At 61.4% G+C, this 109,896-nt stretch carries 105 protein-coding genes and 8 pseudogenes; 38 read left to right on the top strand and 75 right to left on the bottom strand.

All coding sequences use genetic code 11. The features are described 5' to 3' along the window. The 4 genes from NKH33_RS20910 to NKH33_RS20925 form a co-directional block, all read right to left on the bottom strand. The coding region (locus tag NKH33_RS20910) for a CsbD family protein (RefSeq protein WP_352921340.1) at nt 1–85 on the bottom strand (85 nt) is incomplete at its 3' end. 186 nt (nt 86–271) lie between these two features. Next, nucleotides 272–1,318, bottom strand: coding sequence for an NAD(P)-dependent alcohol dehydrogenase (locus NKH33_RS20915; protein WP_352617375.1), 1,047 nt, complete (start codon nt 1,316–1,318; stop codon nt 272–274). A 643-nt stretch (nt 1,319–1,961) separates the two neighbouring features. Next, nucleotides 1,962–2,801 carry a succinate dehydrogenase/fumarate reductase transmembrane subunit gene (locus tag NKH33_RS20920; protein ID WP_352921248.1) on the bottom strand — a complete coding sequence of 280 codons (840 nt, stop codon included), beginning with the start codon at nt 2,799–2,801 and terminating at the stop codon, nt 1,962–1,964. 197 nt (nt 2,802–2,998) lie between these two features. Then, entirely contained in the window at nt 2,999–3,196 is a 198-nt protein-coding gene (locus NKH33_RS20925; protein ID WP_352617385.1) for a hypothetical protein, read from the bottom strand. 152 nt (nt 3,197–3,348) lie between these two features. Between NKH33_RS20925 and NKH33_RS20930 the strand changes: the two genes are divergently transcribed. From NKH33_RS20930 to fghA, 3 genes are all read left to right on the top strand, one after another. Continuing rightward, complete coding sequence (locus NKH33_RS20930; RefSeq protein WP_352921249.1) at nt 3,349–3,615, top strand: AbrB/MazE/SpoVT family DNA-binding domain-containing protein; 267 nt, start codon at nt 3,349–3,351, stop codon at nt 3,613–3,615. Further along, entirely contained in the window at nt 3,612–3,995 is a 384-nt protein-coding gene (locus NKH33_RS20935) for a PIN domain-containing protein (RefSeq protein WP_352617369.1), read from the top strand. Before NKH33_RS20930 ends, NKH33_RS20935 begins: the two co-directional genes overlap by 4 nt. Before the next feature lie 224 nt (nt 3,996–4,219). After that, the gene (gene fghA, locus NKH33_RS20940; RefSeq protein ID WP_352921251.1) at nt 4,220–5,071 is read left to right on the top strand and encodes an S-formylglutathione hydrolase; all 852 of its coding nucleotides are present in this window, start codon (nt 4,220–4,222) and stop codon (nt 5,069–5,071) included. A gap of 21 nt (nt 5,072–5,092) precedes the next feature. Here fghA and pqqE read toward each other — a convergent pair whose 3' ends face one another. The 8 genes from pqqE to NKH33_RS20980 all read right to left on the bottom strand — a co-directional run bounded on the left by pqqE (nt 5,093) and on the right by NKH33_RS20980 (nt 11,983). Continuing rightward, nucleotides 5,093–6,214, bottom strand: coding sequence for a pyrroloquinoline quinone biosynthesis protein PqqE (gene pqqE / locus NKH33_RS20945; RefSeq protein WP_352921253.1), 1,122 nt, complete (start codon nt 6,212–6,214; stop codon nt 5,093–5,095). Then, a complete protein-coding gene (pqqD, locus tag NKH33_RS20950; protein WP_352541868.1) occupies nt 6,211–6,507 on the bottom strand; it encodes a pyrroloquinoline quinone biosynthesis peptide chaperone PqqD in 297 nt (98 codons plus the stop codon). The genes pqqE and pqqD overlap by 4 nt, the downstream gene beginning before the upstream one ends. Then, a complete protein-coding gene (gene pqqC / locus NKH33_RS20955; RefSeq protein WP_352617360.1) occupies nt 6,504–7,262 on the bottom strand; it encodes a pyrroloquinoline-quinone synthase PqqC in 759 nt (252 codons plus the stop codon). The genes pqqD and pqqC overlap by 4 nt, the downstream gene beginning before the upstream one ends. Next, nucleotides 7,259–8,197 (bottom strand): pyrroloquinoline quinone biosynthesis protein PqqB, encoded by a 939-nt coding sequence (gene pqqB / locus NKH33_RS20960; RefSeq protein ID WP_352921256.1) that lies wholly within the window; start codon nt 8,195–8,197, stop codon nt 7,259–7,261. Before pqqB ends, pqqC begins: the two co-directional genes overlap by 4 nt. Before the next feature lie 153 nt (nt 8,198–8,350). Further along, nucleotides 8,351–8,446 carry a pyrroloquinoline quinone precursor peptide PqqA gene (locus tag NKH33_RS20965; RefSeq protein WP_101918690.1) on the bottom strand — a complete coding sequence of 32 codons (96 nt, stop codon included), beginning with the start codon at nt 8,444–8,446 and terminating at the stop codon, nt 8,351–8,353. Between the two features lie 216 nt (nt 8,447–8,662). Then, on the bottom strand, nt 8,663–9,526 hold the full coding sequence (locus NKH33_RS20970; RefSeq protein ID WP_352450664.1) for a substrate-binding domain-containing protein: 864 nt from the start codon (nt 9,524–9,526) through the stop codon (nt 8,663–8,665). Nucleotide 9,527: 1 nt separating this feature from the next. Then, on the bottom strand, nt 9,528–10,052 hold the full coding sequence (locus NKH33_RS20975) for a c-type cytochrome, methanol metabolism-related (RefSeq protein ID WP_352474919.1): 525 nt from the start codon (nt 10,050–10,052) through the stop codon (nt 9,528–9,530). Between the two features lie 155 nt (nt 10,053–10,207). Beyond that, the gene (locus tag NKH33_RS20980) at nt 10,208–11,983 is read right to left on the bottom strand and encodes a methanol/ethanol family PQQ-dependent dehydrogenase (RefSeq protein ID WP_502895714.1); all 1,776 of its coding nucleotides are present in this window, start codon (nt 11,981–11,983) and stop codon (nt 10,208–10,210) included. Nucleotides 11,984–12,178: 195 nt separating this feature from the next. On the opposite strand from NKH33_RS20980, the gene NKH33_RS20985 reads away from it, so the two are divergent. Continuing rightward, a complete protein-coding gene (locus NKH33_RS20985) occupies nt 12,179–12,433 on the top strand; it encodes a hypothetical protein (RefSeq protein ID WP_352921258.1) in 255 nt (84 codons plus the stop codon). Nucleotides 12,434–12,779: 346 nt separating this feature from the next. Beyond that, the gene (locus tag NKH33_RS20990; protein ID WP_023678826.1) at nt 12,780–13,133 is read left to right on the top strand and encodes a hypothetical protein; all 354 of its coding nucleotides are present in this window, start codon (nt 12,780–12,782) and stop codon (nt 13,131–13,133) included. Between the two features lie 103 nt (nt 13,134–13,236). Here NKH33_RS20990 and NKH33_RS20995 read toward each other — a convergent pair whose 3' ends face one another. The 4 genes from NKH33_RS20995 to NKH33_RS21010 are packed head-to-tail and all read right to left on the bottom strand — an operon-like array spanning nt 13,237 to nt 15,979. Next, on the bottom strand, nt 13,237–13,977 hold the full coding sequence (locus NKH33_RS20995; RefSeq protein ID WP_352617382.1) for an ABC transporter ATP-binding protein: 741 nt from the start codon (nt 13,975–13,977) through the stop codon (nt 13,237–13,239). Further along, on the bottom strand, nt 13,946–14,743 hold the full coding sequence (locus tag NKH33_RS21000) for an ABC transporter permease (protein ID WP_352921260.1): 798 nt from the start codon (nt 14,741–14,743) through the stop codon (nt 13,946–13,948). The genes NKH33_RS20995 and NKH33_RS21000 overlap by 32 nt, the downstream gene beginning before the upstream one ends. Then, nucleotides 14,740–15,726 carry an ABC transporter substrate-binding protein gene (locus tag NKH33_RS21005; protein ID WP_352921262.1) on the bottom strand — a complete coding sequence of 329 codons (987 nt, stop codon included), beginning with the start codon at nt 15,724–15,726 and terminating at the stop codon, nt 14,740–14,742. Before NKH33_RS21005 ends, NKH33_RS21000 begins: the two co-directional genes overlap by 4 nt. Nucleotides 15,727–15,769: 43 nt before the next feature. After that, nucleotides 15,770–15,979, bottom strand: a complete 210-nt coding sequence (locus tag NKH33_RS21010) for a hypothetical protein (RefSeq protein WP_352474627.1) — start codon at nt 15,977–15,979, stop codon at nt 15,770–15,772. 358 nt (nt 15,980–16,337) lie between these two features. Between NKH33_RS21010 and NKH33_RS21015 the strand changes: the two genes are divergently transcribed. Next, on the top strand, nt 16,338–16,718 hold the full coding sequence (locus tag NKH33_RS21015) for a c-type cytochrome (RefSeq protein ID WP_352503280.1): 381 nt from the start codon (nt 16,338–16,340) through the stop codon (nt 16,716–16,718). 61 nt (nt 16,719–16,779) lie between these two features. On the opposite strand, the gene gph is transcribed toward NKH33_RS21015, so the two are convergent. The 10 genes from gph to NKH33_RS21065 form a co-directional block, all read right to left on the bottom strand. Next, on the bottom strand, nt 16,780–17,481 hold the full coding sequence (gph, locus tag NKH33_RS21020) for a phosphoglycolate phosphatase (protein WP_352541877.1): 702 nt from the start codon (nt 17,479–17,481) through the stop codon (nt 16,780–16,782). Beyond that, the gene (locus NKH33_RS21025; RefSeq protein WP_352921265.1) at nt 17,478–18,035 is read right to left on the bottom strand and encodes a thioredoxin family protein; all 558 of its coding nucleotides are present in this window, start codon (nt 18,033–18,035) and stop codon (nt 17,478–17,480) included. Before NKH33_RS21025 ends, gph begins: the two co-directional genes overlap by 4 nt. A gap of 40 nt (nt 18,036–18,075) precedes the next feature. Continuing rightward, nucleotides 18,076–18,762 carry a ribulose-phosphate 3-epimerase gene (rpe, locus tag NKH33_RS21030; RefSeq protein WP_352541879.1) on the bottom strand — a complete coding sequence of 229 codons (687 nt, stop codon included), beginning with the start codon at nt 18,760–18,762 and terminating at the stop codon, nt 18,076–18,078. 62 nt (nt 18,763–18,824) lie between these two features. Next, nucleotides 18,825–19,763 carry a CbbX protein gene (gene cbbX, locus NKH33_RS21035; RefSeq protein ID WP_352617335.1) on the bottom strand — a complete coding sequence of 313 codons (939 nt, stop codon included), beginning with the start codon at nt 19,761–19,763 and terminating at the stop codon, nt 18,825–18,827. Nucleotides 19,764–19,770: 7 nt separating this feature from the next. Further along, the gene (locus tag NKH33_RS21040; protein WP_352474618.1) at nt 19,771–20,205 is read right to left on the bottom strand and encodes a ribulose bisphosphate carboxylase small subunit; all 435 of its coding nucleotides are present in this window, start codon (nt 20,203–20,205) and stop codon (nt 19,771–19,773) included. 18 nt (nt 20,206–20,223) lie between these two features. Then, a complete protein-coding gene (locus NKH33_RS21045) occupies nt 20,224–21,717 on the bottom strand; it encodes a ribulose-bisphosphate carboxylase large subunit (protein WP_084641467.1) in 1,494 nt (497 codons plus the stop codon). A 21-nt stretch (nt 21,718–21,738) separates the two neighbouring features. Beyond that, entirely contained in the window at nt 21,739–22,818 is a 1,080-nt protein-coding gene (gene fba / locus NKH33_RS21050; protein WP_352507750.1) for a class II fructose-bisphosphate aldolase, read from the bottom strand. A 12-nt stretch (nt 22,819–22,830) separates the two neighbouring features. Then, entirely contained in the window at nt 22,831–24,852 is a 2,022-nt protein-coding gene (gene tkt, locus NKH33_RS21055; RefSeq protein WP_352921268.1) for a transketolase, read from the bottom strand. A 10-nt stretch (nt 24,853–24,862) separates the two neighbouring features. Beyond that, on the bottom strand, nt 24,863–25,735 hold the full coding sequence (locus NKH33_RS21060) for a phosphoribulokinase (protein ID WP_352831948.1): 873 nt from the start codon (nt 25,733–25,735) through the stop codon (nt 24,863–24,865). A gap of 5 nt (nt 25,736–25,740) precedes the next feature. Further along, complete coding sequence (locus NKH33_RS21065) at nt 25,741–26,787, bottom strand: class 1 fructose-bisphosphatase (RefSeq protein ID WP_352921270.1); 1,047 nt, start codon at nt 26,785–26,787, stop codon at nt 25,741–25,743. A gap of 123 nt (nt 26,788–26,910) precedes the next feature. On the opposite strand from NKH33_RS21065, the gene NKH33_RS21070 reads away from it, so the two are divergent. Next, on the top strand, nt 26,911–27,870 hold the full coding sequence (locus tag NKH33_RS21070; RefSeq protein ID WP_352921272.1) for a LysR family transcriptional regulator: 960 nt from the start codon (nt 26,911–26,913) through the stop codon (nt 27,868–27,870). 209 nt (nt 27,871–28,079) lie between these two features. Here the strand turns inward: NKH33_RS21070 and NKH33_RS21075 are convergent, their stop codons facing one another. The 4 genes from NKH33_RS21075 to NKH33_RS21090 all read right to left on the bottom strand — a co-directional run bounded on the left by NKH33_RS21075 (nt 28,080) and on the right by NKH33_RS21090 (nt 33,515). After that, nucleotides 28,080–28,694, bottom strand: a complete 615-nt coding sequence (locus tag NKH33_RS21075) for a TetR/AcrR family transcriptional regulator (protein WP_352921274.1) — start codon at nt 28,692–28,694, stop codon at nt 28,080–28,082. A 146-nt stretch (nt 28,695–28,840) separates the two neighbouring features. Beyond that, a complete protein-coding gene (locus NKH33_RS21080; RefSeq protein ID WP_352921276.1) occupies nt 28,841–31,951 on the bottom strand; it encodes an efflux RND transporter permease subunit in 3,111 nt (1,036 codons plus the stop codon). 2 nt (nt 31,952–31,953) lie between these two features. After that, a complete protein-coding gene (locus NKH33_RS21085; RefSeq protein WP_352779693.1) occupies nt 31,954–33,060 on the bottom strand; it encodes an efflux RND transporter periplasmic adaptor subunit in 1,107 nt (368 codons plus the stop codon). 92 nt (nt 33,061–33,152) lie between these two features. Further along, the gene (locus NKH33_RS21090; protein ID WP_352503292.1) at nt 33,153–33,515 is read right to left on the bottom strand and encodes a hypothetical protein; all 363 of its coding nucleotides are present in this window, start codon (nt 33,513–33,515) and stop codon (nt 33,153–33,155) included. A gap of 80 nt (nt 33,516–33,595) precedes the next feature. Between NKH33_RS21090 and NKH33_RS21095 the strand changes: the two are divergent. The 5 genes and pseudogenes from NKH33_RS21095 to NKH33_RS21115 all read left to right on the top strand — a co-directional run. After that, a pseudogene (locus NKH33_RS21095) lies at nt 33,596–33,869 on the top strand (TetR/AcrR family transcriptional regulator); the annotation flags it as partial. A gap of 259 nt (nt 33,870–34,128) precedes the next feature. Continuing rightward, nucleotides 34,129–34,707, top strand: a complete 579-nt coding sequence (locus NKH33_RS21100; protein ID WP_352820660.1) for a TetR/AcrR family transcriptional regulator — start codon at nt 34,129–34,131, stop codon at nt 34,705–34,707. Between the two features lie 47 nt (nt 34,708–34,754). Then, entirely contained in the window at nt 34,755–36,059 is a 1,305-nt protein-coding gene (gene fabF, locus NKH33_RS21105; protein WP_352921279.1) for a beta-ketoacyl-ACP synthase II, read from the top strand. Nucleotides 36,060–36,125: 66 nt separating this feature from the next. Next, the gene (locus tag NKH33_RS21110) at nt 36,126–36,941 is read left to right on the top strand and encodes an oxidoreductase (protein WP_352921280.1); all 816 of its coding nucleotides are present in this window, start codon (nt 36,126–36,128) and stop codon (nt 36,939–36,941) included. A 269-nt stretch (nt 36,942–37,210) separates the two neighbouring features. After that, nucleotides 37,211–37,411, top strand: a complete 201-nt coding sequence (locus tag NKH33_RS21115) for a hypothetical protein (RefSeq protein WP_352474601.1) — start codon at nt 37,211–37,213, stop codon at nt 37,409–37,411. 27 nt (nt 37,412–37,438) lie between these two features. On the opposite strand, the gene NKH33_RS21120 is transcribed toward NKH33_RS21115, so the two are convergent. The 5 genes from NKH33_RS21120 to NKH33_RS21140 all read right to left on the bottom strand — a co-directional run bounded on the left by NKH33_RS21120 (nt 37,439) and on the right by NKH33_RS21140 (nt 41,989). Further along, nucleotides 37,439–38,068, bottom strand: a complete 630-nt coding sequence (locus NKH33_RS21120) for a hypothetical protein (RefSeq protein ID WP_352874824.1) — start codon at nt 38,066–38,068, stop codon at nt 37,439–37,441. Next, a complete protein-coding gene (locus NKH33_RS21125) occupies nt 38,068–38,928 on the bottom strand; it encodes a lanthanide ABC transporter permease protein PedC (RefSeq protein WP_352458846.1) in 861 nt (286 codons plus the stop codon). Before NKH33_RS21125 ends, NKH33_RS21120 begins: the two co-directional genes overlap by 1 nt. Nucleotides 38,929–38,939: 11 nt before the next feature. Beyond that, complete coding sequence (locus NKH33_RS21130) at nt 38,940–39,728, bottom strand: lanthanide ABC transporter ATP-binding protein PedB/LutE (protein ID WP_352921282.1); 789 nt, start codon at nt 39,726–39,728, stop codon at nt 38,940–38,942. Between the two features lie 98 nt (nt 39,729–39,826). Further along, complete coding sequence (locus tag NKH33_RS21135; protein ID WP_352921284.1) at nt 39,827–40,792, bottom strand: YVTN family beta-propeller repeat protein; 966 nt, start codon at nt 40,790–40,792, stop codon at nt 39,827–39,829. A gap of 21 nt (nt 40,793–40,813) precedes the next feature. Continuing rightward, the gene (locus tag NKH33_RS21140) at nt 40,814–41,989 is read right to left on the bottom strand and encodes a lanthanide ABC transporter ABC transporter substrate-binding protein PedA1 (protein ID WP_352921342.1); all 1,176 of its coding nucleotides are present in this window, start codon (nt 41,987–41,989) and stop codon (nt 40,814–40,816) included. Between the two features lie 317 nt (nt 41,990–42,306). Here NKH33_RS21140 and NKH33_RS21145 point away from each other — a divergent pair, with 317 nt between their 5' ends. The 3 genes from NKH33_RS21145 to NKH33_RS21155 all read left to right on the top strand — a co-directional run bounded on the left by NKH33_RS21145 (nt 42,307) and on the right by NKH33_RS21155 (nt 45,490). After that, nucleotides 42,307–43,434, top strand: coding sequence for an S-(hydroxymethyl)glutathione dehydrogenase/class III alcohol dehydrogenase (locus NKH33_RS21145; protein WP_352921286.1), 1,128 nt, complete (start codon nt 42,307–42,309; stop codon nt 43,432–43,434). A 71-nt stretch (nt 43,435–43,505) separates the two neighbouring features. Beyond that, complete coding sequence (gfa, locus tag NKH33_RS21150; protein WP_352697755.1) at nt 43,506–44,075, top strand: S-(hydroxymethyl)glutathione synthase; 570 nt, start codon at nt 43,506–43,508, stop codon at nt 44,073–44,075. Between the two features lie 731 nt (nt 44,076–44,806). Then, the gene (locus NKH33_RS21155) at nt 44,807–45,490 is read left to right on the top strand and encodes a response regulator (protein ID WP_023679211.1); all 684 of its coding nucleotides are present in this window, start codon (nt 44,807–44,809) and stop codon (nt 45,488–45,490) included. A gap of 562 nt (nt 45,491–46,052) precedes the next feature. Here the strand turns inward: NKH33_RS21155 and NKH33_RS21160 are convergent. Genes NKH33_RS21160 through NKH33_RS21170 form a run of 3 tightly spaced genes read right to left on the bottom strand, consistent with a single transcriptional unit; the run spans nt 46,053 to nt 48,978 of the window. Further along, entirely contained in the window at nt 46,053–46,484 is a 432-nt protein-coding gene (locus tag NKH33_RS21160) for a DUF6392 family protein (protein WP_352503405.1), read from the bottom strand. 3 nt (nt 46,485–46,487) lie between these two features. Further along, nucleotides 46,488–47,828 (bottom strand): ATP-binding response regulator, encoded by a 1,341-nt coding sequence (locus tag NKH33_RS21165; RefSeq protein ID WP_352850653.1) that lies wholly within the window; start codon nt 47,826–47,828, stop codon nt 46,488–46,490. A 10-nt stretch (nt 47,829–47,838) separates the two neighbouring features. Beyond that, nucleotides 47,839–48,978 carry an FIST N-terminal domain-containing protein gene (locus NKH33_RS21170; RefSeq protein WP_352921289.1) on the bottom strand — a complete coding sequence of 380 codons (1,140 nt, stop codon included), beginning with the start codon at nt 48,976–48,978 and terminating at the stop codon, nt 47,839–47,841. Nucleotides 48,979–49,310: 332 nt separating this feature from the next. Here NKH33_RS21170 and NKH33_RS33255 point away from each other — a divergent pair. Next, nucleotides 49,311–49,526, top strand: a pseudogene (locus NKH33_RS33255) (IS110 family transposase); the annotation flags it as partial. A 116-nt stretch (nt 49,527–49,642) separates the two neighbouring features. Here the strand turns inward: NKH33_RS33255 and NKH33_RS21180 are convergent. Next, the gene (locus NKH33_RS21180; protein WP_352503409.1) at nt 49,643–50,104 is read right to left on the bottom strand and encodes a phasin; all 462 of its coding nucleotides are present in this window, start codon (nt 50,102–50,104) and stop codon (nt 49,643–49,645) included. A gap of 236 nt (nt 50,105–50,340) precedes the next feature. Here NKH33_RS21180 and NKH33_RS21185 point away from each other — a divergent pair, with 236 nt between their 5' ends. Then, nucleotides 50,341–50,547: a hypothetical protein gene (locus NKH33_RS21185; RefSeq protein WP_352921292.1), complete on the top strand. Its 207-nt coding sequence runs from the start codon at nt 50,341–50,343 to the stop codon at nt 50,545–50,547. A gap of 14 nt (nt 50,548–50,561) precedes the next feature. Here NKH33_RS21185 and NKH33_RS21190 read toward each other — a convergent pair whose 3' ends face one another. Both NKH33_RS21190 and NKH33_RS21195 read right to left on the bottom strand, forming a co-directional pair. Then, complete coding sequence (locus NKH33_RS21190) at nt 50,562–51,320, bottom strand: hypothetical protein (RefSeq protein ID WP_352921294.1); 759 nt, start codon at nt 51,318–51,320, stop codon at nt 50,562–50,564. A 26-nt stretch (nt 51,321–51,346) separates the two neighbouring features. Continuing rightward, nucleotides 51,347–53,296, bottom strand: coding sequence for a CHASE2 domain-containing protein (locus NKH33_RS21195; protein WP_352921296.1), 1,950 nt, complete (start codon nt 53,294–53,296; stop codon nt 51,347–51,349). Nucleotides 53,297–53,499: 203 nt separating this feature from the next. Here NKH33_RS21195 and NKH33_RS21200 point away from each other — a divergent pair, with 203 nt between their 5' ends. Together NKH33_RS21200 and NKH33_RS21205 are read left to right on the top strand one after the other, a co-directional pair. Next, nucleotides 53,500–53,679 (top strand): hypothetical protein, encoded by a 180-nt coding sequence (locus NKH33_RS21200; RefSeq protein ID WP_352541904.1) that lies wholly within the window; start codon nt 53,500–53,502, stop codon nt 53,677–53,679. 495 nt (nt 53,680–54,174) lie between these two features. Further along, nucleotides 54,175–55,716: a caspase family protein gene (locus NKH33_RS21205; protein WP_352819430.1), complete on the top strand. Its 1,542-nt coding sequence runs from the start codon at nt 54,175–54,177 to the stop codon at nt 55,714–55,716. Nucleotides 55,717–55,773: 57 nt separating this feature from the next. Here the strand turns inward: NKH33_RS21205 and NKH33_RS21210 are convergent, their stop codons facing one another. Continuing rightward, entirely contained in the window at nt 55,774–56,166 is a 393-nt protein-coding gene (locus NKH33_RS21210) for a hypothetical protein (RefSeq protein ID WP_352503416.1), read from the bottom strand. 212 nt (nt 56,167–56,378) lie between these two features. On the opposite strand from NKH33_RS21210, the gene NKH33_RS21215 reads away from it, so the two are divergent. Then, nucleotides 56,379–56,765 (top strand): hypothetical protein, encoded by a 387-nt coding sequence (locus NKH33_RS21215; RefSeq protein ID WP_352921299.1) that lies wholly within the window; start codon nt 56,379–56,381, stop codon nt 56,763–56,765. Nucleotides 56,766–57,856: 1,091 nt separating this feature from the next. On the opposite strand, the gene NKH33_RS21225 is transcribed toward NKH33_RS21215, so the two are convergent. Beyond that, nucleotides 57,857–59,542, bottom strand: coding sequence for a winged helix-turn-helix domain-containing tetratricopeptide repeat protein (locus NKH33_RS21225; protein ID WP_352819434.1), 1,686 nt, complete (start codon nt 59,540–59,542; stop codon nt 57,857–57,859). Between the two features lie 88 nt (nt 59,543–59,630). Between NKH33_RS21225 and NKH33_RS21230 the strand changes: the two genes are divergently transcribed. From NKH33_RS21230 to NKH33_RS21240, 3 genes are all read left to right on the top strand, one after another. Continuing rightward, complete coding sequence (locus NKH33_RS21230) at nt 59,631–60,002, top strand: hypothetical protein (protein WP_352820694.1); 372 nt, start codon at nt 59,631–59,633, stop codon at nt 60,000–60,002. 226 nt (nt 60,003–60,228) lie between these two features. Beyond that, a complete protein-coding gene (locus tag NKH33_RS21235; RefSeq protein WP_352819437.1) occupies nt 60,229–60,381 on the top strand; it encodes a hypothetical protein in 153 nt (50 codons plus the stop codon). Between the two features lie 1,311 nt (nt 60,382–61,692). Beyond that, on the top strand, nt 61,693–61,980 hold the full coding sequence (locus NKH33_RS21240; protein ID WP_023679221.1) for a hypothetical protein: 288 nt from the start codon (nt 61,693–61,695) through the stop codon (nt 61,978–61,980). A gap of 2 nt (nt 61,981–61,982) precedes the next feature. On the opposite strand, the gene NKH33_RS21245 is transcribed toward NKH33_RS21240, so the two are convergent. Further along, nucleotides 61,983–62,159 (bottom strand): hypothetical protein, encoded by a 177-nt coding sequence (locus tag NKH33_RS21245; RefSeq protein ID WP_352819439.1) that lies wholly within the window; start codon nt 62,157–62,159, stop codon nt 61,983–61,985. Between the two features lie 209 nt (nt 62,160–62,368). On the opposite strand from NKH33_RS21245, the gene NKH33_RS21250 reads away from it, so the two are divergent. Together NKH33_RS21250 and NKH33_RS21255 are read left to right on the top strand one after the other, a co-directional pair. Beyond that, nucleotides 62,369–62,614 carry a type II toxin-antitoxin system Phd/YefM family antitoxin gene (locus tag NKH33_RS21250; RefSeq protein WP_352921302.1) on the top strand — a complete coding sequence of 82 codons (246 nt, stop codon included), beginning with the start codon at nt 62,369–62,371 and terminating at the stop codon, nt 62,612–62,614. Further along, nucleotides 62,611–62,995, top strand: a pseudogene (locus tag NKH33_RS21255) (type II toxin-antitoxin system VapC family toxin). The gene NKH33_RS21250 and the pseudogene NKH33_RS21255 overlap by 4 nt, the downstream one beginning before the upstream one ends. 37 nt (nt 62,996–63,032) lie before the next feature. Here NKH33_RS21255 and NKH33_RS21260 read toward each other — a convergent pair. The 14 genes from NKH33_RS21260 to NKH33_RS21325 all read right to left on the bottom strand — a co-directional run bounded on the left by NKH33_RS21260 (nt 63,033) and on the right by NKH33_RS21325 (nt 76,198). Next, nucleotides 63,033–63,863, bottom strand: a complete 831-nt coding sequence (locus NKH33_RS21260) for a BtpA/SgcQ family protein (protein ID WP_352819443.1) — start codon at nt 63,861–63,863, stop codon at nt 63,033–63,035. Beyond that, a complete protein-coding gene (locus NKH33_RS21265; protein ID WP_352921304.1) occupies nt 63,860–64,768 on the bottom strand; it encodes a ribokinase in 909 nt (302 codons plus the stop codon). The genes NKH33_RS21260 and NKH33_RS21265 overlap by 4 nt, the downstream gene beginning before the upstream one ends. Before the next feature lie 3 nt (nt 64,769–64,771). Continuing rightward, a complete protein-coding gene (locus NKH33_RS21270; protein WP_352685652.1) occupies nt 64,772–65,542 on the bottom strand; it encodes a glutamine amidotransferase in 771 nt (256 codons plus the stop codon). 27 nt (nt 65,543–65,569) lie between these two features. Next, a complete protein-coding gene (locus NKH33_RS21275; protein ID WP_352819447.1) occupies nt 65,570–66,658 on the bottom strand; it encodes a phosphotriesterase family protein in 1,089 nt (362 codons plus the stop codon). A 4-nt stretch (nt 66,659–66,662) separates the two neighbouring features. Continuing rightward, nucleotides 66,663–67,667, bottom strand: coding sequence for an ABC transporter permease (locus tag NKH33_RS21280; RefSeq protein WP_352795809.1), 1,005 nt, complete (start codon nt 67,665–67,667; stop codon nt 66,663–66,665). Then, nucleotides 67,664–68,461 carry an ATP-binding cassette domain-containing protein gene (locus NKH33_RS21285; RefSeq protein ID WP_352775819.1) on the bottom strand — a complete coding sequence of 266 codons (798 nt, stop codon included), beginning with the start codon at nt 68,459–68,461 and terminating at the stop codon, nt 67,664–67,666. The genes NKH33_RS21280 and NKH33_RS21285 overlap by 4 nt, the downstream gene beginning before the upstream one ends. A 74-nt stretch (nt 68,462–68,535) precedes the next feature. Then, nucleotides 68,536–69,474: an ABC transporter substrate-binding protein gene (locus tag NKH33_RS21290; RefSeq protein ID WP_352542622.1), complete on the bottom strand. Its 939-nt coding sequence runs from the start codon at nt 69,472–69,474 to the stop codon at nt 68,536–68,538. Between the two features lie 116 nt (nt 69,475–69,590). Then, a complete protein-coding gene (locus NKH33_RS21295) occupies nt 69,591–70,202 on the bottom strand; it encodes a cupin domain-containing protein (RefSeq protein ID WP_023679230.1) in 612 nt (203 codons plus the stop codon). A gap of 1,172 nt (nt 70,203–71,374) precedes the next feature. Next, nucleotides 71,375–72,565, bottom strand: coding sequence for an arabinose transporter (locus tag NKH33_RS21300; RefSeq protein ID WP_352616220.1), 1,191 nt, complete (start codon nt 72,563–72,565; stop codon nt 71,375–71,377). 31 nt (nt 72,566–72,596) lie between these two features. Then, nucleotides 72,597–73,061 carry a lipocalin-like domain-containing protein gene (locus tag NKH33_RS21305; protein WP_352921308.1) on the bottom strand — a complete coding sequence of 155 codons (465 nt, stop codon included), beginning with the start codon at nt 73,059–73,061 and terminating at the stop codon, nt 72,597–72,599. A 22-nt stretch (nt 73,062–73,083) separates the two neighbouring features. Then, a complete protein-coding gene (locus NKH33_RS21310) occupies nt 73,084–74,100 on the bottom strand; it encodes a zinc-dependent alcohol dehydrogenase family protein (protein WP_352921310.1) in 1,017 nt (338 codons plus the stop codon). A 25-nt stretch (nt 74,101–74,125) separates the two neighbouring features. Then, nucleotides 74,126–74,521, bottom strand: a complete 396-nt coding sequence (locus tag NKH33_RS21315; RefSeq protein ID WP_352921312.1) for a (R)-mandelonitrile lyase — start codon at nt 74,519–74,521, stop codon at nt 74,126–74,128. Between the two features lie 19 nt (nt 74,522–74,540). Continuing rightward, nucleotides 74,541–75,011 carry a cyclophilin-like fold protein gene (locus tag NKH33_RS21320; protein WP_352921313.1) on the bottom strand — a complete coding sequence of 157 codons (471 nt, stop codon included), beginning with the start codon at nt 75,009–75,011 and terminating at the stop codon, nt 74,541–74,543. Continuing rightward, complete coding sequence (locus NKH33_RS21325) at nt 75,008–76,198, bottom strand: MFS transporter (RefSeq protein ID WP_352921315.1); 1,191 nt, start codon at nt 76,196–76,198, stop codon at nt 75,008–75,010. The genes NKH33_RS21320 and NKH33_RS21325 overlap by 4 nt, the downstream gene beginning before the upstream one ends. Nucleotides 76,199–76,348: 150 nt before the next feature. Between NKH33_RS21325 and NKH33_RS21330 the strand changes: the two genes are divergently transcribed. Then, a complete protein-coding gene (locus NKH33_RS21330) occupies nt 76,349–77,242 on the top strand; it encodes a LysR family transcriptional regulator (protein WP_352819459.1) in 894 nt (297 codons plus the stop codon). A 12-nt stretch (nt 77,243–77,254) separates the two neighbouring features. Here the strand turns inward: NKH33_RS21330 and NKH33_RS21335 are convergent. Beyond that, nucleotides 77,255–77,578, bottom strand: a pseudogene (locus tag NKH33_RS21335) (NAD-binding protein); the annotation flags it as partial. Between the two features lie 42 nt (nt 77,579–77,620). Here NKH33_RS21335 and NKH33_RS21340 point away from each other — a divergent pair. The 4 genes from NKH33_RS21340 to NKH33_RS21355 all read left to right on the top strand — a co-directional run bounded on the left by NKH33_RS21340 (nt 77,621) and on the right by NKH33_RS21355 (nt 80,968). Further along, a complete protein-coding gene (locus tag NKH33_RS21340; protein WP_352921317.1) occupies nt 77,621–78,280 on the top strand; it encodes a L,D-transpeptidase in 660 nt (219 codons plus the stop codon). A gap of 9 nt (nt 78,281–78,289) precedes the next feature. Next, nucleotides 78,290–78,802, top strand: a complete 513-nt coding sequence (locus NKH33_RS21345; protein ID WP_352921319.1) for an OmpA family protein — start codon at nt 78,290–78,292, stop codon at nt 78,800–78,802. 322 nt (nt 78,803–79,124) lie between these two features. Next, nucleotides 79,125–79,682: an OsmC family protein gene (locus NKH33_RS21350; protein ID WP_023679231.1), complete on the top strand. Its 558-nt coding sequence runs from the start codon at nt 79,125–79,127 to the stop codon at nt 79,680–79,682. 62 nt (nt 79,683–79,744) lie between these two features. Then, a complete protein-coding gene (locus NKH33_RS21355) occupies nt 79,745–80,968 on the top strand; it encodes an NAD(P)-binding domain-containing protein (RefSeq protein WP_352616296.1) in 1,224 nt (407 codons plus the stop codon). 76 nt (nt 80,969–81,044) lie between these two features. On the opposite strand, the gene NKH33_RS21360 is transcribed toward NKH33_RS21355, so the two are convergent. Genes NKH33_RS21360 through NKH33_RS21370 form a run of 3 tightly spaced genes read right to left on the bottom strand, consistent with a single transcriptional unit; the run spans nt 81,045 to nt 83,223 of the window. Further along, nucleotides 81,045–81,494, bottom strand: coding sequence for a CoA-binding protein (locus tag NKH33_RS21360; protein WP_352921344.1), 450 nt, complete (start codon nt 81,492–81,494; stop codon nt 81,045–81,047). A gap of 5 nt (nt 81,495–81,499) precedes the next feature. Beyond that, nucleotides 81,500–81,871, bottom strand: coding sequence for a 2Fe-2S iron-sulfur cluster-binding protein (locus NKH33_RS21365; RefSeq protein ID WP_352921321.1), 372 nt, complete (start codon nt 81,869–81,871; stop codon nt 81,500–81,502). Beyond that, nucleotides 81,868–83,223 carry a selenium-binding family protein gene (locus NKH33_RS21370; protein ID WP_352771163.1) on the bottom strand — a complete coding sequence of 452 codons (1,356 nt, stop codon included), beginning with the start codon at nt 83,221–83,223 and terminating at the stop codon, nt 81,868–81,870. Before NKH33_RS21370 ends, NKH33_RS21365 begins: the two co-directional genes overlap by 4 nt. 348 nt (nt 83,224–83,571) lie before the next feature. Here NKH33_RS21370 and NKH33_RS21380 point away from each other — a divergent pair. Together NKH33_RS21380 and NKH33_RS21385 are read left to right on the top strand one after the other, a co-directional pair. Continuing rightward, nucleotides 83,572–84,372: pseudogene (locus tag NKH33_RS21380) on the top strand (Crp/Fnr family transcriptional regulator); the annotation flags it as partial. 59 nt (nt 84,373–84,431) lie between these two features. Then, a pseudogene (locus NKH33_RS21385) lies at nt 84,432–84,680 on the top strand (MFS transporter); the annotation flags it as partial. A 412-nt stretch (nt 84,681–85,092) separates the two neighbouring features. On the opposite strand, the gene NKH33_RS21390 reads toward NKH33_RS21385, so the two are convergent. The 4 genes from NKH33_RS21390 to NKH33_RS21405 all read right to left on the bottom strand — a co-directional run bounded on the left by NKH33_RS21390 (nt 85,093) and on the right by NKH33_RS21405 (nt 88,064). Next, nucleotides 85,093–85,506 carry a curlin gene (locus tag NKH33_RS21390; protein ID WP_352921346.1) on the bottom strand — a complete coding sequence of 138 codons (414 nt, stop codon included), beginning with the start codon at nt 85,504–85,506 and terminating at the stop codon, nt 85,093–85,095. 168 nt (nt 85,507–85,674) lie between these two features. After that, on the bottom strand, nt 85,675–86,076 hold the full coding sequence (gene csgH / locus NKH33_RS21395; RefSeq protein WP_352771160.1) for a curli-like amyloid fiber formation chaperone CsgH: 402 nt from the start codon (nt 86,074–86,076) through the stop codon (nt 85,675–85,677). Nucleotides 86,077–86,145: 69 nt separating this feature from the next. Beyond that, the gene (locus tag NKH33_RS21400) at nt 86,146–86,583 is read right to left on the bottom strand and encodes a curlin (RefSeq protein ID WP_352921324.1); all 438 of its coding nucleotides are present in this window, start codon (nt 86,581–86,583) and stop codon (nt 86,146–86,148) included. 401 nt (nt 86,584–86,984) lie between these two features. Beyond that, nucleotides 86,985–88,064 carry an alpha/beta hydrolase family protein gene (locus NKH33_RS21405; RefSeq protein WP_352921326.1) on the bottom strand — a complete coding sequence of 360 codons (1,080 nt, stop codon included), beginning with the start codon at nt 88,062–88,064 and terminating at the stop codon, nt 86,985–86,987. A gap of 606 nt (nt 88,065–88,670) precedes the next feature. Here NKH33_RS21405 and NKH33_RS21410 point away from each other — a divergent pair. From NKH33_RS21410 to NKH33_RS21425, 4 genes are all read left to right on the top strand, one after another. Beyond that, complete coding sequence (locus tag NKH33_RS21410; protein WP_352921328.1) at nt 88,671–89,612, top strand: hypothetical protein; 942 nt, start codon at nt 88,671–88,673, stop codon at nt 89,610–89,612. A 537-nt stretch (nt 89,613–90,149) separates the two neighbouring features. Continuing rightward, nucleotides 90,150–90,299, top strand: a complete 150-nt coding sequence (locus NKH33_RS21415; RefSeq protein ID WP_352921330.1) for a hypothetical protein — start codon at nt 90,150–90,152, stop codon at nt 90,297–90,299. Nucleotides 90,300–90,891: 592 nt separating this feature from the next. Beyond that, the gene (locus tag NKH33_RS21420; RefSeq protein ID WP_352780523.1) at nt 90,892–95,409 is read left to right on the top strand and encodes an nSTAND1 domain-containing NTPase; all 4,518 of its coding nucleotides are present in this window, start codon (nt 90,892–90,894) and stop codon (nt 95,407–95,409) included. Between the two features lie 754 nt (nt 95,410–96,163). After that, nucleotides 96,164–98,383 carry an adenylate/guanylate cyclase domain-containing protein gene (locus tag NKH33_RS21425; protein ID WP_352780525.1) on the top strand — a complete coding sequence of 740 codons (2,220 nt, stop codon included), beginning with the start codon at nt 96,164–96,166 and terminating at the stop codon, nt 98,381–98,383. A 42-nt stretch (nt 98,384–98,425) separates the two neighbouring features. Here NKH33_RS21425 and NKH33_RS21430 read toward each other — a convergent pair whose 3' ends face one another. From NKH33_RS21430 to NKH33_RS21440, 3 genes are all read right to left on the bottom strand, one after another. After that, nucleotides 98,426–98,938, bottom strand: coding sequence for a YHS domain-containing (seleno)protein (locus NKH33_RS21430; RefSeq protein ID WP_352540684.1), 513 nt, complete (start codon nt 98,936–98,938; stop codon nt 98,426–98,428). Nucleotides 98,939–98,965: 27 nt separating this feature from the next. Beyond that, a complete protein-coding gene (locus NKH33_RS21435) occupies nt 98,966–99,502 on the bottom strand; it encodes an ankyrin repeat domain-containing protein (RefSeq protein WP_352663153.1) in 537 nt (178 codons plus the stop codon). 276 nt (nt 99,503–99,778) lie between these two features. Next, on the bottom strand, nt 99,779–99,937 hold the full coding sequence (locus NKH33_RS21440; RefSeq protein WP_352921333.1) for a hypothetical protein: 159 nt from the start codon (nt 99,935–99,937) through the stop codon (nt 99,779–99,781). Here NKH33_RS21440 and NKH33_RS21445 point away from each other — a divergent pair. Next, the gene (locus NKH33_RS21445) at nt 99,883–99,999 is read left to right on the top strand and encodes a DUF1330 domain-containing protein (RefSeq protein WP_352921348.1); all 117 of its coding nucleotides are present in this window, start codon (nt 99,883–99,885) and stop codon (nt 99,997–99,999) included. The two genes, NKH33_RS21440 and NKH33_RS21445, sit on opposite strands and share 55 nt — an antisense overlap. 490 nt (nt 100,000–100,489) lie before the next feature. On the opposite strand, the gene NKH33_RS21450 is transcribed toward NKH33_RS21445, so the two are convergent. From NKH33_RS21450 to NKH33_RS21465, 4 genes and pseudogenes are all read right to left on the bottom strand, one after another. Then, nucleotides 100,490–101,683 carry an IS91 family transposase gene (locus NKH33_RS21450; RefSeq protein WP_352921335.1) on the bottom strand — a complete coding sequence of 398 codons (1,194 nt, stop codon included), beginning with the start codon at nt 101,681–101,683 and terminating at the stop codon, nt 100,490–100,492. Nucleotides 101,684–101,686: 3 nt separating this feature from the next. Then, a pseudogene (locus NKH33_RS21455) lies at nt 101,687–102,593 on the bottom strand (site-specific integrase). 406 nt (nt 102,594–102,999) lie between these two features. Next, nucleotides 103,000–103,356, bottom strand: a complete 357-nt coding sequence (locus tag NKH33_RS21460) for a hypothetical protein (RefSeq protein WP_352773070.1) — start codon at nt 103,354–103,356, stop codon at nt 103,000–103,002. A gap of 57 nt (nt 103,357–103,413) precedes the next feature. Further along, nucleotides 103,414–104,856 (bottom strand): LuxR C-terminal-related transcriptional regulator, encoded by a 1,443-nt coding sequence (locus NKH33_RS21465; protein WP_352921337.1) that lies wholly within the window; start codon nt 104,854–104,856, stop codon nt 103,414–103,416. A 184-nt stretch (nt 104,857–105,040) separates the two neighbouring features. Here NKH33_RS21465 and NKH33_RS21470 point away from each other — a divergent pair, with 184 nt between their 5' ends. Continuing rightward, nucleotides 105,041–105,421 (top strand): hypothetical protein, encoded by a 381-nt coding sequence (locus NKH33_RS21470; RefSeq protein WP_352618720.1) that lies wholly within the window; start codon nt 105,041–105,043, stop codon nt 105,419–105,421. A 359-nt stretch (nt 105,422–105,780) separates the two neighbouring features. Here NKH33_RS21470 and NKH33_RS21475 read toward each other — a convergent pair. Together NKH33_RS21475 and NKH33_RS21480 are read right to left on the bottom strand one after the other, a co-directional pair. Next, nucleotides 105,781–106,360, bottom strand: a pseudogene (locus NKH33_RS21475) (dienelactone hydrolase family protein). Nucleotides 106,361–107,102: 742 nt separating this feature from the next. Continuing rightward, nucleotides 107,103–108,848, bottom strand: a complete 1,746-nt coding sequence (locus NKH33_RS21480) for an adenylate/guanylate cyclase domain-containing protein (RefSeq protein ID WP_352819591.1) — start codon at nt 108,846–108,848, stop codon at nt 107,103–107,105. Nucleotides 108,849–109,896 lie beyond the last annotated feature (1,048 nt).

The raw sequence follows: 109,896 nt of genomic DNA on the forward strand, positions 1-109,896 counted from the left end.
GATCATCGTCGGTGAGGTCACCCCACTGCTCTTTCGCCTTGCCTTTGAACTGCGTCCATTTTCCCTTGATTTGATCCCAGTTCATGTGTTCCTCCTTGCTTGCGCGCCAGCTCGCGTTGTTGAAAGCCACCTTTCAGGAGAAACCGCTCAGGCGATAGGCTCGGTTGATGCCAACAAAAACTGGGTTGCCAATGCCCTTGCTACAAGCCCGGAAGCCTACGCAACGCATCGAGGAGATCGGGAGGACAGCCCGGGGGCTTTGGAACTCGCCTTAATCCGGCAACAGAATCTGAAGCTTTACGTCCGCCGGCCGGGCTTCGACTGCGCGGTCGAAGGCGTTGATGGAATCTTCGAAGGGGAAGGTCGCCGAAATGAGTGGCTTTAGGTCGACCCGGCCCGACCCCATCAGCGCGATTGCCCGCTCATATTGGTGGGCATATCGGAACACAGTCTCGATGCGGACTTCCTTGGTCGAGGCGGTGGCGACATCGAATGCGATCGGCGCCACCGGCAGGCCGACCACCACTACCGCGCCACCGGGCCGCGGCAGATCGAGCAGGGTCTCCCATGCCTTGGACGAGCCCGAGCATTCAAACACCACGTCGGCGCCCCAGCCATCGGTCAGGCGCTTTACCTCCGCCGCCAGGTTCTTGTCGCGGACGTTGACCGGGATAACGCCTTGATAGCCGCCGGCGATGTCGAGCTTGGGTTGGGCGAGATCTGCAACAAGGGCGCGGGCGCAGCCGCCGGCGAGCGCCGCGATCGCCACCATCGTGCCGATCGGCCCTGCGCCAATCACCACCGCCGTGTCGCCCGGCGCGATCTTTGCTTTGGCAGCCGCCTGCATGCCGACGGCGAAGGGCTCCACCATGGCGCCTTCGGCGAAGCTGACATTGTCGGGCAGTTTGAAAGTGTAGTTGGCGGGGTGGACGACATAGGGCGTCAGCACGCCGTGGATCGGCGGCGTTGCCCAGAACCTGACCGCTGGATCGATGTTGTAGAGGCCGAGCCGGCTCGCCCGCGAATTGGGATCGGGGATACCCGGCTCCATGCAGACGCGGTCGCCGACCTTCAGATGCTCGACGCGTTCCCCCGTTTCGACGACGGTGCCGGCGGCTTCATGGCCCAAGACCATCGGCGCTTCGACCACGAATGGGCCGATGCGGCCATGCGTATAGTAGTGCACGTCGGAGCCGCAGATGCCCACCGTATGGATCTTGATGCGAACTTCGCCCGGGCCGACGGTCTGTGGCAGATCGATGTCACGCAGCTTGAGTTCGTGCTGGCGTTCAAGGACAAGGGCGCGCACGTTCGTCATCGACGTAGTCTCCTCTAAAGCTTATTGTAGGGGCCTTCGTGACCTTACTTGCACTCGGCGCGTTCATCATAGCCGCTCATTCACAGCTTCAAAATCCAGCTCGGAAAACAGGGGGGTTGCCTGATTCCGACTATTCGTACGAACTTCCCGGCCAAAGGACTTTGAAGGCCGGCCATGCCGCTGCCGAATGCCCTCGGCGGAATGAAATAGTCGTTCGCCCCGAGACTCCCCACTCCCCAGCCTCCAAGCCAGAAGACCGGCATCGGCCAGTCATCAACAGGGGTCCAGCAGGTGCGCGACACCCGACGCTACATGCCATGGAACGCTTGCCCAATCCGCTTCTGGTCGATGCGGCCCACCAGGTGAACGCAAGAAGTTCCCGGTTCGCTTCCCGCCCATAATGCTGCCGGCGGCTATGCGCTTCATTAACGTCATTCTTCATTCGAAGCGCTCAGGCCGGAAGCTGCCGTGCGTAAGACGCCAGGTCATTGCCCGCCGGGGATAAGTTTGCAGCTGGACAATATTGGCCAGCCGGGCGATCCCGGCATTTGGCGTTGCTTCGGCGAGTCAATACTGAGCCTGCGCTTACGCGCCATCCTTCTCGACAAGACCAACGGCTGGACCCGATCGAGTGCAAACGGGTTCAGTTGGTGCTGGTTGTGGCGGTGAACCCGCACTGCTTCTGTTCCATATCGATCTGCTTCGTGATGCGGACGGCGTTCTGTGCGTAGGCCTCCGTCACGGAGCCACTATTCACAGTCTTGTCCTTCAGCGGGCTCACGCCTGCGCAGAGGTGGAAAACATGCGGCTCGGTGGACTTCGCGGCTCCGTTCTCGGGCGCGATCCAGTAGACGACATCCTGACCGGCGGGGTGGCTCGCGTCCCGCGTCGCCGCCGCCACGGCGGCGGTGTCCGTCGCGATCGCCTGCGCCTGAGCGGCGACATCGGGCGAACAGGCGGTGGTGGGCTGCCCCGACTTGATCTGGGCTGCGCATGCGTTCATATCCTGGGTGTACTGTTCGACCGACGGGGGTTTGAAACTGATCCCCATGACTGTCGCGAGCACGGCCAGCGCGGCGCCGACGCCGCCGGCAACCTTCTTGGTCCGCGGATCCATGTTTTTGTCGGTGAGGATCAGGAAAACCAGCGGGAGGAAGGCAATCAGTGTGATGATTGCGCCGAGCTGGTTTTGGAAGAAGAACCTGGCTGCGTCGGATGCACGAGCCGGATCGTGCCTGTTGGCCGCCTTCCATAGCAAGTTGCCGGCGATTGCGAAAATCGCGATGCCGACCAGAAGGCCGATGACCAGCGGCAGGTGTCCCTGGTCGAACTTGTTCTGGCGAAGCAGCATAATTCCGTAGATCTCGCCGCCAATGGCGACGATCCACGAGAGTGCGGCGAAAAGGCGAAGACGCGTGGCAGAGGACTTCTGGCCCTGCGTCGCTTGCCAATCCTTGGTAACCTCTGGCTTGTTGTCGGTCATTGACCAGATCCCCTGATATCGACACTTCTGCGGGCGGCGTTAGACCAGAAGGCCAATCCGCCCTGCGCAGCGTCATTGAACGAGCGTCACCTGCCTTAGCGACACGGCGAAAATGTGAGCGCCAGGGCAGGCCTCATCTCCATTCATGATTCATATTGCGCATGAGTGAATCCGTCCATACCCACGCAGGCAGACGCCTATGCGGCGATGGCTTGTTCTTGTTGATCTCTGGTTAATCGAACTTGACGCTGTCTTCCCTCGCTTCCCGGCGGCGGTCGCGCCATTCCCGGCACCAGCCGAAGCGAATTGACGAGCCATTTTGAACGAGACAGCTCTAACGAGACAAACATTGAGGCAAGATCGACGCGGATAGCGGCCGCGGTGTTGGCTTGCATGCTGACCTCCAGGTGATGTTTGCCGACTTCACTCTGGCAGAGCGCTGGTCGCGATTCAGTCGCCGCATGGACGCCAAGCTTGGCCCCGACCATCTGCATTGATAATAATGCAGATTTGCATTGTCTTATCGCGATGAACAGGAATGTTTAACATGACAACGTTGACAGTGACGACAAGGGGACAGGTGACGTTCCGCAAGGACGTGCTGCAACATCTGGGCATCAAACTGGGCGAGAAAATCGAGCTTGATCTGCTGCCCGACGGTCGGGCGGAATTGAGGGCTGCACGGGCGAAGGGGTCGTTCCGGGACCTCCACGGCTTCCTCAGAGGCAAGACGAACGGCCGGGTGCTCAGCATCGAGGAGATCAACGAGGCGATGGCGGAAGCGGGCGCTGTGGCCGGGTCCGGCGAGGAATGAGGGTTGCGGCCGACACGAATGTGCTGCTGCGCGCCTATGTCGCCGATGATGAGGGGCAGGCGGCCATTGCTGTCGACCTGCTGGCCAAAGCGGACATCGTGGCCGTGAGCGTGAAGGCCTTGTGCGAGTTCCCAGGGTTCTGGCCCGGCAGTACCAGACAGAGCGCGAAAATTTGCCGCGGCGATCCGGGCGTTGCTGAACACCGCGAATGGTTGTCGTCAACCGGCCGGCAGTTTCCGCGGGGCAAAAGTCGATCGGTGGGTTGCGAAACCGCCGCTGACCAGGTTTGGCAAGTACTGGACGTCAAGCCGCATTTGCGCAGGGCTCGGCTTCCCGGAAGCATCGCCGATGCCTGCGCAGTGACTGCGTCGTTGTTATAGCCGGCATCGCCAACAATCGCCCAGCCTGGCCCATATGGCTTGCTGGCAACGCTGCGCCAGCGAGTGGCCTCTCGCGCCTTGCTGCGCCAAGACGGTCGGCGAAGGCAGGCCATCCCGGCTCCGATCAAGAGCCCCGCGCGCCAGCCGGCCCACCAAGGTTGCCGCGATCACCCTTGATGTCGTAGAGCCTACGGTCGGCGGTTAAAATTGGTGGAGAAGAATATATGCCAGAGCACCTGAAACTCGTCTCGACTGCCAAGTCGCATGGCGGCGCCCAGCATGTTTACTCTCATCTTTCGACGAGCTGCTCGTGCGAAATGACGTTTGCCATTTTCGTGCCTCCGCAGGCACGGGAAAGCCGTTGCCCCGTGGTCTGGTACCTCTCCGGACTCACCTGCACCCATGCAAATGTGATGGAAAAAGGTGAATACAGACGTATTGCCGCCGAACTTGGCCTGATCGTCGTCTGCCCCGACACCAGCCCGCGTGGTGTCGACATTCCGGATGAAAAGGACAATTGGCAGTTCGGCAGCGGCGCCGGTTTCTACCTCGACGCGACGCAAGAGCCGTATGCCAAGAACTATCGCATGTATTCCTATATCGTCGAGGAGCTGCCAGCCTTGATCGGGCGCGAATTTCCCGCCGATATGGCGCGCCAGTCGATCTTAGGTCATTCAATGGGCGGGCATGGCGCGCTGACGATCGCACTGAACAATCCCGCGCGTTTCAGAAGTTGCTCGGCCTTTGCGCCGATCGTGCAGCCAAGCACAGCCGGCTGGTCGAAGCCGGCTTTCGAAAAATATCTCGGCCTGGATGAGGCCTCGTGGCGGCGCTACGACGCCACTTCGCTCATCGAGGATGGACACCGTTTCCCGGAATTCCTGGTCGATCAGGGAACGTCAGACGGTTTCCTCCAGGAGGGCCTCAGGCCTTGGCTGCTCGAAGACGCCTGCTCCAAGGCAGGCATTCCGTTGAAATTGCGGATGCAGGACGAATACGATCACTCCTATTTTTTCATTTCGACATTCATGCATGACCATATGACGTGGCATGCCGAACGGCTTTCACGAGGCTAGGCCGTAGGAATAGGTCGGCAGTCAGGCGGGCTCGGTGACGACGCCGATGCGCCGGTAGACGAATGGTTCGTCCTTCGAAGGAATCGTCGCAGCGCGCTGGGCCTCGTCGATCAGCATTGCCATGCGCGCATGGATCGGCGATTTCGCGCAAGCCGGGTCCGTCGCGGCGGCATCGCCGGCGATTGCCATCGCCTGGCAGCGACAGCCGCCCCAGTCGATCTCGCGCCGCTCACAGTTGCGGCAGGGCTCCTGCATCCAGTCCGTGCCTCGAAAGGCATTAAATGCCGGGGAATCGGTCCAGATCGCGGCCAGGCTGCGTGTTCCAAAACGCTCGAAACTGAGCGACGGGATGGTCTGGGCGGCATGGCATGGCAGTACGGTGCCGTCCGGCGTCACCATGAAGGCGTCGCGCGCCCAGCCGCCCATGCACGGTTTGGGATAGATGGCGAAATAATCCGGCGTGACGAAATCTATGTTCATGATGCCGGTGAGCCGTTCGCGCGCCGCCGCGACGATCTCAGCCTGGCGGTCGACGGCAGCACGCTCGGGCATGAGTTGATCGCGATTGGTCAGCGCCCAGCCGGCGTACTGCACGTTGGCGATCTCGAGACGCTCCGCACCCAGCGAAAGGGCCAGATCGATGAATTCCGATACCTCCTCGATATTGTGGCGATGGATCGGCGCGTTGATGGTAAGCGGCAAGCCGGCCGCGCGAGCGCGGCGTGCCGTTTCCAGCTTCTTTTCGTGGCTGCCCCTGTGATTGCCGATGCGCTCGGTGGTCGCCGGCCGTGCGCCTTGAAAGCTCAGTTGCAGATGGTCGAGCCCGGCTTCGGCAAATGCCTCGATGCGGCCATCCGCAATGCCGACGCCGGCGGTGATCAGGTTGGTGTAGACGCCCCGCGCCGAAAGCCCGGCGATCAATTGCTCGAGATCGCGACGCAGCGTCGGTTCACCGCCGGACAGATGCACCTGGAGAACGCCAAGGTCGGCCGCCTGCGAGAACAAGTCGAGCCAGCTCTGCGTGTCGAGTTCGCGATTGGCCTTCAGCAACTCGAGCGGATTGGAGCAATAGGGGCATTGCAGCGGGCAGCGATGCGTCAGTTCCGCCAGCATGCCGATCGGAGGGAGAGGGGGCTCGCTCATAGCTTCACCAGCAGCTTGTCCGACCATTCCTGCAGGAAGGCGACGACATCGGCCGCCACAGCCTCCCGTTCGGCATCATAATCTGCGGCAAGGCCGGCAATGATGTCGCCGACCGTGGACCGCCCATCGCAGCGGCGCAATATGTCGAGGCTTATGTCGTTTGGCCAGAACACCTTTTCGGGCGACAGCACGGCGAACGCCTGGCGCACGGGGTCATGCTGTATGCGCACGTGCTTCGGCAGCGATGGAACCGACTGCAGCGACACCATGGCTCTTTCGCGCAGTGCCATCATTGGGCTGCCTCCGGACGGAAGGCGCCGGGCGGGATATTGCCCGGCTCGCCATAGGCGTGTTGAAGCGCGTCGAGCATGGCCCAGAGTATATCGCATTTGAACACCAGTGCATCGATCGCGTGCTGCTGGCGTTCCGCCGCGTCGGCATGTTCGAGCACATAGGCGAGGGCGAAGTCAGCGTCGCGCGAGGCCTGTTCGGGCCGTCGGGTGAAATAGGCCAGCGTGTCCTCGGTGATATAATCGTATTTGGCCAGCATCGCGGGTACCCGCTCGCCGATGATGAGCGGCGAGAACATCTCGGTCAGCGACGACGCGACCGCCTCCAGCAGGGTCCGGTTCGTGCAAAAGGAGAGGTAAGCGCCAACCGCAAAACGTGTGGCCGGCAGGGCCAGCCTCTCGCTCTTCACCGCGTCGGCATCGAGACCGAGCGAGGTCGCCAGGTGCAACCAGCGCGCAATACCGCCGCTCCAGCCGTCCTCGCCGTCATGATCCTCGATGCGTTTGCGCCAGGCGGCGCGAAACGCCGGATCCTCGGCATGCGCGAGGATCATGGCGTCCTTGCGCGGAATGACCGCCTGATAGCAATAGCGGTTCAGCGCCCAGGCCTGCATCTCGGTCCTCGACAGCGCACCGCTGGTCATCCTGTGATGGAAAGGATGGCGGTTGTGATAGCGCTCGGCACCGACCTGCCGCAGCACGGCTTCGAGCTCTCTGGAGGACAGGCCGTTGCTGGCCGCGTCGTGGAAATCACTCAAAGTTCCATCTCCATCCCGTCGCAGGCCACTTCCCAGCCAGCCGCTTCGACGGCTGCATGCTCGGCAGAATTCTCGTCCAGAACAGGATTGGTGTTGTTGATGTGGACGAAGACACGGCGGCCGATCCTCACATCGGCCAAGCCGGCGATCGACCCCGCGTCTCCCGACATTGCCAGATGCCCCATGCGTGCACCGGTCTTTTGGCCGACGCCGGCAGCAATCATCTCGTCGTCGGTGAAGACCGTGCCGTCGAACAGAAGGCATGCGGCATCGGCCAGGCGCGTGCGCAGGGTCGCATCGATGCGCGCGCAGCCGGGGATGTAGAAGACGGAGCCGCGACTGCCGGCTCCGGCGATACGGACGCCGATCGTGTCGCCGGCATCGGAGCTGAAATTGGCATCCGGCTGGCCTCTTTCTTCGAGATAGAGGGCTATCTTCCCGGGCACGGGAAAGCTCTCGACAGCCACCCCGGTGTCGTGGCCGTCTGCGTCGCAGATCGACAGCTCTTGCGCCGGCGGCAAGATGCGTCGCGGCACGAGCGCCGGATCGAGGACATTGAAAATCGAATTCTCCTTCAGCGTAACCAGAACCTGTGTCGTTGCATAGATAGCGAAAGGCTGCCGCTCACGCAGGCTGAGCAGGCCGGCGACATGATCGACATCGGCATTGGTCAGCACCACCGCGCGAATAGGTGTCGAGCGCAGCGGCGCATCGTGCCCGGGCTGCAATTCAGGCGTTGCCGCGATCTGCTGGCGAATGTCGGGCGAAGCGTTGAACAGAACCCAGCCGAGTCCATCCGCCGACGCGGCGACACTCGATTGGCTTCGTGAATGCACGCCAGCTACCCCGGTGCGAGCCGCACGGCTCAGACGATAATTGCAGTTCCATTGCGGAAAGCCGCCGCCGGCCGCCGATCCGATGATTCTCAAGCGCATGAAAACGCCCGCCCCGCGGCTTCTCTGACCAGCAGCCAATTTGCAGCCGCAAAAAACGGCCCGCCCGCTTTGCGCGCCTCAAACTCTTTCACGAAAATCCCATACGGCAAGGGGATGCGTGCCCCTGTTGCCAGGGACACGCACCTCTGCGGCCTACTTCTTGGGAGTAATTTCAGCAGGCAGATAGCGCGAAATTTCAAAGCCCGCAGCAACCTGGCACATGGTCGGTTTTGTCCAGCTCTTCTTCATAACATTTCTCCTCTTCTACCAGCCCGAAGGGGCCGATCTGGTGGTTAGCCAACCATTGCAGGGCACCGAAGCAATGGCTCGTCCATCACGTTCTCAAAATGGACAAATGAACGCAAGGTTTTGAAAGACCGAAAAACAAAAAAGTATCGAAAGTAGCTGTAGTCTTCTCTTCAATTGTTCATCGCATAGGTTTTTCCTCCTCCTGACCCATCCCAACTATTGCGTAATCGGATTGTCGTGCTCGTCGATCAGCGGCACATTGTAACCCAGCAGGAGCTTGGTGATCTCCGCCTGGTTTTCCCTGATCACCCGGTTTAGCGTCCGTTTCCATTCCTGGTCGGACGGACGTACACCCATGGTAATGCGGTAGGACATGCGCGAGCCGGTTTTTTCCTTCAACAGCGGAACAATGGTGACATCGGCTCCGAGTTCCCTGGCATAGTAGCCCGCCATCGGCCCCCACAGGACCGCCGCGTCGATCTTGCCGGCGAGCATGTCCTTGATCATGACCTCCCCCATGGAAGGGGTGACGCGCGTATCCACCGCCAGCGGGTAGATCTTGGCGGTCCGCAGAAGCTTGTTGGCGGCCATGTTGGCGGTTGGCGGCGTGCTTTCGACGACGCCGATTCTCTTGCCGGAAAGTTTCGGGTCTTCGATCGTCTCGATGCCTTCCATGCCGTTGCCTTTGGGGTATACGAGCACATAGGCGGAGCGGTAGTAGGCGTTGGTGTTCTGCACCAGTTCATCGCCTTGGGCGTAGCCCATGATGATGTCGCATCGATTGGCCCCCAGCGTATTGCGCACAAAGCCGGTGACAGTGGGAAACCACGTGTAAGCGACTGATTTCCGCCCCGTCTTCTTGGCAACCAGTTCAGCCAGCTTGTTTTCGAAGCCTTGGCCGTTCTTGTCGGTAAAGGGCATGTTCGAGGGATCTGCGCAGACGCGCAGAATGTCGGGATCGACCAGTTCGCCCGCAGCGCCAAGCCCGGCATTTTGCGCCAGAACATTCGACGGCAGCAAGGCGAGCGCGCCGAGGATCGGCAGAACGACACGCAGCTTCGATGCAGTGCAGCCGGTCATATCATCCACCCATGCAGGATGCTTCGGCATCCTTGGCTGCCTGAGCCTTGTTTTCGTGCTTGGGCGGCCTGCCGCGGGGTGCCGCGCCATCGGCGCGCGCGCGCAGATAGACGTAGAGATCGTCCAGGTAACAATAGACGTTCTTGTTGTCGCCAAAGGCGGGCATGACGTTTTCCTTGCCGCCGCCGACATTCTTGCGGCCCTCGGCGACGATCGACAGGAACGTGGCGTAATCCATGGTCTTCAGGCTATTAGCCAGGGCAGGCGCATAGCTCGAACCTGTGGCGTCCTGTCCGTGACAGACATGGCAATCTGAGTGATACCGGCGGTACCCGCTAAAGGTGTACCAATCGACGGTTCCGTTTTCGATCTTGTAGGTCGGATTTCCGTCCGCATCTAAATATTTGCCTCCTTCTTGCTTCACCGCCTTGGCTTTCTCCATGCTGTCTTCGGCCCGTACCAGACTTGAGCTGGCCAGAGGCAGCAGGACCAGGGCGAGAGCGGAAACTGCAATGCGAACGATCATTCAGGCTCTTCCTTCGTTTGCCAGAAACCCTGGCTGCCGTCGTGCAGCGGCATTGATCGGAGTTGGGTGCGCGGCGCAATCGAGAGCCCGGTTCCCGGCTTCGGGGTGACCCGGGCTCTCGTTTTCGAACCTAGCCGTGAGGCTCTTGCCGGTTATCAGTCCGGGAGGCCGAAGACGGTGAGCTGGCCGCCCAGCGTCGTATAGTCGGCAAGTGCCGCATAACCGCCGACGGCACCCAGACCGGCGGTTCCAACGACCGCGGCCTGATCGCCCTGCGCACGGCCCTGATCAACGGCGCCATGCCAGGCGGCGGCGTTGTCGGGCGAAAGCAGCCCACCTGCCAGACCGATACCGGCCCATCCACCGACGCCGGACAGAACGGCGACGTACTGCTTGCCGTCATGCTCGTAGGTCGTGATGTTGCCGATGATGCCGGACGGGGTCTTGAACTTGTAGAGTTCCTTGCCGTCCTTATCGACCGCCTTGATGTAGCCTTCGAGGGTACCGTAGAAGACGACGTCGCCATCTGTCGCCAATGCGCCCGACCACACCGAGAACTGCTCGGGCTTCGACCAGACGATCTCACCCTTGGCTGCATCCCAGGCAATGAAGTTGCCCATGTTACCGTCACCGCCGGGCGCCGCATACATCGACACGGTGGCGCCCACATAGGGCTGACCGGCGGTGTAGCTCACTTTGTAAGGCTCATAGTCCATGCAGACATGGTTGGTCGGCACGTAGAACAACCCGGTCTTCGGCGAGTAGGCGGCCGGCTGCTGGTCCTTGGTTCCAAGCGCGGCCGGGCAGATACCGGTCGAGTTGTTGTCTTCGCCGTTCTGCTGGGTCGAATACTTGGCCACGACCTGCGGGCGGCCATACTGGTCGCTCTTGGGATCCATGTTGACTTCCGTCGCCCAGTTCACTGCCGGATCGTATTTCTTGGCGACGAGAAGTTCGCCGGTGGCGCGATCCATTGTGTAGGCAAAGCCGTTGCGGTCGAAATGCACCAGCACGTCGTGCTTGGCGCCGTTGACCTCCATGCCATCGACGAGAATCATCTCGTTGATGCCGTCATAGTCCCACTCATCATGCGGGGTCATTTGGTAGAGCCATTTGGCAACACCGGTATCCGCATCGCGAGCCATGATTGTCATGGACCAGCGATTGTCGCCTGGGCGCTGGACCGGGTTCCAGGTCGAGGGATTACCGGTGCCGTAATAGACCAGGTTCAGCTTGGGATCATAGGAATACCATCCCCATGTCGTGCCGCCGCCCGTCTTCCACTGTTCGCCTTCCCAGGTGTTCGTGCCGGAATCCTTTCCGACAGGCTTGCCGAGATGGGTCGTCTTCTCGGGATCGAGAAGGGTGTCTGCGTCAGGACCTTCCGAATAGGCTTTCCAGGCGAGCTTGCCGTCTTTCAGATTGTAGGCGGCCAGCCAGCCGCGAACACCGAATTCAGCACCGGAGACGCCCACGAGCACCTTGTCCTTGATGACTACGGGTGCCGACGTGCCGGATTCGCCCTTTCCGCCGTCGGTCTGGTCTCCGTTCTTGACAGACCAGACGACCTTACCGGTCTTGGCATCGAGCGCGACGACGGTGGTGTCGGCCTGGTTGAGAATGATCTTGCCGTCGCCATAGGCAACACCGCGATTGACTGTGTCGCAGCACATGATCGGAATGACGTTCGTGTCCTGCTTGGGCTCGTATTTCCACAGGATCTTGCCGTCATTCTTGAGGTCCAGAGCATAGACGTTGTTTGGGAAAGGCGTGTGGACATACATCACGTCGCCGATGACCAGCGGCCCGCCTTCGTGACCGCGCAGCACGCCGGTGGAAAAGCTCCATTTGACCTGCAGGTTCTTCACATTGTCGGCAGTGATCTGGTTGAGTTTGGAATAGCGGGTGTTGGCGTAGTCACCCGTCTGCATCGCCCAGTTCTTCGCATCCGATGCGAGCTTTGCAAGGTCTTCATTGGCCGAAGCCGTATAGGCAGCGCCGAGCGATAAAAACGCCGCGGTCGTCAGAATGTAAGTAGTTTTCGCAAGTACACGCATCCAAAATCCTCCCGGGTTCGCAGTGAAGAATCGACCGTCAAGCCCCACAAGGGCTTGCCCAAGCAATTCATGTTGGGAAGTTATTTTCCGGCAGCTGTCACGACCTACCCCGAAGCAGAGGGCACCGTTACCGCCCGCCCCCCTTGGTCTTCGAAAGACTGCCGCCGCTCCCTGATGACGGTGGCGCTCTTGAAGCCGGAAACAGGAAAAAGCTATGTCATCGTAAAAGGCCAGGCAAGCAAAAACCTACAATGGGTCGCTGCGCTGCAATATCTATATGGTGCGATGCAATATCTAGAAACAATTAAAATAAGCGCCGCGTGAAGAACTAATAAGAGGATGACCGCCAGCCGCGATATATATAGCAAACATATTGTTCGCGTATTCTCGAGGTGATACACATTTGACTTTATTTCGATATATTCTGCAGGGCACTTACGAGTAAGTATGCGGGCGTCTCGCTCGTTGCCGATAGTGAGCGAAGCATGAAATGAACGTATGAAGGAGGGTGCGCAGCGGGTCATGAAGCGGGCTCTTGTCGGTCGATAGGGCATTCCTCCTTTGGTCCTATACGCAGGCCATGGGAGCTTGACTGGCTTTGCGGCACGTCGCCAATTGGAGCGATGACCCCGTCTGGATGCATGGTGTCCAGGCCAACTGGAGGTTCCTCATGATAAGGTCTGTTGGATCTCTCACCTTGCCGGTGGCCTTTGCGGCGACGCTGGCTTTTGCCAACTTGGCCAACGCCGCGGGAGACTACCCGACGGCAACGATTGCCGACTACGTGCTCGGCTGCATGCAAACAAATGGCCAGACACGTCAGGCGCTTGAAAGCTGTTCCTGCTCGATCGATGTTATCGCCTCGATCCTTCCTTACGATCACTATGAGAGGGCGGAGACCTTCAAAAGCATGTCGCTGACGACAGGGGAGGCGGCAGGGTTGTTTCGCGAAAGCGCGCCAGCGAAGGCGGCGCGCACGGAACTGAAACGCGCGCAGGCCGAAGCCGACGTACGTTGCTTTTAGTCAGGCGGAACAGGCACGCGTGGCCGTGCGCCTCACAGTCCCGCCGTTTCTATGGCCATTGGCTGCGAAATACCTTGCAATCCGCGTTCGAGCCGTAAGGCGATCAGGCCACACCCGGAAATTTTTGCTGGAATGACCGCAAAAGGTCGCTCATCACCTGTGGATTGCGATGTTGTCGCGGCACTCTTACGTCGAACATGCCGAGCACGTGGGCTGGGCGCTGCGCAAGCACGATGATGCGGTCCGACAGCATCAGTGCCTCGCGCAGATTGTGCGTGACCATCAAGGCGGTCGTAGGTCGCGCTGACCAGACGGTCAAAAGCAATTGCCGAAGCCGCTCGGCGGTCTGTTCGTCGAGGGAGGCAAAGGGTTCGTCCAGGAAAAGCACCGCCGGTTCGGTGGCGAAAGCCCTGGCCAGCGCTGCCCTGCGCGCAAGGCCGAGCGAAAGCTCCGCCGGATAGAGCGAGCGCATGCCGGCGAGACCGAGAGTGTCAAACAGCTCGTCGAGACTCTTCGCTCTTAGGCTTTTCGGCAGCGCCAGCCTGACATTCTGCTCCACCGTCCGCCATGGCAGCAAAGTAGGCTCCTGGAACACGGCGGCGATGCGGTTCGAGCCGCCTTGCGGCAGTTGGAAAGAGCCGGAAAAGTCTTTGTCCAGTCCAAGCAGGATGCGCAACGTCGTGGTCTTGCCGCAGCCCGACGGCCCAAGCAGGCAAGCGAATTCGCCCTGCCGGACCTCGAAGGACAGACCCTGGAGCGCCGTGATCGAGACGCCTTGCGCGGACCTGAAGGTCTTTTCGGCGATATCGACCCTAAGCGGGACGGCGGCGCCAACGGGTTGCATGTCGTTCAATGGGCTGCACCAGGAGAAGTTCGATGACAAGCATCACCGCCACGAAAGCCAGCGTGTAGGCGAGAATGGCGGCGACGTCGAAGAGCTGGAAATAGAGATAGATCTGGAAACCGACGCCATTGGAGCGGCCGAGCAGTTCGACCGCCAGGACGATCTTCCAGATGAGGGCGATGCCGGACCGCGAGGCCGCGGCAAAATAGGGCTGCAGTTGCGGCAGCAGGACATGGCGGATGCGCTCGAGTGGGCCGAAGCGGTAGACGGCGGCCATTTCGGCATAACGCGGATCAAACGCCCTGGCGCCTTCGCGCATCGTCACCACGACATTCGGGATCTTGTTCACGGCAACTGCGCCAATCGCCGCCGCCTCGTTGAGGCCGAACCAGATATAGGCGAGCACGATGACCACCAGCGCGGGAATGTTGAGAAACAGGACCACCCATGGACTGAAGAACCGGTCCACACCGCGGTGGCTCCCGAGGATGACGCCGATGACCGAGCCGATAATCATTGCGACGACGTACGCCGCAGCAACCCGTCCGAGTGTCGCGCCAAGGTGATAAAAAAGGTCGCCGCTCGCCGCTTCCCTGAGCAGCACCTGCCAGACCTGCCCTGGTGAGGGCAAAGCTCGGCTTTGCCACAGATTGGCCGCGAGGCTCCACAGCAGGCAAAGTCCCAGCAGGGAAACCGTTACCGTCAGCGCTGGCGTCAGCGCCGTCGCAAAGCCGGATCGACGCGACTTGTCTTCCGTTGCGGTCATTTCGCGAGTTCCGGCCAGAACGTGCCGGGCGCCATCTCGGGCGCCCTGCCAACCAGCTTCTCGCCGCCTATCGCGGCCAGCACGTGATAGAGTTTGCCCGCATCGACCGCTTCTTCGGCGACCGGCCGTCTGGGGATGCCCTGGCGATAGCGGTCGCGCAGTTTTTCCAGCTCCTTGCCTTCTGCGCGAATGAGCGGCGCCAGGCGCAGCCATTCATCATCGGATTTGGCCAGCAAGTCCTTGGCCTGCTTGGATGCCTTGACGAAGCCCCGGGCGGCATCCGGATTGTCGCTCGCCCATTGGTCGTGGAAGACGTAGCCGAGCGCCGACACGGGGCCCGAGGCACCAAGCGCTTTCGTCGCGTCATCCGCACCGATCAACCGGCGAAAGCCATTGGCCTCGAGCCGGGCGCAGAAATGCCAGAAATTGAGCACGGCATCGAGTTCGCCTTGCATCGCCTTTTCAGAAATCAGCGGCGGCGCGCCAAAGACGACGTCACAGGCTGTCGGCAGGTCGAGGCCGTGCTCGCGTCTGGCCAGCGCCTGGACCAGTAGCCAGCTCTTGTCGAGCGGGCCGCCGGCGACACCGATTTTCTTTCCTTTGAGGTCGGCGAGCGTCCCGATCGGCGATTCCTGCTTCACCATGATTGCCCCCACGGCGGTCGAATAAGGGGCCAATGTAAGGTCGCCGCCCTCGGAGCGCTGGCGCGAGACCCACAGCCAGTCGGTCACGATCATGTCGATCGCGCCGGCCAGCAGCGCGACGTTGGTCGCATCCTCCCCGGCGAAGTAGACAATCTCCAGATCGATCCTGTTGGCCTCGTCGAGCTTGTGGCGTTTCAGCGTATCGAGTTCCCAGCTCACGGTGCCGAACTTCAGGACACCAATTCGGACCTTAGCGGCCGCAAAGACAGCAACCGGCCTTGAGGCGAGGATGGCCGCCAGAGCCGCCAAGCGCAGCGTCGTACGCCGCGAAATCATCATGGCGTCTCCTCTTTCAGGGCCGTCGACGAACCAGGAATGTCGATCAAATCGCTCGTTCCTTGCTCGGAACGGCACATTTCCAGCGCACGACCTTGAGACTCGGATGTTCCTGAGACCATTTTGCGATCTCGGCGGGCGCCAGGAACATGCATTGGAACAGAGAGCCGCGGCTCTCGAAATAGAGATGTTCATCTCGGCAATTGCCCGGATTGGCGCTAAGGCACACCGTTAATACGAGATCGACCATGTCCATTTGGCACTTATCATCGCCTGCGCGGCGAACTCTCCAGAGTTCGTGCTTTGGAGTTGCGCGGATTCCTGAAGGTGCCCAAACAGCAAACCGGTTGGAGTGAGGCTACGCGTTCGGCCAACATGCGTCAATGATGTGGACCGCGTGTCGCTACACTTCCCGTCGCGCAGTCGGGAAACGAAACAGGACCTTTGTACGATTGACTTCCCTCATCGGCAGTCTAGCTTTTCGAGGTGTGCAGGTCCTGCCAGTCCGGGGAGGAAGGACGAATGGTTCGCTCTCCAGCTTTAAAACGAATGCCGGCGATCAAGGCATCGGCGTAAAGTGTCCCGGGCACTCACACGATCAATGAGGAAATGCCATGCGCGCAGTCGCATTTTTCGCCGCCGTGTCCGTCGCCACCTTTGTCACTACCCAGTCTCAGGCACAGGATGCCGCGGCGGGTGAGAAGGTCTTCGCCAAATGCAAGGTCTGCCACGTCGCAGACAAGGACCAGAACAAGGTCGGCCCGTCCTTGAACGGCGTCATCGGCCGAACGGCCGGGACGCATCCGGGGTTCAGCTATTCCAAGGCCATGACCGAGGCCGGCAAGTCCGGCGTCAAATGGGATGAGGCCACGCTGACGACCTACCTTCGCGATCCCAGGGCGATGGTCAAAGGAACCAAGATGGCGTTTGTCGGTCTCAAGAAAGACGAGGACATCGCCAACGTCATTGCTTATCTGAAACAATTCTCAAAATAACGCGGTACTGCCGGCGGTTGGACTGCGCTCGGCCGGCGTTGGCTAGGCTTTGCGCATGGGGTCACGCCGCGTCTTGCAGCCTCTGCATCGCGGACGGCAGATCGAACAGGCTGTCGCAAACGAGGTCGGCGCCAAGCTCTTCAACGGGAATTTGGCTGTATCCGCCACGCAGCAGAATGACTGCCATGCCGGCGGCGCGGGCGGCGGCCACGTCGGCGCTGCTGTCTCCGACCATCAGCGTGTCACGAGGTTCGACCTGAAGCAGGTCGAGCGCCAGCAACAGCGCGTCTGGCGCCGGTTTCAAGTATGTCACCGCGTCTCCGCCGACGATCGCGCCGAGATATTCCGTCAGCCGAAAATGCAGCAGGATTTCGCGCGCCGCCAGCTGCGGCTTGTTGGTCACCACGGCCATGGCTATTCCGCTCAAATGCAAGTGCGTGAGAACCTCCCTGACGCCAGGCATCAGCCCCGTGCGGCCGGTCAGATGCCTGCGATAGATCGGCGCCATGACGCGGTTGGCCTCATCGAGCGCGCTGCCGAGGAGCGGCGTGCCGGAAGCCGCGAAGGCTCGTTCGACCAGTTTCCTGATGCCGCCGCCGATCATGGCCTTGACCTGATCCAGCCGCAGCGGCGGCAGATCGTGGCCGGCCAGCAATTCGTTGACGGCGGCCGCTATATCAGGCGCCGAATCGACCAGTGTGCCGTCGAGGTCGAACAGGATCGCCTTGGGCGAGCGAAACGGCCTGACTGCGCCGACGTTCATGCAGCATCCTTCCACTTGATCGAACAGCCGATCGAAGCGATCTGGTCAAGCGGTCCGTCGCCGGTTCGGGCAACCTGCTTCATCGCCTCGAACAGGTCGCGCCTCAGCCTGGGCGATTCGGCGTCGCGTCGCGACGCGTCCAGCCGGCCGCGGTATTGCAGCGTCAACTCGCTGTTGAGCCCGAAGAAATCCGGGGTGCAAACGGCTCCGTAGGCGCGCGCCACCGTCTGGTGCTCGTCATGGAGATAGGGGAAAGTGAGGCCGTTCGTCCTGGCAAAGAGCTTCATGTTGTCGAAGGAATCATCTGGATAGGCGTCGCTATCATTGGAGTTGATCGCGACAAAGCCGATGCCTTCGGCCTTGAGGTCATTGGCGTCGCGCACCATGCGTGAAATCACCGCCTTCACATAGGGGCAGTGGTTGCAGATGAAGGCCACCACCAGCCCGTTCGGGCCGGCGTGGCTTAAGATCGAATGCGATGTGCCGTCGACGTCTGGCAAAACGGCGTCGATGGCTCGCCAGCCGAAATCGCAGACAGGTGGGATTGCCGCCAAGTTTTCCTCCGATGAAATGTTTGCCCTCCGATGAAAGGGTTTACGCCGCTTTCCGGATCGCCCCGTCGGCCGCCTGCCTGATGGCGCCGATATTGGCGCGATAGGCCGCCTCGGTGCCGCCCTTAAAGATGGCCGAGCCGGCGACCAGCACATTGGCGCCGGCCGCGGTGACCAGCGGAGCGGTTTCGGGCGTGACGCCGCCGTCGATCTCTATGTCGATCGGACGATGGCCGACCAGCGCCTTGACCCGCCTGACCTTGTCGACGACCGCCGCAATGAAGGCCTGGCCGCCGAAGCCCGGATTGACCGTCATCAGAAGCACCAGATCGAGCCGGTCAAGTACATATTCGATGACGCTTTCCGGCGTTGACGGGTTCAGCGACACGCCGGCCTTCTTGCCGAGATTTCTGATTGCCTGCAGCGAACGGTCGAGATGCGGTCCGGCCTCGGCATGCACCGTAATGATGTCGCAGCCGGCATCGGCGAAGGCGCCGAGATAGGCGTCGGCCGGCGCGATCATCAGGTGGCAGTCGAAGACCTTGTCCGTTCGATTACGGATCGCCTTGACCACCGGCGGACCGAAGGTGATGTTGGGCACGAAATGGCCATCCATCACGTCGAGATGGATCCAGTCGGCACCCGCCCGGACGACCGCTTCGACCTCGTCGCCGAGCCGCGAGAAGTCCGCGGAAAGCACCGAGGGCGCGATGATTGTCTTGCTATCCATGGCCGTCGGCTCCCATTCTGTCGTCCGTTTCCGGTCGCTGCACACCAACCGCCGTCATCTTGTCAGCGCGCCTTCGTCTCCGGTTCGCCTTCGAGCTTACCTTCCGCGAACACGCGGCTGCCGCGAATATCGGATTCCTCGATGGTGATAAGATCGATTTTCGTCAACGCCCGGTCGCGCGATGCGAAAAGCCGGCCGGCCTGGCGAAGCCGCGCCCGGTCGAGGCTATTGCGAACGGAGCGGGCGTTGGAGAAATGCGGCAGCCGCATGCGGATCGGGAGATACTCTTCGAGCGCCTTGGCCGCCGCTTCGCTGAGGCGGTAATTCTGTTCCGCCAGCATGATCTCGGCGATTGATTTGAGTTCGCTGACGCCGTAGTCCGGAAAATCGAGGTGATGGGCGATGCGCGAGCGCATGCCGGGATTGCTGTCGAAGAAGCGGTCCATCTTGTCCTTGTAGCCGGCAAGAATCACAACCAGATCGTCACGGTTGTTTTCCATGCATTGCAGCAGGATTTCGATCGATTCCTGGCCGTAGTCGCGTTCGTTCTCGGGCTTGTAGAGATAGTAGGCCTCGTCGATGAAAAGCACCCCGCCCATGGCGCGCTTGATCACTTCGCGGGTTTTGGGCGCGGTGTGGCCCACATACTGGCCGACGAGATCGTCGCGCGTCACCGCGACCATGTGGCCTTCGCGGACATAGCCGAGACGATGCAGGATTTCGGCCATTCTGAGCGCCACGGTGGTCTTTCCGGTACCGGGATTTCCCGTAAAGTTCATGTGCAGCGTCGGCGCGCCAGAGATCAGCCCGAACTTGCGGCGAAGCCGGTCGACTAGGAGCAGCGCCGCGATCTCGCGGATGCGGGTCTTGATGGGCTTCAGGCCGACGAGTTCGCGGTCGAGCTTGTCCATCACCTCGTCGATGTTGGAGGCCTCGAACTCGGCCTGTAGATCAACCGATTCGCCCTGCGCGGCAGCGCTCTTAGCTATCGCGTCCAGCATGGTTCGCCTAGCTCCGTTCGCCTTCGGGCCTGTCGGTCGCATAAGGCACGATCGAATAGCCCTGACTGCGGCCGTCACGCTCTTGGCGCAGCAGCCGGAACCCGGGTTCATTGGGTGGCCGGTTGACGATGAATGACATGCGCGGTGCTTCCCAGCCCTTGGTCGAATCGAAGGCGGTGACCCGGACATACATGTTGGGCATAGCTTTCCGGCAATTGTCGACTTCAAGCAGGATGCCCGCCGGGTCCCTCAGGTCGAACATCGGGTTGCCGTACATTTCCCAATAGGTGTTTCGCGGATGTGGATCGTCCGTGTACTCGACGCTGACCGCCCAGTGGTTTTTCAGTGCGTATTTGATCTGCGCCGAAATCTGCTCATCGGTTAGCTCGGGCAGGAACGAAAACTGTCCCTGCGTGACCTTGTTTCCGGGATTGGTCATCATGGCGACGGTTCCTTTCGTCTAGAAGCTCGGCGTTGCGGTTGGCACGAAGTCGGCCGTGTCGGTCGATTCGTAGTTGAAGGTGACGTCCTTCCACGTCTCCAGGGCCGCCTTGAGCGGCGTGCACCATCTGGCCGCCTGTTCGAGGATTTTGGTTCCTTCGCGCAGATAGTCGCGGCCCTCGTTGCGGGCGAGGATCATCGCCTCCAACGCGACGCGATTGGCCGTCGCGCCGGCCTGGATGCCGTCCGGATGGCCGATCGTGCCGCCGCCGAACTGCAGGATGACGTCCTCGCCGAGATAATGGATCAACTGGTGCATCTGGCCGGCATGGATGCCGCCGGAGGCGACGGGCATCACCTTGTTGAGCGAGGCCCAGTCCTGATCGAAGAACAGCCCGGTTTCGAGGTTCTGCGGCGTGCGCTCCTCGCGCAGCGTGTCATAAAACCCCTTGATCATAAGCGGGTCGCCTTCCAGCTTGCCGACCACCGTGCCGGCATGGATGTGATCGACGCCGGCCATCCGCATCCATTTGCAGATGACGCGAAAATTCATGCCGTGGTTCTTCTGGCGCGAATAGGTCGAGTTGCCGGCCCGGTGGAGGTGCAGGATCATGTCGTTGCGGCGTGCCCACTTGGCCATCGACTGGATCGCCGTGTAGCCAATGACGAGGTCGATCATGACGATGCAGGAGCCAAGCTGTTTTGCAAATTCGGCGCGCTCGTACATGTCCTCCATCGTGCCGGCGGTGACGTTGAGATAATGGCCCTTGACTTCGCCGGTGGCGGCCGACGCCTTGTTCACAGCCTCCATGCAGTAGAGAAAGCGGTCGCGCCAATGCATGAAGGGCTGTGAGTTGATGTTCTCGTCATCCTTGACGAAGTCGAGGCCACCCTTCAGCGCCTCGTAGACGACGCGGCCGTAGTTGCGGCCGGACAGGCCAAGCTTCGGCTTCGTCGTCGCGCCGAGCAGCGGCCGGCCGAACTTGTCGAGCCGCTCGCGTTCCACCACGATGCCGGTCGCCGGGCCCTGGAAGGTCTTGAGGTAAGCCACCGGGATGCGCATGTCCTCGAGCCGCAAGGCCTTGACGGCCTTGAAGCCGAACACGTTGCCGATGATCGATGCAGTCAGGTTGGCGATGGAGCCGGGCTCGAACAGGTCGAGGTCGTAGGCGATATAGGCGAAGTACTGTTGCTCGATCCTGGTGCCTGGACCTGTGTTCGGCACCGGCTCGGATTTGAATGCCTTGGCGCGGTAGAGCTCGCAGGCGGTCAGCCTGTCGGTCCACACCACGGTCCATGTCGCGGTAGAGGATTCGCCGGCGATGGCGGCGGCCGCCTCCTCGTGGTCGACGCCGGGCTGCGGCGTGATCCGAAACATGGCGATCAGGTCGGTCTCCTTGGGCCGGTAGTCCGGCTCCCAGTAGCCCATCTTCTTGTAGGGGATGACGCCCGACCTGTAGCGTTCCTTGCCTTCCTTGAGCGTGCCTGCTGAGGGCATGTCGATCTTGTTCATGGCAGGTCTCCTGTTTGCCGCTCAGGCGGCTTTCGCGGTTGCGATATGGGGGTCGAGCTTTCCTGCGGCGTAACGTTTCGCCATCTCATCCATGGCGATCACCCTGATCTTCGACGCGTGGCCTGCGGTGCCGAAGCGTTCGAAGCGATCGCGGCAAAGGTCGCGCAGGGCGTCCATGGCGGGTTTCAGGAATTTACGCGGATCGAATTCGCGCGGATCCTCCGTCGCAACGCGGCGGAACTGCCCGGCCATGGCCATTCGGCAATCGGTGTCGATGTTGACCTTGCGCACGCCGTAGCGGATGCCGCGCTCGATTTCCTCGACCGGGACGCCAAAGGTCTGGGGCATCTCGCCGCCATAGTTGTTGATGATATCCTGCAGTTCCTGCGGCACGGAGGAAGACCCGTGCATGACCAGATGCGTGTTGGGCAGCTTTTCGTGAATCGCCTCGATCACCTGCATGGCCAGGATGCCGCCGTCAGGCTTGCGGCTGAATTTATAGGCGCCGTGGGAGGTACCGCAGGCGATCGCCAGCGCGTCGACCCGGGTGGCGGTCACGAAGTCGACCGCCTGATCGGGATCGGTCAAAAGCTGGTCATGGGAAAGCGCACCTTCGGCGCCGTGCCCGTCCTCGGCCTCCCCCTGGCCGGTTTCCAGCGAGCCGAGCACGCCGAGCTCGCCTTCGACCGAAGCGCCGACCCAATGCGCCATGCGTGCGACACGTTCGGTGATGGCGACGTTGTAATCGTAGCTCGCCGGTGTCTTGGCATCCGCCATCAGCGATCCGTCCATCATCACCGAGGTGAAGCCGTGGCGGATCGCCGACAGGCAGGTGGCTTCGTTGTTGCCGTGATCCTGATGGATGCAGAGCGGAATGGCCGGATGGATTTCGGTCAACGCCTCCATCATTTTGGCCAGCATGATGTCATTGGCATAGGAACGGGCGCCGCGTGAGGCCTGGATGATAACCGGCGCATCGCAGGCCCTGGCGGCCTCCATGATGGCGAGGCCCTGTTCCATGTTGTTGATGTTGAAAGCCGGCACCCCGTAGCCGTGCTCGGCGGCATGGTCGAGAAGCTGGCGAAGGGTGATGCGGGCCATTGTCGGTTTCTCCTAGATGATGAGCTTCAGCGCCGCTGCCGCGACGGCTTCGGGCGTGATGTCGAAATGCCGGTAGAGATCCGGGGCAGGGGCGCTGGCGCCGAAACCGGCCATGCCGACGAAAGTGCCGGTGTCGCCGATCCAGCGGTCCCAGCCGAGCCGTGCTGCGGCTTCGATGGCAATGCGGGGCGCCGAGCCGAGGACGGCCTTGCGGGTGCCGGCGTCCTGCTCCTCGAAAAGCTCCCAGCACGGCATCGAGACAACCGCGGCGGCGACGCCGTGCTCGGTCTCCAGCCGTTCGGCGGCGGCAACCGCGATCTCGACCTCCGAGCCGGTGGCGATCAGCGTCAACGCGCGCTGCCCGACTGGCTCGCGCAGGATGTAGGCGCCCCGGCTCGACCGGTTCTCGTCGCTGTGTGGCTCGTCGCAAGGTGCTTGGCGCAGCATCGGCAGGTTCTGGCGCGAGAGCACCAGCACGCTCGGCCGCTTCTCGCTTCTCAGCGCCAGTTCCCAGCACTCCGCCGTTTCGATGATGTCGGCCGGGCGGAAGACGTTGAGGTTTGGCGTCGCCCGCAGCATCGCCAGGTGCTCGACCGGCTGGTGGGTCGGGCCGTCCTCGCCGAGACCAATGGAATCATGCGTCATCACATAGACGACGCGCTGGCCCATGAGCGCCGAGAGCCGCATCGCGCCGCGCGCGTAGTCGGCGAAGCACAGGAACGTGCCGCCATAAGGCACGAAGCCGCCATGCAGTGCGATGCCGTTCATGGCTGCGGCCATGCCGTGCTCGCGGATTCCATAGTGGATGTAGCGGCCGGCGTAGTCGCCCGGCGCGATGCGGTTCATACCCTTGGTGATCGTCAGGTTCGAATGCGTCAGATCGGCGGAGCCGCCGACGGTCAGTTCGGTTGCGCCATTGATCGCAGCGAGTGCCATTTCCGAGGCTTTTCGCGTTGCAACGTTGGTCGCCTTCCCGACATGCTCCTTGCGGAAAGCGTCGAGTGCTTCGAAGACCGCGTCGGGCAGGGCGCCGGCGACCGCGCTCTCGAAGGCTTGCCGCCGTGGGGAGGCGGCAACCCGATTCTCCCAGGCGCGGCGTGCCGCTTGACCGCGGCCGGCAATCTCGCGCCAGGCGAAAAGGATATGGTCCGGCACCTCGAACGGCGCGAAGGCCCAGCCGATGTTTTCGCGCGTCGCGGCGATCTCCGCATCGCCCAGCGGCGCGCCATGCGTCTTTTCCGAACCACCCAGATTTGGGGCGCCCTTGCCGATCACCGTGCGGCAGGCGATCAGAGACGGCTGGTCCGATTGCTGCGCCGCTTCGATTGCCGCCGCAACGGCTTCCGTGTCGTGGCCGTTCACCGACTGGACATGCCATCCAGCGGCTTTGAACCGCGCCGGCTGGTCCATCGATGTCGACAGGGAAGTGGGCCCGTCGATCGAGATCGCATTGTCGTCCCAAAAGACGATCAGCCGGGAGAGCTTCAGGTGACCGGCAAGATCGATCGCCTCGTGGCTGATGCCTTCCTGCAGGCAGCCGTCGCCGGCGATTGCATAGGTGAAATGGTCGACGAGATCGGCGCCGTGGCGGGCCGCCAGCATGCGCTCCGCCAGCGCCATGCCGACAGCAGTTGAAATGCCTTGTCCAAGCGGGCCGGTCGTCGTCTCGATGCCAAGCGCATGGCCATATTCCGGATGTCCGGCGGTGCGGCTGCCCAGCTGGCGAAACCGCTGCAATTCTTCGATAGGCATGTCTTCAAAGCCTAGCAGGTAATGCAGCGCATACTGCAGCATCGAGCCGTGCCCGGCTGAGAGCACGAAGCGGTCACGATCGGGCCAGTTGGAGGCCGACGGATCGATGTTGATGAAGCGGCTGAACAGCACCGTCGCGACATCGGCCATGCCCATCGGCATACCCGGATGACCGGAATTGGCCTTTTGGACGCTGTCCATCGCCAGTGCGCGAATGGCGTTGGCCATGTCGCGCTCCGAGACGGCGGCGACGGGCTTCAATGCTGCTGCCTGGCTGTTCATGGCGTCCTCCTCACGACACACGGTTCTTGCGTTCGATCAATTGCAGGATGAGCGGCGTCAGGATCAGCTGCATGGCAAGGTCGAGCTTGTTGCCGGGCACCACTATGGAATTCGGCCGCGACATGAACGAGTCGTGGATCATCGAAAGCAGGTAGGGGAAATCGATGCCGCGGGGATTGGCGAAGCGGATAACCAGCATCGATTCGTCGGGCGTCGGAATCCAGCGCGCAATGAATGGATTGGATGTGTCGACGATCGGCACGCGCTGGAAGTTGATGGCGGTCTGCGAAAACTGCGGGACGATGTAGCGGACGTAGTCCGGCATGCGGCGCAGGATGACGTCCATCACCGCCTCGGTGGAATAGCCGCGCGTTGCGCGGTCGCGATGGATCTTCTGGATCCATTCGAGATTTATGACCGGCACCACGCCGATCTTGAGATCCGCGTGCCTGGCCAGGTTGATCTTGTCGGTGACGACGCAGCCATGCAGGCCCTCGTAGAAGAGCAGGTCGCTCGGCGGAAATTCGCGCCATTCGGTGAAATGTCCCGGCGGCGTGCCGTACTGCTTCTCCTCATCCTCATCATGGATGTATGTGCGGGTCTTTCCGGTTCCCCGGCGGCCATATTGCTCGAATACCTCTTCGAGGATTGCCAGTTCATTGGCCTCGGCGTGGAAGTGGGTGAAGTTCGGATTGCCCGCCTTTTCCTCCTCGGCCACCTTCGCCTTCATCGTGGCCCGGTCATAGCGATGGAAAGCATCGCCTTCGATGAAGGCGGCCCCGATGTTCTCGCGCCGGAAGATCAGTTCGAAGATGCGCTTGACAGAGGTGGTGCCTGCGCCCGACGACCCGGTGATGGTAATGATGGGGTGCTTTGCCGACATGGTCTTCAGGCCCTGAAAAGGCCGCGGCGGCTGAACAGCGGCGCGCGCTCGCCGATGGCGCTCGGCTCGGTGTGGTAGCGGGTGATACGCGCGACTTCCCGCGCCGATCCGAAAACCATGGGCACGCGCTGGTGCAGGCTCTCGGATTCGATTTCGAGGATGCGGGTCATCGTATCGGTGGCCGCACCGCCCGCCTGTTCGACGAGATAGGCGATCGGGTTTGCCTCATAGACGAGGCGAAGTCGCCCCTGCCTGTAGCCCTTGCGCTTGTCGCCTGGATACAGGAATACGCCGCCTCGCATCAATATGCGGTAGCAGTCCGCAACCAGAGAGGCGATCCAGCGCATGTTGAAGTCCTTCTCGCGTGGGCCTTCGGTGCCTTCAAGGCAGTCGTCGATGTAGAGCCGCACCGCCTCGTCCCAATGCCGGTAGTTGGCGGCGTTGATGGCGAACTCCTGGGTTCGCTGCGGGATGATCCGGCTCTCGTAGGCCTGGACGAAGGTGCCGAGCCTGGTCGAGAGAACGAAGACATGGGTGCCGCTGCCGAGCGACAGAACCAGCGCCAGCTGCGGGCCGTAGATGAAGAAACCGGCGCCCAGCTGGTTCACGCCTGCCTGCAAAAACGAGGCGGCCGGATTCCTATCCGGCGCGCCAGTTGCAGGGAGAAGCGAGAAGACCGTTCCGATCGACACGTTGGTGTCGATGTTGGAAGAGCCGTCGAGCGGGTCGATGGCGATGGCAAGAGGCGCTTGCCTGTCGAGCAGCACCGGCTGCTCCAGTTCCTCGGAAGCGTAGAGCGCGACCGGAGCGTGGCGCATGGCGTCGAGGAAGATATCATCGGCGAAGACATCGAGATCCTTCTGGATGTCGCCGTCAGCATTGGCGCCGCGGGTTCCCGCAAAGGCGGTGCCGAGCACCCCTTGATTGATGGTGTTGCGGATCGTGGTGGCCGCCTGCGTCAGCTGACGGATGGTCGCCACGACGGCGGAGCGCAGTTCGTCCGGCTCGCCAAGATAGGAGTTCAGAAAAGCGTCGAGCGTTGCCGCTGGCATCGTAACCTCCCGATCCAGCCGCCTCTCCTCGGGTCGGCCGGATTGGGAAAGGAGAACAAACGACGCTGGATAAGTAAAATTCAATAACTTTACTCAGGCAGTAAAAAAATTTTAGTATGCCGTATGAGAAACCTCACGCTCAAGCAGTTCAAGACCGTTCAGGCAATCATCAGCCACGGAAAAATCGTCAGCGCGGCCAAGGTGTTAGGCCTGTCTCCTCCAGCGGTGACGATCCAGTTGCGGCAAGTGGAGGAGGAGTTCCAACTGGCCCTGTTCGACCGGACGTCGGACGGCATGCGTCCCACTGCCGCAGGTCTGGCCTTCGTCGAGACGGCACAGGCCATCGAGGAGCGGCTTCGTCTGCTCGAAGACAAGATGGATGCAATCAAGGGCGTGCGCGCCGGCAGCTTGCGGCTCGGCGTCGTTTCCACGGCCAAATATTTCGCGCCGCGGCTGATGGCCGCCTTCATGAAGGAACATCCAGATATCGACATGCGCCTTGCCATCGGCAACCGCGCCGAGACGATCGACAATCTGAAGAACCACGATATCGATATCGCGCTGATGGGACGCCCGGCCAAGGAAGTCCCGGTGCGTGCTTCGGTCTTCGGTGATCATCCGCTGGTCATCATCGCACCGCCCGACCACCCGCTGGCGTCGGCACGCGACATTTCCAAGGAGCGGATCGCCGAGGAGCATTTCCTCATTCGCGAGCCCGGCTCCGGAACGCGCATCTCACTGGAAATATTCCTGAGCGACGTGCCCGGCCGCATCGACGATCTCGGCGTCGAGATGGACTCGAACGAGACCATCAAGCAGGCGGTGATGGCCGGGCTCGGCATCGCCTTCATCTCTGCCCACACCATCGCTGCCGAAACCGAAGCCGGCCGGCTGGTTATCCTCGACGTTGTCGGCATGCCGATCCGCCGGCAATGGTTTTCGGTGATGCGCACCGATCACGCGATCTCGCCGGCGATGGCGACCTTCCACGATTTTCTGATGCGCAAGGGCGCGATGTACCTGCCCCTGTTCGGCAAGCTCTATCCGCACGAGGAACCGAAAAGTAGAGGTCGCGCGAGTTAGCCTAGTTCAACAAGTTTCGGTCGTAGTAGGGACGTGGCGTGCAAATACAGGAGAACGGCGGTGGCGCTGAGCGGCAGCTTCGACTCGACTAACCCCTAAGGCTCGAGTCATTTAGGATGGAAGTCCAAATGGGGCGACGCAACCGCTTGTCCGTATGGCTTAGCTGCGCGTGAGCGGTCGCTAAAGCGATCAAGGCCGAGCGGCCGGAGTCAATCCGACTTGCCGAGAGCTTTCAGGATGAATCGGATCTGCTCGCGCAGGCCCGCTTCGGTGTCTTCGCCGTATTGGACGCAGTGCTCGATCAGGATCGGATGGAGGAACGGCGTGAACGCGGTGTGGACGGCACGCGCCGCCGTAGCGGAATCGTCGACATTGAATTCGCCCGATTCGATGCCCTCGCGGATAATGACCCCTAAGGTAATTACCACGTGCTCGATATGCGCCTTGATGGTCGCCCAGTTCTCCTGCATGGCGGCGACAATCAGGTCGTGCATGCGCCTTTCCTTGACCAGCGTCATCTTCTTGTGATGGTGAACGGCGGTCAGTAGCTGACCCAATTTCTCCCCGGCCGACGCGTTCGTGCGCGCGATTGCGAGGGCGATGTCAGCTACCTCGTTCAAAGCTTTCCCGCAGATGGATTCTTTGATTGCGTCCCTTGAGGGGAAGAAGCGGTAGATGTTTGCCGTGCTCATGCTGAGTTCGGAGGCGATGTCGGCCACCGACGTTTTGTTGTAGCCGATGCGGCGAAAGTGCCCCTCCGCCACCTCCAGGATGCGCGCGCGCACCTCGTCGGGATCAGTTCGCATTCGGAGCGGACGATTCATGGATGTCTCCAGGACTGATGAAACGGATCTGCCGGGCTCGCCCTGGGCGATCATTCGTAAGCGGCAAGATCGTCCGGCTGGCCCTGCATATGTTCAGGCAAAACCGGCGGGCGAGAACTTGAACCGTCTTTTCCGACAACAGTGCCCTATTCGGCAGCCATCGCTGTTTGCAATTCCGGTTCCTCGGTCGAAACCTCATGGGCCACATCTGCGGTCGGCTTGATCCGGAACCACGCGGCATAGAGAGCGGGAAGGAAGAGCAGGATCAGCACCGTGCCGGCCGCCGTGCCGCCGATCAGCGTATAGGCCATCGATCCCCAGAACACGGAGTGCGTAAGGGGGATGAAAGCCAGCACGGCGGCAAGCGCCGTCAGGATCACCGGCCTCGTGCGTTGCACGGTGGCCTCAATGACGGCGTGATAGTCGTCAAGGCCGGCAGCACGGTTCTCCTTGATTTGTTCGGTCAGGATCAGGGTGTTGCGCATCAGGATGCCGGCCAGCCCTATCAGGCCCAGAATAGCGTTGAACCCGAAGGGCTGGTTGAAGGTGAGCAACATCGGCACGACGCCGACGAGCCCAAGCGGTGCGGTCAGCACGACCATGGCCATCGTCGAGAAGGATCGTACCTGCAGCATGATGACGATCAGCATGGCGGCGATCATGGCCGGGAAGATCTTGCCCAAAGCAGTGTTGGCCTTCTCAGCCTCCTCGATCGATCCCCCCATTTCAATGTTATAGCCGGCCGGAAGGGACGCGATCAGCGGCTGAAGGGCTTTCATGATCTGCTTTGAGACCTCCGGAGGCTGAGTCGCTTCGTTGATATCCGACCGGATCGTGACGACGGGCGTCCGGTCGCGGCGCTTCAGGATCGGCTCTTCAAGACGGATCTCCGAATGACCGATCTGGTCGAGCGGAATCTGGCGGCCGTCCCGGCTCATCAGCGAGAAATCCGCCAGACGCGCCGGATCCAGCCGCTCAGCCCCAGCGCTGCGCGCCACGATGGGGACATTGCGAATGTCCTCTCGGACCTGCGTGACAGGGATGCCGGTGAGGAGGAACTGGAGCTGCTGGCCTACTTCCGCCGGCGAGAGGCCGATGAGGTTCAGTCGATCCTGGTCAGGGATGAAGCGAAGTACGGGCGTGCGGTTGCCCCAGTCGCGGTTGGCCTGCCGCACGTCCGGGACGCCCCGCATGATATCGAGGGCCTTCTCGGAAATGCTATAGAGTTGCGCGGGATCAGGCCCCGTGACCCGGAACTCGACAGGGAACGGCGTATAGGGTCCGAACACAAGCTGCGTGACGCGGACATCGGCTTCCGGCGCGAGCCCCTGCGATACCGCCTCCCGGAGCCGGTGCTTCAGCGCCTCGCGCGCCTCCGCGTCCGGTGTCAGCACGACGATCTTGGCAAAGGCAGGATCAGGCAGTTCCGGTGCCATCGCGAAGAAGAAGCGCGGAGCGCCCTGACCGACGTAGCTCGTCACGATCTTGGCTTCGGGCTGGCCGTCCAGCCAGTGCTCCAGCTTCTCCACTGTGGCGGTCGTCGTCTCGATGCTGGTGCCTTCCGGCAGACGAACCTCGACCAGCACTTCGGGGCGATCGGATGTCGGGAAGAACTGCTGTTTCAGGCTGCCCATGCCGACAACCGAAAGTGCGAAGACGATGCCGACGACACCGCAGGTTACGAACTTGTGGCGCACGGCAAAGATGATGAGCCGGCGAAGGCGCCGATAGTTCGGTGTGTCGTATATGGCGTGAACGCCGCCTTCGACCGGTTTGATCGCGGGCAGCATCTTGACGCCAAGGTAGGGCGTGAAAACCACGGCGACGATCCAGGAGACGATGAGAGCGAACCCTACGACCCAGAAGATATTGCCGGCGTACTCGCCGGCCGTCGAGCGTGCGAAGCCCACGGGCAGGAACCCAGCGATCGTCACGAGCGTTCCCGACAGCATCGGCGCCGCGGTATGGCTCCAGGCATAGGCCGCCGCCTTGATGCGATCCATGCCCTCTTCCATCTTCACCACCATCACCTCGATGGCGATGATGGCGTCGTCCACGAGAAGACCGAGCGCCAGGATGAGGGCGCCGAGCGTGATGCGATCGAAGAACCGGCCGGTCTCCAGCATGATGAGGAACACGGCGGCAAGCGTCAGCGGGACGGCGGCCGCCACGACGATGCCGACGCGCCAGCCCATGCTGAGCAGGCTGATCAGCAGCACGACACCGAGCGCCATCGCGAACTTCAACATGAACTCGTCGACCGCCGAGGTGATGTTGACGGCCTGGTCGGACACCTTGTCGAGCGTTATCCCAAGCGGCAATGTTCGTACGATGGCCGCCGTCCGGTCCTCCAGCGCCTTGCCGAGCGCGCGACCGTCCCAACCCTCCTGCATAACGGCCGCGAGCATGATGGTGGGCTCGCCCTGGCGTCGGATGAGATAGGTGGGAGGGTCCTCGTAGCCGCGGCGGACCTCGGCAACGTCGGAAAGCTTCAGCGTCCGCCCTCCGGCAACGATCGGCGTGTCGGCGATAGCCTGGACACTGTCATAAGCGCCGTTGAGCCTGATGAAGACCTGCGGCCCCTGAGTATCGATCGAGCCCGCCGGTGTGACGGTGTTCTGCCGCTGCAATGCGACGATGATATCCTGTGCCGACACGCCCAGCGTTGCCAGCTTGGCATAGGAGAACTCGACGAATATCTGTTCGGGGCGCTCACCGAGGATGTTGATCTTCTTGACGCCGGGCACGTGCAGGAGGTCCTGTCGAATTGCCTCGGCCTGCCTGGCCAGCTCACGCATCGGCATGCCTCTGGCCTTCAGCGCATAAAGGGCGAAGCTCACATCCGAATATTCGTCGTTGACGAAGGGGCCGTAGACGCCAGGCGGCAGGTTGCGGGCTTCATCCCCCAGCTTCTTGCGGGCCTGGTAAAACTCTTCCTGCACGACGGATGGCGGCGTGCTGTCCTTCAGCGTGACCGTCATATAGGCGTAGCCCGGCCGCGTGGTGGTCTCGACCCGATCGTACCAGGTGAGCTCCTGAAGCCGCTTCTCCAACGGCTCGGCGACAAGGTCCTGCATCTCGCGGGCCGTCGCGCCCGGCCATGCCGTCGTGACCGTCAGGGTCTTAATGGTGAAGTTGGGATCCTCCGCCCGCCCGAGCATAAGGAACGCGTAGGCGCCAGCCGCCACGAGCAGGAGGATGAAGAACAGGGTGACGGCCCGTTCGCGAACGGCGATCGCTGAAAAATTGAGGTTCATCGTCAGTTGCTCCCGCTTTCGGAAGCAGACCTGACGCGAGCGCCCTCCTGCAGAAGATGAGCGCCGAGCGAAACGACCGGATCTCCCATGTTCAGCCCGGAGACCACGGCGCTTTCGCTTGTCACACGAACAAGGCCGACAGGTCGGAAGTGTACGGTCGAGGTGGCGCGATCCAGGGCCCAAACGCCTGTCTTGCCGCCATCATCGAGCACGGCTCCGAGCGGCACCTGGACCTCCGGCTGGCTCGCCTGGCTTGTGATCCGGATAGTCACGGTCGCGCCAAGCGGTGCTGCCGCGGCCTCCCCGTCGAGCACATAGCGGGCCTCATAGGTACGGGTCTGGGGATCGGCGGCATCCGACAACTGCCGCAGATGCGCCGTATGGCGCCCATCGGCTGCATAAACGGCGGCCTCGGCCACAGAGCCGATCGCCGGCCGGATCGTTTCGGGAAGCGCGACCACCGCTTCACGAGGGCCGGCCTGGGCGATCCGAACCACTGTCTGACCGGCGGAGACGACCTGTCCCGGCTCGCCGATGGTTTCGACCACAGTTCCATCCGCGTCCGCCACCAGGACGGAATAGGCCGCTTCGTTTTCCGCGACTTTCGCTTCCGCTTCGGCGGCGGCGAGTTGTGCGGTCGCGGTGTCCAACGCGGCCTTCGCCTGCTCGTAGCGCTGCGGAGTTGCTGCCAATTCCTTCTTGACCAGAACGGCATAGCGCTTTTCGTCCGCGCTCGCCTGAACCAGCACAGCGCGTGCCGCGGCGACCGCATTGCGCTTGGCGGTGAGCGCGAGAGCCAGATCGGTGTCGTCGATCCGCAGAAGCGGTTGGCCCGCCTTGACCCGTTCACCGACGTTCACCAGGCGCTCGATGATCTTGCCGGGTACGCGAAAACCAAGATTGCTCTGCACCCGCGCGGCAATCGTGCCCGTGAAACCGCGTTCGGATCCAGCCACTGGCGCCGCCGTCACCAATCTGACGATCGGCGCTTCCTGCCTCGGATCCGCCACTGCGGTTGCCTGCGTGCGAATGGGCAGCGTGACGAATGCGGCCACCCCTAACCCCGCGGCCAGGACGCTGCCCAGCCCAATGACAAGTCGCTTTTTCATGCCCATCGCCTCATGCCGAAATAGATTGCGCTCATTCTCTATGCTGTGTCCTGCGTCGACCGGCAGCGGCCGGCTGCGACCTGCGCGGCGAGTCAGTCCGGTAGCGCGTCGGCGCGCGGATGCTTGTCGGTCCCAGTCGCGACTGTCACCTCCTCGCCGGACCTCGAGAACGCGTAGAGAGAGCCCCGGTAGCCCGGCATGGAGAAGGCAACGGAGTCGCGGTCGGCGAGGCCCATGACGACGCGCAGCGGATCGCCTCCGCCCTTGGGCGCGAAGGTGGCGGTGACCTCCAGGAGGTCGCCGTCGATTGGGACGTAATAGACCACCATGTCGAGGCGTCCGTTGTGCAGGCTGCCGGCTTCGATTGGGCGTCCGACGGTAGCTTCCTCGGCAAACGCTGGGGTCGCCAGAAACAGCGCGGTCAGGAGCGAAGCGCTCAGGATCTTGCGGATCATTTCGTGTCTCCTTTTTAGATTGCATTCGCCATCTATATAGCAGATAGATTACGAATACAATCTAAAAAAAGAGGTCGACGATGCGTGTGAGTCGCATACAGGCCGCGGAAAACCGCGAAACCGCAATCAACGTGGCAAGCCGCCTTTTGCGGGAGCGTGGCTTTGACGGCATCGGCCTCAAGGATCGGATGAAGGGTGCCGGGCTGACCCAAGGCGCCTTTTACAAGCATCGCATCAAAGGAGGACTTGGTGGCACAGGCGTCCAAGCGGGCGAAGGAGAGTGCCAACCACCGATGGTCGGCCGCTACCGCGGCAAAATCCGAGGATCCGCTTGGCGCGGTGATCGCGTTCTACCGGTTCGATTCTGACATCTTGATCCGGTGAAACCTTAGTGGTTTTCTGTCCGCTGGTCGGATCCGTGGCGCTGTCGGGAAGACCACCGAGCAGGACGCCCGCCAGCACAACGCGGGTCTCGTTTTCATGCCCATCTCAGTGCGGCCAAGAGCGGAGCGGTCGGGTTTCTGCGGATCATCTCTCATCTTCTCTTGATAGATTGCGTTCGCCCTCTATATAAGATATAGATTACGAACACACGCTAAAAGGGAGATTACCGATGCGCGTAAGTCGCATTCAGGCTGCGGAAAACCGTGAAACCGTTATCAATGTGGCAAGCCGCCTTTTTCGGGAGCGCGGTTTTGACGGCATCGGCCTTAAGGATCTGATGAAGGGTGCCGGGCTGACCCAAGGCGCTTTTTACAAGCAGTTCGCGTCAAAGGAGGACCTGGCGGCGCAGGCGTCCAAACGGGCGATGGAGAGCGCCACCCACCGATGGTCGGCCGCGACTACGGCAAAACCCGACGATCCGCTTGGCGCGGTGATCGCGTTCTACCTCAGCATGGACCATCGCGAAGAAAGGATGGACGGCTGCCCGATCGTGGCGCTCGGTTCGGATGCCGCCAGACAGGGCGTGGACGTGAGAGCTTCGTTCGAAGCCGGGATCAGGGAATATCTTGAGATGTTTGGTAGTTGGGTTGGCGAGGCCGACGGCGAGCGGCCCGGCGACAAGGCCATGGCCATTCTCTCGACAATGGTCGGTGCGGTGCTCCTTTCGCGCGTCGTCAACGACCCCGACCTCGCGCAGGCATTTCTGGATGCGGCGACAGAACAGGTTCGCGAAGCAGCCAGCGCTTGAACGGCGTGCGCAGCGCTGGCGGCGCACCCAAATTGATAGGAAAATAGATGCGACGGATTGTTGTCACAGGCATGGGAGCGGTCACGCCCCTTGCTGCCGATGTCGAAGCGTCCTGGTCGCGTCTCCTGGCCGGCCGCTCAGGCATCCGGAGGCTTGCGGATGATGTAGTATGCGACCTGCCGGCGAAGGTCGGCGGGGTGGTGCCCTCCACAGAAGAAGATCCGGACGCTGGTTTCGATCCGGAAGCCATCCTTCCGCCGAAGGATCAGCGCAAGGTAGACCGGTTCATTCTCTTTGCGCTGGCCGCGGCACGAGAAGCGCTCGCCCAAGCAAGATGGGTCCCCGTCTCGGAAGCGGATCGCTTGCGCACGGCCACGATCATCGCCTCGGGCGTCGGCGGGTTCCCGGCCATAACCGAGGCGGTGCGCACGGTCGACCGCCGCGGCGTCCGCCGTCTATCACCTTTTACGGTGCCGTCCTTCCTGGTGAACCTCGCGGCAGGCCACGTCTCGATCCGCTATGGCTTCAAAGGTCCGCTCGGTGCACCCGTGACGGCGTGCGCGGCCGGCATTCAGGCGATCGGCGATGCGGCTCGCCTGATCCGCGCCGACGAGGCCGATATTGCCGTGTGCGGCGGGACGGAAGCATGCATGAATCTTGTCAGCCTCGGTGGGTTTGCCGCGGCACGCTCTCTTTCGACGTCCTTTAATCATCGTCCTGATGAGGCCTCCCGACCGTTCGACAAGTCGCGGGACGGCTTCGTCATGGGCGAAGGAGCCGGCATGCTGGTCATCGAGGAATTGAGCCACGCGCTGGCGCGCGGCGCAAGACCGCTGGCCGAGCTTGTCGGCTACGGCACGACGGCGGATGCTCATCACGTCACCTCCGGTCCAGAGGACGGCGACGGTGCGCGCCGGGCCATGGAGATCGCAATCGCCCAAGCAGGGATTTCGCCACGCGAGGTTCGTCATCTCAATGCCCATGCGACCTCCACGCCGGTGGGCGACCTGGGTGAGATCGAAGCGATCAAGAGCGTGTTCGGGCGCGATTTCGCGATAGCTGTCAGTGCAACGAAATCGGCGACCGGACACCTGCTCGGAGCCGCCGGCGGGCTCGGAGCAATCTTCGCAATCCTGGCGCTCAGGGATCAGATGGCACCGCCGACCCTCAATCTGAGCGCTCCCGATCCGGCCGGCGACGGGATCGACTTCGTCGCAAACCGGGCCCGGCCGATGGCGATGGGCTATGCAATCTCCAATGGCTTCGGCTTCGGAGGCGTTAATGCCAGCGCGCTGTTCCGGCGCTGGACGGATGATCTGGCCGGCGCGAGTACCGGAGGCGCTCATGATTGACGCCTTTCGCTCCGACCTGTCGTGCTTCTCCCACGCCAATCCAAAACGAAGAAAGAAGTGACCTCCATGAACAAGACCAATCTAGGCGTCGACCTGGTGACGGGGGCATCCAGCGGTATCGGGCACACAACGGCCAAAGCCCTGCAGAACGCGGGCTTTCGCGTGTTCGGAACCAGCCGTCGCGCGGTCGTCGACCGATCCGATGGCATTACCATGCTGGCCTGTGACGTGACCGATGACACGTCCGTGGCGAAACTTGTCCAGGGCGTGCTGGCCGAGACCGGGCGCATCGACCTGCTTGTCAATAATGCCGGCATTGGCCTGCTTGGTGGCGCGGAGGAGTCCTCGATGGCCCAGGCCAAGTCGTTGTTTGACGTGAACGTCTTTGGCGTTATGCGAGTAACCAAAGCGGTGTTGCCGACAATGCGCCGCCAAGGCAAGGGCAGAATCGTCAATTTGAGCTCGGTGCAGGGGTTCATTCCAGCTCCCTATTTCGCGCTTTATTCGTCGACCAAGCATGCCGTTGAGGGCTACTCCGAATCGCTCGACCACGAACTGCGTCCTTTCGGAATTCGCGTCGTGCTGGTGGAGCCCGCCTATACCCGCACCTCATTTGAAGAAAATCTCGCCAGGCCGGATCAGTTGCTCGATATCTATGACTCTGCGCGCGCCGGCATGAATGCAGCTGTGCGGAAAGCGATGGAAAAAGGCGATGCGCCGGAAGTGGTGGCCAGGACCGTTTTGGTGGCTGCGACCGATCCCGCTCCGAAGGGGCGCTATGCGGCTGGAAAAATGGCGCGCCAGGTCAGTTTCCTGCGTCGTTTCGTCCCCGCATCCGCATTTGACAAGAGCCTGCGAAAGCAACTCGGGCTCCCGGTTTGATGACATCGACGAACACCCGTGAAGATCGGAATCATCGACGCTGGAAACGTCGGCACCACATTGGCGCGGCGCAACCTGACGCGATTGCTCTGCAGAACGCCCTGCGGTCGTTGGCGTTAGATTAGCGCCATGTTATGTTGCGGCGCGAAAGAGCGGGGGCCACGTCCTTTCACACCCGTAAGCGATCTGTATGTGCGACCCCTGCAGACTGGTCAGAATCACGGAAACCTCCCGGGCATGGGGTTCGGGATCGATGGGGACAAGGGGTAATGCTTTACACGCTCGTTATGATGGTCTGTCTGACGGCTGTGCCGCAGACCTGTGAACAACGCGAACAGATGGTGGACGGCCTGGCGATGAATCCCGGGACCGCCTTCATGCAGGCGCAATCGCTGGTCGCCCAGTGGATCGAGACGCATCCCGGTTATTTCGTTCAGCGCTGGCGCGTGCTGCCCGGCCGTGGATCGTGATATCCGCCGCGAGGATCGAATGAGGTTCTATTTCTTCGCGGCGAGCGTTTCCGAGACGGCCTTGGACAATTGATAAAGCCGCTGCTCGATTATCGTCGGCACTTCACAGACGTAGGTCAGTGATTGGACGCGTTCATTGAAAATTCGCGTTGCGAATGTCAGCTGTTCGGTTCGCCGATCGATCTCTTCGGGATCTGCATCCGGCTTTGCCCGCAATGCATCGACCTCGGACGCTTCCTTGCGCAACGCGGCGGCCATTTCGAGCTGCTTGTGGGCGTAGCGGGAAATACCGGAGATCACCTGCGAACGCTCGGCGTCCAGGTGGTCGAACATGCCTTGCACCATCATCGCCATTTTGGGTGCACGTTGCTCGGCCGGCAAGGAGGCCGCGAAATCCCTGATCTTCTTTTGAGCTTCCGCAATCGGCATCCGGCGAGCCGACACTTCCTCGATCAGGGCGGAGATGGTGGGGTCCTTCGACCAGTCCTTCGCGGCTGAAGGAAGGTCCGGTCCGCTCCAGATCTGGCCGAGCGAGAGTTGCGGCACCTTGCGCTGCATGCAGGGCCAGTCCGGATCGGGGTTGGCTGCCATGGCGTTGACGCCTGGCGCGAGCATGGCGACCAGAGCCAGACTGCGAACATGGATCATTCGCGCCATCAGGCATTTCCTCCCGTGTCCTGTTTGCGGGTCATCAGGCCGCGCGAAGGGTCGTAGGCGATGATGGCGGCGGCAAGGAACAGCAGCGTGCAGCCGGCAACGACGCCCAGCGACAGCCAGTCAACCTGGCCGTAGAAGGCGAAGCGGATCAGTTCGACGGCATAAGTAAATGGATTGGCGAGGCAGATTTTGTAGAGCAGGGGGCTAGCCTCCTGGATACGCCACAAGGGATAGAGTGCCGGAGAAGCGAAATAGCCGGGAAAGATGACGAAGTTCATGATGCCAGCGAAGTTTTCGAGCTGCTTGATCATTGAGGACAGAAGCATGCCGAGCGCGCACAGCATCATGCCTGACAGGAACAGCGCCGGCAGCACGGTGAGATAGCCAAGCGGCGGCGCCTTCACGCCCCAGAACCAGGCAACGATCAGGAACGCGTAAACCTGCGCGATTGACACGGCGACACCGGCGAGCATCTTCGAGATCAGTAAAAACCATCGCGGGAAGGGGCTGACCAGCAGGGTGCGCATGTTGCCCATTTCGCGATCATAGACCATCGACAGCGAAGACTGCATGCCCGAAAACAGCAGAATCATGCCGCACAGGCCCGGCGTGATGTAGACCTCGTAGAGCACGTAGGTCTTGTAGGGCGGGATGATCGATACGCCGAGCACCTGCCGGAATCCGGCGGCAAAAATGAACAGCCAGACGAGCGGCCGAACCAGCGAGGATATAAAGCGCTCGCGCTGATGCAGGAAGCGCAGGCACTCCCGCACGACGATCCCTTTGAGGCAAACGAGGTAGTGGTGGAGCCCAAACTGTTCGAACTTCACCGGCGTGAGGGCTGCGACTTTTGCGGGCATTGCGGGAGCGCTCATGGCGACATCTCCGCGATGCCGCTTGTTTCGATGCGGTTGAGCCTGGAAAAGGCGTCGCGGATCGAACTGGCACCGCTCGTCGCAACGACATCGGCCACCTTACCCTTGGCAACCAGGTCGCCCTGCCGCAGCACGACGACATGGTCGCCGTCTTCGACCTCATCGATCAGATGCGTCGCCCACAGCACACCGATGCCCTCGGTTTCGACGAGTTTGCGGATGGTGGCCAGAATGCCCGCACGCGACTGGATGTCGAGACCGACCGTCGCCTCGTCGAGCAGCAGCAGGGAAGGGCGGTGGAGCAGCGCCCGCGCGATCTCGATGCGCCGCATTTGGCCGCCGGAAAGACTGCGTGCCTTGTCATGCTGACGGCCCTGCATGTTGACTGTATCGAGCAGCGCGGCAATGCGCTGCCGGGCTTGGTGGCCGCCAATGCCATGCAGCGAGGCGTGGTAGGAGAGGTTCTGGTGGACGCTGAGGTCGAGGTCGAGTGTGCGTGCCTGGAATACGATGCCGACACGCCTGAGCGCTTCGCCCGAAGCGCGGCTGACGTCATGGCCGAAGATGCGGATCGATCCGCGGCGGGTGCCGTAAAGATGGCTGATCAGTGAGAACAAAGTTGTCTTGCCGGCCCCATTGAGGCCGAGCAGAACGGTGAAGGTTCCCGGCGCGATCGAGAATGAGACGTCCTGGAGCGCTCGCTTCGGACCATAGGAATGGCTGATGCCGGCAACATCGAGCGCTGCCAGCTCATCTCCAGCTCCGCTTGTCCTCACATGCTGCATGCCGCTGGCTCCTTCGGGGCGCGCTGGTTATCTAGTGCACTTGCAACATCCCTGCGGCAAATATTCATCACGTCGGTCTCCCTGATCATTGCTGCGGTCTAGTGGGGCGATATGGCCACGCCCCAAGGCTGCTGGCCCACCGTAACCGATTGAACCGGCTCGTCCGTCGCCGTGTCGATGAAGGTGATGTCGTTGGAATTGCCGTTGGTGGTGATCAGCGTCCTCTGATCGGGGGTGAAGTCGAGATGCCAGACGCGCTGGCCGACCAGGATGTATTTTTCCACCTCGTAGGTTTCGGTGTTGATGACGGCGACGTGGTTCGCTGGGCCGAGCGCGACATAGGCTTTCTTGCCGTCCGCGCTGATTGCGATGCCGACCGGCTGGATGGTTTCGGGCCGCAGTCCCGCAATCGCGAACTGGATCTTCTTCACCACCTCGCGTTTGAGACTGTCGATGACGCTCACGGTGCCGCCGATTTCGGCACTGACCCAGATCTGGGATCCGTCGGGCTTGAATTGCGCAAAGCGCGGACGCGTGTCGACCAGGACGTTGTCGGTCACCTCATGGCTGTCGGTGTCGATGAAATGCGCCATGCTGGTGGTTTCGGAGGTGTTGACCATGGTTTTGCCATCGGGACTGACGGCCATGCCCTCAGGCTCCACCCCGACGGGAATCTCGGTCATGACCTGCTTGCTCTCCACGTTGATCGCGGTGACGAGATTGTCGTCCTCGTTGGCGACGTAGAGCGTCTTGCCGTCGGGCGAAAGCACGAACAGTTCGGGATCGGGGCCTGATGGCAGCGTGCCAACGATCTGCAGCGTCGCGGTATCGATGATTTCGATCGTATCGTCATCGCTGGCGCACAAATAGATGAACTTGCCGTCATGCGAGATGGTGATACCGCGCGGCCTCTGGCCGACTTCGACGGTCTTCACCACTTGCATGGTCGCCGTGTCGACGACCGTTATCGTATTGTCTTTCTCGTTGGAGACATACACGGTGTAAGCCCACGCCGGATTGGCCATGAAGCCGAGAATGGCGAGTGCGCAAGCTCGTCTCTGCACGAAAATTCCTCCCGATTGGTTCTACTTAAGGACGCATTTCGTTTCCGGCTGATCGACGCCGAGCGTATCGAGCTCGGAGATCTGGTGGAGATAACCCTCCTGTGGCGATGTCGAGACCACGGATTTGGTGTCGCCGAGCAGGATTGGCTGGCGAAGCTGATGGTTCCACTTGCGGAAGGTCAGCTTCTGTCCCTTGAAGGCGGCGACCGAGAAATCGTCCGAGCGGATGTAGTCGCTGATCTTCTTCGGATCGTCGCCATTGGTCCGTGTGCTGGCTTCGCCCACCGCCCGCACCGCCGTCCAGGCCGACATATCCTTGGACAGCATTCGCCGGCCGGTCGTCCTCAGGAAACGGCTTTGCATTTGAATGCCACCCCATTGCTCGCTCGCGGGATGCCAGGACGATGCGACAAGACCGGCCGTGCCAGCGACCAGCCGCGGTGTCCAGGTGCGGTAGGGCACATAGGTTCCGAACACCTCGCTCTCATCGGCGACAAGCACCACATCATGCTCCGGCAGATCCTGCGTGAACACGGAAATCTGCTGCTGTATCTGCGTGGCGCCGGTGTCGGTGCGGCGCGCCGTGCCAGTGTCTTTGAACTCCTTCTCGGCGACGATCTGACCGCCGAAGCGAGCCGCCGCGCGGCGCAACGCGGCCGCATAGAGATGATCCCGCTCATGCGAACCATAGAGCAGCACCCAATTCGGCCATTTCTTTACCACGAGATACTGCGCCAGCGCGTCAGCCAGCATGCTTCGTGTCGGCGCCACATGGAAGATGTTTATGCGGCAGTCTTCCTCGCGCAGGCTGTCGTCTGTGGCACCGACATTGAAGACCAGAACGCCCTTGTCGCGGGCGATGTCGGCGATCGACAGCAATTGCCTGGCCGAGAGGTCAGCGACAACATAGCGGTCACCTTTGGCAATCAGATCGTTGAACGCCTGAACCGCGTCGGCGTCCGGCTTGACCTCGGCTATGTCGAGGCTGAATTTCTGGCTGAGGAACTTTCCTGTCGTGTTGTTGTCGCCGATCGCCACATTGGCGCCGGCGACACCTTCGTCGCGTGGCGGCAGGTCCAGCAGGGAAAGCGCCAGTTGCGGCGCGTAGGCCCGCAAATAACCTATTCTGATTTCGGTTATCTTTCTTTCCGGCCTGTCGGCTGCGACCGGTTGCTTGCCCGTCACTTCCTGGGCCATCACGCCTGTAACGTTGGCGGTCTGGAAAAAAAAGCACAAAAAGGCCGCGAGAGTGCCTGGCACCGCGCTCGTCATCGATAAAACTGCCCATTCTTGCACTAAAGTCCGATTGTTCCCGGACCAGCGCGAATTCAAGGTGCCCACAATGAGCTTAGCGGACGCCACAAGATTTATCAAAGCCCCGCAAGTGGACTTACGTGTCTGCTTTAGTCCTATTCCTTTTCGCGGGGATACGGCGATGAATGAGCGTATTGCGGTCTCATCCGCAGCAATGGCGGAATGAGAAACTCTATGGGTCGTCATGGGAGGATTGCCTGATGAAAACGCGCGCCGCTGTCGCCGTTGCCGCCGGAAAGCCGCTGCAGATCATGGAGGTCGACCTCGAAGGTCCCCGCGATGGCGAGGTGCTGGTCGAGATCAAGGCAACCGGCATCTGCCACACCGACGAGTTCACGCTGTCGGGCGCCGACCCGGAAGGCCTGTTTCCGGCGATCCTCGGCCATGAGGGCGCCGGCATCGTCGTCGACGTCGGCAAGGGCGTCACCTCGGTCAGGAAGGGCGACCATGTCATCCCGCTCTACACGCCGGAATGCCGGCAGTGCCCGTCCTGCCTGTCGCGCAAGACCAATCTGTGCACCGCCATCCGCGCCACGCAGGGACAGGGCTTGATGCCGGACGGCACCTCGCGCTTCTCGATCGGCAAGGACAAGCTGTTCCACTACATGGGCTGCTCGACCTTTTCCAACTTCACCGTGCTGCCCGAGATCGCGGTGGCCAAGGTCAATACCGACGCCCCGTTCGACAAGATCTGCTACATCGGCTGCGGCGTCACCACCGGCATCGGCGCTGTCATCAACACGGCCAAGGTCGAGCAAGGCGCGACGGCGGTCGTGTTCGGCCTCGGCGGCATCGGCCTCAACGTCATCCAAGGCCTGCGCCTTGCCGGCGCCGACATGATCATCGGCGTCGACCTGAACAACGACAAGAAGGAATGGGGCGAGAAATTCGGCATGACGCATTTCGTCAATCCGAAGGAGATCGACGGCGATGTCGTGGCCCATCTCGTCAACATGACCAAGCGCGGCGCCGACCAGATCGGCGGCGCCGACTACACGTTCGACTGCACCGGCAACACCAAAGTCATGCGGCAGGCGCTGGAAGCCTCGCATCGCGGCTGGGGCAAGTCGGTCATCATCGGCGTTGCCGGCGCGGGCCAGGAGATCTCGACGCGGCCGTTCCAGCTGGTCACCGGCCGCACCTGGATGGGCACCGCCTTTGGCGGCGCGCGCGGCCGCACCGACGTGCCGAAGATCGTCGACTGGTACATGGCCGGCAAGATCGAGATCGATCCGATGATCACCCACACGCTGAAGCTCGAGGACATCAACAAGGGCTTTGACCTGATGCATGAAGGCAAGTCGATCAGGAGCGTGGTGGTTTACTGACGAGGAGAAAGCCGTCGGCTAACCAGCCAACGGCCGAAAAATGCAGATGTTCAACCAGGGAGGAGACAAAAATGCCGGAAAAACTGCATCCTAAAATCGACAATGGACTGCCACGGGAAAAGGCCGACTTTGCCGGCGGCACGCTGGTCTGCGCCTGCACCAGCAACCCGGTCAAGGTGAAGGTCAAGGGCCAGATCGCTCACAACCATGCCTGCGGCTGCACCAAATGCTGGAAGCCGGAAGGCGCGCTGTTCTCGGTCGTGGCGGTTGCCGGTACAAACGACGTGACGGTGACCGAAAACGGCGACAAGCTGAAGATCGTCGATCCGGGCGCGCTGATCCTGCGCCATGCCTGCACCGGCTGCGGCGTCCACATGCACGGCCCGGTCGAGCGCGACCACGCGTTCAAGGGGCTGTCCTTCATCCATCCCGAGCGCTTCCAGGAAGACGGCTGGGCGCCGCCGGGCTTCACCGCCTTTGTCTCGTCGATCATCGAGTCCGGTGTCGATCCGAGCCGCATGGACGGCATAAGGTCACAGCTGAAGTCGATCGGGCTCGAACCTTATGATTGCCTCAATCCAGGACTGATGGACTATATCGCCACCTGGACGGCCAAGAGATCCGGCGCGTTGCCGGCCTAACGACTGATCAGACACTATCTTTGGGGCCGGACGAAATCGCCCGGTCCCAGGCGTTGGAACGAACGCAGGCGAGCGCGTAGACGGACACGCTTCGTAAGTCATTGCTGACGTGCTGTCAGCCTCGGGGGGCGCTGGGCTCAACGGGAATACGCTGAAATTGGTCCAACCGGATCGTATGGCTCTTCAAGATCAGCGACTGCGATCAGTTGGTTCTGGCTTGGCGCGGCCCAGATCGTCGACTAGCTTGGATATCGCGGGCAAAGTCGCGCCCAAAGCGCGATGGCGGCAAGGTGGTGCTCCTTACCAGCACGATTATCGAGCGCCTGGCGTGAACGGCGGCACCATCAGCTTACTGCGTTTTGTCCAGGAACCAGCCCGTATACCAGCGCGACCCCAGACCAGCCGATACCATCGGCGCGGCCGCGAATAAGGCGGGCGTCGGGGAAGCGTCGTGTGGCGGCCGGCAACAGTGCGAAAGCCGGCGGTCACTGGCTGTCACGCGAAGCCGGAAGTCGGTCACGACCTGTCTCTGTTTCAATGGATCTGTCGCCGGCACATTCGGCCGATTTGGGCCACCGGGCAAGGCATTGCATTTCAGAACGGCCACATCTGCCGCGTGGCGCCGCGGAAATCATGGGCACATTCTGCTTTAGCCGGCCAAGATGGCAATGTACTATTTGCCAATAAGCTGGCCATGGTTGCAGGACTATTCTAGGCCAGACCAAACCGAAATGAAGCTGATGACCGATCGCGCCAGGTTCCTGATCATTGACGACCATCCGCTGTTTCGCGAGGCACTGCACAGCGCCGTGCAGATGGCCTATCCGGAAGTCGACACGGTCGAGGCACGCTCGATTGCCGAGGCGCTCGAGCTTCTGACGGATGCCAAGCCGTTCGACCTGGCGCTGCTCGATCTCAGTATGCCCGACGTGCATGGGTTTGACGGGCTGCTGCAGCTCAGGACGCGTTATCCGCGCCTGCCGGTGGTCATCGTCTCCGGCTATGAGGAACCGAAGATCATTTCCGAGGCGCTGTCCTACGGTGCGGCCGGCTTCATCCCGAAATCGGCGCGCAAGAGCGACCTTGCGGCCGCCATCCGCTCGGTGATGGAAGGCGCGATCTATGTTCCCGAGACTTATGAAGGCCGGCCGCGCGACGCCGACAGCACCGACCGCGCCGAGATGGTGCAGCGCCTGGCCACGCTGACGCCGCAGCAGCTCAAGGTGCTGCAGATGCTGCGCCAGGGCCTGCTCAACAAGCAGATTGCCTACGAGCTGCAGGTCGGCGAGACCACCGTCAAGGCGCATGTCTCGGAAATCCTGCGCAAGCTCAACGTCTACAGCCGCACACAGGCGGTGATCGAGGTCTCAAAGCTCGACAATGCCGAGCTGTTTCGCGATCCGGCGGGGTTTTGAGGGGTCGGTGCCGATGCCCCTGCAAACGAAGCAGCAAGGCGCTGCGATCAGGTGAATGTCTCAAAGGCGTTTGATCTGCTGCTCCCTATCCGAATGATATAGACGAAATGATTTCTCTCGTTTCGCCTACCTCATCGATGAGATCGTATTCCTCGCCTTGCGCGAGGTAGGTCACGAATGCAAAATCGTTTCCATTCGACAAATACCAGGCCAATAAGGTTTGATCTGTAGTCCGCGACGAAACGCCAACACACATTACGTCGCCAAATTTTCTCTCAAAAATCCGCTCGACATCTATGAAATTGTTTCGACAAAACTCGATCATAAACGTTCTAAGAACATCGAAATCTGCATTTGGCTTTTCTCCGCTTCGATATTCGCAATAGAGAATTGAAGGGTGCCGCCGGCATTGATTCTTTAAACTAAGTAGGCGGCGATCCCTCGGGGAGGTTGTCAGTTATGTCTTCCCTTCCGACGGGCAAGTCGAAGGTGCCGTAGAACTGCACTGTCATTGTGGGTTTCCCGGGGCCCCCTCAGTCGCGCATGGGCATGCCCGGCATAGTCACCGCACCGCGTCGGCGCGCATAAGCGTCACCCTTGTTATCCGGTTTGCATGAGCGTGATATGAGATATGTATTGAATGATGCGCCTCGTCGAAGCGGTCCCAAGGGCCGTATTCACCCAAAAAAGGATCTCTCCGTGCCGCGCCGCTTTTTGAGGGCACGCCAAAGATATTCAGCACGTCGTTGCGACTGGATGAAAAGGGGATATCAAGGAGGTCTCGATCCAAATTGTCAGCCTCTATGAATATGGTGTCTATTTTTTCATCGCGATCGCAGATGAAGGAAAATTTGTGACGCGCAGAAACGTAATCTATGCGGATTTCCGGAAGATCATGATCTACAGTTCGTTTGAATTTCCAGGATTCAAAAGGCGGTGACGTCAAAAGAGATGACGCCGGTTTTCCCAAGTAATCGAGGATCGCGTTAGCCATTCTCTAAGCCAGCAGATGCGCCAGCAACGCCCTCAGTTGGGCCGGCTTCAGCGGCTTGCGCATCAGCTCGATGCCGGCGGCGCGGGCGGCCTTGGCGACACTTTCCGAGCCGTCGGCGGTGACGATCAGCGCCGGCACGGCGCGACCGAGACAATCACGGACCTCGGCGATTGTGGTGGTGCCGAGGTCGCCGCCGTCGAGATGCTGGTCGGCTATGACAATATCTGGCAACCAGTCGGTATCGCCAAGCAAGTCGAGCGCGTCACCGGTCGAGGTGGCGGGGCGCACCAGGCATTGCCAGCGCTCGAGCAGGGAGGTCATCGCCTGCAGCACGTCGATGTCGTTCTCGACCAGCAGCACCCTTGTGCCGAACAGACCGTAGCCGCGCGGCCGCTCCATGTCGACGGTGCTGGCGATTGGATCGGCCGTGTCGCCGATCCCGACCGGAACGTCGATATGGAAAATCGTGCCATGTCCGACCTTCGACGAAAACGTGACGGGATGGCCGAGTGCCGCGGCGATGCGGCGCACGATGGCCAGCCCCAACCCCAGCCCGCCGGCGGCAAGCCCGGCATCCGTCGGGATCACGCCGCGATGGAATTCCTCGAATACCGCCTCGCGCTGGTCGTCGGGGATGCCGCAGCCGGTATCGGCGACGTCGATGCGGATCGTGTCGCCGCGATGCCTGGTGCCGACCAACACGCCGCCCGAGCGGGTATAGCGCAGTGCATTGGACAGGATGTTCTGCAGGATGCGGCGCAGCAAGGTTCGGTCCGAACGAACGAGCGCATCGACCGGCCGGAACTTCAGCGTCAGCCCCTTCATCTCCGCGACCGGCTGAAAATCCGAGCGCAGAGACGAAAACAGCGTCTCCAGGCTGACATCGGTGATGTCGGGCTGCACGACGCCGGCATCGAGCTTGGAAATGTCGAGCAAGGTGCGGAGCAGGTCCTCCATCGTCTCCAGCGATCGCTCGACCTGGCGGACCAGCTTTCTGCCTTCCTCGCTGGTCTGTACTTCAGCAAGCGCCGAGACCGACAGATGCGCGGCGTTCAGCGGCTGCAGCACGTCATGGCTGGCGGCCGCCAGGAACCTGGTCTTGGACAGGTTCGCCAGCTCGGCGTTTTCCTTGGCTGCGTTCAAGTCGATGTTCGACTGCTCCAGCCGGCGCAAGGTCGAATGCAGCTCTTCGGTGCGGCTGCGCACCCGGCTCTCAAGCGAAATGGCGGTCTGGAACAGCGAAAAGGCATTGCCTTGCTGGTCCATGGAACGCTCGACGCGGCTGATCAGCGCGGCGTTGATCTTCTTCAGCCTTTCCAGGTCGTCGATGTTCCTGAGCGGCATCCCGGATTTCCTACTCCGCCGCTTCGGCCGGATTGCGTTCACCGAAGGCGATGCCGGTGAAGGTCTGGTTCAGATGCATCGAACGGTACTGTTCGCCATAGGTGCCGAAGCCGAGGACGTTGTTGACCTTGTAGAGTTCCGAAATCTCGCGATAGACCTGCCGATTGCGCGCGTCGAGCCGGCGCAGCACGCAGTCGAAACCGAGGATCAGGTCAATGCCGCCAAGCCTTTCGCTGACGTCGCTGAGCGCGGCGCGGGTCGCCTCGACCATGTCCTTAGGCTGGGCGACGGCAAGCACGACACCATCGTCGATGGCGCAGAAGAACGACAGCGAGCCGTCCGCGTGCATCTTCTGGATTGAACGGCAGTAAAATTCGCCGCCGACTTTCACCACCACCGGGTGCGAGGCAAAACTCAGTGGCGTCAGCATCTGCGCGACGACGCCGACCGAGGCGGCATATTCCTCGGCGGCAATGGTGGCGTTGAATTCGCGCACGATGCGGTGGTCGGGATCGGATGCCGTCACCACCAGCTTCTCGTCGGTGGGAACGAAATTGTCGGTCTTGAACACGTGGAAAGGAATTTCCGTGGTGACCAGCACGATGATGGCGCTGTCGGAGGTCACTTTGCCGTTCGAGATCAGCCGTGTTGTCTCAAATTTCAAATCATCGCCAGCCGACCCACCGATCAGTGGGATGTCGTCGAGCCCCCAATGGATGGCGGAGGTCACCGCTTCTTCGGCATAAGACAGGCCGTCGATCAAGCAGAGCGCGAAAGTGGTGTCGGCCCGCTCGTGCCCGAGGCGCTCGTGTAATGAACGCCTCAGCGCCTCGACTTCGCCGGTAATCCCGTCCATGCCCAATGAGGACAGATTTTCGATCATGGTGCTGGCTGCCGAAAACGATACGGAGGGAAGCAGCATAGCCAGGATCTGGCCTTCCTCCAGCCCCTTGGGCGTTATCTCACCGGCTGTCGAGCAGCCGGCATAGTGGAGCGCCGGCGCGTGGGTCTTCAGCGCTTCCGACAGGGTGACGGCCTCTATGAGGCTCTGCGAGAAAAACAGGAGGGCAAACCCGGCGTCAATGGCCGCTGCTTCCGCTGCCACCGCCCGGGCGAACGCATCCGCGTCAGATTCGTCGGTCGTGAGCACCGAAACGCCGCATGCATAGCGCGTCCGTGACTTGGCCAGCGGCTTCCTCCTCCATTTCCTCCAACGCTCTTTTTGTGCGCGTCTGGCGCGCCGGCGTCGAGGTCATTGTTGTCTTGAAGCGGTGCTTTGGCAATGAGCCAACATGATGGATTTGAAGTTTCTGCCGTTTGACGGCGTCCGCGCTGCCGCTCACAGATGAAAGGCCGCGTCGCACCGCCATCCGTGCAACGAAGGCCCAGCTGAATTTGCCGCAGGCGAATGTCAAGGCTCGACGTGCCAAGAATGGGGCAGGATATCGCGCTTAGCCGTTGCCGCTTTTGACAGGGTGCTAGTCTAGCCTGGCGGTTGTCGTGGTCAATCCGGGGCAGGTGACAGCCTACGCCAATGCGCTCGGCAAGCGGGCCAGGACCGACACCACCGATGCTGCCGTAACGCTGCCTTCGTTGGGTCGAGCAAGCGGCAAGTGCCCGTTGCGCGGCACCGAAGCCGAGGCCCTGGCCGGGCTCGTCGCTCGCCGCCGTCAGATTGTGCGGATGATCGCAGCCGAGAGAGCCATGCCCGCACCGCCATGGCAACGTAGGCACCAAAGAGCATCCAGCCAAAAGGAAAAAGACCGGCTGGAGAAGGTGTTGTTTCGCGGTTATTTCCGATCGCTTAGACTCAATTAGGCGACTTTCAGATCTTTCATCGCCTTTTCAACGACATCCTTGATCGGCCTTGATACATCTTCGGCAGCCCTGGTCGTCACGGCCTGAAATTCCTTGGCCTGCTCGACGGTCTTTTCGAGCTGCGTGCGCAAGAAGGCAGTCTGCAGTTCGATGAACTCGGACGGCGACTTCACGGCAACCAGGGCTTCGAGGTGCGAGAAGCCGGCTTCGGCATTGGCGCGCAGAGCAGCAATTGTCTTCAGCGACAACTCGTTGCCGACGGTCTTGGCGGTTTCGAAGCTCGACTGCAGAGCCTTCTGGGTCGTCTCGGTGCCTGACGCAAATTTCGCATAGGCTTCTTTCGACTGCTCGACGCCCTTTTCGGCGACAGCGCGGACCTGGTCGGCAGCCTTCGACGCGTCGAAGGTGGGGAATGCGGTATTTTCAACGGTGTCAGCAGTCTTGGCCATAGTTTCCATCCTTTCCGGTGGACGGCCTTTCACAAAAGCCGTCTCGTTCATTTACGAAACTGACGTTACGGCATTTATAGTGCATTGCAATATTTTTGTGCGACGCACCATCCCTCTTCCAGCGTTCCGAGGGGGCATGCGGAGGGTCGGTGGCATCTCGAGATCGCCGGTTCTGCAGGAAGAACTCTTCTGGACGGACCCCCTGATCCAGCATAGCCTCGCAACAGAGCACGACGTTTTGCCACGTGCATATCTACTTCAGCCGCTATTCGGCAACCGTCCAAGTCTACGTCAACGAAAGCGTTAAATTCGTGCGCCGCAAACTTTCAGTCGGCGTACCCGCTGGGCACAAGGCGATCGCTTTCCTTAGCGCGCCATCGAGAAGTTGGCTCGATATGGCGGTGGTTGACGCGAAGGCGCGCCTCTACCGCTTCCAGTGTGCCGTGAAGTGACCACCCCTGGTGGTCTATCGGTTAGCCAAGTTCCGGATCAGGGCGGATGCCTGAAGAAGACAACCGCTTCCTATCATCCAGGCATACAGTCCCACATGATCCGACGGGCTGAAGCCGGTGGGCAAATGCACGATAGGCATTCGAAATGACTTATGGTCGATCACCAACCCAACGGATCGAAGATCCGGTGGCACGTTTCCGGGAATTGCCAAAATTGGGGTATCCTTGTCCCAGACCAAGCTTGTCGCCAGCGACTCTTCATTATAGGCAACCGAAACATCCGCCCTGTGCCCCGGTGGGCGCCAAAGCTCCAGTTTGAGGTCATAAACGCAGCCTGTCAGACCATTTTCGACCGGCACCATCCAAGGTTCCAAGGTGGCGGCCGTCGTGTCGGAAACGCCACGAGATCCACCTATGGTTTGGAGCTGACCAGTGGCATTCCCCAATAGATCCGAAATCGCAGTCAAACTCGAAGAAGCGCCTGCCGCCCCGTTAGACGTTGATCCAGAATCCGATGCGTCGTCGGTCACCACAATATCCGCGGGTCCCGGCAACGCAGTGACCGAGCCATCGTCACCCATCAAAGTGACAGTCGATCCACCCTCGATATGCACGAGGTCGCCCAGTCTGAACAGTTTGCCGAGCTGAGGGCTGTCCGCGGGAGGATCGACAGCGACAACGACATACTCGCTGGCCGCAAGAGCGCTCGAGCAGGAACCAACTGCTGCGATGGCCGCAGCCAGTAGGAAAATGATTTTGGGTTGCCGATACATGACGCACGTTCAACCATACGCTTGTTTTACTTGCCTTCAAGATAGATCCTATCGCCAGCCTCACCCTGCTTCAGTCTCCCAAGGTGATAAGCAACGAGGCCATCGTTGGGATATTGAATGGCCAGCGATGCAAAGGCAGCAGCGGCAGTCTTGTCGCGCGCGGACATCAGCAAGTAAGCTTGCGAGTAAGCCTCCACCATCTCGCGATTCATACGCCCGTCTTCCAGCAACTCGAAGGCTGAGATCCACTCAGTCTTGCCTTTCAGACACAACACACCGGACGGCCGAAGCAGGTAGTCATCGGAAGAGTTCGCCACCTCCTCGCTGATGCAGTTCACGGTACCTAGAAACTTGTTCGCGCCTTCGAGCCTGGCAGCGGTGTTCACCGTATCGCCCATGGCCGTGTAGTTGAAGAATCGATTGCCCCCAAAATTTCCGACAACTGCAGGTCCTCGATGGACGCCGATACGAGTGACGCCAACGTCATGGCCTCTAGACTTTAGATCTGTCCGAAATCTTCGAGACATCGCGACGGTAGCAAGCGTTAGTTTTAGGGCCCTTTCGGCTTGGTCCTCCTGCACACCCGGTGCGCCAAAAAAACCAATGACTGCATCGCCTATTAGTTTGTCTATCGTGGCGCCATGTTCAATGAAGAGACCACAAACCGCCTCGAGGTATTCATTCAGAACCGTAGCAAATACCTCTGGTTCCGTCCGTTCGCCCAAACTGGTGAATCCCTCAAGGTCGGTGAACACGCACGTTATCAAGCGTTCGGATCCGCCGAGGCGCAGTGACGCCGGCTTGCTGACTAGCTCTGCCACGACTGCCGGGCTGAGATACTGAGAGAACGCGTTCTGGACGAAACGCCTTTCTTTCGAGTCCCGGTGCCATGCCAGAATTGCGACGAATCCGGAGAGCCCTAGCAGCAGCATCGACGGCGCGACCATAGGTAACAGAATTCCGGCCTTGGCAAACGCGGTTGCTTCTAAGATCAAAACCGAAACGACTGCGCCGATGATGACCACAGGTTTCACCAACACTGATATGCGGAGCCAAGCGACCCAGATGCAGAGCGCCGTCGCGAGAACGAAGGGCGCAAACGCCGCCACCGCCTCTGGCGTAATGATTTTGTCGCCCTTGATCAATCTCGCCAGCGCATTGGCATGAATAACGACACCCGGCAGCGCTCCGGCAACAGAGCCGTTCAGCACGGCAAAGGGGGTTGCATGACGATCCTGCAGCGGGAGGTCAACGCCGATCAAAACGAACTTCCCGGCGAACCAGGCCGGGGGCGCGAAAGCGGCGGCGTGCGCCGGATATATTGTAAATCGTGCCGGATGAATGCCTGTAGCCCGATAGTAGACCATCTTCTCCGCAGCCTGCGATGCCGATATGCCGGCGGTCTGCGCGAGCGCTGATGCAAAGCTAGGTTGCCAGTTGCCATTCACCAGGCGCCCTGGAAATTCTTCCCGCACAACCCCGTCGACCCTATCATGAGACAGGGCCGCCAGTCCGCGGATGGCGCTTGGCGCGAAGCGACTAAGGTACGACAGTTGCTTGTCGGTAAGGTCGTCCTCGTGTGATGCAGATGCGACAATTACGGGACTTTCGGCCGCCTCGATAACCTCAGCCAGGCGCCGATCCTTCTCCGCCTCGGTTGGCTGATCGAAAAGCAAGTCAATGCCTATTGTTCTCGGATGAGCTTTATCGATTCTCTGCACGAGGTCGGCCAAGGCACCCCGATCCAGCGGCGATCTATAGGGAAATCTTTCCAAGGTCTGCTCTGTGATCGTCACGATCACGATGTCTGTCGGGGGCGCAACGAAGGGCGAGATGGTCGTCATCAAGACGTCGCGCAGCAGTTTCTCGCCCGAGGGAGAGAATGTGGCAATGCAGGCTCCCAGAATGAAAAAGAATCCGAGCGATGCGAGAAGGCGCCCTTTTTGAACCTTTCCGATCGGCGTGAAGACGGCCAAGCTGCGTGCAATCCGTTTCGGTGTCTATCGGCGTGAGTTTACACAGCATAGACCGCCGGCGAAGTGAGGGCTAGCGGTAGGCCCTTCGCTAAGTCCGTTGGACTGTCCGGTAGTGGGTCAGTTTGAAATTTGAGGGCCTCGACGCGGCCGTCGCCTTCGGACGTTGGCTCATATATGCTTAGCGGAACGCATGGGAGGGAAGGATGCGTGTCACAAGCCTGTTTTTCCTATTAACCGGTCTCACGATGCCAATTGCAGCCTTCGCTCAAGGCGAAGTATCGGTCGAACGAGGGTTGCAGGTATCAATCATCGGCGGGTGTCACGATTGCCATACCGAAGGCTACAGCGAAACAGAAGGCAAGATTGATCCTGAAAGGCTTTAATGGGCAACTCGGTCGGTTGGCGCGGTCCTTGGGGCACGACCTATGCGACCAATCTTCGGATAGATGCTTCGGTAATGAGCGAGCGTGGATTCGTAGGGATGCTGAAGCGCATTAGAACGTCTCCACCGATGCCTTGGTACAATCTTCGAGCGATGGAGGAGAGCGATATGCAATCGCTCTATCAATACATTAGGTCGCTCGGCAAACACGGGAAGCCGGCCCCCAGCCGCATTCGCCCTGATAAGGAACCGACGACGCCATACGTTCAACTTGTGCCACCCCAAATGCCGAAGAACTGACAAATATGCCCAGAGCTGAGGAAGAACGGCGCCCGGTAAAAAGCGCAGCGTCAGATTTCAAACTGATCCACTACCGACTATCCGTTGGACTTGACACTGCGAAGCACCGGGCTCAGTCTCGCAAGATTGCTCCGGTTTTGTCCAGTCTATCGACTGGTGAACCCGCTGAATGAGCCGAGACTAAGGATATACAGCCATGATGGCGCTTCGCTTCGCCATTGCGCTTCTTCTAGTTTCGCTGAGCGCCCAAGCGTGGGCAGAACGGCGCGTCGCGCTGGTCATCGGTAATTCTGCCTATAGATACGCGGTTCCACTTTCCAATCCAAAAAATGATGCGGTGGATATGACCGCAAAACTGCAGGCGTTGGGCTTTGAGGTGGTTGCAGGCGAGGACCTCGATCTGAGCGGGATGCGCGGCACGGTTCGAGATTTCATCGGCAAGCTGGATGGTGCCGACATGGCGCTTCTCTTCTATGCCGGCCATGGCGTCCAGGTGAACGGCACCAACTACATGGCTCCCGTTGATGCGCGGCTATCCACATATAACGACCTCGACTTCGAAGCCGTGCCCATGGACCTCGTCTTGTCGGCCATGGAGCGAACCACGAAGGTCAACCTGGTATTTTTGGATGCTTGCCGGGACAGTCCTTTCTCACAGAACCTTGGGCGCTCGATGGGTACGCGATCAGGGACGGTCGGTCGGGGCTTGGCAAAGCTAGGCACGGGCGTTGGATCGCTCATAGCCTTTGCAACGCAGCCCGGGAACGTTGCGCTGGACGGCGAGGGAAGGAACTCGCCGTTCACATCTGCGCTGCTGAAGAATCTTGGTACGCCTGGCCAGGACATCTCCCGCGACCTCATCAACGTCCGTAGGGATGTGCTTGAAGCAACCGACGGCAAGCAAGTGCCATGGGACAACTCCTCGCTGACGGGCGACGTCATTTTGCAACCGTTGTCCGGAAACACCGCTGTCACGGCGGGTGCGAAAGGAGGGGACGTAGAAGTCGCCTATTGGGAGACCATCAAGGAAAAAACGGACAAGCGCTTCTTTGAGGCCTATCTCAGACAGTATCCAAGCGGCGCCTTTGCGGCGTTAGCCAGCTTGAAGATCGACGAGATCGAACAGGCAGCAACAGATCGTGGCAAAGCCCCCTCGATTTCCATCGCGGGCGTGGCGGTTGCAGAAGCTCATCCTGATTTAGATGTGACGCAAGCTTTGGCTGATCCGCGCGCGTTGACAAAGGCAACGCAAACAGAGCTAACGCGAGTCGGCTGCCTTGTCGGACAGGCAGACGGCAAATGGGGACCGGGAAGTCGGAAAGCTCTTCAAGCCTTTGCCGAGCAGCGGGGATTGAAGCTTGCCAGCCTGGAGCCGACGAAAGAGGTGTTGCGCGCAATCAAGAATATCCCAGAACGTGTCTGCGCTCCGGTCAAGGTAAAGGCTTTTGATGGCGCGTGGGCACTGACGCGGCGCGCAGGTAATTCCGCCTGCGATTACACTGAACAGTCAACGACAATCTTTATCGATGGAACGGAAATTTCCGCGATGGTGCCGTTGGCCGGAACAATCACCGCCGACGGGGCATTCGACATCTATTTAAGTTTCGTCGATGACGATGGTGCGCCAAGGCAAAACCATATCATCGGCAGGCTTCAAGGTGCGAAAGGCAGCGGTGAGTTTTCTCGAGTCGGAGGCGAGTGTGCAGGTGTCGTAAGACTTGACAAGCGTACTGAATAGGGCCGGCATTTGCGGGTCCGTGCAAACGCCGACCAAACCATTCGGACGTGGTCCGTCTCATTGAACCAACGTTGAAGTCGCGTGGACTTTGCCGTCGTCGCGCACCTCGTAAAATTTGTCGTTGTCAATGTAGATAAGATGACAAACTGGTTTACCTTGGTCTTGTGAACAGGCCTTGTCGCCGTCGAAAGTCAATGGAACTTTGACCTTTATCTTAGTTTTGTTGTTCACCAAAGCTTCGCCAATGATCTGTTTTTTCTTCCAGTTCCAGACAAGAGTGGCAGTTATGGCAGCTCCAGCGTCGTATATGATTACATTTACCTTTTTCCCATTAGCAAAAGTCTTAAATTCTTCCATCGATGCTTTCTTCGCGCTACTTGGTAGATCCTCGGCCCAAGCGGACATAGCAAGTGAAAACGTAGCTACGACAACAAGCGATAACAGTTTCATCCTATCCTCCCCATCCCCCGCCGGTTTGACTGAAATGTCTATATATTCTTAAGCGAGGAGACTGAAAATTATCATGATAACAAGCTTTCAAGAAGCGGAAATCAGCGCGTCCTAGATGTCGTTGGGGACATTTGCTCAAGTTGAGCGAAGCCGCACATTCTAGCATGTTCCCTAGGATTTGCGCTTAAGCCAACGCGTTCTCGGTGTTTACAATGCGCAGACCGCCCGAGCGTGTGATGCGTGGTGTTTGGATTGCGAGCCTCTTTGCACTTACCGCCGCGTATGTTGCCGACCAAGCGGGCCTTGAGGGCATCGTCTCGAAGCGCGCCGACAGCCCGTATCGAAGCGGCCCGACGACGAATTGGCTAAAGACGAAGAGCTTCACAGTCCAGGAATACGAACTATTGGGCGTCGAGCGCGAGCCGGGCAAGGCGGCATTCGCCTTGCTGGCGAAGCCCGGTACCGGAAAATATGCCGGTTCGGCTTTCATCACCTTGAACCAGGAGATGCGCGAACGGCTGTGGAAGCGTGTCCAAGAGCACGCCGGGCCACCGCCGAAGGGCAAAAACGGCCGGCGATCATGGGTCAGGCCGGGCTGAAAGCCCACGTCAAGCATCTACGGGGCGAGTTCGGATTTCGCCACGCCTCACTGCAGGATTCAGAGAGGAGTGATACCTCCAGCGAACACGGCACGAATTAGCCGGCAAACCGCGGCGGGCGGGTGCCTCGGGGACAAGATGGTAGATTGCCAATGCGTTTGCGGGTGTGGCCTTAAGTCGCAAACTATTGGCTTCAGAAGCAGGGCGTCGGGCTTCATTGACGGTGCTGCCAACACCATATGGTGATCCATAGCCTCCCAAACGAGAGAAGCTCGCCCCTGACGGGTCGCACTGCGGCCGTCACCCGGCAATTGCTGTGAACTAGGAAACCATCATGCCTGAAAATATCAGACTAACTTCGAGAGATGTCCCCCTCATTCAGCTAGGCCTCTATCAATGCCGCTTCCCGGTGAGCGAAGACCCGTCAGTACCCGGTGGTTATCGTTTTTGTGCTGGGCCAACTTCGCCGGATCGCGTCTACTGCGATCACCACCACAACATTGTGACCGCCGTGGACCCTCGTCGAGCCCGTTCGGGTCTCCACCTCGCTCAACGACGCGCTGCGTAAGTCTGACTGGCGGCGGCCTCCCGGCCAGGCGCTATGCGCTCCAAGGCCTTGGCTACGACCATTCCGTCGGCTCGGTCTGGCGCATCTCCCTTATGCCGTCTTCGCCGATGTATCCCCCCGTCGCCCGATTGAGAACGACGACTTCTCGCCGAAGCGATCGCTTCGTAGCCCGACTGGAAGCTCAGTGTGCTTTTGTAGAGGTCGAGGGTCCAATCCAACGTCTGGACTCCACTGGAGTGCCTGCACTCGAGAGCGATTGGCTCTGCGGCAGCCGATAAGGACCAAATGCGCCATCTGCGGAAGTTCGAGGCATCGCCGATGAACGGCAGCCATCGGGCCCGTCGCAGAAGTTGGGGTGCGAGCGCACTATGGCGCAAGTCGGCCCCATTGCCGACTTTCCCGCACCCAATATTCCTATGAAGGATGATCTTGCTTTGAGGGCAACCACCGTCCACAACACAAAGGCTTCAACGGTTTTTATGCGGCCAATCGGACTTCTGCCGGGCCACAACCGGACAGCCGTTCACTCCGGCAACCCCGCGAACCGCATGTGTCCGATCCAGCGATCGAGGGCCCCGGGGGCGAGGTAGTTTTTCTCCCATTGCCTGCGTTGTTTGCTGATGGAGTCGCCGGGCGAGTCTTTGAGGAAAACCGCAAGTGCTTCCTTTGCTTCCCGCTTGTTTCCCAGACAAGCGTGGATCCCGGCAAGCATGCGCTGTGCGCCGCTCGGGATTCTAGACATTTTCCGCATCGCCGTCAGCGCAGCCCCGCAATCGTTCTTTTCGTAGAGCGCCCAGCCCATCTGCCAGTGGAACCAGTCAGGGTGGAAGGGATCGATGCCCTTGGCCTGCTCGATCCGATCAATCGCTTCGTCCGTGCGGCCAACGTTCAGCAGCACGCCTGCACTCATGACGAGGATATTCGAGTCGCTGGGGTTCAGGGCGATCGCCTGATCGTACCGGGCAAGGGCCTGCTCCATCTCGCCGGCTTCGGTGTGGATGCTGGCGCGGATGTTATGCGCCTCGGAATCGTCGGGAGCGAGTAGAATAGCCTTGTCGGCGTATTCGGCGGCCCGCTTCAACGCCTCGTCGGGGTTATTTTCCTGCTTGTGCCAGAATACCGCGTCATTGCGATAGGACCAGGCCATCCCGATATAGCCGAACTGGGCGTTCGGATCCGCTTCGATCGCCTTGAGGCTGAACTGCCTTAGCAGATCGTTCCCCGCGGCAGAGAAATTGATCTCGGCCCTTCCCATCAACTCGGCCCTTCCCATCAGGTAGTAGCGGAGCGCGCTGACCTGCGCGGCGTCACTCCTTGGCAGCGGGCGCTGGATTCTCTGCCCGACCCGATCCGCAAGCGTGCGGATGATTTCCTCCTGGACGACGAAAAAATTGCCAATCTCCCGGTTGTAGGTGTTGGCCCAGACATGCGATCCGTCATGCGCATTCAGCAACTGGGCGGTCACTTTCAGCCGGTCTCCGACCTTCTGCTGGCTGCCTTCGAGCAGGTAGTCGACGCCGAGTTCATCTCCGATCTTCCTGGTGTCGACCGGCTGGTCGCGGTACCTGAAGCTCGAGTTTCGGGCGATGACGGCATAAGTCTTGCTCCGCGAAAGCTCGGTGATGATCCCCTCGGCGACGGCATCGCTGAGATATCCCTTATCCGCGCCGGTACTGAAGTCGTCGAAGGGAAGGATCGCAATCCTCGGCATGTCGCTCGAAGGAACTGGAGCGGCTCGCCATATTTCCGCGCCGTAGTATGCGCCGATCGCTGCCGGGACGAGAACGATTGCAGCAAGAATGAAGCCGCGCTGCGAGAATCGTGTCTTGGCACGTTCCGTGTCGGCTGCGGCGTTTGCGTCCGCCGCGTCCGACGGATTGGCATTCAGCCGGTAGCCTCGCTTGGGGAGGGTTTCCACGGTCACGTGCGCGTCGTCCCTCAATGCGCGGCGAATATCGGCAATGCATTGAGTGAGGCTGTCGTCGGTCACGAAGGTCTCGGGCCAAACCGCCTGCATCAGCGCATCCTTGGACACGATTTCGCCCGGTCGCGCCGCGAGCACCGAGAGCACCTCGGCGGACTGGCTGCGAAGATTGACCGCTTTGCCTTCGACGGTTCGGAGTTCTTTGCTTTTCGTCAGGAAGGCAAAACCGCGAAACGTGATCGTTTCAGCAGATTTCAGGTCAATTTCAGGGGCCGTTCGGGACATTTCACCTTCCTGGCGCGCTTCCTAGTTTAGCCCATTCGGCCTTCGCCTCCAAGCGATCCCAGCAGCACCGGATGAAACGGAGGACGACATGAATCGCACCAAGCTCATCATCGCTCTCGCTCTTCTTTTGGCAACGCAAACGGCTGCAAAACCGGATCCCCGCATCGCGAGATTCTGTGGTCCTGACCATGTCAACGAGGTTGCCTCAGACGACGTCCGTCCCAACCCCGGCGGTTATTGTGTCGCCAGCCTTAAGTCGATGGATAACCGGGCCATGTTCACCGCCATCGCTGTCACAATCCTTCTGACCAACCAGGGGGAGCTAATCAGGCTCCCCGACGTGAAACCCATGACCTCCATGGCGGAGTGCAGAGCTTGGACCCATCAACAGGAGTTCATGCGCGTACTCCCCGGCTATCTCGCCACCTTCCATTACTGCGACAACGCATCAGAACCATGATTTTGCAAGGCCTGGCTGTTCACGCTCGGATCGAAGGATGGCACCACTCCTGCCGGGACCAAGGTCGTCGAGATCGGGCCTGTTCCGCCGATCAGTGCGAGCGAGTATTTGCTGCGCGTCAACGGCCCGGTGGAGCGACGGTGCCAAGACGCCGATCCATACACATCCGGGACCGGAGGCCTTCTATGTCCTGGGCGGCAAGCTCGGCCAAAGAACGCCCCCCGGAGTGAGCTATGCCGAAGCCGGCACGACCATGGTCGGACACGGGGTCGACATGCCGATGGAGGTGTTCAGCGCCGGCACAACCGCTCTTGATGAGCTGGCCATCTTCATGGTGGACGCCAATCGGCCGTTCTCGTCGCCGGCCAGCCTCGACTGAGGCGACGTTTCGCGGGGTGGCGCGCATGTTTGGTACGAGCTGAGGCGGCACCCCAGCGAAGATCCGCAAGATTCGGGAAATTTGGATTTTCGCTTACACGCATCATCGAAGCCGTCGGGCGGCACTGGGGCGCGGCGCTATCCGCATCTCAGCCGCAGCTCGCGCTGGCTCCCGGATCATATCGAGTCCGGCGGGACAAGAAAACAGTTCTCATGCTCTTGGGTCGGATGGAGGCATATATGATAGTCGCCGTCCTGCGACGGAATCTCATCACCATATGGGATGAAATATCGCTGTTGCCGCGTGATCTTCCGATGATCCCCGGCCCTCAGGATCACAACCCAGCCACCGAGACGAACATGAACCGCGCCGTTTGGGATTCGCTGACACTCGCCATGTTCGGCGTCGCCGTGACAGCAGGCCGGCGGATAGCTCCATCCGGACGGGGCATCATGTGCGCTCGAGGGAACCAAGAATCCTGACGACGAAAGGGCCGCAAGGACGACCGCGGCAGGGCTTGGCGCCGCGGCATTCCCTTTTCCGATTGCCGCTTCGGCCACATGTTGAAGCAATTACACGCCTTTATTAGCATTAGCTAACAAAAAGGTGCTGAGGCGTCATCTTATGCACCCGTTCTTGCGTTCCGTTTCGGCATGCTGTCTACCCGGTTCTATCCCGGTTGTGTGTCTCAGTTTGAAATTTCGCGTTCGCTTTCGTTACGCCGTTTCCTGCCTTTGCGTGACAACCGCGTCATCCAGAGGGCAGTGCAACATCACGACCGATGCGGAATCCGTCAAAGCGGTGCGAAACTTCGTAGGAGCAAGGTCTTCGCGAGTGCCGGGCAGGGGATATTTGTCACCACCGCCTCTCGTTCTCGAAAGTAGAGCGAGCGCTACCGAGGAAGGCCCGAGAGACGAACTCAAGGCTGCATCTGGAGCTGATCGACGGAGAGCGGTTGCTTGAGATGCTTTACACAACCAACGCGCCGAAGCCTGCCCTGCCTCGGCCGCAGGTCAAACTCGACCAGAAATGGCGGGACGTCCATGGCCCGGGCCATTCTCGCACTCGAATTTTACTGATTACATGAGCGGATGGCCCCGTTGGGGGAGCCGCAGACGCGCTCGGCCGAAAGTGTCTGCATTTGGTCTGAGATCGATCGGGTCGAAGCCAATTTCCACCTGCTGCGCTTCACGCTATTGCAAGACATTCAAATTTGAGCTTCCGCACTCATGCTTTGTCGAGAGTATCTCCGTAGGTTTTAGCCGTTCTGAATCGCCGTCGGCGACGATGACGACGAAATAGGAGAACGCAATGGCTCGCAATCACGTTGAACGTCTTGGAGAGTTTAGGGAAATCTTGGTCGCGACGCGGCGCGAAGGAGTCCGTAACGTGCACCATACTCGCGACGCAATGCGGGCAAGTGGCTTTCAGATCGGGGACAGCGACGGCTCCAGCTACGGAGCCGAGCTGAAGGTGCTCCAAGAGGAAATTGAGGCAGTCGATCGCGCCATCGAAGACGAGAAGCGGTTGGCCCTGGCCCTCGAGAGCGCGGCTCAATCCCGCCGACCGACTAAACCGAGAATCGTGAAGGGAACATAGAGTCAGGTAAGGCCCTTGGCGCCCGTCGCGTCGATCGCCTTCGGTACAGTGTCGGGCTCGTCGCCGCCGTGGCGCAGCGCCCTAAAAGCGGACGTTTCGCTTTCGGCCCCTAGCGCAACGCAGAGCATCTGCTCGGCAAAAATCGCTCCTGTGAACTCCGACGTCGCATGCCGGACCAACAGGTTCGGCCAACATCAGGTGTGACGCAGTCCCAACAAACATGCAGTTCAGACAATCGATTACGCGTCTTTGTTGAAGTCGTGCCATGCGGCCGATCCGAAAGGATCGGCCGCATCCGGCATCCTTCACCTTCACTGACTGAAACACGCTTAAAAAAATCGGGGCCCCATGTAGACTAAGTTGCATGGACTAAGTCATGAGGCCCGCAATGCGCACCGTCAATATCCACGAGGCCAAGACGCATCTGTCTCGTCTTGTCGACAGGGCGGCCAAAGGCGAATCCTTCATTATCGCCAAATCCGGCAAGCCGATGGTCAAGGTCCTTGCCATAGACGCACCTGCGGCCGGCGAAATGCGTCGGGTGGGGTTTATGGCCGGGCGGTTTTCAGTTCCGGACGATTTTGATCGCATGGCCGATGACGAAATCGAGAAGCTGTTTGGCGGCCATGCATGAAACTTCTTCTCGAGACCATCTTCTGCTCTGGGCGGCGGGCGAACCCGAAAAGCTTCCGCGTGCCGGCCTCGCTGAGATCGAGAATGCCGACAACCACTTGACGTTCAGCGCCGCAAGTCTCTGGGAGATTGCCTTTAAACGCGGTCTGGGGCGCCCCGACTTCAGGGTCGATGCGCGTCTTTTACGTCGGGGCCTGATAGACAATGCCTATCATGAGCTGCCAATCACCGGCGAGTATGCCATTGCGGTGGATGGGCTTCCACCCATCCACAAGGACCCTTCGATCGGATCCTGATTGCTCAATCGATTGTGGAAGGCATTACTTTGCTGACCGTCGACGATCTGGTCGCGCAGTATCCTGGGCCCGTCCGTCGTCTCTGATCAAGCTGGGCCCCAAGCCCTTGGTAGGGTAGTCCAGCTATCGCTTCAGACCACCCATGAACGCCTTTACTCGAGCAGAGTCGACTTGGTTCCACCAGACGCCGTCGTGCTTCAGCGCGCTGGCGATGATGACCCCGTCGACAATGGCGAGGATATCCTTGGCATTGTCCGGCGTGACACCGCTGCCGACGAGCGTCGGCAGGCCGGCGGCCTGCTTGATCATGCTTATGTAGCCCAAATCCGCGGCGTGGCCGGTGCGCTGGCCAGTGGCGATGATGGCGTCGGCGTCGAAGAAGACCAGGTCCTTGACCAGTTCCTCCACCGGGCGGTCGGCGACGATGGCGTGTGCGCCGTGCTTGACATGCGCATCGGCGAAAATGCGAATGCCGTTGGCGCGCAGCCTGGCGCGGTAGCGTGCCGCGCGGCCCGATTCGCCTTCGACAAAGCCCTCATTGGCGACGTAGGCATTTGCCCATTGATTGACTCGGACGAAGCCGGCGCCGGCTGCGCTGGCGATCGCCAGGGCCGGGATCGCGGCATTGGCCAGCACATTGATGCCGATCGGCCTGCCGAGTTCGCGGCGGATGCGGTCGGAAACCACCGCCATGTAGGCCGCCGTCTCCGGGCCGATATCATCAGGCCTGGCGAACGGGATGTCGCCATGGTTCTCGACGATGACGCCGTCGCAGCCGCCGTCGAGATAGGCCTTGGCGTCGTCAAGCCCGCGCTGGTAGATCGCCTCGATAGCCTCGCCGTCATAGCGCGGAGCGCCGGGCAGCGGCGCCAGATGAACGACGCCGATCACCACCTTTGTGCGGCCGAAAAGGTCCACGAGCGCGTCGCCGCCGGATTGGCCGAGCTGGGTCATGAGAGCTCCATTTGATCGATGAGCGCCGCCATCTCGGAGGCGGAAGGACAGGATGCCAGCGTGCCCGGCCGTGTCACGGCGATTGCGGCGGCGGCGAGCGCCAGCTTCAGCGCCGAGATGACCGGCATGCCCCGGGCAAGCCCACCGGCCAGACAGCCGCAGAACACATCGCCTGCGCCGCTGGTGTCGAGCGCTTCGACTCGCGGCGCCGGCAAACGAAGCGGCTCTTCATGGCCCGGGCCAAGCAGGAGACAGCCTGCGGCGCCGAGGGTGATGACGACGGTGCCTGCGCCTTTGGCCACCAGCGCGCCAGCGGCTGCTGTCATGTCATCCCGGCCGGTCAAGATTTGCGCTTCGGATTGGTTGACCATCAGAACCTCCGCCAGGCCGAGATCGGGCAGCGAGGCCGTGTCGATCGGGCTGGCGTTGAGAACGGTGCGCGCACCGTTTTCCTTTGCTGCTCTGAGGCAGGCATTGGTCACGGCAGTCCGCAAATTTCCCTGGCAGACGAGGATGTCGCCGGGGGCGATCCAGCGGACAAATGCTGTTTGCGTCACCGGATCGAATGCCTCGCTGCAGGCGACGCCGCTGACAATGAAATTCTCTCCGCCTTTATCGACGACGATGGTCGAGCGGTCGCTCGGCAGCTCGAATTCGATCACCTCAAGGTCTGACAGCTCGCCGTCGAGGCGGCTCCTGATCCACGCGCCAGCGGGGTCCTTGCCGAGCGCCGTCCAGAACGTCACTTCTGCACCAGTCCGTGCTGCTGCGACCGCCTGGTTGGCGCCCTTGCCGCCGAGCCCGTCGGCATAGCTCACGGCATTCAAAGTCTCGCCCGCGGTAGGGAAGCGGCCGACGCGAAACACGGTATCGACGCAGGCATTGCCGACGACGTGGACATGCATGGCTCAGCTCTCACCGGTCGCCCAGCCAAGCATCTGTTCGAACAGGGTCTTGTAGCCTGGCCAGGCGATGAATTGCGGCGGAAGCCAATGCGGCCCGACATCGGATGTCCAGGCTACGGTGCGGCCCTTGCCGTAACGGCCGGTGACAAGCAGCGGCAGCGAGCCATAATCCGACGACACACTGGCCAGGACCTCGGCCCCGTCCTTCAGCGTCACCTCGTTAAAACCGAGCAGGATCGGCCAGTCCGAGCCGAGGCCCCTGAGGATGGGATGGCTCGACCCTGGTTTTGGCACGGGCGCAAAACCTTCGGGAACCTCGACGCGGTCGTCGTAGGCCAGGCAATTCACCGGCAGCACGTCCTCGACCGGGGTCTTGCGGTAGCGCGCGCCGCCATTGATGCCCTGGAAGCTGTAGTAACCGCCGAACATCAATAGACCGCCGCCGCCGCTGACGTAATCGCGGAGCAGGCGCAGGCGGTTCGGCGTCGGCTTGGAGTGGACCCAGGTGTCGGGATGCAGCAGCAGCGTGTTGGCGCCGATGTCGGAGAGCACGACCGCGTCATAGGCCGACAGCGCCTCCATGGTCTGTGGAAAGCCGCGCTGCGCCTCATGCGCCGGCATGAACGTGACGTCGAAGTCGGTCGCCTTCAGCGCGCCCAGCAACTCGTCTGCGCCGGTGTGGTAGGTAACGGTCGGAAACTGGTCGAAACCCTTGATATGGGTCGCGGTCGACACCCAGGATTCGCCGGCAAGCAGGATCTTCTTCTTGGACATTTGAACTCCAGTGTAATTCCAGGCCGCTTAGAGCCGCGCGAATACGCTTTTCGGATTGGCGATCAGCATGCGGTCGATGGCCGGCTGCTCGACGCCATGGCGTTTCAGGCGCGGTATGAAATGCTTCAGGATATAGCCATAGCCGAAGCCACCGAAGCGCGTCAGCATGATCTTGAGGAACACATCCTGCGACAACAGCAGGCGGTCGCCGAAGCCCGCCTCGACAAGGGCGGCGATGGCGCGTGCGTTCTCTTCGTCAGAGGGCGATTGCGCGTCCTGGTCGGCATAATAATAGTCCATGCCGATCATGTCGTATTCGAGGAAGGCGCCGCGCCGGGCGAGGCTTTTCTGGTAGTCGGGATCGTCGTGGCTCGGGTTCATGTGGCAGAGCACGGTGTGGCGAAGATCGGCGCCCTCGGCCTCGACGACATCGAGCACGTCGTGCGCGAGCCGCTCCCAGCCAGGCAGATGGATCGACAGCGGCACGCCGGTTATGCGCGAGGCGCGCGCCGAAGCTCGCAGCGACTTTCGTTCCTCGGCGGTGAAATCCTTGCTGACGCCGACCTCGCCGATCAGCCCGGCCATGATCGGCGGCTGCGTCTCGCCGCCGCCGACATCGTTGACGATGAACTCGGTCACGGCGTCCACATCCATCGCCTTCAGCCATTCGGGATGGGTGTGCTCGAGATAGAAGCCGGTGCCCATGACGATCTTCAGGCCGGACATGCGGCTGATGCGAGCGAGCTTTTCGGGGGCGCGGCCGATGCCGATATTGGTGGCATCGACGACGGTGTGGCCGCCCAGCGCGCGATAGCGCTGCAGCTCAGACAGCGCCAGGTCGGCGTCGTCGAGCGAGACGTTGTCGCGGTTGACGTAAGGGTTCATGCGCAACTCGCCGATGATCTCGATGTTCACCGGCTGCTCGGCGATCGCCATGTCGTCGGGATGGCAGGGGCATTTCCAGCTGCGCGCGCCATCGAGCAAGATGTGCTCGTGCATCAGCGTGATGCCCATGTCGTCGACCGGAACTGGGCCGAGCACGGTCATCACATGGCCTGTTTCGACCCCGATCGCCAGCCGCTGGCCCGGCACTGCGTCATCGAACAGACCGCTCATCGGCTCAACGGCTCCGCACGGCGCCGCGAAACAGGCGGAAGTTCAGCCAGATGGCGATCAGGATGATCGTTCCGGTGACTATCGGCGTCAGGAAAGGCGACAGATGCGCCAGGATCAGGCCGTTGCCGATGACGGCCACGGTCAGCGCGCCGAGCACCGTGCCGATGATCGTTCCGCGGCCGCCGAACAGGCTGGTGCCGCCGAGCACGACGGCGGCGATGACTTCCAGCTCGAAACCCTGGCCGGCATTCGAAGATCCCGATCCAAGCCGGGCAGCAATGATGATCCCGGCAAGGGCTGCCGCGGTGGCGGAAATCACATAGACGAAGAGCGTCGTCTGCCGCGTGTTGACGCCGGCGCGCCGCACCGCCTCGGCATTGGCGCCGATGCCGGTGACATAGCGGCCGAATGGCGTCTCGTTGAAGGCGAGATAGGCGATGGCCAGGATCGCCAGCGCGATCAGCGCCGGCACCGGCACGCCAAGAAACCAGGCGCGGCCCAGCACGGTGAAAGCGCTTCCGGGCTCGATCGGGATGGAATAGCCGCCGGTGATCAGCAGCGCCACGCCACGGATCACCGAAAGCCCGGCAAGCGTGACGATGAAGGACGGGATGCCCTCATAGGCAATGAAATAGCCCTGCACCGCCCCAAGCAGGGCACCGAGCGCCAACATGGCGAGGATAACGACTGGCCACGGCAGGCCAAACTGCAAAAGCGTCGCCGACAGCGTCGCCACCAGCGCCAGCACGGAGCCGACCGAAAGATCGATGCCGCCAGTGGTGATGACGAAAGTCATTGCCGCGGCGACGATCAGCAGCGGCGCCGACTGCCGCAGGATGTTCAACAGATTGGGCGATGTCAGAAACGCGTCGGTCGCAACCGAGAAGATGATGCAGACGACCAGAAAGAACAGCGCGATCGAGACGACGCTGCCATTGGCGAGCAGCGCATCGCGCCAGGTGCCCTTGCGTACTCGTGAGGGCTGGGCGGTGTGGATCGCGTCGCTCATGCCGGCGCTCCACCGCGATAGCCATTGGTGGCGGAACGCGCACTGAACTTGCGGCCGACGATCAGATTGACCACGTCTTCGATATTGGTCTCGCCGATCAGCCGCTCGGCGACATTGCGCCCTTCATACATGACCTGGATGCGATCGCAGACGAGGAACAGATCCTGCAGCCGGTGGGTGATCAGGATGACGCTGACACCGCGCGCACTGACCGCGCGGATCAGTTCGAGCACCGCCTCGACTTCGGCCACGGCAAGCGCTGCCGTCGGCTCGTCCATGATCAGCACGGCCGGCTCGAACGAGGCGGCGCGGCCGATCGCGATCGACTGGCGCTGCCCGCCGGAGAGGTTTTCGACCTTGAGCCGCGTGTCGGCAATGACGATGCCGAGCCGATCGAGCATCTGGCGCGTCTCGTCATGCATGCGCTTCTTGTCGAGAAAGGAAATGCCTGCGATGCGGCGGCGCGGCTCGCGGCCAAGAAACAGATTGCCGGCAACATCGACCGTGTCGCACAGCGACAGGTCCTGGTAGACCATCTCGACGCGCGCCGCACGTGCGTCCGCCGGGGAGCTGAAGATCATCGGCTTGCCGTCGATCTCGATGGTGCCGGCGTCGGGAACCACTGCCCCCGACAGCACCTTGCTCAATGTCGACTTGCCGGCGCCATTGTCGCCGACCAGCCCCAGCACCTCGCCCGGCTTCAGCGTCAGCGACACGTCATCGAGCGTCTGGATGGCGTTGTAGCGCTTTGAGATGCCGCTCATCCGCACCCGATAGGTCTGGCCACTGCTCATCTGGAATTCCACGCGATTGCAAGGGATCCGCGGCGCAGCCTCGGGCGGCGCCGCGGCTCGGTCGCCGACGCAGTTTACTTGAACATCGCGCGATATTGGTCGACATTCTTCTTGGTCACGATCGTCACCGGGATATTGATGATCGGGTCGATTTTCTCGCCCTTCTTGATCTTGCCCAGCGCTTCGACCGCGGCCTTGCCTTCGCCGGCCGGATCCTGCTGCACGACCGCCACCACCCAGCCGTCATCGATGCCCTGAACGGCCTGCTTGGTCAGGTCCCAGCCGAACACCTTGACGTCGCCGGTGCGGCCCTGGCTGGTCACCGCCGAAACCGCGCCGAGCAAGGCCGGCTCTCCGGTCGCATAGAGCGAGTTCATGTCCGGATTGGCCGTCATCAGGTTTTCCGAAGCGCTCAACGCGGTCTCCTGAACGTTCTGGCCGTCGACTGTGTCGAGGAAGGTGACGCCCTGGCCGCTTTCGGTCACCGCCTTCTTGAAGCCGTCGAGCCGCTGGTTCTGGATGAATGAATTGAGTGCGCCGACGATGCCGATCTTGGCCTTGCCGGCCATATCGGTCTTCACATAGTCGGCGTAGAATTTGCCGATGTCCTCGCCGGCTTTGGTGTTGTCGACGCCGATGAACGAAATATTGTCGCCGTCGGGGATCTGCGCGTCGATGGCTATGACGGGAATGCCGGCCGCCTTGGCTGCAGTGATCGCCGGCTTGACGCCGTTGACGTCGATGGCGACCAGAATGATGCCGTCGACTTTCTGCGTGATGTAGTTCTCGATCGCGTCGTTCTGCGCGCTCGGCACATTGTTGGCGTTGAAAATGACCAGCTTGGCGCCAGCGGCGTCGGCAGCCTTTTGCGCGCCCTCGTTGATCTGGTTGAAGAACAGGGCCTGCTGGTTGATGTTGACGAGAGCGAACGTATCGGCAAGCGCCGATCCCATGGCTGCCGAGCCCATGGCAATGGCGGCGGCACAGCCGGCGAGAAGTTTGAACAGACGCATTTCGGTTCCCCTTGCTTGCGGACCAGACCTCGGCTGGTCCCGTTGGTGCTACAGGCACGAGGCAAGCATTCAAGAGACTTGAATATTTGTCAATCCAAATGAACGCACAGCGTTGCTCAGAAAGTCGCCGGCGTGTTGACCCAGAAAATGCTAGCGCGTTCCTCGCCGATATTGCGGTAATGATGCGGCAGCTCCGACCTGAACACGAAGGCATCACCCGTGGCGAGAGCATGGCTCTTGCCGTCGACGATCAGTTCGATCCGCCCGGCGAGCACGTAGCCGACTTCCTCGCCGGCATGCTGGATCGGACCTTCGCTCGAGCCCTCTGCCTCGATGTGATGGATGTTGCATTGTAAGAGGTGGCCAGGCGAATACGGGATGATGCGTTCGAGCGAAATTCCTTCGCCACGCCGTAGCGCGTCGAGCGCGATCAAAGGCCTTGCGCCCGCCCGGAATACGATCGCCTCGTCGTCGTCGACTTGCTCGAACATCCAGCCGATGTTGGTGTCGAGAACCTCGACCAGGCGGTGAAGCATGGGCAGGGACGGCGAAGCCTTGCCGTTCTCGATCTTGGACAGCAGGCTTTCCGAGCAATTCGCAGCCGCGGCCAGCGTCTTCAGCGTCATGCCGCGTGTCTGGCGGGCGAGGCGCAGCCGAGTTCCAAGTCTTGCGGCATTTACGGTGGCGTCCGTTTCTGATTCTGGCCGCCGTCGATCGATTTTGTTCATCTGTTCGCCAACCATTCAACGGTCAAGGGCAACTATCGCGCGAGCAAAAGACCTCGGCTGACGATTTGCAAGTGCTGATGCGTCAAATTCGAGACTGCAGCCGTAGCTGCCTCATCCGGCGAATGCCGCTCCCGCATGAACCGTGCTGATGATCCCGCGCCAGTTATCCCCTATCGCTTGGCTGTCCATCGTGGTCGAAATCGCCAGCCGTTACCGCGTTTGCGTTATGTGGCGAGTGGACTTGGAACGACAATGCGGGCAAGGCGGGCCACGCAGCCAATCTACACAACCACGGCCGCGCCGACACGATCTGTCACCGAATTGCGGAGCGCGCCCAGAAGTCACCCGCGGCAGCGCCCCATGGAGTTACGCCCAGGGGCGTAGGCTCTCGATAGCCGCGATGTATCCAATGAAATCCCTGGGGCAGTCGCGCACCGCTTAAGCTTCGGCAATTTTGAAGAAAGTCCAACAGAATTAATGGACTAGCACCTTGCTTATGTAAGTTGCGGAAGTGACGCGCGGTTAATGCTTTAGAAGTATAGACACATCGACACGAGGTGCGAAGAAGCAACGCCAATACAGCTGGTTGGTTACAACATATTTATTTTCGCAGATATGGTATTGCCCGTCCGGGGATTCCTGTACCCGGTCCCGTGGGATGGTGAAATTATGCGGCAAATAAGTGTACCCGCCGTCCACCCTGGACCGCACCGAAGACCGGGGTATGGCGCGGCAATCTGAACCGCCGCAGCACTTGAATTTGGTCTGGGGGTCAATCTTGTCTTCGTACCAATCATGGGCGTTAGCGGCTGTTGCGGCGGCGATACACATCGCCGTGAAGATGAGCCTTCGCATGGCATTCCTCAAGTATCTGGCAGGCGCTGCTCGTTGGGGCTTCCATGTATATTAGCGTTCCATTGAAAATACCATTGGCCTCCGACCGACTTAACGCAGCTCCAGCAACCGACGCTCGCAACGGAAGACCGCATTGGGTCACGTCAGGACGACACTTGCGCCGACCAACGGTCAGCTCTTGTCGCTCCGCGTTGGAAACCCGACCGTTTGCTCTGCGCCAATGTCGGCCGTAGACGTCGGTCTTGTCATTGCCCGGAAGCAGACGTCGCCCAAAGCGGGAGCGATCGTGGTTGCGCGACATCTCGAGCACAGACTAGCTATAGTGGAGCGTTACGGCGACCCAGCAGCAGAGCGATGCCCAACGCCGGAAGCGTCGCCGTCGCGACGACGAGGAAGACGAATTGCAGGCCGGCCGACGCGGCGACCAAGCCGAGCGCCGGGCTGCCGAAGCCGAGCGCCACGTCGAGGAAGACGGTGTAGAGTCCCATGGCCAGGCCGCGGCTGCGTTGCGGAAGACGGCCTACGGCCTCGGCACCGAAACCGGGATACACCAGCGAGTAGCCAAGGCCAGTCAGGCCCGCTCCGATGGCGGCGAGAACAGGCCCGGGCGCAAGCCAGGTCAGCATCAGCCCTGCCGCCTCGACCGCCACGAAGATCACAGCGACGCGCGCGCCCCCCAACCTGTCAGGCAGGTGGCCGAAGCACAGCCTTGCCGCGATCAGCGACGCGGCATAAGCGGTGAAGGGAAGCCAGACCGGCTGCCAGCCGCGTTCGGCAAAGAGCAGCGCGCCAAAGGACAGGATCGCGCCATAGCCAAGGCTGCTGAAAGCAGCTCCGACGCCGGGAAGCCAGACCGCTTGCGCCACGCTCGTCCATGACTGTCGCGCGGCGCTCGCGGCGAGGCTGGTGCCACGCATAGGCAGGATGGCAAGCAGCGTCGCAAGCGGCAGGCCGACCGTCGCGAGTGCGATCGCGGCGAAGCCGCTCGCCGCATAAAGCGCAGATCCGATCGGCGCGCCTAGCGCGAGCGCCGCGAACATCGCCGTGCCCACCCAGGCTATGACCTTTCCGGAGTTCTGTCCGCCCGCAAGGGAAAGGCCCCAGGCGACTCCGCCGGTGATGATGAAGCTCTCAGACGCGCCCAGTACCGCCCGGCCGGCGAAGAGCGCCGATGCGGACGCTACGGGCCGGTCGAGCAATGCCAGCGAGCCGACGTAAATGAACCCCGCCAGGGCAGCGGCAATGAGGCCGACGACGACGGCCCGCTTGCCGCCGCGCCCATCGGCATAGTTTCCAGCCCCAATGCGCGACAGCATCGAGGCGACGAACTGGCTGCCCGTCACCAGCCCGACTGCGAAGGGGCCGAAGCCGAGCTGCTGGTGAAGATGCAGCGGCAGGACGGGTAGCGCCAAGCCGATCAGGAGGAAGCCGGCGAAGACAGCCGCCATGATTGGCGCCAGTTCCGCTGTCGCGCCATTTCGGTCTGAAGTCCGCGCCATTGTGGCCATCGATGACAGGTTGACAGTCGGGCTGTTCCGATCAGTAACGTTCGTAGGTTACGCGCCAGCCTTCGGCCGGATTGTCCGGGGTGAGGACCAGTTTGTTGCCCAAGACTTCGAATTTGCGTTTCATGCTCTTACCGACAAGGTTGCGGACCAGGGAGGACTCGATCGTGATGACGAAGGTCTTGTCCTGGTCGTCGATGGCGACCGGGCCGTAATAGGCTTCGTAGCCATTCGCTGTGTAAGGCGTATCCGGCGCCTTGGCGTCAGGGTTCTGGGCCTGCACCGAGAGGGTGCCGGCCTCGGTGAAGATGACCTGGCCGGAATATGGCACGGGCTTGAGGTTTCCATCGGCACCGGCCTCGAGCGACCTCATGCGCCATGCGCCGATGATCGGGGACTCTTGCGAGAAAGCCGGCGTGATAACTGAAAGCGCAAGGGCGGCGATCTTCAATCTCATCGTCATATGTCGTTGTTCCTTTTCTGATTTGCGGGTGCGCACAGGCCGTCCGCCCAATCTTCGCTCACACCGAAAGCATGACCTTGATGGCGCGCCGCTCGTCCATGGCGCGGTAGCCTTCAGCGACCTCGACCAACGGCAGCTTGAGGTCGAAGACCTTGCCGGGCTTGATCCTGCCGTTGAGCACACGGTCCATAAGGTCGGGCAGGAAGCGGCGCACCGGCGCGGGGCCGCCCAGCATGCGCTTCTGGCCGAAGAATAGTCTTTGGCCGTCGAAGCTCACGCCATGCGGCACGCCGACATAGCCGATTGTGCCGCCGGGGCGGGAGCAGGCCAGCGCCTGGTCGAAAGATTCCGCCGTGCCGACGCATTCCAGCACCGAGTCCGCGCCGACGCCCCTGGTGAGGTCCTGGACGCGCGCGACGCCTTTCTCGCCACGCTCGGCCACAATGTCGGTGGCGCCAAACTCGCGGGCGAGTTTTTGGCGGCTGACGTGCCGGCTCATGGCGATGATGCGCTCGCCGCCCATCTCCTTGGCCGCAAGCACGCCCATCAGGCCGACCGCACCGTCGCCGACCACCACCACCGTCGATCCTTCTCGGACCTCGGCTGCGTCGGCCGCATACCAGCCAGTGCCGAGCACATCGGACACGGCCAGCAGGTCGGGGATGAGTTCGGCCGGCGGCACCTCGGCGGTGGCGACCAGTGTGCCATCCGCCAACGGCACGCGGGCATAAGGTGCCTGCGCGCCCGACATGAATTCGCGTTGCACGCAGGACGACTGGAAGCCGAAGCGGCAGTGCGGGCAGGTATTGTCGGAGAGACAGAACGAGCCGACGACGAACTGGCCGGGACGGACGGTGCGCACCTCTGCGCCGACCTCGACGACGATGCCACAATATTCGTGGCCCATATGCATCGGGCCGTCGACCGGCTGCAGCCCGCGATAGGGCCACAGGTCCGAGCCGCAGATGCAGCTTGCCGAGAGCTTGATGATGGCGTCCGTTGGCCGCATGATTTTCGGATCGGCGATTTCCTCGCAGCGGATGTCGCCCGGTTTGTGAAGAACAGTTGCGAGCATTTTGGTTCCTTTCGAGTCGAGAAGATCAGGCGCCGTAGTCGGCGTCGCTGACATGTTCCAGCCAGTCCACGACCTTGCCGTCTTTGACCTCCTGGAGGGCAATGTGGGTCATGGCGGTCTGAGGCGACGCGCCGTGCCAGTGCTTTTCGCCGGGCGCGAACCAGACGACGTCCCCCGGCCGGATTTCTTCGACCGGGCCACCCTCGCGCTGCACGCGGCCAAGGCCGGAGACAACGATCAGCGTCTGGCCGAGCGGATGCGTGTGCCAGGCGGTGCGGGCGCCGGGCTCGAAGGTCACCTGTGCGCCTTGGACCCGCCCGGCATCGAAGGGATTGAAGAGCGGATCGATCCGCACCGTGCCGGTGAACCAGTCAGGTGGCCCCTTGCAGGAAGGCCTCGTGCCAGCGCGAAGAATGTCCATGGTGATCTCCATTGGGTCCTCAACTGCGTTCGATGCGAAGCGGGAACGCGCCGCGAATGTGCAGGGCCTGCTCGCCCTCGTCGAAGCGGCCGAGCCTGATCAGCCCGGGATGGCGATAGTCGGCGTAGAACATGGCCAGGTTGCCCCAGGGCATGAAATAACAAAGGTCATAGGGCTGCTCGTTGGCGAACGGACCGCTTCCCTCTTCAGTCAGCTTGCGCGGCAGATAGGCGATCTTCTCGTTATGCGCGTAGTCCTCGATCTTGAGGTCGAGCGGCAGCATGGAGAAGAAGTCGCGCGCCGACGGATTGTCGTAGAGCGTGGCGGTCATGGTGCGGCCGTTGAAAACCATCCTGATCTTCATGTCGGTGGGCTCCTGGCTGACTGAGGCTTCGCGGTCTTGGCCGGCGGCTGCGCGAGGCAGGGCCGCCACCGCGAGCGCGGCGCCGAGCAATGTCCGGCGGCTGAGCGGCGCACGCTCGATGGTCATGGCAAAGACCTCCGGGCCATATGCGATGCGGCAAAGGCGGCGAGCGCCGATCCGCAGAGCAGCACCGCGCCGAAAGTGAATGCTCCCCACCAGCCGACCGTATCGAAGAGCGTGCCGCCGATCGCGGCACCGCCTGTAATGGCGAGCTGGATGACGGCTACCTGCAACCCGCCGCCGGCCTCTGCGTCGTCCGGCAACGTTCGGCTGAGCCACGTGCCCCAGCCAACCGGCGCGGCCGTGCCGAAGAAGCCCCAGGCAACGAGCAGCAGCGCTGTGGGAACCGGCAAGGCACCGACGGCGATGAGCGCTACGGCCAGCGCGGCCATGACAAGCGGGATGACGATGAGGATGCTGAACAGGCGCGTGCGCAAAAGCCGGCCTATGCAGAGGGTGCCGAGCACCCCGGCCAGCCCCATCGCCAGCAGGATCGCCGAAAGCTCGGCGATGTCGAGCTGAGTGACGCTCTCGAGGAAGGGCCGCAGATAGGTGAAGAGGGCGAACTGACCCATGAACAGCATCATGATTGACGCCATGCCGGTGGCGACAGGAAGACGGCCGAGGAGCGCCAGCGGACTGCCAGGACGCTTCCTCCGGCGCGGGGGCAGCGCCGGCAGGCTTGTCCACTGCCAGACCAGCGCCAGGACCCCAAGCGGCACGACGAGGAAGAAAGCGCCGCGCCAGCCGACATAGGCGCCAAGAAAACTGCCCAGCGGCGCGGCGATGGTGGCCGCGATGGCATTGCCAGCGTTCAGCATGGCGAGACCCTTCGGAACCATGTCTTGCGGCACGAGGCGCATGACGATCGCGGTCGACATCGACCAGAAACCGCCGATCGCGATGCCGAGCAGCGCCCGGCCGACCATGAGGAACGCGTAATTCGGCGCGAAGGTGACAGCGAGCCCGGACACGATCAGGAGAAGGGTAAAGCCGGTCACGACCAGTCGGCGGTCGATCCGGCGCGTGAGGCCGGCGACCAGCAGGCTGGTCACGACGGCGAAAGCGCCCGAAATCGAGATCGCCTGTCCCGTGCGGCCCTCGGTGATGCCGAGATCGGCCGCTAGCGGCGACAGCAGGCTGACCGGCATGAATTCCGACGCGATGAGCACGGAAACACACAGCGCCATCGACAACACCGCGCCCCATGCGGCGCGGTCTTCGACAAGCCTTGTGTCGTAGGTCGTTTCCATGATTGGCATCCTTGCAAGGCGACTGGGGCGGATCAGCCGCCCGTCCCGTCGCCATGCCGGAAGATATTGCAGAGGAACCCATTCTATTAGACTAAGTAATTCGCATGGACTTATCTGCTCATGATATAAATGTCCGATCGGAGGTGCCCTATGCAGCGCGATGGCATGAAGGATCTGCTCTGGTTCGTGGCGGTCGCGCGGGAGCGCAGCTTCACCAAGGCGGCGGCCAAGCTCGGAACCTCGCAGTCGACCCTGAGTTCGACAATCAAGGAGCTTGAAGCTCGTCTTGGCGTCCGCCTGCTGACACGTACGACGCGGAGCGTCGCACCGACCGAGGCCGGCGAGCGACTTTTCCAATCTCTTGTTCCCCGCTTCGAGGAAATCGAAGCCGACCTCGCAAGCCTGGTGGCCTTTCGCGACAAACCCTCCGGAACGGTCCGTCTCACGCTGTCCGACCATGCGCTCCAGACGACCGTCTGGCCGAAGCTGCAGCCCTTGCTCGGCGACTATCCTGACGTGTGCGTCGAGCTCTACAGCGACAACGGCATGAAGAACATTGTGGAGGAGCGCTTCGACGCAGGCGTGCGGCTTGGTGAGAGCATCGACAGGGATATGATCGCAGTGCGCATCGGGCCGGATTGGCGGCTCGTCGCCGTGGCTTCGCCGGAGTACTTTTCCCGCCATCCGGTTCCGACCGCACCCCAGGATCTGGTCGATCATGACTGCATTAATATGCGGCAGGCGACGTTCGGCGGATTATATGCCTGGGAATTCGCCAGGGATGGCCGCGACCTTCGCGTGCGGGTGGAGGGCCAACTCACCTTCAATTCGTCCATTCCCATGATCGAGGCTGCAATAAGCGGTTTCGGGATCGCCTATGTCCCGGAAAACCTCGTTAGCCAGCACATCGCCAAGGGATGCCTTAGGCTCGTGCTTGACGACTGGAGTCCGCCGTTTGCGGGCTATCACCTCTACTACCCGAGCAGGCGACAGCTCTCGCCTGCGATGGCGGTGATCGTTGAGGCGCTCCGCCATCGCATCTGACGGGAGGTCGGGCAGTTTGCGTCTCAGCGCCGCAAGAACCGATTTGGCTGCCTCGGGGTCGTCCAGAGTGATCACCAGCGCCTTTGCACATGCAATTTTCGCGGCGGCCACCATCTCCTCCTGCGAAGCGTTGCCGAAAAAGACCGGTAGACGTTCTTTCCGGGACCGCTCTACATTTTTGGCGTCGAGGTCGACTGCAACCCACCTGTATCCACGCTCGTCGAGCAATCTGCCGATCACCCGGTCTACCCGCCCGAACCCGGCAATGACGAATGTCCGGACACGGCGGACTGAAGCAACGCAGCATTTTCCACTTTGAGGCGAAGTAATTCTCAATTATGGTCCGCCAGGCTTTTGGCATGAGGGGGAATATTGCCGATGGTTTTATCACGCAGGGGTGTCGTGCTCGGCGGCCTGGCGCTGGTCGCGGTGGGTGCAACCAGCAATATTGCTCAAGCCGCGGCGGCAAAATCCTTTTTCGCCGGTACCGCCAGCGACAACAATTTTGTGTATCGCAAGACCAACTTCGCCAAGATCGACAAGAGATGGCACCGCCAGATCGTCAAGTATTTCAGTAGCGAGCCGGTCGGCACCGTCGTGGTCGATACCCGCCACCATTTCCTCTACGTCATCATGGAAAACAAGACCGCCATCCGCTACGGCGTCGGCGTCGGCAAGGACGGCTTCAAATGGTACGGCCGCGCGACGATCGACCGCCGCGCGCTGTGGCCGCAATGGGTCCCGCCCCCCGAAATGCGCAAGCGCAGGCCGGAGCTACCGGACATGATCGCAGGCGGCGCGTCCAACAATCCGCTCGGGCCGCGCGCGCTCTATCTGCACCGCGACGGCGCCGACACCGGCTACCGCCTGCATGGCACGCTGGAGCCATGGAGCATCGGCACCGACGCTTCCAGCGGCTGCATCCGCATGTTCCCGGAAGACATCATCGACCTCTACCAGCGGTGCCCGATCGGCACCGCGGTGCAGGTCCTGCCGCACATCGCCGACCAGGCGCCCGCTTCCACCACTGTCGAATGATTGGCGCTCATGAACCGCATCATTGAAAACACGCGCCGGCTGCTCGCCGCCGGCCTGCTGCTGCTGGCCGCATCCTGCTCGACCAGCAACACGCTGGCCCCTCCCACACCCGACGTCACCAACACCGAGGTTGCCGGCTTCCAGAACGTGCAGCCGGGCAGCGAGGAGGATTTTATCCTCAATGTCGGCCGCCGCACCTATTTCACGCAAGGTTCGGCCGCGCTCGATTCCGTCGCCAAGGCCACCCTCGACACCCAGATCGCTTGGTTGGCAAAGCATCCGCGCTGGCTGCTCAAGCTGCAGGGTTTCGCCGACGACCCCGGCACAAAGGAAACGGCGCTGTCGCAGCAGCGCGCCGATGCGGTGATGGACTACCTCGCCGCCGGCGGCATAGACCGCAACCGCATGTGGGCCAAGGGCTACGGCAAGGACAGGCTCGTCCGCGAGTGCCCCGACACCGCCTGCAGGTCGCAGAACCGCCGCGTTGTGTCTAATTTGCGCGATGTGAGGGACGAGCCGTAGGGGGCTGCTGTTCTGCTTGTGACCCGAAGCAGAGTCTCGCACGCGGCGGCGGCATGGCTGCTTTGCGCAGCAATGTCGGCCATAGAGGCGAACTTTGCCCCCCCCGGAAGCAGACACTGCAATTGACCGCGCTGAAGGTCGTGGTCGCGCCAGAGCCTGCAAAGGCACAACTCGGCACACGAGGGCGAACATTCCGCTGCGGAAACAACTTGAAGAAACGCTTCGCGACCCATAGCATGCCGCGCCATGGTGAAATCTGATCGGGAGGTCAGTGAGATCGGTCGGGTTTTTGAGCCAGTGCAAGGTAGGGAGGATAATAATTATGGCTTCCGAAGTACAGGCAAACAACGGTGTTAACGTAGAGGCGCTGCTCGGCGCACGCGAAGCGCTTACCAATGCCCCGGAGGCAGCGCAGTTCAAGTGGCGCGCGGCCTGCGAATGGAAGGATGGCACCCACAGCCACTCGTCGGTCGAGAGCTTCTACGGTCTCGGCGAGGATCAGCATCGCAAGACCACCTTCACATTCGACGCAGACCATCCGGAGGTCTTCGCTTCCCAGGACAAGGGCGCCACGCCCGTCGAATACGTGCTGGTCGGACTGGCGAGTTGCCTGACCGCCGGCATCGCCGCGGTTGCCCAGAACCGGAATATCCAGTTGAAGTCGGTGAAGGCGACCATCGAAGGCGACATGGATCTCGCCGGAATTCTCGGCATCGACAGCGACGTGCGCAACGGCTTCAGCGGCATCACGGTGAAATACAACATCGACGCCGACGCAAAGCGCGAGGACATCGAGGCTATCGTCGCTCAGTCGCAGAAGCGGTCGGCGGTCTATGACATTGTCACCAATCCGACGAACGTCACGGTCGTGGTGAATTGAAAGGCGCTTCGAACCGTAGACTCTCCTGATGAGAGGGTGCGATTAGTTCCGTCACCACAGCGATCGTCGGCGCGGGGCACGCGGGGCTCGCGATGAGCCGCTGCCTCGCGGAGCGCTCTATCGACCATGTGCTGCTGGAGCGCGGCGAGATCGCCCATACCTGGCGCACCGAGCGATGGGATTCACTGCGGCTGCTCACCCCGAACTGGCAGAGCCGGCTGCCGGGCTTTCGCTATGACGGCGACGATCCCGACGGCTACCGGACGATGCCTGAGGTGATCGACTTCCTCGGGAACTATGCCAAGGCGATCTCGGCTCCGGTCAGAACCCACACGACCGTCACCTCGGTTCGCAGCGACGGGGCGGGATATCTTGTGCGCACGGACCGCGGCGAGTGGCGGTGTCGGACCGTCGTGCTGGCGTCGGGCGCGTGCAACATCGCGCGCCTGCCCGACGTCGCCAGCCGCGTGCCGCCGTCGGTCGCCATGCTGACGGCACAGTCCTACCGCAATCCGGGTCAGGTCGCCGACGGTGGCGTGATGGTGGTGGGCGCGTCGTCGAGCGGCACCCAGATCGCACAGGAGCTGCAGCGTTCGGGGCGTCAAGTGACCCTGTCGGTGGGCGAGCACATCCGGGCGCCCCGCGTCTATCGCGGCAAGGACCTGGAATGGTGGATGGACGCCGCCGGCGTGCTCGACGAGCGTTACGACGAGGTGGACGACATCAGCCGGGCGCGACGGGTTCCTTCGCTACAGCTTGCCGGCACGCCCGACCGCATCACCCTCGACCTCAATGCGCTCGACGACCTCGGCGTCCGGCTCATCGGTCGTCTTGCCGGCATCACCGAAGACGGCAAGGCCCAGTTTGCGGGGTCGTTGCGCAACATGTGCGCGCTTTCCGATCTCAAGATGGCCCGGCTGCTCGACCTCATCGACGAATGGGCGCGCGCCAACGGCCTGGACGCTACGGTCGGGCCGCCGGATCGCCCGCCGCCGACCCGTGTCGAGGACAACCCGCCGCTCGGCCTCGATCTTGCCGGAGGCGCTATCAGGACGATCATCTGGGCCACCGGCTACCGGCCGGACTACTCCTGGCTGGAACTGCCGGTCCTCGACCGCAAGGGCCACGTCCGTCACGACGGCGGTGTAGCGGAACATCCCGGCCTCTACCTGATGGGGACGCAGTTTCTGCGCCGCCGCAAGTCTGCTCTGATCGACGGCGCTGGCGACGACGCGCGGGATCTCAGCGATCATCTGGCATCGTACCTCGGGCAAAATTCAATCTGATAGCAGAATCAACGTCTGAGACTCCAGGGGGAACAGGTTGGTTGCCACGACACCCCCGAATTCTGCGCCCCTGCAGTCATATTCCCAAATGCAGCTTTGGCTTCCAGAAGGGGCGGAACAACTCAATCTTGGGACAGCGGTTCATCACCACTTTCAAGCCCGCTTCCTCCGCCAACTGGGCGGCAGCGTCATCGCGCACCCCAATCTGACCCCACAGAACCTTGGCATTAATTGCGATGGCCTGCTGTGCAACTTCCAACAGATCTTCGGAGCGGCGAAAAACCTCAACCATATCCACAGGCCGGTCGATGGCCGCTAGTGACGCGTACACCTTAAGCCCTCGAATCTCATCCAGACCGGGACTGGGGTTGACCGGGATCATGTCGTAGCCGATTTCGTGCAGCACCCTGAGTACCCCATAGGAAAATTTAGTTTTATCGGGGCTGGCCCCAACCATCGCGATGGTTCTGACCGATTTCAGAATGTCTTGCAGATAAGCCTCCGAATAGGGCTCATCATGATTCATATGGGTCATTTCTTTGCTTCCAACGGGGTCGCAATATCGGCTTTCAATTCATGAGCGGCCAGCGGGTCAAGGAAGGGGTTGCGATAGAGCTTGTCGTGGCTCTCAACGCCGACCTCCAGCGTGCAGTCGCTCAAAGGGCGGGCGACGCAGAGGATTATATAGCCATTGTTGATCTGGCGGTTGTTCAGCGCCCGCTGCGCTTTTTGATCGACTTTGCCGCTGATTATTTTGGCCGCACAGGTTATGCAGCCGCCATACTTGCACCCACACGGCAGATCCACGCCCTGCTCGCGCAAGCTTTGCAAGAGGGGCTTGCGGTGATCGACGTCAAAGGCCGCACCGCCTTGATTGGCGAGAATGATGGTGAAGCAGGTCATACCCAGATGTCACTCGTGCAATCACCCCCGGGATAACGGGTTTCGTGGCAGCGGCTTGGTCCATTTGGTTCCTTACCAAAATCAACAACGAATAGCGGATCGATTTCCATGCCGCCGTTTTCCGTATTGCAATTGACCATCAGCATGCATCCGCCATTGGTGCGGATTTCCGGATAGAACTGATTATCCCACGTCGAGAAGAGTGAGGTCGTCACATAAAGGCGCTTGCCGTCGAGGCTGAGCTGTATCATCTGAGGCCCGCCAGTCACTTTCACGCCATTGACCTCAGGCGCACGGCCGAGAAGTCCGCCCATCCACACTTGTCCGGTAAGCTTGGCGTTGTGAGGGTCCGAGATGTCGTACTGACGAATGTCGCCATGCAACCAGTTGCACAGATAGAGGTATCTATCGTCCATGCTGAGCAGAATAACCGAGATCACGCCCGGTATTGGTATCGGCCATGCGGGATGCGGCTCATTGCCGACATCGACAATTTTTTCCCATTGCCAGTCACCCGCCGCGTTCTTCCACCAATGGATGATATTTGCAGAAAGGGCCGCGCCAACAAAGCCGTGACTGCTGTCGGGGTTATGATGGAATCGCACTTCCAGTGGGATCAAGCCATCTTCACCGAGATAGAATGTTTGCTTTGGCTCCTTCTTTTCAAAATCCCACAAATGGATCTCTCGGCCATATTTCAGATGACCAACCTCTTCCAGGTCAAAGCCAGGCATGAAGGTATTGGGCGCGGCCCATTCCGAGCTGACCATTACGTTGTGTCGCGGCTGGTACCAGAAATCATAACCAAACTTGATCCTGCCCATGGAATTTTCCCAGCGGCCGACAATCTCGAACTCCTTGCTGAGTTGCAAATAGCCGCCGGGGGCATTGCCCTGGGCGTCACCAAGCATGGAAACGATGATGTCCGAGCCGAGGCAATGCACCGTGTGTGGCGCCGACAGGTTAGTCCTGGCTTTGATTTCAGCGCCGTCTATCACCTTGAACAGTGTCGGGCTGCGCGGATCGGTACCGCAATCGACAATATGCAGATTTGACGAGCGCACACCCGGCACGATCAGATATTTCCGCTCCATGCTCGCATCGCCATGGCACGACGAACAGGCATTCCAGCCCGAGTGATGAAGCTCATCGCCAATACCCGGCATTTGCAAACGCGAAATCACCTGGCTGTAGGTCGAACTCTCCGGGTCGACATCAATCGTGCACAGATAGTCCGGCTTCTGAATGCCCGTGCCGGTGTAGATGGCAATCGTATAGAGCAGCTTTTCGCGAGGTGCCGTCATCGCCTCGGCTGGAGAAGCATAGCCCGGTCCACAGCAATGATTGGTCATGGGTACTTCCCTTTGAACAGATCACTCGCCAGCCCCAAAGGGGCAAGCTGGAATGTTAGTGCATGCTTGGCATTGGCGCTATGGCCGGGGAGGCGGAGGCGGCATAATAGGCGCGCCCGACGGGGTTGACAGCCAGATGATCGTGGGCGAACGGCTCGACGATCATCCACCTGCCGTCCGGATTGAGCGAGCTACGAGCATGCGTGACATGGCGTCGAGGCTGCCGATCTCCCCCACAACAACGGTACAACAACGGGGAAGTTGCGCTCTCTCCCAAAACGCGGCTCCGCCTCGCTTTTTTATTGATCACGGCAAAAAAACAACGCTAACTGGCTCCCGCGAGGGGCCATGCTGACAAGTGATGAAGTGGGAGCAATCCCGTTGTTTTCGGGTTTGCCGGCGGCAGAGCTGGAGCGGCTGGCGCGGGCAGCGGCCGATCTTCACCTCAGCCCCGGAGAGTTCGCGATTCACGAGGGTGGAGAGGCCGCGCTGTTTGCGGTTCTCGCCGGCAAGATCGAAGTCGTAAAGACCTTCGACGGCATCGAGCGAACGCTGGGTTGGCGTCTGCCGGGAACGATCTTCGGCGAGGTGCCGATTGCGCTTGGCTCGGGTTTTCCCGGTGGCTATCGCGCCGCCGAATCTTCCCGCGTCATGCGCATCGACGTTCAGCAGTATTATTCCATCGCCGCGGTGTCAAAGGACGTGGCCCAAAAGGTCAGCGCGCTTGCCCGCGAGCGGATGGGCGGGCTGCAAAGCGTCACTGCCGAGCCGCAGAGGCCGCGCGTCACATTGGTCGGCCATCGCTGGGACACGGCGTGCGGCGAACTGCGCCGGTTTCTGGCCCGCAACCAGATTTCGTTCACCTGGCTGTTGCCCGACACGTCGGATGCCGAGGCTTTCTGGTCTGCCCTCAGCAGGCCGGCTCTCGATGGTCCCGTTGCCCGGCTGGCGGACGGGGAGATTATCGAAGCACCCGCCGTGCGCGATCTTGCCATCCGCCTCGGGCTGCAGACGCGCCCGCGCGGCGCCGAGTACGACGTCGCGATCATCGGCGGCGGACCGGCCGGTCTTGCGGCTGCGGTCTATGGCGCCTCCGAGGGGCTGCGCACCATCGTCGTCGAACGCGAGGCGCCCGGCGGGCAGGCGGGAACATCCTCGCGCATCGAGAACTATCTCGGCTTCCAAGCGGCATTTCCGGCGACGAGCTTCAGATGGACGTCCCGACGCGCTCATCTTACGTCATGGCGGTCGTCACCGAGGCGGAGCGGGCAGCCGCCGCAAGCTTCACATCGGTACCGCGCAGTTTGGCTGCCGCAGCCAGTCCCGCCCTGGCGGGCGCTCTGTTCGCTGCCTCGTTCCGGGCTTGGCCCCTGATCATCTGCGGTGCACTGAAGATCGCTTACGATCTGCTGCTGCTGATGCAGTTTCGGCACCTCAAGCCGCCGGAGGAACGGTGATGCAGCCGCCGGTTTGGGGTGTTTGACCAGGAGGGGTCAATCGCGAAGCAAAACGTTGGAAAGTTGTCGATCACTTCCGGCTGTCGCGGAGCGTGAAATGTCGCCTCGCTTCCTCGTGACATTGTCTGCCGCACTTTATCTGATATCATCGGTGTTTGCCGGGGCAGGATCACCCGTTCCGTCGAACGTCTGCTATGCGTGGAAAAGCCGCTGCAGAAGGTCCGCATCGGTGAAGGTTTTTCGATGTGGGCCGCAGCGCGAGGGGTGCGGCTGGGTCGACATCGGCCCGCGTTGAAAAACCTCCCAAGGAGGAAGCCGCGGGGTCATCTTCGGCTCTGCCGAGATGTTCGGCCCGAATGATTGGGTCGCGCGCAAGGGGATCGAGTCCCGCTCGCGCCCCGATTATCGGCCGTTACCAGCCGTAGCTGAAGATGGCGCCGCCACCACCGTCGCCGTTCTGCACGACATTCGCCTCGGTGTTCCTTCCGAACTGGAAAATACCGTAGGCGTTGTCGTTGCCGTTCTGCCTCAGGATGGCGGAATGGCCGTTGCCCTTCTGATGGATGATGCCCAGATTGCCGCGGCCGTTCCGGCCGAGGCCAGCAGCATTACCGTGTCCGGACTGACGGATTCTGGCGCCGTGCAGGCCGCGATACTTCGAATAGACGCGCAGGCCGGTCGCCAGGGCGCCGGCGTCGCGAGCGTTGGCAGGAGCAAATGTCACCGACACCCGGCCTCCTGCGTAGGTCGGTGCGGACAGCGCCACCTGGCCGATGCTGCCGGCAACGAGAGCGGCAGTAAGGGTTATGAACATATTGCGGGTCATCTTGGTCTTCATTTCTGGCTGCCTCAGCCTATGGCCAACCTTCCCGAATTGCGGCTGAACCATCCCGGAACCCATCGTTCAGCTGTCGTTCATTCATTTTTCCCGGCTCGGCACACATAGAAAAGGCGCCGAACGCCGACGCCCTTTTTCGTAAACTGGCCGGTGCGATCAGGTCGCGCCGCCGACCCGCGCGGCGCAGCCGATGCTCTTGCCATCGACCGCAACTTCGAGCTTGGCGTCGTAAACGCCGCCCTTTGCGTCGAGCGTGATAGCGCCGAGCGTAGCTGGCTTGCCGGGCGCGGCGTTGAAGGCGCCGCCCTGCTCGATGCTGGTGCCGTCGGTGCGACCGGTGCTTTCGACATGGAAGGAATAGGTGCCACTCACGTTTCTGTCAGCATAGGCAAGCGCCTCAAGCAAGACCATGCCCCCTTCCGGCGTGGCGCGGATCTCGCAGCGCACCGGCCCAACGGACTGGTCGGCGTTGGCCATGGTCGCCAGCGCGCCGGCCGGGACCAGGACCAGGGCGAGTGCCGCCATGACGCGGCGGGAATGCTTGACGATGCGGGGCATGGTTCGTCTCCTTGGCTTGGCTAGCGGCGGCCGCGGAATCTTTCCGCGGCCGTCTGGCCGTTGCCGTGTTTATGGGCAGGCCTGGACGAAAGCTGCGACATTGCCGCTGCCGCCCTGGCTGACATTGGCATCGCAGCCGTGGCCCACCTGTACGCCGGCAGCAATGTTGCCGTTACCGTCCTGGGTCAGAATAGTGGTGTGGTTGGAGCCGAACTGGCCGACGCCGGCCACGTTGCGGTTGCCGTTCTGGTAGGTGGCGCCGTAGTTGCCGGCCCCGTCCTGGCCGATAGCCGAAAGGTTGTGGCGGCCGCGCTGCTGGCCGATCACCTTGTTGAAGCGGCCGTTCTGATACACCCGGATACGGTTTTTGAAGCCGTTCTGGGCGCCGCCGGCCGAGTTCGACCAGCCATATTGCTCGATGCGCACGTCATTGGCCATGGCCGGAGCGGCGGCAGTGATACCGACAAGAGCGGTAAGCGCGGTTGCGATGAAAGAATTGCGGATCATGAGAGCGTCTCCTTTGGCGGACGGGACCGCGGTTGAACGGCTTCTTTTTAGGAGATGCCGTTCGAACTAAGGCTGAAGGCGGCGTTCAGCTGGGGTTCAGGAGGGCTTGCGCGGGTCGTGGCTGCGGCGGTCAGGCCGCTATTCGCTAGGGCAATGGGTGGAGCACACTCGCCAAGGGCGGCCGGTGTTGGACATTTCTATACTTGGGGTTGGCCGCTTCCGGCCCACACGCTGCCGGACGGCAATGCGCCTCATGTCGGTCGTCAAAGTTAGCTTTGCAACTGCCTTAAAGAGGACATTACCGGCCACCGCATTGGTGATCGCGGTTGCGCCACAGCGGACCACGTGTTGCCGTTGGCCACACGAGCGCCTCCACCTGTCCAGCAACGAGTCCGGTCGGCTCAGTGGAAGGTCGTTTTATAGTGGAGGCCCGGAAACGACGCCTCGCCGGGTCGCAGCGCCGCCTGCCCCATGGGATCACCTTTTAGAATACTGAGGAAGAATGCCGCGGTCAGCGTCTTGGCTTGATCGAACTGCGGACCGGAACCGGAACCGTATGCGAACATCATGTGCCCACCCTTGTCGAATACGGCCAACGCCTTATCTCGACTTCCGATGCTATCATGCGCCCATAGGGCATTGAATTCCGGCTTCACCATCTCGTCGTCAGAAGTGACCAGTATGAGCGTCGGCACTTTGACAGCCGCAATGCCAGTGGCGCCGAATACCTGCAGCTCGCCGCCCGGAGCTGCGAGAACGAGCGCCGCCACGCGGCTATCCCAAATGGGTGGCATCGGCTCCGCAAACGGGTCCGCAGCGCCGTAGAGTTTGGCAATCGTTGGCTCGAAACCTACAAATTGGCATGAGTCGCCATACTTCTGGGCCTCATTTGCAGCGCACCAGCTATCCAGGGCTTTAAAGTCGACCCGAGCGCCTCCCGCCTGGAGCGCAGTCGCTCCGCCCGATGAATGCCCCCAGACGCCGATGTGGGAGGTATCTATGAGTCCAGCGAGTTTGCCACCCGGGGCTGTCAGTGTATCGGCGTAGCCGATCACACGAAGCACGTTGGCAGAACGATAATAGAGCAATCGGCGAACGTCGAATCCGGTATCATAGCTCGAAGCGAAGACAACGAACCCGTAGGTCGCGAGAAACTGGCCCCAGCGGGTGTAGGCTATGCCCGGCATCGAGGATCCGGGGATCAGCACAAGCAGCGGATAGGGACCGGTCGTTGCCGGCGGTGCCTCCGGCGTCGTCTTCAGGATTGCGCCGGCGGGAGCTGGCGCAGGACCAGCAGCGGGATACCAGACCCATGTTTCCAGCGGGTGCTCACCAGTCACGTCAGGTATCGTGAACTTCTGAATACCGATCGCGAAAGGACCGGGCTGGCTGAAATCGGTTGCGATCGCGGGTGTCACTGCGATCAGGGGCAAGATGACAAGCCAAGGCAGCAGAAGAAAACCCAAGACAGCCTTGATCATAACGTGCCTTCCTGCGCGGTGCCAGGCTGCCGCTACCGTTCACCCATGACGGCAAGACGTCAAGCCCGAGTGCTGCCCACAGTCCATCTATATGGTACGTTCGATCGTTTTGCTGCCCTGAGTCTTCGCTTGAGTGGACTGAGAGGAGTTGCAGCTTTAGGAACGTGCGGAACGGGTCAGTTCGAGACTCGGACCCACCGGATTGAATGTCTGCATTCTCACGCGTTCATACCAGAACCGGCCGGACCGCTCCCGGCCCCACAATGGTCGGGGCATTGTCACTTCAGACCGCTGGGCTTCAGGCCGCCGTGAGGGGACCGGAGAATTGTTTGGACTTTGAAGGTGGTAGCGGGAGACCGTTCTCTCCGCTTTCAACACTGCCACCAATCCCCTTCGAACTAAATGTCGCCGCATAGCGGACACCAGGCCATGGCGACGGCGCAGTGATGTAGCGAGACACGGTTCTCACGCGAGGGACCATTCGCAACCGCGTATCCCCTCACTACGGTACTTGGAGAAGAGCTTATGCATCCCATAGCTTGAGGACGATCCCGAGACACCGGCGACGGACGGGTGCTGCTCGATCCCGCGGTGGCGGGAAAGCCCATGGCTGTCAATCGACACCCACGTTTCAGGCGCAATCTGGCCGTCCCCATTGGGGTCCTTGTTGTCGCAGTCGGGCTTGCAGCAGCGTGGTGGAGACCCTGGGAGCCACCGCTTCGGCCCGCCGCTCTGACAGCCAATGCGAAAGCCGATCCCCGGCCATCCGTCGTCGTACTTCCATTTGACAATCTCAGCGACGACAAGGCGCAAGGTTATCTGGCTGACGATTTCACCGAGGACCTGACCACAGAACTTGCACGGGTGCCCGGCCTGTTCGTCGTATCGCGAAACGCGGCTTCCACCTACAAGCACAAGGAGACCAAACCCGCTGAGGTCGCCGCAGCGCTTGGTGTCCGGTGCATTCTGGAGGGCTCGATACGCCGGGTCGGCGACGACATGCGTATCAACGCGCAATTGATCGACGGCTCGACCACCGGTCATCTCTGGGCAGAACGTTTCGACGGCCAATGGACGGATGTGTTTGCGCTGCAGGACAAGGTCGTCGTCAGCATCGCAGGCGCGCTCAAGCTCCGTCTCGTCAGCGTTCAAGGCAAGGCAGATGTCGCGGGCGGCACGCGCAATCCTGCAGCCTACGAAGCTTACCTCCAGGGCACGGAAATCTACAATCGTCGCAAGGCTCCAGACGAGTTTGCGCAGGCGGTGAGGTTTTTCCAGCAGGCGCTGGAACTCGATCCGGATTTCGGCGCAGCGGCAGCCTCGCTCGCGTGGGCCTATTGGGACATGGACGGGCCGCGGATCAAAGCTTTAACCGTTTCGGATATCGGTGCGCTGTACAACGCCTACAAGTACCTGGGGGAGGCGGCCAAGCATCCTTCGCCGTCCTACATCAGCTCGTCGCCAGTTTGCTGGTTCGCGAGCACCGGTCCGACGAGGCAGTTGCGGTTATGTTCAAGGCAGTGGCGCTCGACCCGAGCGATCCCCTGAACTATGTCGGGCTGGCAGAGGCCATGAATTTCAATGGCAGGCCGAACGAGGCGCGCAACTATCTCGTCGCAGCCGACCGTGTAGGCCCAGGCGGCAATGACCATCGGCACTACCAGGCTGGGCTGGCTGCATTTGGCCAGGGTCGTTCGAGGAAGCTGTCGACTACCTTGAAAGGATCGATCTCCAATCGCCTGATCCATGGCCGAAATTCTATGGCCTGCAGGTGTTGGTTTCGGCCTACGCACATCTCGGGCGCGGTGACCAGGTCGCGGCCTATAGGGACAGGCTCAGGAACGTCATGTTGGAGCGAAAGGATGGAGGGGCAAATCAGCTGGTCACGCAGAGGTATTTTGTGTTCAAGAACTCGGCTGACATCGGGCGTCTGCTGGACGGCCTGGACAAGGCCGGGTTGCCGGAGTTGCCGGAAGAGGTCAATCTGGATGCAAGGACCGGCTTACCGGTTCGGAGATCAGGTCGCTCATCCTCGGTCGTGAGCTGCGCGGGGGAGGCGCATGGATAGATAAAGGAACCAGTTGGGTGCAGCAGAACTTCCTGTGCGACGCCATTCCGAAAGATCAGACAACCTGCGGTGCGATCTTCCGCAATCCTGCCGGGACGCCGGAGCGACGCAACGAGTATACGGCAGTCTTCCGTTTCGATCGTTTTGAGTTTTCGACCGTCAAATAAGACCACCCCGGACCTGCCGGCGATATTCCATTCCGAACCAAAACTGCTTGCGGACCTTTCTGCCCGCTGATCGCGCCACGATGAGCGCAACGCAACGGTTTCGACCGACGCAAGGTGATGATGCACTAAATGACCGCCTCAACGCTTCGCCTTCGGTGCCTCCGCCCGGAAGTGGACATCGCGGGTGACAATGCTGGAGGTCATGTTCGCGCCAGAAGTGGCCGTCTATGGGTAGGTTCGCTTCCAAATGGCGGCTTTGGGATCAAAAGTTCGCGTTCGCGACAGGCCGGATCGCGCGCCCATTCCGTCATTCGTGCGAAATTCTTTGCTGCTAAAAGCCGCCATTCGGTCATATGGCCGGCGACTTCGCCGGCGACCTGGCGGTCGCGGTCGAACGGGAAGCAGCAGTTCGGCTGCAGCAGAGCGAATGACCGCATTCGGCCGGAAGCGACACCGATACCTAGATTCCGGGCAGGACTGGGCACTCAGCCTCAAACTCCCTAGCACTCCCTATTTGCTGTTTTGTAGCCTAGAGTGGGCCCAAGATGTCCGACGGAGAGCGGCAGTGGTAGTGGACCGCGTTCAGAGAAGAATGGCTGCCATCCTTGCAGCCGACGTGGTCGGCTATAGCCGGCTTATGGGCAAGGATGAGGAGGCTACGCTTGCGGCGCTGAAGGCCCACCGTGAGATCATCGACGGGCTGATTGCTGAGCACGGTGGCCGAATTTTCGGGAGCGCCGGCGACAGCGTCATCGCCGAGTTCGCGAGCCCAGTGGAAGCGGTGCGGAGCGCCACCGAGATCCAGTTGGCAATCCACCACCGAAACTCGGGCTTGCCCGAGCGGGAACGCATGCTGTTTCGCATAGGTATCAATCTCGGGGACGTCCTTGCCGACGGCGACAATCTGATGGGCGACGGCGTAAACGTCGCCGCACGCCTGGAGGCGCTCGCGCCGCCAGGGGGTATCTATGTCTCCGAGCCAATTCATACGCATGTCCGCGACCGGCTCTCGCTCGATTTTCTCGACATGGGCGAGCACAGGGTAAAGAACATAGCCCGCCCGGTACGAGTCTATCGCGTTCCGCTCGCCTCGGAGGATCAGGCCAGGTCGCCATTCCGCGGACTGGACGTCTTTGATTTCGACCATGCTGATATCTTCTTCGGTCGTGCGCGTCCGATTGCCACCTGTGTCGACAGGGTGGAACAGCTAGTCGCGAGTGGCAGAGCGTTCCTTCTAATCTATGGCATGAGCGGCTCGGGCAAATCCTCCCTGCTTCGCGCTGGACTGCTTCCCGCCATCTTGCGGCCCGGCGCGACTGCCGGGATCGTGCTTTGGCGCCGCTGCCTCATCCGGCCGTCGGAGGGATCTGACACGATCGCATCTTTCGTCGCTGGACTCCTTCAAGAAAGTGCCCTGCCAGAGCTCGCGAACGAGAGAACAGCCGCCGAGCTGGCGGAGCTCATTCGCGGCGCGCCCGACCGAGTTCCGGCGCTGATCCGCGCCGCGCTTGCCAAAGCCGCCGCTGCTGCGAACGTCTCCGCAGCGCAAGCACGCTTGGTCCTCGCTGTAGACCAGATGGAGGAGTTGTTCACTACACAAACGGGGCCGGCGCGCGAGGCATTCATTCGGCTGCTCGCTTCGCTCGCCACTAGTGGCCTTGTATGGGTGATCGCGACAATTCGGGCTGACTTCTTTCACCGCTGCGGCGAAGTTGCGGGCTTTTCGGCCCTCAAGGACGGCTTGGGCAGTTACGAGCTACTGCCGCCGACCGGTGCGGAGATTGCGCAGATCATCCGCGAGCCAGCGCGAGCTGCGGGTCTTCGCTTCGAGGAGACAGCCGACCAAGGCCGTCTCGATGATGTGCTCCAGGCAGCTGCGGGGGCCGATCCGGAATCGCTGCCGCTTCTCGAGTTCGTGCTCGATGCGCTGCACGATGCTTGTCGGGATCGGCGGATCCTCACTTTTGCCGCCTATCGTGCGCTGGGTGGCCTCGAAGGTGCGATCGCTCGGCGCGCCGACGAAGTGGCCGATGCACTTCCGGCACATGTGCAGGACACGCTGCCGGCGGTTCTCAGATCTCTGACCACAGTGCGCCTCGGCGACGAGTCAATAGCTGCGGTCCCGGCTCTGGCAACCGACGTCGCGGGCACGCCCGCCCAAGCGGAGCTGGTCGACGCATTGATCGCCGCCCGGCTGCTGGTCAGCGACGAGGATGCGGAGGGACGTGCCGTCGTTCGCGTCGCACACGAGTCCCTATTGACCCGCTGGCCGAGGGCACTGAACCTCGTCAATGCCAATAGGGAGTTCCTTGAAACCCGCGCCCGCGTCCAGACGGATGGCCGGCGATGGCATTCCGACAAGAGGAACCCGGATCTTTTGCTCCCTGCGGGCAAGCGACTCGTCGAGGCAGAGGAACTGCTTTTGTCGAGGCGAGATGAAATCGACGGCCCTACCGCGGACTATATTCAGGCGTCCTCGCTCGCGGTTAGGGAGAACGTCAAAAGAGAGCAGAACGCAGAACGAGCGCGAATGGAGGCCGAAGCTGCTGCTGCGACACTGCTTGCCCGCCGAACACGCTACGCGGCGGTCGCTGCAATTCTACTCGCGGCAATCGCAGGCGTCGGTGCTGTCGCAGGGTTCCTCGGACAGCGCGAGGCGGAGCGGCAAGCCGTCGAGGCAAAAAACAGCGCGGACCAGGCGAGAACCGCAGAGGGGCAGGCGCTGGAGGCGCGGCAGAAGGCCATCGAGGCACGTGACGAGGCCCTCCGCAGTCAGTCCCTTGCCCTGGCATTTCTCTCGCAGCAGACCGCGGCGAGCGGCGACATCGAGGCCGCCATCCTTCTTGCGCTGGAGGCGTTGCGGCCGAAAGACACTCCACCCGGACAACGCCTGGTCGAAGCCGAGGCTGCTCTCTACAACGCTCTGCTGGCGCACCGTCAACTCAGGATATTTCGCCATGATGCTGGTGCAACCTGGGTCGCCTTCAGCCCAAAGGGCGATCGCATTGTTACGGCATCCTACGATAAGACCGCTCGCATCTGGAACGTGTCGGACGGGTCGGCAATAGCCGTTTTGAAGGGGCACGAAGGGGCCCTCGAAAGAGCTTCTTTTAGCCCCGACGGAAACCGCGTCGTTACTGCCGCTCGTGACAGCACGGTGCGCGTATGGGATGCCAAGTCGGGAGCGCAGCTTTTTGTTGTTCAGCAGCCCGGTGGCTTTCCAACTGCCAAGTTCAGCCCAGACGGCACGCGAGTGCTCACTGCATCTGACGACAACAACCATGCCATGTCGATCTGGGATGCTAGAAACGGTGCGAATATCCTGACCTTGAAGGGTGGTGGAACGTCGTTCGCGGACTTCAGTCCCGATGGGTACAGCTTCGCGGCCGGACAAGGTAATAGTCGCACTGTTGGGATCTGGATTACCGAGACCGGAGAGCAGATCAAAAACTGGCGAATTCCAAACTGGCCAGATGAGGTCGTTTTTAGTCCGAACGGGAACAGGCTCCTCGTGACTTCGTGGTCGCCTTATACGTACGCTGAAACTTCAGGCCTTTGGGACGTAACGAAGGGCACCGAGATTGCTGCTCTCGGCGGTCACAAGAGCGACACCCACAGCGGGACCTTCAGCCACGACGGCCGCCTCGCCACGACGGTGTCGATCGATGGCACCGCACGGCTCTGGGATGGCGTAACCGGGAAGTTGCGCAATGTGCTTGGAGAAGAGACACCTGGGCTAAGATTGACGGATGTTACGCCGCACACGAATGATCAGGAAGTGAACAGCGCATTCAGTCATGACGACAAGCTCCTGGCTACCGCATCAATGGACGGTGGGGTGCGTGTTTGGGACGTGGAGAACGCTTCGCTTCTTACTTCTTTGAGCGGCCACCATGCCTTGGTAGAGCATGTTGAGTTTAGCCCCGTCGACAACACCTTACTCACGGCGTCGCACGATGGTACGGCTCGGCTCTGGGACATCGACGGGATTCTCACAGATGAGCTGCTTCACAAGTATTCCCCCAACTTTGCTGTCTTCAGCCCCGACAACATACACCTTGTTACCGGAGGCGGAGACAGCCTCGCGCATCTGTGGGATGTCGCCGGCGCCCATGAGACGGCTGAGCTTGAAACGCATGAGCCGCTTCAGGCGACGGCGTTCAGTCCGGATGGCCATCGCCTCGCCACTGCGACCCTCAGCGGCGAGATTCTGATTTGGGACGTTGACAGCGGGCGGCAACTCAGGCGGCTCGAAATGGGACGCGCCGCGGTCGCGAGTGTTCAGTTCAGCCCCGATGGAAAGCTCGTTGGATGCGCATCGCTTGCAGGGGTGGCACAGCTGTGGGGCAGCGATGGCGAGACGGCCACCCTCAAAACGAGTGCCACTTTGCCGAATGCTGTCTTTAGCCCTGATGGGCGGCTCGTTCTCACAGCGACCAGCGACAATATTGTGCATCTGTTGCGGACCGATGGGACCGAGGTTCGCACTTTCGTGGGGCATCGGAACGGCATTACCAGTGCCGCCTTCAGTCAGAATGGTTTGCTCGTCGCAACCGGTTCGCTGGACCAGACCGCGCGCATTTGGTCGCTTAAGGATGGAAGTACTGTCCAGGTGCTACAGGGGCATGACGAACCCCTGACTGATGTGGCTTTCAGCCCTGACGGTCAGTCGTTGTTGACTGCCTCGCGTGACAGCACCGCCCGCATCTGGAACGTTGCTGATGGAACCAGAAAGGCAGTCCTCAAAGGCCACCGAGGCGCCGTAGAGAGCGCGCGATTCAGTCCGAACGGCATCTATATCGTTACGACATCATCGCAGGATCGGACAGTCAGGGTTTGGGCTACGGCGTCTGGCCGTGAGATAGCAACGATTTCCGAGCGTCAGGATAAGCTCAATCGACCGAAGGTGACCCGCGCCGCGATGAATTCGAAGGGCACGGCGATCGCCGTCGTTTCAGGCGATGAACGGGTGCGCATAATCCGAGCGTTTCCGACATCCAACGATCTCATCGACTATGCAAAAACCGTCGTGCCGCGCCAGCTCACACCATGCGAGCGCCGGCGCTTCTTCTTGCCCGGCGGGAGCGACGTTCCCGACTGCCCAGGATAGCGACAAACACTCGCAAAGGAGAACACGGCCACGCTCAGGCCGGCGCGCGTGTTCCCAGACGACCAGCGCAGGCCGTGTCGGATCTGGTCATCAGCCATGGCCAGAACCATCTGATCGGATCTCCTTCAGACTTGTTCGCATCAAGAGAGAGTTACCAAGATGCGCAACCCGCTGAAAGGTACACGGCATATCGAACTTGGAACGCAGGCGACCATTCTAGCTAACCGCTGTCTGCACATTAGCAGAGGCATAGGCAGCCAAAGGAAGCAGTGTGATAGGCGCTGCTCAAAAATGGGCAGGATGTCCCAATTGGGTCACGCCAGGACGTGCCTACACCAACCTGAATGTCCGCTCCTGAAGATTCGCAGACCGAAGCCGCCATTTCGCTCTCGGACCCGCTGCGGGCCTTGCCGCTGGCAAGACAGCTCTGGCTCCACTGCGGCGCGATACGGCATCCTGACCAACGAGCTGTATGCCAGGGTGAGGGTCTTCCCAATACTGGCAGGCGTCTAGCGGATCAATCCGCCGCAGGATCAGCGGTCTGACGCGGGCCTGCTTGAGATCGGCGATATCGGATCCGCGTTCGCGATCCCTGCAATGCCGCACAAAACCTGTGTGGTACACGATTTGGCGCAAAGGTTTCCCGCACTGGGCGGTTTCAAAGACTTCAGTGCTCGACATGCAGCATCCCAGGTTCCGGCTCCTTGGCCGCGCATATGGTCTTGCCATGGAGCTTTCCCTATAGTCATGCCCAGTGGAACAGGTTCAACATCTCGAACGGAAGCTGGTCGCTATCCTCGCCGCCGACGTGGTGGGGTACAGCCGGCTGATGGGGCTGGACGAGACGGGCACCCTCTCGCGGCTCAAGGCGCTCCGGCGCGAACTCATCGAACCGTCGATCGAAGGGTACCATGGCCGCATCGTCAAGCTCATGGGCGACGGTGCTCTGGTCGCGTTCGAGAGCGTCGTCGATGCGGTAGCCTGCGCCGTCGAAATCCAACGGGTCACCGCGCAGCAGAACCTCGGTCTTCCCGAAGATACCCGGATCGTGTTCCGCATCGGGATCAACCTTGGTGACGTGATCCCCGACAAGGACGACTTCTACGGCGACGGCGTCAACATCGCGGCCCGGCTGGAAGGACTGAGCGATCCTGGCGGCATCGTCATCTCGGGAACGGCCTACGATCAGGCTCACAACAAGCTCGGCCTGACCTTCAAGTCACTCGGCGAACAGCGTCTCAAGAACATTCCAGAGCGGGTCCGCGCCTATCGGGTTCTGCTGGAACCGACCGCAGGAGCCAATAAGTCGCGCTCTCGGCGATGGCCTGTGATCGGCGCCACGGTGCTCGTTCTGGCTCTGATAGCGGGGATTGCGGTGATTCTCTGGCCGCAAGCGATTGCCCTGCTGCCCGGTCATGGTTCCACCCCGGTCGGTTCGTCGGTCGGCAAGCCCTCCATCGCCGTGCTACCGTTTACCGATCTTAGCGAGAAGGCAGGCCAGGATTATTTTGCGGAAGGGCTCGCAGACGATCTCATCACCGATCTCTCGAAGATCTCGGGGCTCCTCGTCATCGCACGCAACTCCGCGTTCTCCTTCAAGGATCGATCCCTCGACGTCGACGAGATCGCTGCGCAGTTGAACGTCCGTTACGTGGTCGAGGGCAGCGTCCGGCGGGAGGAAGATCTAGTCCGCATCAATGTCCAGCTCATCGATGCCCAAACGGGGAGCAACATCTGGGCCGAGCGATACGACCGCGACTACTCCAGGATATTTGCACTTCAAGACGAAGTGATCGGGCGTATCGTTGAGGCACTTTCGGTGCGTCTGACGGAAGGCGAACGAGCGCAGATTGCTCGCCTCCCCACGCGAAGCCTGGAGGCATACGATTTCTACACCCGAGCCGAGCAGAAGGTTTATGTGGTCGACAACAGGTCTCTCGGAGAGACCCTGTCCCTGTATCAAAAGGCGATCAAGCTCGATCCTACGTTTGCAGATGCTTACTCGGGCTATGCCCGCGCCACGGTGGACGTGCTCGGCTTCGACTACCAGGTGCTCATGCTCAGCGCCGTCGCTCGCCAGCGCTCCTACGAAGCGGCAGGGCGGGCGCTGGAGCTCAATCCGCAATCTGCGCGCGCCTATGCCGTGCTCGGCATCCTGCAGATGCTGGACGGCGAATGGGACCAGGCGATCGCGTCGGTCCAGAAAGCCGTCGCGCTGGACCCGAACGGCGCGGAGGCGGAGCTCAATCGGGCGATCGTGCTGACCTACGCAGGACAGAACCTGGAGGCGCTGGCAGCGATGGAACGCGTGTTGCGGCTCGATCCCAAGCCGCGCGCTCAGGTCTTCGACTATTACGGCTTCGTGCTCTACATGAACCATCAGTACGAGAAGGCTTTGCAGGCGCTGAGCAAGGTCCAGCCGGGAGAGCGCAGCGACCTTGGTCTCGAAACGCTGGCCATGGCAAATGCGCGGCTTGGCCGCATGGCCGAGGCGCACGATGCGGCTGCAGCAATCCTGAAAGAGATACCCGAACAGAACCTCGCTGGTTATCGTGTCGTTTACGCCCACCATCGGCGGCAAGAGGACCTCGATCACCGGCTGGGCGCCCTTCGCGCCGCGGGGATTCCCGAGCGGAGCTTCGATTTTCGCGGGCGGGAGGAGGACCGCCTGGGCGGCGCCGCGATCCGAGCCCTAACGGGCGATCGGACATGGGTAGGACATCAACACAATGGCGCAGCGTTCGTCATGGAGCTGAGTGCAAATGGAGATGTCGCACTGAGCTCGCAAAGCAGCATCATCACCGGCACGTCCAGCGTGGATGGCGACCTCTTCTGCACGCAATCCACCGCGACCTTGCTCGGCCGCAAGTTCTGCGCCCCGGTCTATCGCAATCCCCAAGGGAGCAGCGATACGCAGGACGAGTACGCTTGGCCGGACTCCGTCACAGTCTGGTATTTCTCGGTGTCTCCGTGACGGGCGCCATTCAACTTGCGGGCTCACGACATCGCGCCGGAGCTAGTTGGCGGCCGCTCTAGCCTCGAATTCCTTCGCCTCCACTGCGGGCCATTCGGCTTCCCCTTTCGCAATGACAGGCGCCGGGTTGGCATCGAAGTCTTCCTCCAGGCCCTCCTTTCCGGAGAACAGGAAGAGCTTGCCATTGACGATGCGGAAGGCTTCCGGGTCAAGGTTCGCGGATGCCTCCTTAACTGACATTCCCCCGGTGCAGAAGCCGCCGAACTGAGGGGCATAGCGCACCGGCTCGGAAACAAAGGCATCCCGGTGTTGGACGCTGGCGAAGTACCACGTTGCTCCGAGCCACTTCCTCGAGATCTTGGGCGAACCCATCGTCGCGCGACCGTCGGTGAAATATGCTACCGGATCATAACCCAGGATGGCGACATTGCCGAAGTATCCGGTGTTCACTCCGTCGCCGGCGTGGGATCCACCGGTGCCGAAGAGGAGGAGGGAGGCGGCGGCTACTCCCGCGCATAGCAAACTGTCAAACGTTCTGGAACGGTTCTCTGTCATGTTCTCCTCCAGTAGCCTTTCTCGATGTCAGTTGCCGAGGGCGATGCACACCTTGTACGACGACCCCATCGTTTCCTTGGGTTGGCATTTTGCGCCGTGCTTCTTGAGCAAAACCATCACGTCGGTGCTCTGATAGAATGTCGCGCGGCTGAGAGGCGTGTACCCGTATTCCTGGATTGCCTCGACCTGTGCGCCGTGCGAGATCAACAGCTCCGCGATGGCCGTCTGGTTCTCTTCTGCTGCCACATGCAGCGGCGTGATCTTGTGCGTGCTCAACGCGTCGACCTCGGCCCCGTGGTCGAGCAGCAATTTTGCGATGTCCAGGCTTCCTGAGTAGGCTGCCGCATGTAGCGCGGTGAAGCCGCGATCGTTGCGGGCTTCGATGTCCGCCTTGGCCCCGATCAACGCAATGGCGACCTCGGTCTTGCCGGCAAGCGCCGCATCGATCAGCGGGGTCTGACGGCTCTCGTCGCGATCGTTCACATTGGCGCCTTGTGCCAGGAGTTCGGCAACCTTTCCGGCGTCGCCCTCCCGAGCAGCGTCGTTGAGCGGCCCGGCCGTCACCGCACCGACGGCAAACCAAGAAATGAAAGCAACGACCAGAGCCCGACTGACAAGCCGAAGCCAACCGGTTTCGAAAAGCCTGACCCGGATCGGGAAGGCCCTCGCCAGCAACAATCGCCTGTAGACCGTCATCGTCTAACCCTCCGGGCGCGCTCGCCCGCGGATGGACGTATATGAGATCAGTCTAATACATTTGGCGCAGCGGAGCCATAGGGTGTCGGGCTTATGCGCGAGTCGAAGTCGCGCGAGGCGCCCTGTATCACCCCCGGCAGCGGGCTATCCGGGCACCAGCACCACGACCGCTAGAATGGCCATCAGCAGGTAGGCGGCCATGCCGATCATATCGTGCTGCCGGAGCGCCAGATCGCGGACACAGCCATATTCCTTCTCGGTCGGCTGCCGAAGCCTGGTATGGGTCGCCGGGCTATCAGGCAATCCTACCGCTTCGCCTGCAGAGCATGACTTGCAATGCCATCATTGTTGATGGGGCAGATTAGCGCTTAATCCTTTGTTGCGGCTAACCCCTTCAACGGAGATCGCCAAATAGTCAGAACCAAACTTTCCAAGCAGCTTTTACAGGCTGAATTCGGCCGCTTTATGATTGAGGCGGAGCGGCTTCAGATCTTGGTCCCACCCGGCTGAACGTCCGCTATCATTCTTCGGACGCCAGAAGCCGCCATTCCGCTGTCGTGAAGAGTTTCGGGCGCCGGCAGGCGTACGAAAGTCCCCGAGGAAGGAACCCGTGGGCCACAGTCGATGGCTATGGGGATTTCGATTTGCGGCTGGTGTCGGCGACGGCGCGACCGCCGTCGGCAAGCGGCGGGTTTGATGCGGACGGACCGCTTCGCCTTTCAGCCACGCGGTATTGTCGGCTCGGCGCGCGGCCGGACGCGACCCGTTCGGCGTCGATGATCACCATGGACACGCGTGGGTCCGTTGCCGGAGGCTGGGCGCCTGCGGCTGAACGCTGGAGCATGCCATGCCGGGTCATGGACACTTCTGCCGGTTTGTCGTCGGCGCATCCGGCGGTCCACGCGGCTGCTTCCACCGTTCGAACACCTCGATGACAATCATGCGTCCGCCACAGCAGGGGCATGGCGGGTGAAAGTCGTCCGGTTCATCGGGGTCGCCGGGGTCGGGCGGCGCGGCGACGCCCAGCAGTTCGCGCGCCAGCGCGAGGCTGGCCTTGCGAGCGGAACCGGCGAGCAGGCCGTAGTGCCGGATGCGATGGAAGCCGCGTGGCAGGACATGAAGCAGGAAGCGGCGAATGAACTCGTCGGTCGCGAGCACCATGACCTGCTGACGATCGGCGCCGTCGCGGCGGTAGTCCTTGTAGCGGAAGGTGACGCCGCTCTTGTCGAAGGCGATCAGCCGGCTGTTCGAAATCGCGACCCGGTGCGTGTAGCGCGACAGATAGGCGAGTACCGCCTCCGGTCCCGCGAACGGCGCCTTGGCATAGACCACCCAGCGCTTCTTCCGGATGGGAGCAAGATGGCGCAGGAATGCCCGCCGCTTGATCAGGTGCGCGATCGACCCGAAGAAGCTGAGCCGGCCCGCCTCGTGCAGCGCGACCAGCCGGGTGAGAAACAGGCGGCGGAACAGCTTCCCGAGAATCCTCACCGGGAGCAGGAAGGCCGGGCGCGACGATATCCAGCGGCTTCCGTCCGGCGCGATGCCGCCGCCCGGCACGATCATGTGGACATGCGGATGGTGCGTCATCGCCGATCCCCATGTGTGTAAGACGGCGGTGATGCCGATGCGCGCGCCGAGATGCTTCGGATCCGTAGCGATCGTCAGCATCGTCTCCGCTGCCGCCTTGAACAGCAGCTCGTAGACGAGCGCCTTGTTGTGGAAGGCGATGTCGGCGACCTCGGCGGGCAGCGTGAACACGACATGGAAGTAGCCGACCGGCAGCAGATCGGCCTCGCGCTCGGCCAACCACGTCCGTGCGGCCGCGCCCTGGCACTTCGGGCAGTGCCGGTTGCGGCAGGAGTTGTAGGCGATGCGCCATTGGCCGCAGTCCTCGCAGGCTTCGACGTGACCGCCAAGGGCTGCGGTGCGGCAATACTCGATCGCCGACATGACCTTGAGCTGGGCGAGGCTCAGGTGACCTGCATGGGCAGCCCGGTAAACGGGTCCGGCAGCACGGAAGATGTCGGCGACCTCGATCGAGGCGCGCACGGCTCAGATGTCGGGCGAGACCTCTCCCGGCTTGAACAGCCCGAGCTTGTCGAGCGGGCTCGTCACGGCACGCACCGTCCGGGTCGCCACCTTCGCGTAAAGGGCGGTGTTGTTGAGCTTGGCATGCCCGAGCAGGACCTGGATGATCCGGATGTCGGTGCCGTCCTCCAGCAGGTGGGTGGCGAAGCTGTGGCGTAGCGTGTGCGGCCCGACCCGCTTGGCGATGTCGGCGGCCTGGGCCGCCTCGACGACGATGCGATAGAGCTGCCGCGTGCTGATCGGCTTCATCGCGTGCTGTCCGGGGAACAGCCAGCCGTCGCGGTGCATCACGCCCTGCTGACGTCCGACCTTCCACCACTCACGCAGCAACAAGAGCAGGTCCTCCGAGAGCATGGCGTTGCGATAGCGCCCGCCCTTGCCACGCTCGACGCGCAGCAGCATGCGCTCGCTGTCGACGTCGGCAACCTTCAGCATCGACACCTCGGCGACACGCAGGCCCGCGCCATAGGCGACTGACAATGCGGCCTGGTGCTTGAGGCAGGTGGTGGCGTTGAGCAGCCGGGCCACCTCGTCGCGGCTGAGCACCACGGGCAGGTTGCGCGGATGCGCCAGCCGGACGAGCCGACGCGCCAGGTCCGGGCGGTCGAGCGTTTGGGTGAAGAAGAAGCGCAGCGCCGACACGATGCTGTTCATCGTCGGCACGGGAACGCCGTCTTCCTGCTGCTCGATCTGAAACCGACGTAGGTCGTCGGCGGTCGCTGTGTCTGGTGAACGCCCGAGGAATGTCGCCAGGCGTCCGATAGCGGAGATAGTTGCGCTGCGTCTCGCGTGAGAAACGCCGCATGTTCATGTCGTCGATCAGCCGCTGGCGCAGCGGGCTGATGGGTGCATCGAGAACGGGATGGTGCATGGTCAGGCTCCTTGTTGAAGAAGCCCGTCATGCTCTGCTCGAGCCGAACGACGCTCAACGCCAGCGCGACGACCGGTTCTTGATCTCTACCTCAACCGCAGGCGCCCCTCCAGCGCAGCGGGTTCGTTCGTCGGCCTCGTTCTAGTCATTCCAATCCATCCGTGCGATGATCCGCAGTCAACGCTGCTCGGCCACTGGGCCGAACGGGCGAAAGCAACGTGCGCCGTGAGACGGCGTTGCCCACCCATTAATCCGCTACGACGGGGCCCTCGCAGGCTCCCGTTTTCCGCGTCCGAAGTCATCGACCGACTCGGCTTCCATCGGCTTTGGCAAGACTAATAGTCGAGCCCACGTACATCAATGTTTTCAGCTCGCCACTTCTCGACAGAAGGGCTGTCGATTGTGGTCATTGTCCTATTCTCAACATGACCTTGCGCCCGTCGGAAAGGGTTCCCGTTCCTGTGCCAGCCGGGGGTTGTCTGCTGGTCAGCGAGAACACGAACCGGGACGAGAGTTGCCCGCAAACGATCGTTCCTTCTCCATGCGAGAACGCAATATTGACGGTAGCCGTCCCTCGGCATTCGACCCCGGCATTGGTCTGTCCGCTAATGGTTCCGAGCCGTGTAATGCTGTTGACGGAAGCCGTCCCGGAAAAGGAGAGCGTCCCATCAACAGTTTGACCAGAGACTGGTGCAATGATGGTGAGCGGATACTGCGCCTGCGCGTAGCCGACAGCGTCTACGACGCCATAGGCAATCAACATTGTCGCTAAGACTCGCTTGGTCGCGCCGAGGGCTCCGCAATGGTATCTCAATTGAAGCTAGGCCAGCCCCGCGCGGCGGGCGCCCTCCCGGATCGCGGCAATTGCAGGAGGACTGGTGACTGGATAGGAGCCGATAAATCCTTCGGCCGAAATGTCTGGAAATTCTCTCGCCAACCGGTTGGCAATCTTTATTGCCTGAGGTGTTTCGCCGAGCATGGCGTGCGCCATGGCTTGGAACAGCAGCGTTGCAGGCGAGTCCGGCGGAGCTTGGCTGAACGCGGTCAGGCACTCCCTGTGGAGACCTACAACGAAGCTCGACCGGCCCAGCATGCTATAGTACCAGGAAACATGTGGATTGAGACGGATCGCGCGCTTCGCCAGTTCATATCCTTCCTGCGGGTCGCCTGTCACGAATGCCTTTCCTCCGGCAAGCAAGGCAAGGGTATCGGCATCGTGCGGGGCGGCCGCCAAGGCAAGATCATGTTCTCTTGCTGTGGCAACGAGATCGCCCTGCAAGGCTCGAAGCTCGGCTAGACATATGCGCGCATGGGTATCACCCGCGTCGAGCGCCAAAGCTCGTTCGAGGCACAGTTTCCAGCGCTCCTTTGCGGCGGAAGGGTCATTGGTAAACGCATTGATGGCGGCGACGGCATGCGCCAGCCCCAAGACTGTCCAGGCTCTGGCAAGATCCGGGTCCAGCTCGATGGCACGCGTCAGAAGCCGCACCGCTTCCGCATTCGAAGCGTGCGTGTACAAATTGTGCTGCTCGACGCCGAGCAGATAGTAGTCATAGGCACGAAGGCTGGCGGGGTGTTTTCGACGGACGACATCACGTCGAAGTTTTGCGAGCTTGCCGCAACAGCTAGCAAGGACATTGACGACGTTTTCGGTGACTATGTCCTGCATCGCAAACAGGTCTTCCGCAGATCGATCATAGCGGGCCGTCCACAAATCGACTCCAGTGCGCGCGTCGACGAGTTGGACGCAGATCCGCAGCTGCTGCGCTGCCGCCTGCAAGGTCCCCTCAAGTAGATAATCCGCATTCAGTTCCCGCCCGATGGATCGCACGTCATCGCGCCGTCCCTTGTACGAGAGCATGGTCTGGCGGGCGATGACCGCAAGGTCGGGGTAGCGAGCGAGGTCGACCATGATGTCCGCCGACAAGCCATCGGCCAAGCGGTTCCATGCTTCGTCCGCGCTCAGATTGTCGAAAGGGAGAACCGCAACGACTGTTGGCCCTGAGCCCTCTACCGAAAGGCCACCGGATGGTGCCTGGCCCGTGTCTTGCTCGTGTTGGTTGGCAAGCAAGGTTGCAAGCGCCACTTTGTTGCGAATATCGAGTTTCCGATAGATGGCCGACAGATGGGTCCGAACGGTAGTCGGCGCTATGAAGAGCGTCTCGCCGATTTCACGATAGGTCATCCCCTCGGCGAATTTTGCAGCGACCACCCGCTCCCGGTCCGACAGACCGGTCAGAGGATTGCTTACGGCGCGAAGCATCGCTTCAAGTCTCCGATCCGCTACGAGTTGTGGCCGACCCGGCACGGCAAAATACTACAGATGCGATCCCGAAAACACAGCATTTGCACGATGCCATCCGACCGCCAGCAATTCTAGGCTTTCCTGTCGATACGGTTTCGTAGGGTCGCAGAGCCCCCAATCCATTCTGTAACAGGAGGTATCCATGACAAAGTCCTCAATCTTTGCCGCAATGCTGGTGCTGCCTTTGTCGGCTGGACCATGCTTGTCCGAAGGCATGCAATCTGGTGGCAAGCTGATTTCCGAAGATGCCACGAGAGCGGTTAGTGCCGAATTGTATTCCGATATTCTCATCCGAGCGTGCAGGAATGGATGGCGCTATCCTCGGAGCCAAATCGAGAACGGCTTCAAACGGCATCTCTGGGAGCTGAAATTGCAACTGGTCGATCAGGGTTACACGATCGTGCCTGGTGCGAAAGCGAACAACTCGCCCCGGAGTCTCTCCGCAACGGCATTTGTCGCCAAGCGCCAATCTGTCGCGTCGCGCCAGTTCGGCTGTTCCCGCCAATACTGGCTCGACGAGTGATCGTTCTGGAGCGCGCAACCGGGGCAGCATATCAGGCAAGTATTGTGGTCAATTGGCTTCCTAGTCCGGTCGTATCGGCTCGGTGGCTCCCTTTGAGTTCCAAGCTACATGTTCGGTCTAGGATCCGACGGATGTCTGGAATGGGTCAGGGGCGCGATTCGGCCAAGGGCGAACGAGCATCCGCCTGGGGTCGTGAGCTGAATGACTGCTTTTGCCAACGGGATGCTCGAAAGCTGCCGATCTGCTTGCGGCCCCGATTCGGTCATTTTGAAATATAGCCTTTGATGACTGCATGTGGCGCTCCTTGCTCCTCCCGATGGACGGGACGACCGCACTCAATAAGGCCCTCGCCGACATGGTTAGACACGGTCCAGGAACTCGAGCACCCGCCGCGTGAGCAGTGCGCTGGCAGCCGCGTCGTACGACGGGAGCGAGCTGTCGGCGAAGTGGTGCTGGTCGTCGGGATAGAGGAACAGCTCCGCGTCCTCGACCTTCTCCACGATCTCGCGAGCGGCGTCGATGTCGCCCTCGCCGATGAAGATCGGGTCGTTATCCATACCGTGGATCTGGACCGGGACGTCGTCCGGCCAGGATCCGAAGGCCCACTCGCCGCTAATCGGCAGACAGGAGTGGACGAGCAGGGCTCCGCAGGCACCGGGTCGTGTCTGTGTGAGCTTCTGCGCCGGCAGTACGCCGAACGAGAATGCGGCGTAAACGAGCTCGGGGTCAGATCGCCGGCGACGCGGACGCCGCGCTCCCGCATGTCGTCGAACCTGATCTCACCGATTTAGGCGAGACCCTCGTCAATACTCCGGAATGTGCGTCCGTCGAACAGGTCCGGCGTATGCACGGTGTGCCCGGCTGCCCGCAGGTCGTCAGCGAACGCGCGCACGCCGGGAGTCAACCTTGTGCGTGGTGGACCAGCAGGACCTCGGCCATGGGAGCCTCCAGATGGGACGTGGATTGCGGCGATAATTGCGAATCGCTTCGCAGAACTGCAAGCGATTTCGCTGTGCATCGAAGAACTTCCAAATGATGATAAGCCTCGGCGTATCGTCTTTTCCCGGCGTGACGACGCGGGGAAACCGATCTACACCAACAGATAGGCGGCGACGAAAATGCTTCGGCGTTACCCGCGTCCGCCAGACGGACGCACCGCGGTGGTAGTGTCTTGGTTCGAATTTCCGCCAAGGTTGACTCCGGCCGATGCGCGAAAGGCAGCTTGAATGAGCGCCATGAAAGTCGCTTTGAGCGCGTCCATTCGTTCAAGAACCCTAAGCTGCCGAACGACCGAAATCGACGGCGAAGGACTGGCTGGGTGGATACTGTTGAAAAAGTCCGGCGCACCGCAAATCGCCACCGATCTTAGAATCCAGTTCCACCCTGGCGCATTGCATGGAATCAGGATTCAATTTTGGGGTCTCTACGAAACGCCATCCTACGAAAGTGCCACGGGCGACCGCGACGCGGACTTTTTTGAACAATATCGGTATCGGTGGAGACCGGAAGTTCGACGCGAACCCAACAGAGAGCTCGCCGGCTGTTCACAGCTGCTCTACGGGCTCGGTCCTCGGACAAGCCGGCCAGAGAACTATCCTTCCAGAAGCGGCGCGGGATGAAGGGGCGCGTCCGCCTGGCCGGACGTGACGCGCAGGAGAGGGCATCTTTGCAGCCGCGACGATCACTCCGGCACGCCGGCAATACCCAACGCTTCGACGTAGTGCTCGGCGAACACCTTGTCCCGCCACGGGTTGATCTGCCTCTGCAGGCCGAGCGTGTAGGTCGGGAACGCCTCCATCAGCCGCCGCGCCGCCGCCTGCGCTTCGTCCGGCCGGTTGAGTTTGACCAGCGCCATGATCACCACCCGGTGCGAGGAGCCGTAATTCGGCATCTCGCGCAGCGCTCGTTCTCCCCAAGCCAGCGCTTCCTCGTAGCGTTCGAGCATCAGGTAGCTCATCCCGATGCCGGAGAGCGCGATGCCCTTCTCGGGGTCGACCGGACTCAGCCGCATCGCCCTGTGGAAGTGCTCGATCGCGACGAGGGGGTGGCCGGAATGGGCGTTCACCCAGCCGCTGCCCGTATGGCCCTGCGCCGAATTGGGGTTGAGGAGCAGGGACCGTTCGATCGTGTCCAGCGCCGTCTCGTAATCCTTGGCGCTGTAGGCGATCACCTGCGCGGCGAAACGCAAGCTTGTCGGGTCGTCTCGCGCGTCCGCCAGCACCTCGCGGGCCATGCGCACCGCGACGCGGATATCGTCGGGCTCGTGCCAGCACTGACTCACCGACAGGCTGCGGATATAGGCACCGAGTGCCTTCGCCAGGGTGAAGTCTGGGTCGATGCTGAGCGCCTCGTTGGTGAGCCGGCGCACGTCGGCGAAGCCTTCGCGCGTCATGCTGTAGAAGCGCGGCAGCGCACGAAGGTAGAGGTCGTAGGCACCGATGTAGTCGGTCGGCTTCATGCGCGCCTGCTTGATCTCCTGCAGCCGGATGCTCGGTTCGACAGCGCCGACGACGCTCTCGGTCACCTTGTCCTGCAGGTCGAAGATGTCGCTCACGTCGCCCTCGAAGCGGTCGGCCCAGACATGGTGTCCGCTGATCGCGTCCACCAACTGCCCACTGATGCGCACCCGCGATCCTGCTTTGCGGATGCTGCCTTCGAGCACGTAGCGGACGCCCAGCTCGCGCCCGACCTGGCGCAGGTCCACCGCCCGGCCCTTGTAGGTGAAGGACGAGTTGCGGGCGATCACGAAAAAGGAGTTCACCCGGCTCAATCCCGTGATGATGTCCTCCACCAGCCCGTCGGCGAAGTATTCCTGGTCGGGATCGCCGCTCATGTTGGTAAAAGGCAGAACCGCGATCGAGGGTTTCGCGGGCAGCGGAGGCGATGCAGCCACCGAGGCGCCGGCGTCGGTCTCGACGCGGTAGGCGCGCACCGGCCGCTCGATGTTTTTGAGGCGCAGATTGCCGAGTGGCGTGAAGCCGCAGTCGAGCTTGCCCTGAAGGTGGTCGTAGGCGGTGCCTGAGACGACCACGGTGCCGGGGTCGGCGATGCTGTCGAGGCGGGCTGCGATGTTGACCCCGTCGCCGTAGAGGTCGCCGTCCTCCTCGCAGACCACGTCGCCGAGATTGACGCCGATGCGGAAGCGAATCCGCTCTTCCTCGGGCATCTCCGCCTCGTGTTCTGCCAGGGCCTGCTGGATCGCCATCGCCGAGGCCACCGCGTTGACGACGCTCGCGAACTCACACAGCATGCCGTCGCCGGTGAGCTTGACGATCCGACCCCGGTGCTCAGAGACCAGCGGTTCGAGGAGGTCCTTGCGGTAGATCTTCAGCCGCTCGAGCGTGCCGCGCTCGTCGCGCTCCGTCAGGCGCGAATAGCCGACGACGTCGCACACCATGATCGCCGCGAGGTGGCGCTGCGTGTTCATTGCACCGCTCGGCCAAGCGCCTGCACGCGGGCCGCCCCGCGTCCATGTCCTGCCAAATTCCTGACGCCCCATGTGCATGGTATCCGTCTCTCCCAGTCGCCGCCCGTCGCCGATAGAGAGCGGAAAACGCAGCTCGACCTTGCCTTCACGAGATTTCGCTATCCCGCTTGCGAGGCGTGGAGCATTCCAGTCGCCGCGCTAACAGCCAACCGGCGACACGCCCACGCAGCCTCTGGGGACGCTGACACGCCACTCCCAGAAGGCCGGAGATATTTACTGCCCTTGGTAACCGGTTGACGCCACCGTGGCGGTGCTTTTGTCACCGCGATGTAACAGTGAGATGCCTACGAACGCGCATCGGGCATCACACCAGACGTTCGCGCTTTAGAGGTGCTGAGGTCGGAAAGTGGCGCGATGCGGACTTCGCCTACTCGGCAGCTGCCAGCGTGGGTCAAACGGCTTGGTTGGATAGAAACTTGCCGCATGGCGCGGCCTGTCGGAACAGCGTGATTGCGGCAAGGAGCCGACATCGAGTGGCCCCGCGTTGAGGCTTGCTCAAACTAGTCGCTCGCGGGCCGTTGAATCGAAATCACGAAGCCTAGACCTAAGGGCAGACGTTAGTCCTCCGGAATTTCGGTGACAGTGCACTTTGTGTCGCGTTCGCGCGACCGTCGTGTGTCGATTGACTGCGTGGCGGCGCGCTCGCCAAAGTGCTGCGTAGGACTATCCAACGCGCGGCAAAAGAGCACTGGGCATGTTTTACAAGCCGCTTCGCGAAGTTGCCACGGACGATGATCACCTAGGAGCCTTAGGACATCCGCCCGCAATCACCAAAATCCTCAATCAACGATCGGCACATGAGGTCGCCGCCACAAAGCTGTGGCTAACCGACCTTCCACGTTCTCGCCGATACCCTCGTCACACCAGTCGCTGGCTCAGGCACGCGTCGCCATCGCCCTGTGACGCGCCGACTACAATCCTGTTTCATAACACCCATCTGTCTATGTCGTTGAAGTGAATAGGTTTTGCTGATCTGGATGCGATCCCG

It is taken from the genome of Mesorhizobium sp. M1182, from assembly GCF_040318335.1.
GTDB lineage: Bacteria > Pseudomonadota > Alphaproteobacteria > Rhizobiales > Rhizobiaceae > Mesorhizobium.

What these genes read in the sequence shown, in the direction of transcription:
- NKH33_RS20915 (WP_352617375.1), bottom strand. Translation starts at nt 1,318, where the DNA reads ATGACGAACGTGCGCGCCCTTGTCCTTGAACGCCAGCACGAACTCAAG.
- NKH33_RS20920 (WP_352921248.1), bottom strand. Translation starts at nt 2,801, where the DNA reads ATGACCGACAACAAGCCAGAGGTTACCAAGGATTGGCAAGCGACGCAG.
- NKH33_RS20925 (WP_352617385.1), bottom strand. Translation starts at nt 3,196, where the DNA reads ATGCAAGCCAACACCGCGGCCGCTATCCGCGTCGATCTTGCCTCAATG.
- NKH33_RS20930 (WP_352921249.1), top strand. Translation starts at nt 3,349, where the DNA reads ATGACAACGTTGACAGTGACGACAAGGGGACAGGTGACGTTCCGCAAG.
- NKH33_RS20935 (WP_352617369.1), top strand. Translation starts at nt 3,612, where the DNA reads ATGAGGGTTGCGGCCGACACGAATGTGCTGCTGCGCGCCTATGTCGCC.
- fghA (WP_352921251.1), top strand. Translation starts at nt 4,220, where the DNA reads ATGCCAGAGCACCTGAAACTCGTCTCGACTGCCAAGTCGCATGGCGGC.
- pqqE (WP_352921253.1), bottom strand. Translation starts at nt 6,214, where the DNA reads ATGAGCGAGCCCCCTCTCCCTCCGATCGGCATGCTGGCGGAACTGACG.
- pqqD (WP_352541868.1), bottom strand. Translation starts at nt 6,507, where the DNA reads ATGATGGCACTGCGCGAAAGAGCCATGGTGTCGCTGCAGTCGGTTCCA.
- pqqB (WP_352921256.1), bottom strand. Translation starts at nt 8,197, where the DNA reads ATGCGCTTGAGAATCATCGGATCGGCGGCCGGCGGCGGCTTTCCGCAA.
- NKH33_RS20965 (WP_101918690.1), bottom strand. Translation starts at nt 8,446, where the DNA reads ATGAAGAAGAGCTGGACAAAACCGACCATGTGCCAGGTTGCTGCGGGC.
- NKH33_RS20970 (WP_352450664.1), bottom strand. Translation starts at nt 9,526, where the DNA reads ATGACCGGCTGCACTGCATCGAAGCTGCGTGTCGTTCTGCCGATCCTC.
- NKH33_RS20975 (WP_352474919.1), bottom strand. Translation starts at nt 10,052, where the DNA reads ATGATCGTTCGCATTGCAGTTTCCGCTCTCGCCCTGGTCCTGCTGCCT.
- NKH33_RS20980 (WP_502895714.1), bottom strand. Translation starts at nt 11,983, where the DNA reads ATGCAGACGGGTGACTACGCCAACACCCGCTATTCCAAACTCAACCAG.
- NKH33_RS20985 (WP_352921258.1), top strand. Translation starts at nt 12,179, where the DNA reads ATGTTGGGAAGTTATTTTCCGGCAGCTGTCACGACCTACCCCGAAGCA.
- NKH33_RS20990 (WP_023678826.1), top strand. Translation starts at nt 12,780, where the DNA reads ATGATAAGGTCTGTTGGATCTCTCACCTTGCCGGTGGCCTTTGCGGCG.
- NKH33_RS20995 (WP_352617382.1), bottom strand. Translation starts at nt 13,977, where the DNA reads ATGCAACCCGTTGGCGCCGCCGTCCCGCTTAGGGTCGATATCGCCGAA.
- NKH33_RS21000 (WP_352921260.1), bottom strand. Translation starts at nt 14,743, where the DNA reads ATGACCGCAACGGAAGACAAGTCGCGTCGATCCGGCTTTGCGACGGCG.
- NKH33_RS21005 (WP_352921262.1), bottom strand. Translation starts at nt 15,726, where the DNA reads ATGATGATTTCGCGGCGTACGACGCTGCGCTTGGCGGCTCTGGCGGCC.
- NKH33_RS21010 (WP_352474627.1), bottom strand. Translation starts at nt 15,979, where the DNA reads ATGGACATGGTCGATCTCGTATTAACGGTGTGCCTTAGCGCCAATCCG.
- NKH33_RS21015 (WP_352503280.1), top strand. Translation starts at nt 16,338, where the DNA reads ATGCGCGCAGTCGCATTTTTCGCCGCCGTGTCCGTCGCCACCTTTGTC.
- gph (WP_352541877.1), bottom strand. Translation starts at nt 17,481, where the DNA reads ATGAACGTCGGCGCAGTCAGGCCGTTTCGCTCGCCCAAGGCGATCCTG.
- rpe (WP_352541879.1), bottom strand. Translation starts at nt 18,762, where the DNA reads ATGGATAGCAAGACAATCATCGCGCCCTCGGTGCTTTCCGCGGACTTC.
- cbbX (WP_352617335.1), bottom strand. Translation starts at nt 19,763, where the DNA reads ATGCTGGACGCGATAGCTAAGAGCGCTGCCGCGCAGGGCGAATCGGTT.
- NKH33_RS21040 (WP_352474618.1), bottom strand. Translation starts at nt 20,205, where the DNA reads ATGATGACCAATCCCGGAAACAAGGTCACGCAGGGACAGTTTTCGTTC.
- NKH33_RS21045 (WP_084641467.1), bottom strand. Translation starts at nt 21,717, where the DNA reads ATGAACAAGATCGACATGCCCTCAGCAGGCACGCTCAAGGAAGGCAAG.
- fba (WP_352507750.1), bottom strand. Translation starts at nt 22,818, where the DNA reads ATGGCCCGCATCACCCTTCGCCAGCTTCTCGACCATGCCGCCGAGCAC.
- tkt (WP_352921268.1), bottom strand. Translation starts at nt 24,852, where the DNA reads ATGAACAGCCAGGCAGCAGCATTGAAGCCCGTCGCCGCCGTCTCGGAG.
- NKH33_RS21060 (WP_352831948.1), bottom strand. Translation starts at nt 25,735, where the DNA reads ATGTCGGCAAAGCACCCCATCATTACCATCACCGGGTCGTCGGGCGCA.
- NKH33_RS21065 (WP_352921270.1), bottom strand. Translation starts at nt 26,787, where the DNA reads ATGCCAGCGGCAACGCTCGACGCTTTTCTGAACTCCTATCTTGGCGAG.
- NKH33_RS21070 (WP_352921272.1), top strand. Translation starts at nt 26,911, where the DNA reads ATGAGAAACCTCACGCTCAAGCAGTTCAAGACCGTTCAGGCAATCATC.
- NKH33_RS21075 (WP_352921274.1), bottom strand. Translation starts at nt 28,694, where the DNA reads ATGAATCGTCCGCTCCGAATGCGAACTGATCCCGACGAGGTGCGCGCG.
- NKH33_RS21080 (WP_352921276.1), bottom strand. Translation starts at nt 31,951, where the DNA reads ATGAACCTCAATTTTTCAGCGATCGCCGTTCGCGAACGGGCCGTCACC.
- NKH33_RS21085 (WP_352779693.1), bottom strand. Translation starts at nt 33,060, where the DNA reads ATGAAAAAGCGACTTGTCATTGGGCTGGGCAGCGTCCTGGCCGCGGGG.
- NKH33_RS21090 (WP_352503292.1), bottom strand. Translation starts at nt 33,515, where the DNA reads ATGATCCGCAAGATCCTGAGCGCTTCGCTCCTGACCGCGCTGTTTCTG.
- NKH33_RS21100 (WP_352820660.1), top strand. Translation starts at nt 34,129, where the DNA reads ATGCGCGTAAGTCGCATTCAGGCTGCGGAAAACCGTGAAACCGTTATC.
- fabF (WP_352921279.1), top strand. Translation starts at nt 34,755, where the DNA reads ATGCGACGGATTGTTGTCACAGGCATGGGAGCGGTCACGCCCCTTGCT.
- NKH33_RS21110 (WP_352921280.1), top strand. Translation starts at nt 36,126, where the DNA reads ATGAACAAGACCAATCTAGGCGTCGACCTGGTGACGGGGGCATCCAGC.
- NKH33_RS21115 (WP_352474601.1), top strand. Translation starts at nt 37,211, where the DNA reads ATGCTTTACACGCTCGTTATGATGGTCTGTCTGACGGCTGTGCCGCAG.
- NKH33_RS21120 (WP_352874824.1), bottom strand. Translation starts at nt 38,068, where the DNA reads ATGGCGCGAATGATCCATGTTCGCAGTCTGGCTCTGGTCGCCATGCTC.
- NKH33_RS21125 (WP_352458846.1), bottom strand. Translation starts at nt 38,928, where the DNA reads ATGCCCGCAAAAGTCGCAGCCCTCACGCCGGTGAAGTTCGAACAGTTT.
- NKH33_RS21130 (WP_352921282.1), bottom strand. Translation starts at nt 39,728, where the DNA reads ATGCAGCATGTGAGGACAAGCGGAGCTGGAGATGAGCTGGCAGCGCTC.
- NKH33_RS21140 (WP_352921342.1), bottom strand. Translation starts at nt 41,989, where the DNA reads ATGGCCCAGGAAGTGACGGGCAAGCAACCGGTCGCAGCCGACAGGCCG.
- NKH33_RS21145 (WP_352921286.1), top strand. Translation starts at nt 42,307, where the DNA reads ATGAAAACGCGCGCCGCTGTCGCCGTTGCCGCCGGAAAGCCGCTGCAG.
- gfa (WP_352697755.1), top strand. Translation starts at nt 43,506, where the DNA reads ATGCCGGAAAAACTGCATCCTAAAATCGACAATGGACTGCCACGGGAA.
- NKH33_RS21155 (WP_023679211.1), top strand. Translation starts at nt 44,807, where the DNA reads ATGAAGCTGATGACCGATCGCGCCAGGTTCCTGATCATTGACGACCAT.
- NKH33_RS21160 (WP_352503405.1), bottom strand. Translation starts at nt 46,484, where the DNA reads ATGGCTAACGCGATCCTCGATTACTTGGGAAAACCGGCGTCATCTCTT.
- NKH33_RS21165 (WP_352850653.1), bottom strand. Translation starts at nt 47,828, where the DNA reads ATGCCGCTCAGGAACATCGACGACCTGGAAAGGCTGAAGAAGATCAAC.
- NKH33_RS21180 (WP_352503409.1), bottom strand. Translation starts at nt 50,104, where the DNA reads ATGGAAACTATGGCCAAGACTGCTGACACCGTTGAAAATACCGCATTC.
- NKH33_RS21190 (WP_352921294.1), bottom strand. Translation starts at nt 51,320, where the DNA reads ATGTATCGGCAACCCAAAATCATTTTCCTACTGGCTGCGGCCATCGCA.
- NKH33_RS21200 (WP_352541904.1), top strand. Translation starts at nt 53,500, where the DNA reads ATGCGTGTCACAAGCCTGTTTTTCCTATTAACCGGTCTCACGATGCCA.
- NKH33_RS21205 (WP_352819430.1), top strand. Translation starts at nt 54,175, where the DNA reads ATGATGGCGCTTCGCTTCGCCATTGCGCTTCTTCTAGTTTCGCTGAGC.
- NKH33_RS21210 (WP_352503416.1), bottom strand. Translation starts at nt 56,166, where the DNA reads ATGAAACTGTTATCGCTTGTTGTCGTAGCTACGTTTTCACTTGCTATG.
- NKH33_RS21215 (WP_352921299.1), top strand. Translation starts at nt 56,379, where the DNA reads ATGCGCAGACCGCCCGAGCGTGTGATGCGTGGTGTTTGGATTGCGAGC.
- NKH33_RS21225 (WP_352819434.1), bottom strand. Translation starts at nt 59,542, where the DNA reads ATGTCCCGAACGGCCCCTGAAATTGACCTGAAATCTGCTGAAACGATC.
- NKH33_RS21230 (WP_352820694.1), top strand. Translation starts at nt 59,631, where the DNA reads ATGAATCGCACCAAGCTCATCATCGCTCTCGCTCTTCTTTTGGCAACG.
- NKH33_RS21240 (WP_023679221.1), top strand. Translation starts at nt 61,693, where the DNA reads ATGGCTCGCAATCACGTTGAACGTCTTGGAGAGTTTAGGGAAATCTTG.
- NKH33_RS21250 (WP_352921302.1), top strand. Translation starts at nt 62,369, where the DNA reads ATGCGCACCGTCAATATCCACGAGGCCAAGACGCATCTGTCTCGTCTT.
- NKH33_RS21260 (WP_352819443.1), bottom strand. Translation starts at nt 63,863, where the DNA reads ATGACCCAGCTCGGCCAATCCGGCGGCGACGCGCTCGTGGACCTTTTC.
- NKH33_RS21265 (WP_352921304.1), bottom strand. Translation starts at nt 64,768, where the DNA reads ATGCATGTCCACGTCGTCGGCAATGCCTGCGTCGATACCGTGTTTCGC.
- NKH33_RS21270 (WP_352685652.1), bottom strand. Translation starts at nt 65,542, where the DNA reads ATGTCCAAGAAGAAGATCCTGCTTGCCGGCGAATCCTGGGTGTCGACC.
- NKH33_RS21275 (WP_352819447.1), bottom strand. Translation starts at nt 66,658, where the DNA reads ATGAGCGGTCTGTTCGATGACGCAGTGCCGGGCCAGCGGCTGGCGATC.
- NKH33_RS21280 (WP_352795809.1), bottom strand. Translation starts at nt 67,667, where the DNA reads ATGAGCGACGCGATCCACACCGCCCAGCCCTCACGAGTACGCAAGGGC.
- NKH33_RS21285 (WP_352775819.1), bottom strand. Translation starts at nt 68,461, where the DNA reads ATGAGCAGTGGCCAGACCTATCGGGTGCGGATGAGCGGCATCTCAAAG.
- NKH33_RS21290 (WP_352542622.1), bottom strand. Translation starts at nt 69,474, where the DNA reads ATGCGTCTGTTCAAACTTCTCGCCGGCTGTGCCGCCGCCATTGCCATG.
- NKH33_RS21295 (WP_023679230.1), bottom strand. Translation starts at nt 70,202, where the DNA reads ATGAACAAAATCGATCGACGGCGGCCAGAATCAGAAACGGACGCCACC.
- NKH33_RS21300 (WP_352616220.1), bottom strand. Translation starts at nt 72,565, where the DNA reads ATGGCCACAATGGCGCGGACTTCAGACCGAAATGGCGCGACAGCGGAA.
- NKH33_RS21310 (WP_352921310.1), bottom strand. Translation starts at nt 74,100, where the DNA reads ATGCTCGCAACTGTTCTTCACAAACCGGGCGACATCCGCTGCGAGGAA.
- NKH33_RS21315 (WP_352921312.1), bottom strand. Translation starts at nt 74,521, where the DNA reads ATGGACATTCTTCGCGCTGGCACGAGGCCTTCCTGCAAGGGGCCACCT.
- NKH33_RS21320 (WP_352921313.1), bottom strand. Translation starts at nt 75,011, where the DNA reads ATGACCATCGAGCGTGCGCCGCTCAGCCGCCGGACATTGCTCGGCGCC.
- NKH33_RS21325 (WP_352921315.1), bottom strand. Translation starts at nt 76,198, where the DNA reads ATGGAAACGACCTACGACACAAGGCTTGTCGAAGACCGCGCCGCATGG.
- NKH33_RS21330 (WP_352819459.1), top strand. Translation starts at nt 76,349, where the DNA reads ATGCAGCGCGATGGCATGAAGGATCTGCTCTGGTTCGTGGCGGTCGCG.
- NKH33_RS21340 (WP_352921317.1), top strand. Translation starts at nt 77,621, where the DNA reads ATGGTTTTATCACGCAGGGGTGTCGTGCTCGGCGGCCTGGCGCTGGTC.
- NKH33_RS21345 (WP_352921319.1), top strand. Translation starts at nt 78,290, where the DNA reads ATGAACCGCATCATTGAAAACACGCGCCGGCTGCTCGCCGCCGGCCTG.
- NKH33_RS21350 (WP_023679231.1), top strand. Translation starts at nt 79,125, where the DNA reads ATGGCTTCCGAAGTACAGGCAAACAACGGTGTTAACGTAGAGGCGCTG.
- NKH33_RS21360 (WP_352921344.1), bottom strand. Translation starts at nt 81,494, where the DNA reads ATGAATCATGATGAGCCCTATTCGGAGGCTTATCTGCAAGACATTCTG.
- NKH33_RS21365 (WP_352921321.1), bottom strand. Translation starts at nt 81,871, where the DNA reads ATGACCTGCTTCACCATCATTCTCGCCAATCAAGGCGGTGCGGCCTTT.
- NKH33_RS21370 (WP_352771163.1), bottom strand. Translation starts at nt 83,223, where the DNA reads ATGACCAATCATTGCTGTGGACCGGGCTATGCTTCTCCAGCCGAGGCG.
- NKH33_RS21390 (WP_352921346.1), bottom strand. Translation starts at nt 85,506, where the DNA reads ATGACCCGCAATATGTTCATAACCCTTACTGCCGCTCTCGTTGCCGGC.
- csgH (WP_352771160.1), bottom strand. Translation starts at nt 86,076, where the DNA reads ATGCCCCGCATCGTCAAGCATTCCCGCCGCGTCATGGCGGCACTCGCC.
- NKH33_RS21400 (WP_352921324.1), bottom strand. Translation starts at nt 86,583, where the DNA reads ATGATCCGCAATTCTTTCATCGCAACCGCGCTTACCGCTCTTGTCGGT.
- NKH33_RS21405 (WP_352921326.1), bottom strand. Translation starts at nt 88,064, where the DNA reads ATGATCAAGGCTGTCTTGGGTTTTCTTCTGCTGCCTTGGCTTGTCATC.
- NKH33_RS21410 (WP_352921328.1), top strand. Translation starts at nt 88,671, where the DNA reads ATGGCTGTCAATCGACACCCACGTTTCAGGCGCAATCTGGCCGTCCCC.
- NKH33_RS21420 (WP_352780523.1), top strand. Translation starts at nt 90,892, where the DNA reads ATGGCTGCCATCCTTGCAGCCGACGTGGTCGGCTATAGCCGGCTTATG.
- NKH33_RS21430 (WP_352540684.1), bottom strand. Translation starts at nt 98,938, where the DNA reads ATGACAGAGAACCGTTCCAGAACGTTTGACAGTTTGCTATGCGCGGGA.
- NKH33_RS21460 (WP_352773070.1), bottom strand. Translation starts at nt 103,356, where the DNA reads ATGTTGATTGCCTATGGCGTCGTAGACGCTGTCGGCTACGCGCAGGCG.
- NKH33_RS21465 (WP_352921337.1), bottom strand. Translation starts at nt 104,856, where the DNA reads ATGCTTCGCGCCGTAAGCAATCCTCTGACCGGTCTGTCGGACCGGGAG.
- NKH33_RS21470 (WP_352618720.1), top strand. Translation starts at nt 105,041, where the DNA reads ATGACAAAGTCCTCAATCTTTGCCGCAATGCTGGTGCTGCCTTTGTCG.
- NKH33_RS21480 (WP_352819591.1), bottom strand. Translation starts at nt 108,848, where the DNA reads ATGAACACGCAGCGCCACCTCGCGGCGATCATGGTGTGCGACGTCGTC.